This window comes from Pseudomonas sp. GW456-12-10-14-LB2, from assembly GCF_002884345.1.
GTDB lineage: Bacteria > Pseudomonadota > Gammaproteobacteria > Pseudomonadales > Pseudomonadaceae > Aquipseudomonas > Aquipseudomonas paraglycinae.
Genome location: NZ_POHV01000003.1, coordinates 1 through 115,343, shown reverse-complemented (window position 1 = coordinate 115,343; position 115,343 = coordinate 1). Strand labels below are relative to the sequence as shown.

98 protein-coding genes, 1 tRNA gene and 3 pseudogenes (1 of these 102 running past the window's edge) are annotated in these 115,343 nt (G+C 60.2%); 59 read left to right on the top strand and 43 right to left on the bottom strand.

All coding sequences use genetic code 11. From position 1 onward, the window contains the following. Both selB and C1X29_RS03025 read left to right on the top strand, forming a co-directional pair. On the top strand, positions 1-798 hold the end of the coding sequence (selB, locus tag C1X29_RS03030; RefSeq protein WP_102716831.1) for a selenocysteine-specific translation elongation factor. Its footprint begins 1,113 nt before the window's first position; the window shows 798 of its 1,911 coding nt (coding positions 1,114-1,911); the start codon falls outside the window, past its left edge; its stop codon occupies positions 796-798. Between the two features lie 6 nt (positions 799-804). Next, positions 805-900, top strand: a tRNA-Sec gene (locus C1X29_RS03025). Positions 901-907: 7 nt separating this feature from the next. Here the strand turns inward: C1X29_RS03025 and C1X29_RS03020 are convergent. Together C1X29_RS03020 and C1X29_RS03015 are read right to left on the bottom strand one after the other, a co-directional pair. Further along, positions 908-2,191, bottom strand: a complete 1,284-nt coding sequence (locus tag C1X29_RS03020; protein WP_256584314.1) for an OprD family porin — start codon at positions 2,189-2,191, stop codon at positions 908-910. Between the two features lie 99 nt (positions 2,192-2,290). Further along, on the bottom strand, positions 2,291-4,912 hold the full coding sequence (locus C1X29_RS03015) for an EAL domain-containing protein (protein ID WP_102716829.1): 2,622 nt from the start codon (positions 4,910-4,912) through the stop codon (positions 2,291-2,293). A 177-nt stretch (positions 4,913-5,089) separates the two neighbouring features. On the opposite strand from C1X29_RS03015, the gene C1X29_RS03010 reads away from it, so the two are divergent. Continuing rightward, positions 5,090-7,285: an OsmC domain/YcaO domain-containing protein gene (locus C1X29_RS03010; protein ID WP_102716828.1), complete on the top strand. Its 2,196-nt coding sequence runs from the start codon at positions 5,090-5,092 to the stop codon at positions 7,283-7,285. A 67-nt stretch (positions 7,286-7,352) separates the two neighbouring features. On the opposite strand, the gene C1X29_RS03005 is transcribed toward C1X29_RS03010, so the two are convergent. The 3 genes from C1X29_RS03005 to C1X29_RS02995 form a co-directional block, all read right to left on the bottom strand. Next, a complete protein-coding gene (locus C1X29_RS03005; protein ID WP_102686164.1) occupies positions 7,353-8,651 on the bottom strand; it encodes a carbohydrate porin in 1,299 nt (432 codons plus the stop codon). A gap of 84 nt (positions 8,652-8,735) precedes the next feature. After that, the gene (locus tag C1X29_RS03000; protein WP_102716827.1) at positions 8,736-11,141 is read right to left on the bottom strand and encodes a glucose/quinate/shikimate family membrane-bound PQQ-dependent dehydrogenase; all 2,406 of its coding nucleotides are present in this window, start codon (positions 11,139-11,141) and stop codon (positions 8,736-8,738) included. A 271-nt stretch (positions 11,142-11,412) separates the two neighbouring features. Then, positions 11,413-12,546, bottom strand: coding sequence for an aminotransferase class V-fold PLP-dependent enzyme (locus tag C1X29_RS02995; RefSeq protein ID WP_085745690.1), 1,134 nt, complete (start codon positions 12,544-12,546; stop codon positions 11,413-11,415). Positions 12,547-12,694: 148 nt separating this feature from the next. On the opposite strand from C1X29_RS02995, the gene C1X29_RS02990 reads away from it, so the two are divergent. After that, a complete protein-coding gene (locus C1X29_RS02990) occupies positions 12,695-13,306 on the top strand; it encodes a dTMP kinase (RefSeq protein ID WP_102716826.1) in 612 nt (203 codons plus the stop codon). Positions 13,307-13,505: 199 nt separating this feature from the next. Here C1X29_RS02990 and C1X29_RS02985 read toward each other — a convergent pair whose 3' ends face one another. The 5 genes and pseudogenes from C1X29_RS02985 to C1X29_RS02965 all read right to left on the bottom strand — a co-directional run bounded on the left by C1X29_RS02985 (position 13,506) and on the right by C1X29_RS02965 (position 18,420). Next, on the bottom strand, positions 13,506-14,021 hold the full coding sequence (locus tag C1X29_RS02985; protein ID WP_102716825.1) for a cupin domain-containing protein: 516 nt from the start codon (positions 14,019-14,021) through the stop codon (positions 13,506-13,508). A gap of 214 nt (positions 14,022-14,235) precedes the next feature. Beyond that, a pseudogene (locus tag C1X29_RS02980) lies at positions 14,236-14,385 on the bottom strand (peptide-methionine (S)-S-oxide reductase); the annotation flags it as partial. Next, positions 14,378-15,304 (bottom strand): homocysteine S-methyltransferase family protein, encoded by a 927-nt coding sequence (locus C1X29_RS02975; RefSeq protein WP_102716824.1) that lies wholly within the window; start codon positions 15,302-15,304, stop codon positions 14,378-14,380. The pseudogene C1X29_RS02980 and the gene C1X29_RS02975, both read right to left, overlap by 8 nt. Further along, positions 15,301-16,278 (bottom strand): glycine betaine ABC transporter substrate-binding protein, encoded by a 978-nt coding sequence (locus C1X29_RS02970; protein ID WP_237233858.1) that lies wholly within the window; start codon positions 16,276-16,278, stop codon positions 15,301-15,303. The genes C1X29_RS02975 and C1X29_RS02970 overlap by 4 nt, the downstream gene beginning before the upstream one ends. Positions 16,279-16,365: 87 nt before the next feature. Further along, positions 16,366-18,420, bottom strand: coding sequence for an ATP-binding cassette domain-containing protein (locus tag C1X29_RS02965; protein WP_102716876.1), 2,055 nt, complete (start codon positions 18,418-18,420; stop codon positions 16,366-16,368). A gap of 524 nt (positions 18,421-18,944) precedes the next feature. Here C1X29_RS02965 and C1X29_RS02960 point away from each other — a divergent pair. Further along, positions 18,945-19,847: a bestrophin family protein gene (locus C1X29_RS02960; RefSeq protein ID WP_039768508.1), complete on the top strand. Its 903-nt coding sequence runs from the start codon at positions 18,945-18,947 to the stop codon at positions 19,845-19,847. 121 nt (positions 19,848-19,968) lie between these two features. On the opposite strand, the gene C1X29_RS02955 is transcribed toward C1X29_RS02960, so the two are convergent. The 3 genes from C1X29_RS02955 to C1X29_RS02945 form a co-directional block, all read right to left on the bottom strand. Then, positions 19,969-20,283 carry an alpha/beta fold hydrolase gene (locus C1X29_RS02955; protein ID WP_236188531.1) on the bottom strand — a complete coding sequence of 105 codons (315 nt, stop codon included), beginning with the start codon at positions 20,281-20,283 and terminating at the stop codon, positions 19,969-19,971. Positions 20,284-20,356: 73 nt separating this feature from the next. Next, positions 20,357-21,286, bottom strand: coding sequence for a ZIP family metal transporter (locus C1X29_RS02950; protein WP_102716822.1), 930 nt, complete (start codon positions 21,284-21,286; stop codon positions 20,357-20,359). Positions 21,287-21,462: 176 nt separating this feature from the next. Beyond that, a complete protein-coding gene (locus tag C1X29_RS02945) occupies positions 21,463-21,711 on the bottom strand; it encodes a hypothetical protein (protein ID WP_173940174.1) in 249 nt (82 codons plus the stop codon). 150 nt (positions 21,712-21,861) lie between these two features. Here C1X29_RS02945 and C1X29_RS29615 point away from each other — a divergent pair. Together C1X29_RS29615 and C1X29_RS29610 are read left to right on the top strand one after the other, a co-directional pair. Further along, positions 21,862-22,137, top strand: a pseudogene (locus tag C1X29_RS29615) (short chain dehydrogenase); the annotation flags it as partial. Between the two features lie 274 nt (positions 22,138-22,411). Beyond that, complete coding sequence (locus tag C1X29_RS29610) at positions 22,412-22,732, top strand: hypothetical protein (protein ID WP_085745658.1); 321 nt, start codon at positions 22,412-22,414, stop codon at positions 22,730-22,732. A 215-nt stretch (positions 22,733-22,947) separates the two neighbouring features. Here the strand turns inward: C1X29_RS29610 and C1X29_RS02930 are convergent, their stop codons facing one another. The 3 genes from C1X29_RS02930 to C1X29_RS02920 all read right to left on the bottom strand — a co-directional run bounded on the left by C1X29_RS02930 (position 22,948) and on the right by C1X29_RS02920 (position 25,621). Then, the gene (locus C1X29_RS02930) at positions 22,948-23,607 is read right to left on the bottom strand and encodes a carbonic anhydrase (RefSeq protein WP_085745657.1); all 660 of its coding nucleotides are present in this window, start codon (positions 23,605-23,607) and stop codon (positions 22,948-22,950) included. A gap of 133 nt (positions 23,608-23,740) precedes the next feature. Continuing rightward, positions 23,741-24,250, bottom strand: coding sequence for a nucleoside deaminase (locus tag C1X29_RS02925; protein ID WP_102716819.1), 510 nt, complete (start codon positions 24,248-24,250; stop codon positions 23,741-23,743). A gap of 30 nt (positions 24,251-24,280) precedes the next feature. Then, a complete protein-coding gene (locus tag C1X29_RS02920) occupies positions 24,281-25,621 on the bottom strand; it encodes a nucleobase:cation symporter-2 family protein (protein WP_085745655.1) in 1,341 nt (446 codons plus the stop codon). Positions 25,622-25,835: 214 nt separating this feature from the next. On the opposite strand from C1X29_RS02920, the gene C1X29_RS02915 reads away from it, so the two are divergent. Then, positions 25,836-26,750, top strand: a complete 915-nt coding sequence (locus C1X29_RS02915) for a LysR family transcriptional regulator (RefSeq protein ID WP_102716818.1) — start codon at positions 25,836-25,838, stop codon at positions 26,748-26,750. A 42-nt stretch (positions 26,751-26,792) separates the two neighbouring features. On the opposite strand, the gene C1X29_RS02910 is transcribed toward C1X29_RS02915, so the two are convergent. Further along, positions 26,793-27,707: a LysR substrate-binding domain-containing protein gene (locus C1X29_RS02910; RefSeq protein WP_102716817.1), complete on the bottom strand. Its 915-nt coding sequence runs from the start codon at positions 27,705-27,707 to the stop codon at positions 26,793-26,795. Positions 27,708-27,905: 198 nt separating this feature from the next. Here C1X29_RS02910 and C1X29_RS02905 point away from each other — a divergent pair, with 198 nt between their 5' ends. From C1X29_RS02905 to C1X29_RS02890, 4 genes are all read left to right on the top strand, one after another. Continuing rightward, positions 27,906-28,655 (top strand): SDR family NAD(P)-dependent oxidoreductase, encoded by a 750-nt coding sequence (locus C1X29_RS02905; RefSeq protein ID WP_085745652.1) that lies wholly within the window; start codon positions 27,906-27,908, stop codon positions 28,653-28,655. Between the two features lie 97 nt (positions 28,656-28,752). Then, positions 28,753-30,051, top strand: coding sequence for an MFS transporter (locus C1X29_RS02900; RefSeq protein WP_064596576.1), 1,299 nt, complete (start codon positions 28,753-28,755; stop codon positions 30,049-30,051). A gap of 18 nt (positions 30,052-30,069) precedes the next feature. Beyond that, positions 30,070-30,918: a transketolase gene (locus C1X29_RS02895; RefSeq protein ID WP_085646564.1), complete on the top strand. Its 849-nt coding sequence runs from the start codon at positions 30,070-30,072 to the stop codon at positions 30,916-30,918. Then, on the top strand, positions 30,915-31,937 hold the full coding sequence (locus C1X29_RS02890) for a transketolase family protein (protein ID WP_102716816.1): 1,023 nt from the start codon (positions 30,915-30,917) through the stop codon (positions 31,935-31,937). The genes C1X29_RS02895 and C1X29_RS02890 overlap by 4 nt, the downstream gene beginning before the upstream one ends. Positions 31,938-31,957: 20 nt before the next feature. Here the strand turns inward: C1X29_RS02890 and C1X29_RS02885 are convergent. From C1X29_RS02885 to C1X29_RS02875, 3 genes and pseudogenes are all read right to left on the bottom strand, one after another. Then, positions 31,958-32,563 (bottom strand): annotated as a pseudogene (locus tag C1X29_RS02885) (GlxA family transcriptional regulator); the annotation flags it as partial. Between the two features lie 78 nt (positions 32,564-32,641). Then, a complete protein-coding gene (locus C1X29_RS02880; RefSeq protein ID WP_085745650.1) occupies positions 32,642-32,842 on the bottom strand; it encodes a YbdD/YjiX family protein in 201 nt (66 codons plus the stop codon). 97 nt (positions 32,843-32,939) lie between these two features. Further along, positions 32,940-34,055 carry an aromatic ring-hydroxylating dioxygenase subunit alpha gene (locus C1X29_RS02875; RefSeq protein ID WP_102716815.1) on the bottom strand — a complete coding sequence of 372 codons (1,116 nt, stop codon included), beginning with the start codon at positions 34,053-34,055 and terminating at the stop codon, positions 32,940-32,942. A 228-nt stretch (positions 34,056-34,283) separates the two neighbouring features. On the opposite strand from C1X29_RS02875, the gene C1X29_RS02870 reads away from it, so the two are divergent. Then, the gene (locus tag C1X29_RS02870; protein WP_102716814.1) at positions 34,284-35,747 is read left to right on the top strand and encodes an aldehyde dehydrogenase family protein; all 1,464 of its coding nucleotides are present in this window, start codon (positions 34,284-34,286) and stop codon (positions 35,745-35,747) included. 61 nt (positions 35,748-35,808) lie between these two features. On the opposite strand, the gene C1X29_RS02865 is transcribed toward C1X29_RS02870, so the two are convergent. From C1X29_RS02865 to gabT, 3 genes are all read right to left on the bottom strand, one after another. Continuing rightward, positions 35,809-36,297 (bottom strand): Lrp/AsnC family transcriptional regulator, encoded by a 489-nt coding sequence (locus tag C1X29_RS02865; protein ID WP_039768527.1) that lies wholly within the window; start codon positions 36,295-36,297, stop codon positions 35,809-35,811. A 45-nt stretch (positions 36,298-36,342) separates the two neighbouring features. Next, complete coding sequence (locus C1X29_RS02860) at positions 36,343-36,999, bottom strand: 2-haloalkanoic acid dehalogenase (RefSeq protein WP_102716813.1); 657 nt, start codon at positions 36,997-36,999, stop codon at positions 36,343-36,345. A gap of 96 nt (positions 37,000-37,095) precedes the next feature. Further along, positions 37,096-38,388 carry a 4-aminobutyrate--2-oxoglutarate transaminase gene (gene gabT / locus C1X29_RS02855; RefSeq protein WP_102716812.1) on the bottom strand — a complete coding sequence of 431 codons (1,293 nt, stop codon included), beginning with the start codon at positions 38,386-38,388 and terminating at the stop codon, positions 37,096-37,098. A gap of 286 nt (positions 38,389-38,674) precedes the next feature. Between gabT and C1X29_RS02850 the strand changes: the two genes are divergently transcribed. Further along, the gene (locus C1X29_RS02850; protein WP_102716811.1) at positions 38,675-39,601 is read left to right on the top strand and encodes a glyoxylate/hydroxypyruvate reductase A; all 927 of its coding nucleotides are present in this window, start codon (positions 38,675-38,677) and stop codon (positions 39,599-39,601) included. Positions 39,602-39,655: 54 nt separating this feature from the next. On the opposite strand, the gene C1X29_RS02845 is transcribed toward C1X29_RS02850, so the two are convergent. The 12 genes from C1X29_RS02845 to C1X29_RS02790 all read right to left on the bottom strand — a co-directional run bounded on the left by C1X29_RS02845 (position 39,656) and on the right by C1X29_RS02790 (position 53,738). Next, the gene (locus C1X29_RS02845; RefSeq protein ID WP_085745644.1) at positions 39,656-40,735 is read right to left on the bottom strand and encodes a tartrate dehydrogenase; all 1,080 of its coding nucleotides are present in this window, start codon (positions 40,733-40,735) and stop codon (positions 39,656-39,658) included. A 27-nt stretch (positions 40,736-40,762) separates the two neighbouring features. After that, positions 40,763-42,220: an NAD-dependent succinate-semialdehyde dehydrogenase gene (locus tag C1X29_RS02840; RefSeq protein ID WP_102716810.1), complete on the bottom strand. Its 1,458-nt coding sequence runs from the start codon at positions 42,218-42,220 to the stop codon at positions 40,763-40,765. 123 nt (positions 42,221-42,343) lie between these two features. Beyond that, entirely contained in the window at positions 42,344-43,501 is a 1,158-nt protein-coding gene (gene argE / locus C1X29_RS02835) for an acetylornithine deacetylase (protein ID WP_102716809.1), read from the bottom strand. Then, positions 43,498-44,652: an FAD-binding oxidoreductase gene (locus C1X29_RS02830; RefSeq protein WP_102686143.1), complete on the bottom strand. Its 1,155-nt coding sequence runs from the start codon at positions 44,650-44,652 to the stop codon at positions 43,498-43,500. Before C1X29_RS02830 ends, argE begins: the two co-directional genes overlap by 4 nt. Then, complete coding sequence (locus C1X29_RS02825) at positions 44,649-46,025, bottom strand: NAD(P)/FAD-dependent oxidoreductase (protein ID WP_102716808.1); 1,377 nt, start codon at positions 46,023-46,025, stop codon at positions 44,649-44,651. The genes C1X29_RS02830 and C1X29_RS02825 overlap by 4 nt, the downstream gene beginning before the upstream one ends. Next, the gene (locus C1X29_RS02820) at positions 46,007-46,315 is read right to left on the bottom strand and encodes a (2Fe-2S)-binding protein (RefSeq protein WP_085745639.1); all 309 of its coding nucleotides are present in this window, start codon (positions 46,313-46,315) and stop codon (positions 46,007-46,009) included. Before C1X29_RS02820 ends, C1X29_RS02825 begins: the two co-directional genes overlap by 19 nt. Beyond that, positions 46,312-48,153 carry an ABC transporter ATP-binding protein gene (locus C1X29_RS02815; protein ID WP_102716807.1) on the bottom strand — a complete coding sequence of 614 codons (1,842 nt, stop codon included), beginning with the start codon at positions 48,151-48,153 and terminating at the stop codon, positions 46,312-46,314. Before C1X29_RS02815 ends, C1X29_RS02820 begins: the two co-directional genes overlap by 4 nt. A gap of 1 nt (position 48,154) precedes the next feature. After that, the gene (locus C1X29_RS02810) at positions 48,155-49,030 is read right to left on the bottom strand and encodes an ABC transporter permease (protein WP_085603597.1); all 876 of its coding nucleotides are present in this window, start codon (positions 49,028-49,030) and stop codon (positions 48,155-48,157) included. Then, positions 49,027-49,983 (bottom strand): ABC transporter permease, encoded by a 957-nt coding sequence (locus tag C1X29_RS02805; RefSeq protein ID WP_102716806.1) that lies wholly within the window; start codon positions 49,981-49,983, stop codon positions 49,027-49,029. Before C1X29_RS02805 ends, C1X29_RS02810 begins: the two co-directional genes overlap by 4 nt. A 47-nt stretch (positions 49,984-50,030) precedes the next feature. Next, positions 50,031-51,668, bottom strand: a complete 1,638-nt coding sequence (locus tag C1X29_RS02800) for an ABC transporter substrate-binding protein (RefSeq protein ID WP_102716805.1) — start codon at positions 51,666-51,668, stop codon at positions 50,031-50,033. 94 nt (positions 51,669-51,762) lie between these two features. Next, on the bottom strand, positions 51,763-53,037 hold the full coding sequence (locus C1X29_RS02795; protein ID WP_102716804.1) for an FAD-binding oxidoreductase: 1,275 nt from the start codon (positions 53,035-53,037) through the stop codon (positions 51,763-51,765). Positions 53,038-53,069: 32 nt separating this feature from the next. Continuing rightward, positions 53,070-53,738: a haloacid dehalogenase type II gene (locus C1X29_RS02790; protein ID WP_039768553.1), complete on the bottom strand. Its 669-nt coding sequence runs from the start codon at positions 53,736-53,738 to the stop codon at positions 53,070-53,072. Positions 53,739-54,330: 592 nt separating this feature from the next. On the opposite strand from C1X29_RS02790, the gene C1X29_RS02785 reads away from it, so the two are divergent. After that, positions 54,331-55,185: a GNAT family N-acetyltransferase gene (locus C1X29_RS02785; protein ID WP_102716803.1), complete on the top strand. Its 855-nt coding sequence runs from the start codon at positions 54,331-54,333 to the stop codon at positions 55,183-55,185. 61 nt (positions 55,186-55,246) lie between these two features. After that, the gene (locus C1X29_RS02780; RefSeq protein ID WP_102716802.1) at positions 55,247-55,954 is read left to right on the top strand and encodes a cupin domain-containing protein; all 708 of its coding nucleotides are present in this window, start codon (positions 55,247-55,249) and stop codon (positions 55,952-55,954) included. Here C1X29_RS02780 and C1X29_RS02775 read toward each other — a convergent pair. The 3 genes from C1X29_RS02775 to C1X29_RS02765 are packed head-to-tail and all read right to left on the bottom strand — an operon-like array spanning position 55,924 to position 59,044. After that, a complete protein-coding gene (locus tag C1X29_RS02775) occupies positions 55,924-57,345 on the bottom strand; it encodes an LLM class flavin-dependent oxidoreductase (RefSeq protein WP_102716801.1) in 1,422 nt (473 codons plus the stop codon). The genes C1X29_RS02780 and C1X29_RS02775 overlap by 31 nt on opposite strands. A 35-nt stretch (positions 57,346-57,380) precedes the next feature. Further along, positions 57,381-58,226, bottom strand: a complete 846-nt coding sequence (locus tag C1X29_RS02770) for an amino acid ABC transporter permease (protein WP_011334213.1) — start codon at positions 58,224-58,226, stop codon at positions 57,381-57,383. After that, positions 58,223-59,044, bottom strand: coding sequence for an ABC transporter substrate-binding protein (locus C1X29_RS02765; protein ID WP_102716800.1), 822 nt, complete (start codon positions 59,042-59,044; stop codon positions 58,223-58,225). The genes C1X29_RS02770 and C1X29_RS02765 overlap by 4 nt, the downstream gene beginning before the upstream one ends. Positions 59,045-59,284: 240 nt before the next feature. On the opposite strand from C1X29_RS02765, the gene C1X29_RS02760 reads away from it, so the two are divergent. Beyond that, a complete protein-coding gene (locus C1X29_RS02760) occupies positions 59,285-60,403 on the top strand; it encodes an SMP-30/gluconolactonase/LRE family protein (protein WP_102716799.1) in 1,119 nt (372 codons plus the stop codon). Positions 60,404-60,525: 122 nt separating this feature from the next. On the opposite strand, the gene C1X29_RS02755 is transcribed toward C1X29_RS02760, so the two are convergent. After that, positions 60,526-61,452 (bottom strand): LysR family transcriptional regulator, encoded by a 927-nt coding sequence (locus C1X29_RS02755; RefSeq protein WP_102716798.1) that lies wholly within the window; start codon positions 61,450-61,452, stop codon positions 60,526-60,528. A gap of 192 nt (positions 61,453-61,644) precedes the next feature. On the opposite strand from C1X29_RS02755, the gene C1X29_RS02750 reads away from it, so the two are divergent. From C1X29_RS02750 to C1X29_RS02720, 8 genes are all read left to right on the top strand, one after another. Beyond that, positions 61,645-63,081, top strand: a complete 1,437-nt coding sequence (locus tag C1X29_RS02750) for an NAD-dependent succinate-semialdehyde dehydrogenase (protein WP_102716797.1) — start codon at positions 61,645-61,647, stop codon at positions 63,079-63,081. 10 nt (positions 63,082-63,091) lie between these two features. Continuing rightward, entirely contained in the window at positions 63,092-63,430 is a 339-nt protein-coding gene (locus C1X29_RS02745; RefSeq protein WP_102716796.1) for a carboxymuconolactone decarboxylase family protein, read from the top strand. Further along, positions 63,427-64,428: an NAD(P)H-quinone oxidoreductase gene (locus tag C1X29_RS02740; RefSeq protein ID WP_102686129.1), complete on the top strand. Its 1,002-nt coding sequence runs from the start codon at positions 63,427-63,429 to the stop codon at positions 64,426-64,428. Before C1X29_RS02745 ends, C1X29_RS02740 begins: the two co-directional genes overlap by 4 nt. A 101-nt stretch (positions 64,429-64,529) precedes the next feature. Then, positions 64,530-64,691 (top strand): hypothetical protein, encoded by a 162-nt coding sequence (locus C1X29_RS29385; protein WP_165369533.1) that lies wholly within the window; start codon positions 64,530-64,532, stop codon positions 64,689-64,691. Positions 64,692-65,067: 376 nt separating this feature from the next. After that, the gene (locus C1X29_RS02735; protein WP_102716795.1) at positions 65,068-65,610 is read left to right on the top strand and encodes a DUF3833 domain-containing protein; all 543 of its coding nucleotides are present in this window, start codon (positions 65,068-65,070) and stop codon (positions 65,608-65,610) included. An 8-nt stretch (positions 65,611-65,618) separates the two neighbouring features. After that, a complete protein-coding gene (locus C1X29_RS02730) occupies positions 65,619-67,157 on the top strand; it encodes a cryptochrome/photolyase family protein (protein ID WP_102716794.1) in 1,539 nt (512 codons plus the stop codon). Between the two features lie 163 nt (positions 67,158-67,320). Continuing rightward, positions 67,321-70,266, top strand: coding sequence for a hybrid sensor histidine kinase/response regulator (locus C1X29_RS02725; protein WP_102716793.1), 2,946 nt, complete (start codon positions 67,321-67,323; stop codon positions 70,264-70,266). A gap of 58 nt (positions 70,267-70,324) precedes the next feature. Beyond that, a complete protein-coding gene (locus C1X29_RS02720) occupies positions 70,325-70,780 on the top strand; it encodes a TspO/MBR family protein (protein WP_085745856.1) in 456 nt (151 codons plus the stop codon). Between the two features lie 27 nt (positions 70,781-70,807). Here C1X29_RS02720 and C1X29_RS02715 read toward each other — a convergent pair whose 3' ends face one another. After that, positions 70,808-71,785: an NAD-dependent epimerase gene (locus C1X29_RS02715; RefSeq protein ID WP_102686125.1), complete on the bottom strand. Its 978-nt coding sequence runs from the start codon at positions 71,783-71,785 to the stop codon at positions 70,808-70,810. Between the two features lie 604 nt (positions 71,786-72,389). Here C1X29_RS02715 and rfaH point away from each other — a divergent pair. From rfaH to C1X29_RS02640, 15 genes are all read left to right on the top strand, one after another. Next, complete coding sequence (gene rfaH / locus C1X29_RS02710; RefSeq protein ID WP_085745622.1) at positions 72,390-72,926, top strand: transcription/translation regulatory transformer protein RfaH; 537 nt, start codon at positions 72,390-72,392, stop codon at positions 72,924-72,926. Between the two features lie 37 nt (positions 72,927-72,963). Beyond that, on the top strand, positions 72,964-74,124 hold the full coding sequence (locus C1X29_RS02705) for an outer membrane beta-barrel protein (RefSeq protein WP_039768571.1): 1,161 nt from the start codon (positions 72,964-72,966) through the stop codon (positions 74,122-74,124). A 12-nt stretch (positions 74,125-74,136) separates the two neighbouring features. Further along, entirely contained in the window at positions 74,137-74,670 is a 534-nt protein-coding gene (locus tag C1X29_RS02700; protein ID WP_085745621.1) for a polysaccharide biosynthesis/export family protein, read from the top strand. Positions 74,671-74,672: 2 nt separating this feature from the next. Next, the gene (locus C1X29_RS02695) at positions 74,673-76,985 is read left to right on the top strand and encodes a GNVR domain-containing protein (RefSeq protein WP_102686124.1); all 2,313 of its coding nucleotides are present in this window, start codon (positions 74,673-74,675) and stop codon (positions 76,983-76,985) included. Between the two features lie 148 nt (positions 76,986-77,133). Then, positions 77,134-78,525, top strand: coding sequence for an undecaprenyl-phosphate glucose phosphotransferase (locus tag C1X29_RS02690; RefSeq protein WP_102716792.1), 1,392 nt, complete (start codon positions 77,134-77,136; stop codon positions 78,523-78,525). A 67-nt stretch (positions 78,526-78,592) separates the two neighbouring features. Then, on the top strand, positions 78,593-79,933 hold the full coding sequence (locus C1X29_RS02685) for a UDP-glucose/GDP-mannose dehydrogenase family protein (protein WP_102716791.1): 1,341 nt from the start codon (positions 78,593-78,595) through the stop codon (positions 79,931-79,933). Positions 79,934-79,946: 13 nt separating this feature from the next. Next, positions 79,947-80,651 carry a WecB/TagA/CpsF family glycosyltransferase gene (locus C1X29_RS02680; protein ID WP_102716790.1) on the top strand — a complete coding sequence of 235 codons (705 nt, stop codon included), beginning with the start codon at positions 79,947-79,949 and terminating at the stop codon, positions 80,649-80,651. 2 nt (positions 80,652-80,653) lie between these two features. Then, complete coding sequence (locus tag C1X29_RS02675; RefSeq protein WP_102716875.1) at positions 80,654-81,730, top strand: glycosyltransferase; 1,077 nt, start codon at positions 80,654-80,656, stop codon at positions 81,728-81,730. Next, positions 81,727-82,839 carry a glycosyltransferase gene (locus C1X29_RS02670; RefSeq protein ID WP_102716789.1) on the top strand — a complete coding sequence of 371 codons (1,113 nt, stop codon included), beginning with the start codon at positions 81,727-81,729 and terminating at the stop codon, positions 82,837-82,839. The genes C1X29_RS02675 and C1X29_RS02670 overlap by 4 nt, the downstream gene beginning before the upstream one ends. Next, entirely contained in the window at positions 82,836-84,149 is a 1,314-nt protein-coding gene (locus C1X29_RS02665; RefSeq protein ID WP_102716788.1) for an O-antigen ligase, read from the top strand. The genes C1X29_RS02670 and C1X29_RS02665 overlap by 4 nt, the downstream gene beginning before the upstream one ends. 49 nt (positions 84,150-84,198) lie before the next feature. Then, positions 84,199-85,119, top strand: a complete 921-nt coding sequence (locus tag C1X29_RS02660; protein WP_256584312.1) for a glycosyltransferase family A protein — start codon at positions 84,199-84,201, stop codon at positions 85,117-85,119. A gap of 13 nt (positions 85,120-85,132) precedes the next feature. Continuing rightward, positions 85,133-86,551, top strand: a complete 1,419-nt coding sequence (locus C1X29_RS02655; protein WP_102716786.1) for an oligosaccharide flippase family protein — start codon at positions 85,133-85,135, stop codon at positions 86,549-86,551. A 29-nt stretch (positions 86,552-86,580) separates the two neighbouring features. Then, a complete protein-coding gene (gene galE, locus C1X29_RS02650) occupies positions 86,581-87,636 on the top strand; it encodes a UDP-glucose 4-epimerase GalE (RefSeq protein WP_102716785.1) in 1,056 nt (351 codons plus the stop codon). Beyond that, positions 87,636-89,114 (top strand): family 16 glycosylhydrolase, encoded by a 1,479-nt coding sequence (locus C1X29_RS02645; protein ID WP_102716784.1) that lies wholly within the window; start codon positions 87,636-87,638, stop codon positions 89,112-89,114. Before galE ends, C1X29_RS02645 begins: the two co-directional genes overlap by 1 nt. 90 nt (positions 89,115-89,204) lie before the next feature. Next, positions 89,205-90,254, top strand: a complete 1,050-nt coding sequence (locus C1X29_RS02640; RefSeq protein ID WP_102716783.1) for an acyltransferase — start codon at positions 89,205-89,207, stop codon at positions 90,252-90,254. A gap of 113 nt (positions 90,255-90,367) precedes the next feature. On the opposite strand, the gene C1X29_RS02635 is transcribed toward C1X29_RS02640, so the two are convergent. Then, the gene (locus C1X29_RS02635; RefSeq protein ID WP_102716782.1) at positions 90,368-91,276 is read right to left on the bottom strand and encodes a helix-turn-helix domain-containing protein; all 909 of its coding nucleotides are present in this window, start codon (positions 91,274-91,276) and stop codon (positions 90,368-90,370) included. A gap of 162 nt (positions 91,277-91,438) precedes the next feature. Between C1X29_RS02635 and C1X29_RS02630 the strand changes: the two genes are divergently transcribed. From C1X29_RS02630 to C1X29_RS02610, 5 genes are all read left to right on the top strand, one after another. After that, the gene (locus tag C1X29_RS02630; protein WP_064384094.1) at positions 91,439-92,797 is read left to right on the top strand and encodes a glutamine synthetase family protein; all 1,359 of its coding nucleotides are present in this window, start codon (positions 91,439-91,441) and stop codon (positions 92,795-92,797) included. Positions 92,798-92,897: 100 nt separating this feature from the next. Next, on the top strand, positions 92,898-93,986 hold the full coding sequence (locus tag C1X29_RS02625; RefSeq protein WP_102686114.1) for a polyamine ABC transporter substrate-binding protein: 1,089 nt from the start codon (positions 92,898-92,900) through the stop codon (positions 93,984-93,986). Continuing rightward, positions 93,983-95,284 (top strand): FAD-binding oxidoreductase, encoded by a 1,302-nt coding sequence (locus tag C1X29_RS02620; protein ID WP_102716781.1) that lies wholly within the window; start codon positions 93,983-93,985, stop codon positions 95,282-95,284. Before C1X29_RS02625 ends, C1X29_RS02620 begins: the two co-directional genes overlap by 4 nt. A gap of 113 nt (positions 95,285-95,397) precedes the next feature. Beyond that, positions 95,398-97,053 (top strand): intermembrane transport protein PqiB, encoded by a 1,656-nt coding sequence (locus C1X29_RS02615; protein WP_102716780.1) that lies wholly within the window; start codon positions 95,398-95,400, stop codon positions 97,051-97,053. 16 nt (positions 97,054-97,069) lie between these two features. Continuing rightward, positions 97,070-97,621 (top strand): membrane integrity-associated transporter subunit PqiC, encoded by a 552-nt coding sequence (locus C1X29_RS02610; protein ID WP_102716779.1) that lies wholly within the window; start codon positions 97,070-97,072, stop codon positions 97,619-97,621. A 14-nt stretch (positions 97,622-97,635) separates the two neighbouring features. On the opposite strand, the gene xerC is transcribed toward C1X29_RS02610, so the two are convergent. Beyond that, a complete protein-coding gene (gene xerC / locus C1X29_RS02605) occupies positions 97,636-98,526 on the bottom strand; it encodes a tyrosine recombinase XerC (RefSeq protein ID WP_102686110.1) in 891 nt (296 codons plus the stop codon). A 431-nt stretch (positions 98,527-98,957) separates the two neighbouring features. On the opposite strand from xerC, the gene arnB reads away from it, so the two are divergent. Genes arnB through C1X29_RS02555 form a run of 10 tightly spaced genes read left to right on the top strand, consistent with a single transcriptional unit; the run spans position 98,958 to position 109,917 of the window. Beyond that, on the top strand, positions 98,958-100,106 hold the full coding sequence (gene arnB, locus C1X29_RS02600; protein ID WP_102716778.1) for a UDP-4-amino-4-deoxy-L-arabinose aminotransferase: 1,149 nt from the start codon (positions 98,958-98,960) through the stop codon (positions 100,104-100,106). Then, positions 100,103-101,125 (top strand): undecaprenyl-phosphate 4-deoxy-4-formamido-L-arabinose transferase, encoded by a 1,023-nt coding sequence (gene arnC / locus C1X29_RS02595; protein WP_085745601.1) that lies wholly within the window; start codon positions 100,103-100,105, stop codon positions 101,123-101,125. Before arnB ends, arnC begins: the two co-directional genes overlap by 4 nt. Beyond that, the gene (gene arnA / locus C1X29_RS02590; protein WP_102716777.1) at positions 101,122-103,113 is read left to right on the top strand and encodes a bifunctional UDP-4-amino-4-deoxy-L-arabinose formyltransferase/UDP-glucuronic acid oxidase ArnA; all 1,992 of its coding nucleotides are present in this window, start codon (positions 101,122-101,124) and stop codon (positions 103,111-103,113) included. Before arnC ends, arnA begins: the two co-directional genes overlap by 4 nt. Next, the gene (gene arnD / locus C1X29_RS02585) at positions 103,113-103,997 is read left to right on the top strand and encodes a 4-deoxy-4-formamido-L-arabinose-phosphoundecaprenol deformylase (protein ID WP_085745599.1); all 885 of its coding nucleotides are present in this window, start codon (positions 103,113-103,115) and stop codon (positions 103,995-103,997) included. The genes arnA and arnD overlap by 1 nt, the downstream gene beginning before the upstream one ends. Then, positions 103,994-105,643, top strand: coding sequence for a lipid IV(A) 4-amino-4-deoxy-L-arabinosyltransferase (arnT, locus tag C1X29_RS02580; protein WP_102716776.1), 1,650 nt, complete (start codon positions 103,994-103,996; stop codon positions 105,641-105,643). Before arnD ends, arnT begins: the two co-directional genes overlap by 4 nt. After that, positions 105,640-105,984 (top strand): 4-amino-4-deoxy-L-arabinose-phosphoundecaprenol flippase subunit ArnE, encoded by a 345-nt coding sequence (gene arnE / locus C1X29_RS02575; protein ID WP_085745597.1) that lies wholly within the window; start codon positions 105,640-105,642, stop codon positions 105,982-105,984. The genes arnT and arnE overlap by 4 nt, the downstream gene beginning before the upstream one ends. Beyond that, positions 105,981-106,385, top strand: coding sequence for a 4-amino-4-deoxy-L-arabinose-phosphoundecaprenol flippase subunit ArnF (arnF, locus tag C1X29_RS02570; protein ID WP_085745596.1), 405 nt, complete (start codon positions 105,981-105,983; stop codon positions 106,383-106,385). Before arnE ends, arnF begins: the two co-directional genes overlap by 4 nt. Further along, positions 106,382-107,761 (top strand): UDP-glucose/GDP-mannose dehydrogenase family protein, encoded by a 1,380-nt coding sequence (locus C1X29_RS02565; protein ID WP_085745595.1) that lies wholly within the window; start codon positions 106,382-106,384, stop codon positions 107,759-107,761. The genes arnF and C1X29_RS02565 overlap by 4 nt, the downstream gene beginning before the upstream one ends. Continuing rightward, entirely contained in the window at positions 107,734-109,353 is a 1,620-nt protein-coding gene (locus tag C1X29_RS02560; protein WP_173940173.1) for a glycosyltransferase family 39 protein, read from the top strand. Before C1X29_RS02565 ends, C1X29_RS02560 begins: the two co-directional genes overlap by 28 nt. A gap of 36 nt (positions 109,354-109,389) precedes the next feature. Next, positions 109,390-109,917: a GNAT family N-acetyltransferase gene (locus C1X29_RS02555; protein ID WP_102686103.1), complete on the top strand. Its 528-nt coding sequence runs from the start codon at positions 109,390-109,392 to the stop codon at positions 109,915-109,917. On the opposite strand, the gene C1X29_RS02550 is transcribed toward C1X29_RS02555, so the two are convergent. Then, complete coding sequence (locus C1X29_RS02550) at positions 109,901-110,866, bottom strand: LysR family transcriptional regulator (protein ID WP_085603460.1); 966 nt, start codon at positions 110,864-110,866, stop codon at positions 109,901-109,903. The two genes, C1X29_RS02555 and C1X29_RS02550, sit on opposite strands and share 17 nt — an antisense overlap. 299 nt (positions 110,867-111,165) lie before the next feature. On the opposite strand from C1X29_RS02550, the gene argH reads away from it, so the two are divergent. The 4 genes from argH (at position 111,166) to C1X29_RS02530 (ending at position 115,172) form a co-directional block, all read left to right on the top strand. Further along, positions 111,166-112,593: an argininosuccinate lyase gene (argH, locus tag C1X29_RS02545; protein WP_102716775.1), complete on the top strand. Its 1,428-nt coding sequence runs from the start codon at positions 111,166-111,168 to the stop codon at positions 112,591-112,593. Between the two features lie 61 nt (positions 112,594-112,654). Then, complete coding sequence (locus C1X29_RS02540) at positions 112,655-113,533, top strand: amino acid ABC transporter permease (RefSeq protein WP_085610364.1); 879 nt, start codon at positions 112,655-112,657, stop codon at positions 113,531-113,533. 10 nt (positions 113,534-113,543) lie between these two features. Further along, positions 113,544-114,308, top strand: a complete 765-nt coding sequence (locus C1X29_RS02535; protein ID WP_039768627.1) for an amino acid ABC transporter ATP-binding protein — start codon at positions 113,544-113,546, stop codon at positions 114,306-114,308. A gap of 39 nt (positions 114,309-114,347) precedes the next feature. Further along, positions 114,348-115,172 (top strand): ABC transporter substrate-binding protein, encoded by an 825-nt coding sequence (locus C1X29_RS02530; protein WP_085603455.1) that lies wholly within the window; start codon positions 114,348-114,350, stop codon positions 115,170-115,172. The last annotated feature ends 171 nt before the right edge of the window (positions 115,173-115,343 follow it).

The window sequence follows — 115,343 nt, the reverse complement described above, 5'->3', positions numbered from 1 at the left end:
CTGGCGATCAGCTCCGAGCTGGAACAGGCGTTGCCGACGCTACTGGAATACAGCGCAAGCGGCCTCGATCCGCAGCGTCTGGAACGTCAGTTCAATCGTCCGCGTGACGGCTGGACGCTGCCGGACAACGTCCGCCTGATCGAAACCCGACAAGGCCCGGTGCTGTTCAATGCGCAGCGCTGGGGCATGCTCAAGTTCAACTTGCTGGAACAACTGGCGCGCTTTCATGAGCTGGAGCCCGATCAGATGGGCCCGGATCGTGACCGTCTGCGGCGTTTCAGCGGTTTGAGCCTCGAACGCGCGACCTTTATCAGCCTGCTGGAAGAACTGCTCGGCGCCGGCTCCCTGGTCGCCAGCGGCCCGTGGCTGCATTTGCCCGACCATCAGGTGCGCCTGAGCGCCGACGACGAAACCCTGTGGCAGGCGCTGCAGCCATTGTTCGAGCAGGCTGGTTTCGATCCGCCGTGGGTACGCGACGTGGCGAAATTCGTCGACAAGGAAGACGCGATCGTGCGTTTGCTGCTGCGCAAACTGGCGCGCCTTGGCGTGATGCATCAAGTGGTGCGCGACCTGTTTGTCACCGACATCACGCTGCGGCAAATGGCGGCGGTGCTGCTGCGCCTGGCCGAAGAAAATCCGCAGATCGAAGTCACGGCCTTCCGCGATGCGCTAGGCTTGGGACGCAAGCGCAGTATTCAGATCCTCGAATACTTCGATCGGCTGGGCCTGACCCGGCGCGTCGGCGAAGGCCGGCAAATCCGCTCCGACAGTGCGCTGGCCAACCCCGGCGCGGACTGAGTTCAAGGAAGGCAATCGCGCCCGGTGGCGCGGCCGGGCTTCAAACCCGGTTGGGGACGGCATCCGTTCCCGGGCAGGTTCGACTCCGGCTGCCTTCCGCCAATTTCCCTCAAAAGCCCAGCGGGTACTGGATCACCACGTAGATCCGGTCAATGTCATCACCCGCCTGAGCGCTGTTGGCCCGGTGCGAAACATGGGACAGCTGCACCGACAGATCCTTGGCCGCGCCGGACTGGACCATGTAGCGCAGATCGATGTCGCGTTCCCAGTGTTTGCCGCCGTCCCCTTGCTGCGGCTGATATTGCCCGCTGTCCGCGTCGAACGGGTTGTAGGCGCCGCCCTTGGGTGCGTGGGTGCCGTCGATGTGGCTGCCGGCGACGTAGCGGGTCATGAAATTCAGCCCGGGAATGCCGAAGGCGCCGAGATCCAGGTCGTAGCGCGCTTGCCAGGAGCGCTCGTGGGCGCCGTTGAAGTCGGCGTATTTGATCGAGTTGGCCAAGTAGATGGAATCGCCACCGACAAAATCGAACGGCGTGTCGCCATTGATGCGCTGCCAGCCAAGCATCACCGCGTGGGCACCGAAGGTGTATTTGCCCGAGAGGCTGAACGCGGTGTTGTCGATTTCTCCCGCCAGTGCCTGTCCGGTGTCGCGGGTGTGGTAGACGTTGGCGTCGAGCAGCACACCGGACCGTTTGAAATGCAGGTTGGCGTAGTACTGGCGCCAGGTGTCGCTCAGGTCGGACGCATACAGCGCGCCGCCCACCGGGCTGTCGCTGAACAGGTCGGTTCCGACAAAACTGATGCTTTCGCCCCGGGTGCTGGCGCCATAGCCCTGAAAATCGCCTCTGCCGGAAGAGCTGTCCTGATTCTTGAACGCCGTGAAACGCCCGGCGACAAGACGCGCGTTATCGATCTCGCGGCTGTCGAGCAGAAACCCCGTGGCGTATTCCGGTTGCAGGCGTTTGTCCGAAGTGTCGAATACCGGCGTTTCCACGGTCATTTCACCGAAGGCGAGGGTGGTTTTCGAGGCCTTGAGCTTCAGCGCACCACCCGCGCTGGAGTATTCGCTTTCGCTACGGCCATCACTGTCCACCGGCAACAGTCCCGTGCCGGAATGCCCTTTGCCGCCATCGAGTTTCAAACCATAAAAGGCATGAGCATAGAGGCCAAAGCCGATGGTTCCATCCGTGAAACCGGATGCGAAAGTGCCGATAAATCCTTGAGCCCATTCCTGTTTGTAGTTTTTTCCGGCGGGCGAGGGCGAGCGGTAGTCGTTGCTCAGGTAAAAGTTGCGGCTGAGCACTTCGGCCTTGGCGTCGTCGAGAAATCCGCTGGCAAATGCCGAGTCGGCCATTGCGCAATACAACAGTGCCAGGGCGAAACGCGGTTGCATGAAACCTTTCATGTGTCAGTGACCGGCCGTGATGGAAGTTGCCGGATACTGAAGCAAACCGTCGTGCTGCGATTGAGCGGATGTGCTGAGTCAGCGTCCTCAGGTCACCCGGCCTTTTCGTTGCCTGGAAGGATCGACAGCGGCGGCTCTTGATGCCTGCAAAAGACTGGCGAAGGCCGCCTTTTCGATCGGGCGACTCATGTAATAACCCTGAACTTCGTTGCATTGATCCTTGCCCAGGATGTCCAGTTGTTCCTCGGTTTCGACGCCTTCGGCGGTTACGGTCAGCCCCATCGCTTTACCGAGTCCGATGATGGCTTGCACCACCGCCCGATCATTGGCGCCGGTGCTGATTGAAGCAATGAAACGTTTGTCGATCTTGATGCCATCGAACGGGTAAGCCCGCAGATAGCCAAGGGAGGAATAACCGGTGCCGAAGTCATCCATGTTCAGGCGCACGCCCAGTTCCTTGAGCGCGGTCATGGTGGTCAGCGCGCCGTCCGTGTCGTTGAGCATTACGTTCTCGGTGATTTCCAGCTCCAGCCGGCTGGCCGGGAAGCGAGTGCCGACCAGCACTTCGCGTACATCTTCGACCACATCGCTGATCGCAAACTGCGCAGGTGACAGGTTGACCGACAGGAGAATGTCCGCCGGCCAGGTCAGTGCCGTTTCACAAGCCTCACGCAGGACCCACCGGCCTAAGGGAACAATCAGGTCTGTCTGTTCGGCCAGCGGAATGAATAAATCCGGCCCGAGCAACCCTTTGGCAGGATGCTGCCAGCGCACCAGTGCCTCGACCGAGACGATTTCCTTGCCATCGACCTTGTATCGGGGTTGATAGTGCAGCACGAACTCATTGTTCGTCAGGGCCCTTCGAAGGTCGTCCTCCATCTGCCGACGGGTCTGGATCTGATCGCTCATGTGCGCTTCGAAATAGCACCAGGTGTTCTTGCCTTCGGATTTGGCCTGGTACAGCGCAATGTCCGCGCAACGGATCAGCTCGCTGGCGATGTACCCGTGACGCCGGCTCAGGGCGATTCCGATGCTGGCGCCGATGTGCAACGGTTGCTGTTCGAAGAGGATGGGCTGATGCAGGCTGCCGATCAGGCGTGTGCAGAACCTGTCGATCTCCTGATGCGTGTCCATGCCGCAGAGCACAACGACGAACTCGTCACCGCCCAGACGGGCGACGATATCGTGGTCACGCGTGCATTCGCGCAGTCGGCCGGCAACCTCCTGCAAAACAGCATCGCCGGCGGGGTGGCCGAGCGAATCGTTGATCGGCTTGAAATTGTCTAGGTCAATCATCAACAGCGACACAGGCGGAGCGTGTTCCTTGAGCAGCAGAGCGTCGTCCAGATAGCGCGACAGTTTGTTGCGGTTGGGCAGTCCCGTCAGCGCGTCATGCAAGGACAGGTGCTGGATCTGCGCATGGGCGGCGACTTCATCGGTGATGTCGCTGGCCGTGCCGCGATAGCCGACGACTGCCGCTCTTTCCACGATGGGCCGGGCCGAGAGGCGGCAGTGGCGCTGTTGTTCCTTGCGGTCACGGTAGGTGCAGCGCAGGTCGCTGGCGTTGTTCTCCTCATCGAGTTTTTTCAGCCACAGATCCAGCGGCGTGGTGTCGCAGACCAGCAAGTGCCCGATGTGTTTCCCGATCCACTGGGCCTGCGGATAGCCGGTGACTGCACTGAACCGGGTCGACAGATAGGTAATGGACAACGCTTCATCCACTTCCCAGATCCAGTCGGACGCGGCTTCGGCCACCGCCCGGAAGCGCTCTTCGCTGGCTTCCAGTGCGCGGTTGGACGCCAGCAGTGCCTGATTCGAGGCCTGCATCGCTTCAAAACTGTTGTCGACATAGCGCGAGGAACGCAATGCATGGCGAAAGAACCAGGCCGTCAGCGCCATCAACACAATCAAGGCGGAGCCGAGGGTGGGCAACAATGACCACAGCAGATGCAGGCCCGGTCGCTCCAGATCCGCAACGAGGCTGTATCCGGTGCTGTCCAGCGGGACGCGGGGCTGGCCCTGGTCGATGCTGTCGTCCGGTGCCAGCGACAGATTGTTCAGCCCGTACCCGCTGCCGATCTTGCGCAACTTGGTGGGTGTCAGTTTGTCGACGAATACCAGTACCGAAGTCTTTTGGGGATCGCCCACTGGGCGCTCATCGTTGGGAAGGATCGCCGCCGCGGTGACCAGCGCCGGCCAGCCTTCGAACAATGAATAACTACTGACGGGCTTGGTCAGGTCGGGCTGACTTTGCACTTGCTCCACCAGACTGTTCGCCGAAAGCTGCAGGAACTGGGGCAGTTGCGCATCGAGCAATTGCCCGCGAACCACGGCGTATTTGGTGCGTTCCCGATCAAGCACGAACAGACCGTCATAGCCGTCGCTGGTAAACAGGGTCTTGCCCATGTTCTGCTCGGTATACGCCCAGTTCGTGTCGACCGTGCCGCTCAAACGTTCATACGCTGTCGTCCAGTAGGCGTAACTGGTGATGTAGTTCTTCGATGCCGTGATGCGGTTTTCCAGCGCTCGGCCGGAATAGAACCGCACGTCATTGACGTCATCCTCATCCAGTTGAGTGGCAATGCCGAGCAACGCAGTGGTCGCCGCCATCACGCCGGCAATAAACAGCGCGCCCACCGCAATGGCCAGGCGCCGGGTGACAGAGCCCTGCAGGGTGGGTAACGACGTCGCACGGCTGGAAATGTCCATTTGCTCGTCCTTGATCCGGTACTTCTTCAATCTAGAACATCTTCAGCTTCGAGATGTTCGGAAGTTCGTCAAAGGTGTCTGACCGCTCAGGCCCCGCTAAGCAAAAGCACAAGACTTCACGCTCAAAAGCCGGATAATGGCGGCCAATTTGTTTAGCCCGCTATTCTGGTAACCCGCATGGAAATCAAGGTCAATTTTCTCGACAACCTCCGACTCGAAGCCAAGTTCGATGACTTCACGGTGGTGGCCGACCAACCGATCCGTTACAAGGGCGATGGCTCTGCACCGGGTCCGTTCGACTATTTCCTGGCGTCGTCGGCCTTGTGCGCGGCTTACTTCGTAAAGTTGTACTGCAGCACCCGCAATATCCCGACCGAAAACATTCGTCTGTCGCAGAACAACATTGTCGATCCGGAAAACCGCTACAACCAGATCTTCAAGATCCAGGTCGAGCTGCCGGCGGACATTTCCGAGAAGGATCGCCAGGGCATCCTGCGCTCGATCGACCGTTGCACGGTGAAGAAGGTGGTGCAGGCCGGGCCGGAGTTCGTGATCGAGGAAGTCGAGAACCTCGACGCCGATGCCCAGGCCCTGCTGATGCCAGCTTCCACGTCCGGCGCGGGCACCTGCATTACCGGCAAGGACCTGCCGCTGGAACAGACCATCGCCAATATGTCGGGGATTCTGGCCGACCTGGGCATGAAGATCGAAATCGCTTCGTGGCGCAACATCGTGCCCAACGTCTGGTCGCTGCACATCCGCGATGCGCAGTCGCCGATGTGCTTCACCAACGGCAAGGGCGCGACCAAAGAGGGCGCGCTGGCCTCGGCGCTGGGCGAGTTCATCGAGCGGCTGAACTGCAACTTCTTCTACAACGATCAGTTCTGGGGCGAAGAGATCGCCAATGCCGAGTTCGTGCATTACCCGGACGAGCGCTGGTTCAAGCCTGGCGCCAAAGATGAGTTGCCTGCAGAAATCCTCGACGAATACTGCCTGGGCATCTACAACCGTGACGGCGAACTGCGCGGCTCGCACCTGTACGACACCAATTCCGGCAACACCCAGCGCGGCATCTGCTCGCTGCCGTTCGTACGCCAGTCGGACAACGAGGTGGTGTACTTCCCGTCCAACCTGATCGAAAACCTGTTTCTCAGCAACGGCATGAGCGCCGGCAACACCCTGGCTGAAGCCCAGGTGCAGTGCCTGTCGGAAATCTTCGAGCGGGCGGTCAAACGCGAAATCCTCGAAGGCGAAATGGCCCTGCCGGATGTGCCGCAAGAGGTGCTGGCGAAGTACCCGGGCATTCTCGCCGGAATCAAGGCGCTGGAAGAGCAGGGCTTCCCGGTGCTGGTCAAGGACGCGTCGCTGGGCGGTGAATTTCCGGTGATGTGCGTGACGCTGATGAACCCGCGCACCGGCGGCGTGTTCGCCTCGTTCGGCGCGCACCCGAGCTTCGAAGTGGCGCTGGAACGCAGCCTCACCGAGTTGCTGCAGGGCCGCAGCTTTGAAGGCCTCAACGATCTGCCGCAGCCGACCTTCTCGGGCCAGGCCGTGACCGAACCGAACAACTTCGTCGAGCACTTCATCGACTCCAGCGGTGTGGTGTCGTGGCGTTTCTTCAGCGCCAAGGCCGACTTCGAATTCGTCGAGTGGGATTTCTCCGGCAACGGCGAAAACTCCAACGCCGAAGAGGCCGCGACGCTGTTCGGCATCCTCGAAGACATGGGCAAGGAAGTCTACATGGCGGTCTACGAGCACATCGGCGCCAAGGCTTGCCGCATTCTGGTACCGGACTATTCGGAGATCTATCCGGTAGAAGACCTGATCTGGGACAACACCAACAAAGCGCTGCAATTCCGTGCCGACATCCTCAACCTGCACAACCTCAGCAAAGTCGGTCTGCGCAACCTCGCCAAAGGCCTGGAACACAGCGAGCTGGACGATTACACCGACATCACCACGCTGATCGGCATCGAGTTCGACGACAACACGCCATGGGGCAAGTTGACCATTCTCGAACTGCGCCTGCTGATCTATCTCGCCTTGCAGAAGTACGAGCAGGCCAAGGATCTGGTCGAAGCGTTCCTGCAATACAACGACAACACCGTCGAGCGTGGCTTGTTCTATCAAGCGGTCAACGTGGTGCTGGAGATGGAGCTGGACGAAGATCTGGAGCTGGAAGACTACGAAGCCAACTTCCGCCGCATGTTCGGCGACGAGCGCATGGATGCGGCGATCGGCTCGGTCAACGGCAGCGTGCGCTTCTACGGCCTGACGCCGACCAGCATGAAGCTGGAAGGGCTGGATCGCCATCTGCGCCTGATCGAGAGCTACAAGAAACTGCACGCAGCGCGGGCCAGCTTCACGGGTTGATTCGGTTGGCGGCACGCACAAAAAAAGCACCTTCGGGTGCTTTTTTTGTGGTCGACAAACTTTGGCGTCAGAGCGCAGCTTTCACCTGCAATCCAAACACCAATGCATTGTCGATGTCCTTCCCGGAAAACGCGCCCGGCTCGATGATGTACTGCATATTCGGGCGCAGCGTCAGCCATGGAGTGGCTTGGTAGCCGTAGCCGAGTTCGATCAATTGCTCGGCGCTGTCCAGGTTTGGAAACGCTGCGCCATTGTCCAGCGCCGCGTCTTGCTGCACATCACGGCTGCGCGGGTTCGGCACTGCGCGGCCGTAGCCCAGCGCCACGGTGTCGCGCGGACGGCCCTCAAAAGGCTTGTACAGAACGAGGCCGGTGCCGTACCACTTGCTGAACGGCGAAGCTGCTTCGCTGGCCGCCGAATATTGGCCGAAGGCGTGCAGGCTGCGACCTTCAGAGACGTCCGAAGCCCAGACGGCCTGGTCGATCAGAACGTAATGACCGCCGCGACCGGACACTTCCTTGTCACTGCCGATGCGTTTGACGTCGGAGCTGTCGTAGTAATACCCGACCTTGTACTCGCCGGGCAGTTTGCCGGCCTGCTTGTAGACCAGTTCGATCGGCACCACGGTGCCGGTGGTGTGTTTCGGGCCCAGGTGCCAGGCGCGGCTGGAATTGCCGTTGCTTTCCGGGTCGACGTTGAACGCGGCCACACGCAGTTGCCAGGCAGGGGAGAGGTCGTATTTCACCCGCACACCGAGGTGGGCGTTGGGGTAGTTGGTCCAGCCACTGCCACCGGACATGTTCAGCGGATGGCCGCAGAAGCCGGCGTTCATGAAGTTGCAGAGAATCCCGCTGTCGAGGCCGCCGAGGTCATTGCCCATGGCCATGTAGCCAAGTTTGACGTTCAGCGCCGGGGTAAACAGGCTGCGCTCGTAGCTCAGCTCGGTCAGGCGCGTGTAGAGGCCGCCGTAGTTTTCCTGGATGGGCAGACGGTTGCCGACCAGATCTTCGGAGGCGCTGTTGCCGCGACGGTCGTTGATGCTCAGCTGGATCTTGCCGGCGTTGTCGACGCCGTACAGTTTGCTCAGGTCGAACTGCGCACCGAGCTTGATGTTCTGCGAATAACGCGCCGAGCGATGCAGGCCGCCGTCGGCGTTGTAGGCGGTTTCGCCGGTGTAATCGCCGGTGAACTTGATGCCGTCTTTATCGAGCTGGTGGCGCAGGCCGCCCCAGTCGCCGGTCAGGGTGCTGCGGGTGAACACGTTCGAATCGGTATCGGCGAGGGCGGGCAGGGCAGCGCCGCAGGTGAGACCGAACAGCATGCCGGTGAATACGCCGGCGTGAGAAAAGCGAACAGCCAATGACATTGCTGAAATCCAGAGCGAAGGACATGAAACGACGCGGCACCCGAAGGTGCCGCGCACAAGTGAAGTGAAGGAGGGCGCTGCGGTTTACGGCAGGGCGTACGCCATCACGTAGTCGCCACGGTCGGTCGACTGGCGAGCGCCACCGGCGGTGATAACCACATATTGCTTGCCGGTTTTCGGCGACACATAGGTCATCGGGCCACCTTGGCTGCCGACCGGCAGACGCGCTTTCCAGATTTCTTCACCGTTGGCGCTGTTGAAGGCGCGCAGATAGAAGTCCTGGGTGCCGGCGATGAAGATCAGGCCGCCCTGGGTCGACAGGGTGCCGCCGAGGGTTGGCAGACCGATCTTGATCGGCAGGTGCATGCGGATGCCCAGCGGGCCGGTGTCTTCAACAGTGCCGACCGGAACTTGCCAGGCGACTTTCTGGGTTTTCATGTCGATGGCGGTCAGCGTACCGAACGGTGGGGCCTGGCACGGAATGCCGGCAACCGACAGGAAGCGGTTCTTGTTCACTGCGTAAGGCGTGCCTTTCAGCGGAACGGCGCCCATACCGGTGTTCAACGCTTCACCACCGGAGGTTGCCTGGCCTTTATTCTGCGACGGGATCATCTGAATCCACAGGCCCAGACGCATGTCGTTGACGAAGATGAAACCGTGCACCGGGTCAGTGGAAATGCTGCCCCAGTTCATGCCGCCCAGCGAACCCGGGAAACTCAGGGATTTGTCAGTGCCCGGCGCGGTGTACAAGCCGTCGTAACGCATCGACTTGAAATCGATCCGGCACAGCAACTGGTCGTACGGCGTGGCGCCCCACATGTCCGATTCGGTCAGGTGTTGAGCACCGATCTGCGGCATGCCGACCGATTTCGGCTGGGTTGGCGAGTAGGGTTCGTTCGGAATGTTGGCCGCCTTGACCGGTACTTCTTTAACGTCGGTCAGTGGTTTGCCGGTGGCGCGGTCGAGCACGTAAATCTGCCCGGCCTTGGTGCCGATCACCACCGCCGGCACGGTTTTACCGTCCTTGGTGAAGTCGATCAGGCTTGGCTGCATCGGCAGGTCGAAGTCCCAGAGGTCGTTGTGTACGGTCTGGTAGACCCACTTTTCTTCGCCGCTGTTGGCGTCCAGCGCCAGGATCGAGGCGCCGTAGGTGTGATCCAGTTTGCTGCGCTCGACACCATAGATATCGGTGGACGAACTGCCCATCGGCAGGAAGATCGTGTTGGTCGCCGGGTCATAGGACATCGGCGCCCAGCTGTTTGGCGTGCTGCGCACGTAGGTGCTGCCGTCTGCCGGTGCGTTTTTATCCTGCGGGTTGCCCGGGTCGAATGCCCAGCGCATGGCGCCGGTCATCACGTCGAAACCACGGATCACGCCGCCCGGCATGTCGGTCTGCACGTTGTCGGCAACGCGACCGCCAACCACCACGGTGGTGCCGGCCATCAGCGGAGCGGAGGACAGTTGATAATAGCTGTCCGGAACATCACCCAGACCGGCCTTCAGATCGACCTGGCCGTTGTTGCCGAAACCCTGGCAGAACTCGCCGGTGTCGGCATCGACAGCAATCAGGCGGGCGTCGATGGTGTTGGTCAGCAGACGGCGCGTGCAGTTGGCGGCGGGTGCGACCGGGGTTTCGCTCACTGGCGAGCTGGCCGGTTTGGCGACGGCGGCGCTGGCGTCGAAATACGCCATGCCACGGCAACGCTGCCAGACTTTGGATTGAGCGTTGATCGCGTTTTTCCAGATTTCTTTACCGGTGTCGGCATCGAGTGCGATCAGGTTGTTGTGCGGGGTGCAGATGAAGACTTTGTTGCCGATCTGCAGCGGAGTCAGCTGGTCTTCGGCGCCGTTGCCGTCGCTCTCGGCGATGTCGCCGGTGTGGTAGGTCCACGCGACTTTCAACTTGTCGACGTTGCTGCGGTTGATCTGGTCCAGCGCGGCGAAGCGGCTGCCACCTTCAGTATTACCGTAGTGTGCCCAGTCTTTCTGCGCTTTTTCCGGCTCGACCGGCGTCAGGCCCGGACCGGTGCCGGTAGGGGCGACGGTCGGGTGCGCGACGAACATGTTGCCGGCAGCCACGGCCAGTCCAACCGCCAGAACAGCGGCAACACCGTAGGCACCACGACCCGCAACGCCGCCGTTGGCGCGCTTGAGCAGCGGATAGACCAGCGCAACTACCAGACCCACGGCGCTGAACATGAACAGACGCGAGAACACCGGCCAGAACACCAACCCTGCGTCGATGACTGCCCAGATCGCCGTCCCCAGCAGGAACGCTGCGAACAGCCAGGCGCCGGAAGGCTTGCGGCGTGCGATCAGCAGACCGGAAATGGCCATCGCCAGACCACCCACCAGGAAGTACCAGGAGCCTCCCAGGCTGACCAATTTCACACCGCCAGCGGCCAGTGCCAGGCCGAGCAGGGCGATGATCACGCCCAGCCCGACCAGAATGAATGTTGATATGCCCGAGAGGCGTTGACTCTGCTTCACGTTGAATGTCCCGTTGAAATGAGGAGGGCATTATATAGTTAGGTAACTACCTAGTTAAATCACTAATTCAGAATGAAAGGGGTTTTGGCGCTCAATGGTGCGACGGATCGACGCTGGCCTTGTCTTCGCGGCACCTCAGGTGCTATTGAAACGGTAGAAAAGTCCTCTATTTGCCAGCAGATATGGAATTTATGACAGGTTGATCACGGCCTGGTGGTTCCCGCCAGACAGGATCTGCGGGAACAGTATTGGCGGCGGCCGAGATGAAAGCTTAGCTAACCATCAGCTCATCCAGTGCCCGCTCGAGGGTGCTGACCGTCCGCTCGATGTTGTGCAGCTTTTCGAGTCCGAACAGACCGATACGAAAGGTCTGGAAGTCGGCCGGTTCATCGCATTGCAGCGGCACCCCAGCGGCGATCTGCAGGCCGTGGCTGGCAAATTTCTTACCGTTTTTGATATCGGCATCATCGGTGTAGCTCACCACGACGCCTGGCGCCTGAAAGCCGGCTGCGGCCACGCTTTTAAAGCCTTTGCCGGCCAACATGGCGCGCACCCGGTCACCCAGAACCTGCTGGTCGTCGCGGACCTTGTCGAAACCGTAGACCTGCGTCTCTTTCATTACGTCGTTGAACCGCGCGAGGGAATCGCTGGGCATGGTCGCGTGGTAGGCATGTCCGCCCTGTTCGTAGGCCTGCATGATCTGCAGCCACTTTTTCAGGTCGCAGGCGAAGCTGCTGCTTTGCGTTTGCTCGATGCGTTCGAGGGCCAGAGCACTGAACATCACCAGAGCGCAGCAAGGGGAGGCGCTCCAGCCTTTTTGCGGTGCGCTGATCAGCAGGTCGACGGCGCATTTGTGCATATCAACCCAAAGCGTGCCGGAAGCGATGCAGTCCAGCACGAACAGCCCACCCACCGCATGCACGGCGTCGCCGACGGCCCGCAGGTACTCGTCGGGCAGGATAATCCCTGATGAGGTTTCAACGTGGGGGGCGAAGACAATCTGCGGCCTCGAAGCCGCAATGGCTGCCAGCACTTCGTCCAGAGGTGGCGGGGCGTAGGCAGCCTGGCGACCCGTTTCGACCGGTCGGGCTTTCAGCACCGTCGTGGCTGCCGGGATGTTGCCGGTGTCAAGGATCTGGCTCCAGCGATAACTGAACCAGCCGTTGCGTATCACCAGACATTGCTGGCCGGTGGCAAACTGTCGCGCCACCGCTTCCATGCCGAATGTGCCGCTGCCCGGAACCACCGCAACGGCCTCGGCGTTGTAGACCTGTTTCAGGGTCTGGGAAATGTTCTTCATCACGGCCTGAAAGGACTGCGACATGTGGTTCAGCGAGCGGTCGGTGTAGACCACGGAGTACTCGATAAGCCCTTCGGGATCGATTCCGGGGTATAGCTTTGACATGGGGTGGCTCCTTATGTGATTCCCTGGCAGTCAAAAGGTCTGGCGAACATCATTGGGAAGCAAGTCTAGGCAAAGGGCAGGGATGAGCTGATCGAATTGCAGAAATGAGGATAGAGTGGTCATCAATGCCTCAATCGTTGTGTGAAAAATGAATCGTCCGCTGTTTATTTCTCTGGATGGGCCAAAAGGAACCGGCAAGACCACATTATTGGAAGCGGTTACGGCAGTACTGAGGGCCGACAACAAGAAAGTCATCCGGCTTTGCGAGAGAAAAAGCGATCCGTACCGGGGTGCCACGATGGCCCTCGTTAACGAAATTGCCAGAAATCCCTCCCGGGATCTGGAGTGGACTGTGTGTCAGCGCTTTGCTGATAGCCGCAGCTGGATCTCCCGGCACGTGCTGACGAAGCAGCCGCTGGGCAGCATTGTCCTGATCGATCGCTGGTATCCGTCTGACGCCGCGTTTCGCCATACCGTCCCGTTTGCAGAGATTCTCCAGTTGAATATCGAGCAAAACGTGCAGGTGCCAGACCTGCATGTCGGCGTCGTCACCACGCCGGATATTTCATGGGCCAGGGCAACGGCACGATCCAGAGGACTGGGCGGTACTGTGATTCAAAAGCACGCAGAGCATGTCGCGTGTACGGAGATGTTCGAGCAAGCAGCTGCCGATCATGGTTGGGTTTTGTGCCGTAATGAAGGAGCGGTCGAGGATGCGACGATGCAGGTGGTTTCTGAGATCTATGAATTGTTCAATTGATTGCCGAGGTGGATCAGCTGGGTTTAGGCGGGAGTTCGTAAAGTTCCGCCCAGACATATCATTTAACATAATATACATTACACGTAACAAAGTATTACGAAGTCAGCCCGGTTGCGCACACCATTTCAATCTCCAGCATCGCTCTCAAAGGACCTGATCCTTGGTGCCTGCAAATCTCTCCATTTGAAATGTGCTGCGCTCAATCCTCGTCACGCGTCAGCTTTTCAATCAGCGCTCGATGCTGCGGATACCGCGCTGTGAGTTTCTGCCGGTTCCCCATTTCCATATCGGCAAAATCAAAGCCTGGTGAAACCGCTTCGCTGATCAAACCAAATCCGTTCGAACCATTCAGCAATCTGGAGGCTTTCCAGATTCCGCCCGGTACGTGCAATTGCAAATGTTGTCCGGCTAGAACATCGTTGCCCATCACCAACGTCTGCAGTGAACCGTCCTCAAGGATCAAGCTGTACTCAATGGTATCGCCCAGATGGAAATAATGCAGGATGTCTGACTGGTTGAAATGAAACTGGCCAACCGGTGATTCTTCGGTCAACAGGTAGTAAATCGACGTCATCCGATAACGCGGCCCACCGGCGGTTTCGAGCATGTCCCGATGATCGGCCTGGTAGGTTCTGCGAAAGAAACCACCTTCGACGTGAGGCTCAAGGTCCAGTGACGCAATCAGGTTCGATGCAGTAATCGGGCGTGGATTCATGACCTGCTCCATCGTTTCAATACGATCTGTAATAACTCGACTAAACATCTATTTAGCGTAGTTAACTATATTTCGACGATTTTAATCACTTTTATACACCCTTTCCTGCCCGTATTCCTGTGGATTCACTCTTGCGCCAATTTCGGCTTGCCCCACTCGCCGACCCGAGCAATTGCAACGCCCCGGCCGTGACGGCAAAAGCGGCGCATTCGATCAGGGTGGCGTCACCCAAGTCTGACCGCGCGAACCCGACACGGGTGTCGAGCACACCCGGCAATGCCCGGAATGAAGCTTCCGCTCCCCAGAAACAGCCGGCACCGAATGTCGCCTGCTCTGACAGAACGTCGCCTGAAAAATCACTCATGCGCGGCCTCCTCACCATTTTGATAGTGCAGGTGCAAATGCAACTGGGCGATATGCTCCGGGCCGATTCCACAGCATCCGCCGACAATGCTGGCCCCTGCGGCAACCCATGACTTCGACCAGTCCAGGTAGGACTCGGGGCCCAGATCACGCCGAATTTCCAACAAATCGCTATTGGCCTCGGCTTTGGCACTGACAGGGGGGAAAGCATTGGCATAAACCCCCAGTTCGACAGGATGATCCAGGTTTTCAATCACAGCGCGTGCCTCAATCAAAGCCGCGGCCATCACTTCCGGCTGGCTGCAATTGAAGAGCACCGCCTTGGCCCCCAGCCCAGCCGCCACGCGAACTGCATCGGCAACGGCCTCGTTTGAGCGTAATCGCGGCTCCCGCCCCTCTTCGTCCAACAGCGTGAATGATACCCAAAGTGGCGCGGGATCCGTTCCGAGGGCTTCGGCCACCGCCCGCACTTCAGCAATGGAGCTTTGCGTTTCGGCCAGCCAAACATCGACGTGCGTTCGCAATCCGGCAATCAGTTCGCGGTGGATCGCTACTGAACGCTGATGATCGAACAGATCCGGCCGGTAGGACCCCAACGCCGGCGGCAACGAACCGGCCACGGTGACCGCATCGGTACTTTCGCCGGCGGCCTGCCGCGCCAGCCGTCCGGCGCGCTCAGCCAGCGCTCTTCCCTGCTCGGCAAATCGCTCGTCGCCAATATGAAAAGGCACCACCGCATAGCTGTTGGTGGTGATGATCCGCGCGCCCGCTTTCACGAACGCCTGATGCGCCTGCAGCACATACTCGGGCGCTTCGATCAGCGCGAGGGCCGACCATTCCGGTTGACGGAACGGCGCGCCGATTCGCTTCAACTCCCGCCCCATGCCGCCATCGAGCACACGTACGTTCGCTCTGGTCATTGGGCTGAACTCACTTGCTGCGCCTGCCCTGCAAACCACTGGTCAACAGTAGAAGGGTTGGCTTGAACCCAGGCCTTGGCGGCGACGTCTGCTGGCTGTTTCTCCTTTTCGATCTTCTGGATCAGTCCGTTCAACTGTGCCGGGTCGATGGAGAAGTTGTGCAGAAACTCGGCAATTTTCGGCGCGCGCTTTTGCAATGCTGTGGAAGCCAGGACGTACACCTTGGCATCCGGGAAGGCGCAGGTGATGTGGCTCTTGTTCAGCCAGTCAGGATCGACGGTCGGGCTGACGAATTTCCAGCAGCCATCCGCCTTGTAGAGAGGATCTTCTTTTTTGTTGTCCTGGGCGTAGCCATCGAACGCGGGTTCTTCCAGGCGACGCAGATCATAGGCCGAGAAAATCCAGTCAGGGGTGTAGGCGTAGAACACCACGCCGCGTTGCGCCTTGTAAGCCGAGGCCAGTTTGGCGTAGGTCACCGAGGCTTCCGTCGAGACGGATTCGAATTTATCGGCGAAGCCGTAATCCTTGGCCTTGATCTGGCCGATATACGTCGACTCCCAGCCCGCCGGCCCCACCAGCAGTTCGGCCTTGCCGCCGCCCACTGGCTCGAAGAGTTTGGCCACTTCCGGTTTTTTCAGGTCGTAGATCGATTTGACGCCGTACTTGTCTTGCAGATAACCGGGAATGTAGAAGCCTTGTTCGCCGGCATAAGGGTGAGCATTGGGCACCAGTGAGCGGGTGCCGCCGGTGACGTACTTGGCCCACGCCGCCGACTGATTGGGCAGCCAGATGTCCGTCAGCACATCCACAGACCCGTCGCCCTTGGCCGCCGCACTGAACAGCACCGGCACGTCCCCGGCGAGATACGACACATCACCGTCCAGACGACTTTTGATCACCTCACCCAGAATGTGTTGAATGGCGATGGCCCCCGTCCAGTTCTGCTCGCCAATGACAATTTTGTCCTTGGCCATCACGCTGGCCGGCACGATCAGGGAAGCCAGCACTGCAACCGCACTCAGGTTACGCAATAGATGTTTTGTCACGATAAGTCTCACAGTTCAGTTATGCAGATGGTCTTGCTTGCGCAAGCTCGATTGAATGATTCGATCGGGGATCAATGCACACAGCACGATCGCCACGCCGGCCAGCACGCCCTCGCCGCCCTTGATATTGCGCAACGCCGTCATGACGTCGTAACCCAACCCTCCAGCGCCGATCAGGGCAGCAACCACCACCATCGACAAGCTCATGACAATGGTCTGATTGATCCCCAGCAACAGTGATCTTCGCGCCAGCGGCAGTTGCACCTTCACCAGGGTTTGCCAAGGGTTCGCTCCATGGGCGATTGCCGCTTCCACGGCATCCTTCGGGACTTCCTGAATGCCCAAGGACGTCAGACGAATCATCGGTGCCAGGGCAAAAATCACCGTCGCAATGACTGCCGGAGTCTTGCCCACCGAGAAGAACGCCACAGCGGGAATCAGGTAGACAAAGGTCGGCAGGGTCTGCATGACATCCAGCAAAGGCGTGAGCAGCCTGCGGGCAAACGGCCGCTTCGCCAGCAAAATGCCGGTGGGTACGCCGATCACCAGTGCGATCAGCACCGACGAACCAACCAGCGCCAGCGTGGCAATTGTCCGCTCCCAAAACCCGAACAGGCCGATATACAACAACGCTGCGCTGCTGGTGAGCGCCAGGGCCAGGCCCGCCGAGCGCCAGGCCAGCAATACCAGCGCCAGCGCGCAAACCGGCCAGGGCAGCCAACCAAGCAGGGATTCGATGCCTTCAATGACCGTGCGAACCGCAACGATCACGCCGACAAAAGCGCTCTCGAACGTCACCTGTGACCAACCGATAAAGTCATCCACGCTCTGGGCGGTCAGTAACAGCGCCTGGCGGCTGGCCGGGAACTGCAAAAGCGCCTGGGTGGTATCGGGCGTCAACACGCGCCAGATCACCAATGCCTGACTGACCAGCAGCACCGCCAGCGGCAACGCCCAACTCGAAACGGCGCGCCGCACCGGTTGACGGCTCAGCGAATACGCGGTGAAACGACTGGCCGCCAGCACGGCCAATCCCACCACGACCGATATCCAGGACGCGCTCGCAATGCCTTGCACCGCAGTGGCCAGGGCCGCGAGTTCTGCGGCGAACCCAAGCCAGAACAACCCGCCTCGGCCCCGCGCCGCCAGCGCTGCCGGTCCGAGCAACAGGGCTTGCCAGCCGCGCAAGCCCGGCTGAACCGGTTGCTCCTTCGGTGCCGTTTCGGGAACCTGACGTACCGCGCCACCGGCATCGTGCAATACCGGTGCGGCTGGAAGGCAATCGCGGAAAAAATCCGCGACCTCAGCATCGGCCGGCGTCTCGAGCAGCTGTTTCGGGGTGCCCGACTGCACCAGACGTCCCTGGCGCAATACCGCTATCCGATCAGCGAGACGGACCGCTTCGGCAGGATCGTGGGTGACCAGCAACGTGGTGATCCCGCGCTCGCGTACCAAGGCCAGAAAGTGCCTTTGCAGGTCTCGCCGGATGGTCGGATCCAGTGCGCTGAAAGGCTCGTCCATCAGGAGAATATCCGGATCAGTCACCAATGCCCGCGCAAGACCGACCCTTTGCTGCATACCGCCGGACAACTCGTGGGGATAATGCTCGCCCCATCCCTCAAGGCCCATCGCCTGTAACTGTCGGGTGGCCGCTGCGTGCCGGACGGCCTCGGATTCGCCGCGCAACTCCAGAGGCAGCGCAACGTTGTCCAGCACCGTGCGATGGGGCAAAAGACCAAAATGCTGGAACACCATGCCGATTCGCCGCGAGCGCAAATCCCGCAACGCTTTGTGGCTCAGGCCGCTGATAGCCTGACCTTCAATCAAGACCTCACCGCTGGTGGGTTCGATCAAACGATTGATATGGCGAAGCAAGGTCGATTTGCCGCTGCCGGAGGTGCCCATCAGGCACAGCACTTCGCCGCGCCGGACCTTCAAGCTGACGTGGTTGACAGCCGGCAACGGCGATCCGCCCTTGCGCAGATAAGCTTTAGTGACGCCTCGCAGTTCCAGGACAACATCGCCCTCCTCGGCGCTATCGTCGATGGGTGGGGCCAATCGTTCAGGCAAGTCGACCTGTACCGTTGCCAAAGAGGTTTTGATAAGTGTCACGAGGGCTCCCGGCAACGAACCGCTGACGGCCAGATATATGGCCGTTCAGGGTAGAAAAAATGGACAGGAGCCTCAGGCAATAACCGCGGACAGGGTTGGCCTGAGGCAAAAAACGCCGCAAGCGAGGCGCTGCACGTTTTCTTTGCTAAAAGCTAAACGATCTTAAAAAGATTAAATAAATATCTTTTTGGAATGAGCTTAGGCTTTCCCGCCCGGTTTCCGGAGGTGCTTTTCAAAGCGATGTGGTTTGTTGCGTGCCGACCGCCGGACGTGCTGCACAGCGACAACGATCCTGTATCGCAGGTCCCGCGTGGTTCATCTGCGGTTCAATCGGGATACGAGGATTTTTCTCGCAAGCATTGGCCATTCGGATGGCCGGGCTTCGCAGATTGACTGACGGTTGGCTGCTTCAGGGAACTGCCGGTGCCAGGCATCGTCCGAGCTTAAGCGTTTAAGCAAACTGCTCGCCACGAGGTTTCCGTTTGAAAGCTGCCATCGTCAAAAAATACCGCCTGATCATCAAGACCCTGGGCTACGTGGGCTGGTCTCTGTTCTGGTTGCTGCTGTGGGACATCGCCGTCACCGTCGACTTCATGCTGTTCCTCAACGCCAAGCTGAACCTGCCGCTGATGCCGCTGACCTTGCTGGGTTCGGCGTTGATCGTATTGATCAGTTTTCGCAACAGCAGCGCCTACAACCGCTGGTGGGAAGCGCGGACGTTGTGGGGGGCGATGATCAACAACTCCCGCAGCTTCGCCCGGCAGGTGCTGACGCTGCTGGACGACGCCGGCGGCGAGGTGAATCCGGTCAAATCCACTCTGCTGCGCCGCCACGTCGCGTATGTGAACTGCCTCGCCGCGCATCTGCAAGGCCAGCCTTGTCCTGACGAGGTGCGGGCGTTTATTCCCGCCGAAGAGTTCGCCCGCAGTGGCACGACCAATAACTTTGCCAACGATATTCTCACCGGCTCCGCGACTTTGCTCGCCAAGGAATACAAGGCCGGGCATCTGGACAGTATTCGCCTGGCGCGGCTTGAGTCGACGCTGGTCGACCTGTCCAACAGTCAGGGCGGCATGGAGCGGATCGCCAATACCCCGCTGCCCTACCCTTACGTCTATTTTCCGCGGCTGTTTATTTCGCTGTTCTGCCTGATCGTGCCGGTGGGACTGGTCGAATCCCTGGGCTGGTTTACGCCGCTGGCGTCGACCGTGGTGGGATTCATGCTGCTGGCCATCGAACGCATCGGCACCGATCTGCAAAGCCCGTTTCGCCACAGCGAACACCAGATTCAAATGGAAGCACTGTGCGAAACCATTGAAAAGAACTTGCAGTCGATGCAACGTGATTCGTTGGGTGATGTGCGCAGGCTTGAAGAGCACGCGTGAGGCGCTGCTTTAGCAGCAGCACGATAGCGGGACTACCCTTTTCTTTATCAGGTGCAGAGCGACTATTGATGAGACGAGCGGATTAACTGACCTGTGTGCGCTCCAGGCCAGCCTTGGTGTTTCAGTTCGCGATCCTCGGCGCCTTCTCTTCATCGTCATAGTGGCGGCGAAGAAATTCGCGGACCAGGACGGCAGTTCGTCCAGCGCTGGTCACCACAAAGAAATGTCCCTCGCCCTCCAGAAGGCGAAGTTCTGAATGTCGGATTGTGCGGCGCAGGATATGGCCGTTGTACGCCTGTATTAACGGATCGCGGTCGCCGGCAAGAATCAGCGTGCGTTGAAGCATCCGGGACAAGCGAAGCAGGCTTGTCCATCCGATCAAGGCTGCGAGCTGGAAATAGTAGGTTTGCGGATTAACAGAGAGCATGCCTTTCATCACACCGAACCGCAGCAGCGTCTGAACTGAATGGCCGGATCTTTCTTGCTTGTGCGGGATGGGAGGTAAGGGGTCAACCCAAAGCCGTGTCGAGAAACATCATGACCCCGAATCCGAGCATCAACCCCAAGGTTGCAGGTGTCTCATGACCGTTGCGATGGGTCTCGGGAATGACCTCATGGGACACCACAAAAATCATCGCGCCCGCCGCCAGACCGAGCGCTATGGGATATCCCAATGCGAAGCTGCTCGAAATCCCCAAGCCGACGATCGCGCCTATGGGCTCCATCAACCCTGAGCCCACCGCAATAAGCGCAGCGCGAAGCGCTGAAATCCCGGTCACGCGTAACGCAAGGGCCACAGCCAGGCCTTCGGGAATGTCTTGAATGGCGATGGCAGTGGTTAGCGGCAATCCCACCTTCATGTCGCCATTGGCAAAGCTCACTCCAATGGCCATCCCCTCCGGCAGGTTATGCAGCGTGATTGCCAGAACAAACAGCCATACGCGATTGATGCGCTGCACCTCGGGCCCACGGCGACCGCTTTTCTCATGTTCGTGAGGCACGAAGCGATCCAGACCGATCATCAGCGCTACCCCCAATCCCAATCCTGCAACGACGACACAGGCTGCGAGCAGCTGGTTACCGCAGAGCTCCTGGGCGGCTTCGATACCCGGAAGAATGAGCGAAAACGAACTGGCGGCCAGCATCATTCCGGCAGCGAAGCCCAGCATGATGTCCTGCGTTCTGGCGGCGATATCACGTAACGCGATCGCTGCCACCGCACCTATGGCCGTCGCAGCGAAGCCTGACATGCCGCCGAGAAATGCAAAGTGCAGATTTTGTTTGTTGGCGCCGACGAAGGCGCCGTACCCGCTGATCAGCAAGCAAAGCGTCACGCCAATCAGAATTGACCAGAAGGCTAGCCCGCCCCATCCGGATTTTGAGAACCGAACAAACCGTGAGCGAAGTGTTGCGCCAGATGAGGTCAACGGCTCGGACATCGCACCCTCCTGTTGTCTTGAGATGAAAAAACCGCACGCCCTTTGGCGTGCGGTCACGTCGTTAAGGTTGTGGTTCGCCTTTCACACCCGCCCCCAGGTCCGCACCCGTGATCGGATTGCTGTCTGGGTCGGACATCGCCCTGGCTTCGTCGGCAATAGACATGAGCTGAATGACCTCAGTGATAATCCTCACCGGCGACCGCACGCAGATAGGCCGCATCTGCCTCCCTTCTCAGGTCACGCCATTCGGAATCGGTCAACCTACCCAACCGATGCATCTCATCAGACTGGCGCAATAGTTCCTCGTGATAGGCATCGGGACACTCCATGCGTAACGCTCGGTGCTCCAACGCACGATGCCAGGCATCCAGGGCTTTCAATCTGGATTCCTGCTCAAGCGTCAGTTGATTCTTGAAAGCATTCATTTCACCCACCCCGTACATTTCCCGGTTGAGCAACAGTTTTCGAATTAGGTTCAAAAGGTCTGACGAAGCACAGCCTTTCGGTAATCTCGATGGAACGTTGCGCCAGGCCCCGTCCTCTATCGCAACACCAGCGAATCTGAGGATTTCATCATGATCGACCCAGCAACCGGTATGAAGGCAGGCGAGCGCTACACCATAGACAGTCTCGAACGCACGCGACATTTCCCGGGTTTCTTCCTCGACGGAAAATATTATCTTGGCCCGGAATTGATGACGGCCATAGGTTGGCTGGAAGGAAAGCAGTTTTATTACGATGAACTTGATCCCACGGGTGAGCCGGTGTTTCCCGATCGACTCGCCGGGACTGTCGAGGACCTCACCCTGACTCTCGCGGACGGTGCGCGTTTGCCCTTGAACGAAATGCCGTACAGGGCAGATGTCGACTCCCCTGCCAGTCCAAGCAGTCTTAATCCATCGCCATCACGGAATCGACCTGCTCCGGCAAGCGATCAACTCGGAGTCGAGGGCGTCCGGATGTCAGGTAAACATCCGTATCCAATCCTCCTGGCGGCAGGCGCTGCGTTAATGCTGGGAATACTGCTTGGAGTCAAACAAGCCAATCGCCTTCCTGCCCGAAAACCTAGATAGCCGTCCTTGCTGAATTTTTGGAGAAGTGCTCTTTGAACGGTCGGAGACAGGAATGCATCCAGTGACACCAGACGGTCGCTACTTTGTTGTCAAAGGCCGGCTATGGCGATGTTCCAACCCGTCTTTGGATGAAGATGTGCGCCAGCGTCTTGTCGATGCGCTTATGGCCGCTCGACGAGAGGTCAAGAACGCTAAGAGTGCGCAGGACGGGTCGCAACTGAAGCGCGCTCGGGAAAAGGTACAAATGGCCAAAGTGGCCCTCGGGGAACGGGGGCCTGTCTGGTGGGCTGATGGAAGCGCTGACTTCAACCGGCGGCTGGTCGTCAACTCCCCTTATGCCGAATGGTTCAGCTCGCTCCAAGAGCCTGATTAACTCTCGGCGTAAGGTGCGATTCGGATGACGTTCCAGTGTTGCTCATAATCGACGAACCGAGGCATTGGATGCACCCAATACAACCGCTGGCCCTCTGGCATTTGTACGACGTAGCCAAGTTAACGCTGCGGTGGCTTGGCATAAGGTGCCCAGCCCTTGACTCAACGCATGCTTAGAGAATTCTCGTTATCAGCGACGTGCAGTCCTTCCGCGAGTTACAACTGACCAGCATCGCGCGCAGCAACGGCAACGGTGGTCGGTGAATCGGAAAGCTTGACGAAGCGCCGAGTTGCACCATCCAGCGCATCGATGCAGCCCGCCTCGATGTCATAGACCCAGCCATGCAAATTCAAGCGTCCTTGCTCAAGCGCAAGCGCCACCGATGGATGGGTGCGCAGGTTCGCCAGTTGTGCGATCACGTTTTCACGAACGAGGCCATCGAGCTTGTCGCGTGGCGTATCGAACTCATGCGCCGCGTTGATCGCTTTCGCGGCGTCCGAGTGCCGAAGCCAGTTGGCAACTGCCGGAAGATGATCCAGACACGTGCAGCGTGAAATCGCGCCCATCGCTCCGCAATCCGAGTGGCCGCAGATCACAATGTCCCGTACCCCGAGCACTGCAACCGCATATTCGACGGTAGCCGAAACACCACCCGGTTCAGGACCATATGACGGCACAATGTTGCCGGCGTTGCGGATCACGAACAGCTCACCCGGCTCACGCTGTGTGAGCAGTTCTGGCACTACACGACTGTCCGAGCATGTGACAAACAACGCCTTTGGGTTTTGCTCTGTCGCGAGCTGCCTGAAAAGCTCGACGCGTTGTGGATACACCTCGCGCTGAAACCGCAGAAAGCCATCAATAATGTCACGCATAAAGTCCTCCAAAGCCTGATTCCGGATGCCGAGACGAGCACTCGATGCCTTCGCGCCTCAGTGGGGCGTCATTATCGCAGACGTTGCAGGCGAGTGCGCGACCTCACACCGCTCAAGCTTCGTTTCAAACCTGTCAGGACCAAAACCCTCTGTGCGGTTCAGCGGCCTCCCCCTCCAACATCGGCCCCAGCACGCTGACCTTGCGTTGCCCCTTGGCGAACACTTCGCGGCACGGCAGCGAGAACGTCGGGTTCTCAGGGTGGTCCCCCGTCAAACCCAGCAAGGCATGCTCCGACAAGGCATAGACCACCCGCCCGATCCCCGTCCAATACACGGCGCCGGCGCACATGCAGCAAGGTTCGGCGCTGGTGTAGAGCGTGCACAGTTCCAACTCCTGCGGCGACAGCAGTTTTGCCGCTGCCGCCGCTGCCACCAACTCAGCGTGCTGCGTCGGATCACCTTCCGGGGGCATCGAGTTGTTCCCCGCTTCGACAATCACCTTGCCGTTGCGGTCGGCCACCAATGCCGCGAACGGATGGCGACCGCGTTGCTTCGATGCCTCGGACAAGGCGATGGTCTGGCGCAGTAGTTTCAGATCAAGCGCGCTGATGCCAGCCGGGATGAGTTCAGTCAATTGATTCATGGGTAACTCCAGGGCAGTGGAAAACAAAAGTCAGTCGGCCAGTTCAGCCGATGTAGCGCCGATGGTTTCGGTCGATTTTTTTTCATCGTTGAGCAGAACGTTGAGGACGATGGCGGTGATCGCTCCGAGGAAAATTCCACTGTCGAGCACCAGTTTCAGGGTCGGGCCGACGTGTTCGAACAGCGCCGGAAAGGACATCGGCAGCACCCCGACACTCACTGACACGGCGACGATAATGCCGTTGCGCGTACCCTCGAATTGCACCCGTGACAGTTCCTGAATCCCCGCCACCGTGGTCATGCCGAACATCACAATCGCGCAGCCACCGAGCACCGGCGTCGGCACCGCGGCGATCAACGCGCCGAGTTTCGGGAACAGGCCCATCAGCACCATGATTGCCCCGGCAGCGGCCACGACGAAGCGGCTTTTCACGTTGGAAAGCGCAATCAAACCGGTGTTCTGGGTGAAGGCGTTGTAAGGAAAGCTGTTGAACAAACCGCCGAGCATGGTCGACAAGCCGTCGGCGCGAAATGCGTTGCCGAGGGTGTGTTGCGTGGTCGGTTTTCCGGTCAATTTGCCGATCGCCAGGCAGTTGCCGGTGGTCTCGGCCATGATGACCAGCATCGCCAGGGTCATGATCAGAATCGGCACCGGCGCGAACTCCGGCGCGCCGAACGCCATCGGCGCACTCAGCTCAAGCCACGCCGCTTCGCTGACCCGATTGAAGTGAGTCATGCCGCAAGCCGCTGCGATCAGGCTGCCGACAAACAGGCCAATCAGCACGCTGAGGTTGCCGATGAAGCCCTTGAATTTGGCGTAGATCACCAGCGTCACACTGACCGTGGCCAAACCGAGCAACAGGTTTGCGGGATTGCCAAAATCGGCCGCATCGGGATTGCCACCGCCCAGCCAGATCGCCGCGGCCGGCATCAGCGAGATGCCGATAATGGTGATCAGGCTGCCAATCACCACCGGCGGAAAAAACCGCAGCAAGCGGCTGAACACCGGTGCCAGCGCAATGGTGAGAAAACCCGCCGCGATCACCGCGCCGAAAATCTGACTGAGGCCAAACTCCTTGCCGATCATGATCATCGGCGCCAGGGCAATGAACGAACAGCCCTGAATCAGCGGCAGGCGGGCGCCGAACTTCCAGAAACCGAGGGTTTGAATCAGCGTCGCCACACCAGAGGTCAACAGGTTCGCGTTGATCAGCAACACCACCTGTGCCGAGGTCAGCCCCATCGCACTGCCAAGAATCAGCGGCACCGCCACCGCTCCCGCGTACATCACCAGAACATGCTGCAAGCCAAACGTGAACAACTGGCGCAGTGGCAAAACCTCGTCCACCGGATGAATGCGTTGTGTGGTCATTTCACACGCTCCTGAAAGTGCGGCATCTGTTGAGATAGCGGGCATGCTCGGGGCGTTTGAAAGGAGGATCCGCCCCGGAGATCGTTTTGACGCGGGGCCATATTTGAACGTTTATTGCGATGAAACAAATTAGCAACCATCGCTTTTTCCGATGGCATGAATCTGGCATCTGCTAGCCACTCCAAATCTTCATTTCGAACCGGGAGTTCAACGCTTGCGCTTCTCACTCGATCAACTGCAGATGTTCGTCCAAGTGGTCAAAAGCGGATCGTTTTCCGCCGCCGGGCGCAAACTGGGCAAGACCCAATCGACCATCAGCGCAGCGATTGCCAACCTGGAAACCGACCTTGGCGTCGACCTGTTCGATCGCAGCAACCGCAGCCCTGCCCTCACCGCCAGCGGTCACAAATTACTGGTGCAGGCCGAAGCCGTGCTCGAACGCTGCATGACCTTCGAAGCCCACGCCGACTGCCTCTCGGACAACGTAGAACCCAGCCTGACATTGGCCATTGAAACGCCGTACGGCCCGATCATGCCGGTGCTCAAAGCTTTCGAAGCAGCGTTCCCCTTTGTCGACCTGATCATTCGTCATCCGGTCCATGGCGACGTCAGTGAACTGGTCAGCAGCGGCGAAGCGGTGCTCGGTGTGGCGTTCTCACAGCCCGGCTACCCCAAGGAGCTGGCGTTCCAGCAACTGGGCAAACTGATCATGCTGCACGTCTGCCATCCTCGGCACCCATTGGCGCAACTTGAAAACGTCACGTTCGAGGACCTGCACGTCCATCGCCGCCTGGCCTTCAGCGCCCACGCGAGCAAACTGCCGAGCAGCGAATACCTGCGTTCGACCCAGTTGTGGCAGGCGGAAAGCTATCTGGCGTTATTGGAAATGGTCCGCGCCGGACTCGGCTGGGCCACCCTGCCCCGCCAGCTCATTCAGCGTGAACTGGCCAAGGGTGAGCTGGTGGAACTGCAGCTCTCGGCGTATCCGCACACGGACTGGCAGATTGGTGTGGATTTGCTCTGGGCGCGGCAGCGGCCGCTGGGTAAGGCGGAGCGGTGGCTGAAGGAGAAGTTGCGGGGCAACAAGGTGTATGAACTGGATCGCAACGGGCAGACCACCACGCTTTGAGGTTTGCACATGACGCCCAATACCTCGCCGATCGCGCCAGCATCAGTAACTGAAGTCATGCCCCAACTCACGCTGCATCCATTCCAGAAAACGCCTCACCCGGGGAAACCCCACATGCGCCCTCGGGAAAACCAGGTGATGCGCGGTAATCGGGGCACTCAGCCCGGGAATGACTTCAACCAACTCGCCGCGCGCCAGGTAGTCCTGCGCCAGCAGCGTGCTTTCCAGTGCAAAACCAAGACCGTGGCTGGCGGCCTCGAGGGTCATGTAGGAGCGGTCAAAGCTCAAGGTATAGGGGCTTTCAGGGCGCGACAGCCCGTGTTGAGCAAACAGTTGCGGCCACTTGATCAGCGTCGCCTCCGACAGGATCAGGTTGCAGTCCAGCAAGTCGGCGACGGCGCGGATGGGGCGTTTTTCCAGAAGCTTGGGTGATGCGAGGACTGCGATTTTTTCGTTGCGCAACGTGCGCACTTCGAAACTTGGCCAGTTCGGCATGCCGTGGCGGATGTCCACGTCGATCTTGTCCCGACTGAAGTGCAGCGATTCATAGGAGCATGAGAGATTGAGCTGAATGTCGGGATGGCTCTCGCGAAACTGTTCCAGGCGCGGCATCAGCCACAACAGGCCGAAGCTGGGTGACGAATGCAATCGCAGGCAGTCGAGGCTGACATCACTGGTCGCACGCTCTGTTGCCACCGCCAGGCTGTGCAGGATGCCGGATATCTCGGACAGGTATTGCTCGCCCACGGGCGTCAACGTCACTCCCCTCGCCGTTCTGAGGAACAGTTGGCGCCCGATCATCGCCTCGAGTTTGGCCAGTTGGTGACTGACTGCCGAGGGCGTCAGGTCCAGCACTTCGGCCGCACGCGCGACGTTGCCAAAGCGCGCAGTTTGCTCAAAGGCCTGAATGGCTTTCAGCGGTGGCAGGATCGGCGGTGCTTCGCCAGATGAACTCATGATGATGGTTATTCCGCTGCAAGTGGCTGAGGCCGGGCGTTCGGCTATTCAAACACCGCAATCGCATGTTGGCGAGTGCTGAATTTTTTTCAGCATCCAGTGAAGTTTGCGTTATTGCTCAGGGTCGTTACGGGAGACAAGCTGAGTCATCGGTTCTGCACGGACCGACTCAATAACAACAATCAGAGGTTTTCTCCCATGCTTCTTCAAGGCAAAGTCGCGATCATCACAGGTGCTGCCTCCGCACGTGGTATCGGCCGCGCGACAGCTACGACCTTCGCTCAACATGGCGCCCGGGTGGTGATTCTGGATCTGGACGCATCCGCTGCCCGCGATGCCGCTGCCTCTTTGGGCGAGGGTCATCTCGGCCTGGCTGCCAACGTCGCCGACGAGTCTCAGGTACAGCAGGCTGTCGCCACCATCATCGAACACTTCGGCCGGATCGACATACTGGTCAACAATGCCGGCATCACCCAACCCCTCAAGACCCTCGATATCCGCCCCGGTGATTACGACAAGGTGCTGGACGTCAGCCTGCGCGGTACGTTGCTGATGTCCCAGGCGGTGATTCCGCTCATGCGCCAGCAAGCCAGCGGCAGCATCGTGTGCATGTCTTCGGTTTCCGCGCAGCGCGGCGGCGGCATTTTTGGCGGGCCTCATTACAGCGCCGCCAAGGCCGGTGTGCTGGGTCTGGCCAAGGCCATGGCGCGTGAACTGGGGCCGGACAACGTACGCGTCAACTCCATTGCTCCCGGCCTGATTCACACCGACATTACGGGAGGCCTGATGCAGGACGAGCGCCGCCACGCGATCATCGACGGCATTCCGTTGGGTCGCCTGGGCGAGGCCCAGGATGTGGCCAATGCGGCGCTGTTCCTGGCCAGCGACTTGTCCTCCTATCTGACCGGCATCACCCTGGATGTGAACGGCGGCATGCTGATTCACTGACACACGTGGCGGGCCTCGCGGCCCGTGCGGTTCTGGATCGATGATACGGCCGGGCATTCTTGCCCGGCGGTCAATAAAAACAAGAGATCAGACCATCATGACTACCCTGTCGCTCGAAGCCGTTTCGGCGGTGCGTTCCAACGCCTACCGTAAAACCGCATGGCGCCTGATGCCGTTCCTGATGCTGTGCTACCTGTGCGCCTACCTCGATCGCGTCAACGTCGGCTTTGCCAAACTGCAAATGATGAACGATCTGGCGCTCAGCGAAACAGTCTACGGACTGGGCGCCGGCATGTTCTTCATCGGCTACTTTCTCTGCGAAGTGCCCAGCAACATCATCCTGCACAAGGTCGGCGCGCGAGTGTGGATCGCGCGCATCATGATCACCTGGGGCATCGTCTCCGCCCTCTTCGCCTTCGTCGAAACCGCCTGGCAGTTCTACGCCCTGCGCTTTCTGCTGGGCATTGCCGAAGCCGGCCTGGCGCCGGGTCTGCTGCTGTACCTCACCTACTGGTTTCCGTCCTACCGGCGTGCGCGCATGACGGTGTTGTGGTTCATCGCCATCCCGTTGTCGGGCATGGTCGGCGGTCCGCTCTCCGGGTGGATCATGAACCACTTCGCCGGCATGCACGGCTGGGCCGGCTGGCAATGGATGTTTGTGCTGGAGGCTGTGCCTACGGTGGTTGTCGGCCTGCTGGTGCTCAGCTACCTCAAGGATGGCGTGCATCAGGCCAGTTGGCTCAACGACGATGAAAAAGCCTTGATCGCTCGTGAGCTGGCGGAGGACGACCAGCAGAAAGTGACGCATGCGTCCGTGGGCGAATTCATTCGTGACCGTCGCCTCTGGCTGCTCGCGGGGATCTATTTCTGTGTGGTGATGGGGCAGTACGCAATCACCTTCTGGCTGCCGACCCTTGTGCGTAATGCCGGGGTCTCCGATCCGATGAAGATCGGCTTGCTGACCAGCCTGCCCTACCTCTGTGCCATCGCCGCCATGTTGCTGGTCGGACGCAGTGGCGACAAACATCGCGAACGCCGCTGGCACCTGATCGTGCCGATGATCGCCGGGGCCATCGGCCTGACCCTCGCGGCGCTGATGGGAGGCAATGTGATGCTGTCCATTCTCAGTCTGTGCCTGGCGGCTTCCGGCATCCTGTCAGCGACCTCGCTGTTCTGGATGCTCCCGACCACGCTGCTCGGCGGTGTCTCCGCTGCGGCAGGCATCGCCGCCGTCAACAGTTTCGCCAACCTTGCCGGCTTCTGCTCGCCCTACCTGATTGGCTGGATAACCACACTCACCGGCTCCAGCGCTATCGGCATGTATCTGATCACCGGCGTATTGCTGATCGGCGCCTCGCTGGTCCTGCGCATTCCCGCCGCTCTGGTCAATCGTTGATTTACAGGAGAATTCACCATGACTGCCAACCTTTCATTCACAACACCCCAGACGCTGGCCGAGCGCGCCCACAACATTCGCCGCCATGCCTTGCGCATGGGCCAGGTGCAAGGCCAGGGCTACGTCGGTCAGGCCCTCGGTGCCGCCGACCTGCTCGCGGTCGCCTACTTCCATGCGCTGAGCTATCGCCCCGAAGACCCGGCGTGGGAGCCGCGTGATCGTTTCTATCTGTCGATCGGTCACTACGCGATTGCGCTGTACGCGGCGCTGATCGAAGCCGAGATCATTCCGCTCGATGAGCTTGAAACCTACGGCTCGGATGACAGCCGATTGCCGATGTCGGGCATGGCCGCCTACACGCCAGGCATGGAAATCACCGGTGGTTCGCTGGGTCAGGGGCTGGGCATCGCCGTCGGGGCTTGCCTGGGTCTCAAACGCAAGGGCTCGACCTCGTTCGTCTACAACCTGCTGTCGGACGGCGAGCTGAACGAAGGCTCGACCTGGGAAGCCGTAATGTCGGCCTCGCACTGGAAGCTCGACAACCTGATCGCCATCGTAGACGTCAACAATCAGCAAGCAGACGGCCACTCCAGCGAGATCCTGTCGTTCGAACCCATCGTGGATCGCTGGAAAGCGTTCGGATGGTTCACCCAGCGCGTCGACGGCAACGATCTGGACGCACTGGTCGAAGCCTTCGATGCCGCCCGCCACCACCCCGGCGCTCAGCCACGGGTGATCATCTGCGACACCACCATGGGCAAAGGTGTGCCCTTCCTCGAAAACCGCGAAAAGACCCATTTCATCCGTGTGGACGAACACGAATGGGATCTGGCACTGACCACGCTTGAAGAAGGAAAAAACCAATGAGCAACGCCGCCAACACACCGACCTCGACTGGCGAACCGATCAAGAAGCGTCTGACCACCTCGGCGATGATTGCCTCGATTGCCTCTGAAGGCCAAGCCACCCGCTCAGCACCTTTTGGCCATGCATTGGCTGCACTGGCGGATCAGCGTCCGGACATCGTCGGCCTTTCCGCTGACCTGTCCAAGTACACCGACCTGCACATTTTCGCCAAGGCCCATCCCGAGCGCTTCTATCAGATGGGCATGGCCGAACAGTTGCTCATGAGTGCGGCCGCAGGCATGGCCCGCGAAGGCTTCGTACCGTTCGCCACCACGTATGCGGTGTTCGCCTCGCGCCGCGCCTATGACTTCATCTGCATGGCGATTGCCGAGGAAAACCTCAACGTCAAAATCGTTTGCGGATTGCCCGGCCTCACTACCGGTTACGGCCCCAGCCACCAGGCCACCGATGACCTGGCGATCTTCCGGGCGATGCCCAACCTGATGATCGTCGACCCTTGTGACGCATTGGAAATCGAACAGGCCGTGCCCGCCATCGCCGCGCATCAGGGGCCGGTCTACATGCGGCTGCTGCGCGGCAACGTGCCGCTGGTGCTGGATGAATACGGGTATCAATTCGAGATCGGCAAGGCCAAGACCCTGCGCACCGGCAACGATGTCCTGATCATCTCGACCGGTTTGATGACCATGCGCGCATTGGAGGCCGCCAAGGCGCTGCAGACTGATGGCGTCGATGTCGCCGTGCTACATGTGCCGACGATCAAACCGCTGGATGAACAGACCATTCTCGCCGAGGCCCGCAAGTCTGGCCGGCTGGTGGTTACCGCAGAAAACAGCTCGATTATTGGCGGGCTGGGTGAAGCGGTTGCCGGGGTACTGCTGCGCAACGGAGTGACGCCGACGTTCAGGCAGATCGCGTTGCCCGACGCCTTCCTCGACGCCGGCGCACTGCCGACACTGCATGATCGCTACGGCATTTCCACCGAGGCCGTCTGCGCGCAAATCAAGTCCTGGCTTTGACCGCTGGCTGATAGGGGTGCTTACGGATTAGCGCCCCGATCAGATGGATTCTCCTGGCCGATCCGCCTGGCATCCCGTCGAACTGCCTGCGGCGGAACGCCAAACCCTCGCATGAATACTTCGCGCATGTGGCGACGGTCTCGAAACCCCGTTTCCTTCGCCACGCGATCCAGGCTGTGACGACTTTGCTCGATCATCACGCGAGCGGCCTCCAGACGCAGGCTTTCAACAGCCTTGGCCGGTGACTGGCCTGTCTCGGCAGTAAATACCCGGGTGAATTGTCTGGGACTCAAGTGCACGACGTCGGCAAGTTCCTCCACGCTGAGCGGGCGGTCCAGGTGCGTGCGCGCATACTCCAGCGCGCTTTGAATACGGTCCGACTTTGGAGCAAGCGCAAGCAGTTCCGAATGCTGGGACTGCCCACCCGAACGCCGTTGATGCATGACCAGTTTGTGCGCCACCGACCGGGCCATGTCCGTGCCCAGATCCTTTTCCACCATGCCCAACGCCATGTCCAGCGCGGCAATCAGGTCATCATCGCGGGCCGTCGCCAAGCCCTGCTGGATGAGATTGCTCGGGCCAATCCGGGAATCGACACCGTCCAGCTGGACATCAATGACCCGCAGCAAATCAAGGCCGTCGCCCAGAAAGTCATAGAGGAGGAGATCTGAAGGCGATGGACGACGAGCGCGCTGAGGACCAAATCAGCAGCAACGCGTCGTGCATTGCCGTCCGCCGTAACGGGCTTTTTGCCGCTCCTCGAAAAATTCTTTGTAGGTCATTACCGGCTCGCCTGGATGACTGGCGGTTCGGAGTGCCACATAGTTATCGTAATCAGGCATGCCCACCATCAAGCGTGCCATCTGGCGTACCCAATTGTTGAAGAGATTCAGCTTGAACTTCATTTGCGCGTTTCCTTCTGGACTGGCGTTGCAGATGTGCCGTCCCATTCTGCAAGGCATTTGTATCTGGCATGTGTCTGAGTGCCAGATCGACACCCCTCTATTCTCGTTCGTGGGTAACGTCCACCAAGGGAATGGGCTCAATCGCCCAAGCGCGAACATGACGACGTTCAGGGCTGGGAACCGCGCACGCCATACGCCCCGTAAACGTGCGCGCAAGACGTTCTTCATCGATACGCCAGCCGCGCTGCTCCAGTGCCAGCACGCCTCTGCGAAAGGCAATTTGCAGCGCATCGGATTTCAATGAAACCTCCTGCTGAAACGAGTCCGGCACGCGCTCGGGCCGAACGTTTTTCAGCACCGCGTGATCTTGCTCGAAAATACGGATATTGCTGGCAATGAACCTGCGATCAAGCAGTCGGGAACGCAGGAATGTTCTGCCCATCATCCACCAGGTTCGCGTGCGATTGGCGTCAATCGGGACATGCGCCGAGACGATGTAGATCCGCCATCCATTGGGTAATTCAAGCTCTAGCGTCGTGCACGGACCAGACAAACGAAACCCCGGCACAGCGACCACACTGACAAACTCGGTGGATGATTTTCGCCGTAACATCCCTTTGCGCGCAGGCCTGCGCATGAGCATCTGTGCGCTGCCGCTCCACGCATCGCTTTCGACTTCAAACGATTCAATCTCGGGATGATCCGGATCGCCAAAAGTTGAGCCATGAACAAACGGTGCATGCGCAAAATCGAGGCCGTTTTCAATAATCCGGTCCCAACTGGCCTCCCAGTCAAAATGGCCTGATACCACCCGCACGGCAGGATCGTCGATCCAGTCGAGTGTGGGTAGCGGCGGACGCTCAGGCTCAGGCAGGTCTCCTAGAAATGCCCAGATCCAGCCGTAACGCTCCAGCGTCGGATAGGCGTCGACGCGGGCCTTCGCGGGAATTCGCAGGTCCGGCTGCGCAGGTATATGCGTGCAAACCCCATCCGCCCCAAATCGCCAGCCGTGATAGGGGCATTGCACACTGTTGCCCACCCTTCTGCCGCCCGACAACGATCCGCCGCGATGCACGCAAACATCCGAAAGCACGTGAGCGACGCCAGCGTCATCACGGAACGCAACAAAAGGCTGTCCGAGCAAACGAACCGGCATAAGTCCGTCAGTCAACTGCGACGATGGAAGAACGACGTACCAGAGATTGGTGAGCATGAATGCGTGCGACCTGTCAGGTTGGAAAGATAAAACAGAGACAACGTCCGCCCCTGAGATACAGCAGATTATCCCTTGCCGACTTCAAGAACGGCATATTTCGACTGAGCCCTTTTGTTAGCTTATTCAAACCACAGGACACCGCATGTACCGGTGCCCTGGCGCTGCTCTTCCCTCCCTCCCCCCTGCTGTTAACAGCCCCCATCAGTCCTTTAAGGAGCTAGTTGGATGACAACACAATCTTCGAATACCTACGCCGTGGATTCGCATACGTCTCGACAGTTTTATATCAATGGTGGCTGGTGTTCGCCGGCAACGCCTGGCAGTTTGCCCGTGGTCAATCCGGCGACTGAAAGCGTAGTTGCAGAGGTCGCCAGCGGGTCGGCTGCAGACGTTGATCGGGCCGTCGCTGCGGCGCGTGTGGCGTTTCCTCACTGGTCTGCGACCTCCGCCGAAGCGCGCGCGGGTTTTCTTGGGAAGATTTACGACCTGATCCTTGAGCGAAAAGAGTCGCTTGCGCAGGCACTTTCTCTGGAAATGGGTGCTGCCATCGGTTTTGCCCGAGCGATGCAAGTGCCTTTGGCGGCCGAACACGTTCGGATTGCCCGTGATCTGCTGTCCACCTATCGCTTCCAGACGGTTGAAGGCGGCACCGCGATTGAACGCGAACCCATCGGTGTCTGCGGTCTCATCACCCCCTGGAACTGGCCGCTTTATCAAATCACCGCCAAGGTGGCTCCAGCGATTGCGGCCGGATGCACGGTGGTGCTGAAGCCCAGCGAACTGTCACCGTTGAGCGCCCTTCTTTTCGCCCAACTGGTGCATGACGCCGGCCTGCCACCGGGTGTCTTCAACCTGGTCAATGGCACGGGCCCCGAGGTCGGCGGCGCCATGGCTGCGCACCCGGATATCGATATGATTTCGATCACCGGATCAAACCGCGCAGGTGCGCTGGTCGCACAGGCGGCCGCTCCTACAGTGAAACGCGTCACCCAGGAACTGGGCGGCAAGTCACCCAACGTGCTGCTGCCCGATGCCGACTTCGCCAACGTCGTGCCACTGGGCGTGATGACGGCGTTTCGCAACGTCGGGCAATCCTGCAGCGCCCCGACCAGAATGATCGTACCCAGGGACCGGCTCGCGGAAGTCGAGGCGCTGGCCGCTGCAACCGCCAACGCGATCATTGTGGGGGATCCGCAATCGGAAGAGACGGTACTCGGTCCGATAGCCAATGAGGCCCAGTTCAAGCGTGTGCAAGCCATGATCGAATCGGGCCTGAGTGAAGGGGCCAAACTCGTCTGCGGCGGACCAGGCCGCGCGCCTGGTCATGAAACGGGCTTCTATGCCCGACCGACTGTATTTTCCGAGGTTGATTCGAGCATGCGCATTGCCCAAGAGGAAATCTTCGGGCCAGTGCTGTGCATCATTGCCTATGAAACGCTCGATGAGGCTGTCGCGATCGCCAACGACACGGTGTATGGACTGAGCGCTCACGTTCAATCCCGCGACCTTGATCATGCACGCGCCGTTGCCTCACGCATCCGCGCAGGACAAGTACTGCTGAACCACCCGGCCTGGAATCCCATGGCCCCGTTCGGTGGCTACAAACGGTCCGGCAATGGTCGTGAATTTGGTGTCTACGGCTTTGAGGAATATCTGGAAACCAAAGCCATTGTCGGCTTTGGTGGCTAGCACACAGTGGGGGACATTCAGCTGTCCCCTATTGGTTCGCACCTGATGGATGTAGGGAGCTTCAGTGCCGCAACAACTTGCGCAACGGCACGCCGTCCTTGAGCACCGGGGATTTGATGACGATGTAGCTGAAGTACTTGGAAATGCCGATGTTTTTATCCAGCAGGCTTTCAATCACTTCCTGATAGTGCTGAATACTGCGCGTCATGAAGCGCACCAGATAATCGTAGCCACCACTGATCAAATGGCACTCGAGCACTTCATCCACCAACCGAATGTTCGACTCGAACTTGGCGAAGTCTTCGCGCTTGTGGTCACTCAGGGTGATTTCGGTGAAGACCGTTACCGATTCGGTGATCTTCGCCAGGTTCAGGTGTGCCTTGTAGCTGGAAATGTACCCGGCCGATTCCAGCCGTTTGACCCTTTGCAGACAGGGGCTGGCCGACAATCCCACGGCATCGGCCAGGCTGACATTGGTCATGCGCCCGTCCCTCTGCAACTCAACCAGGATACTGATGTCGATGCGGTCCAGTTTGACTAAACCTTCCATTGCGAACCTCTTGACTGCCATTTGTAGGACAATCTACTAGCAAAATCAGCGCCGTAAACACTGCTGATGCTGTGCGACCAGATCAGCCATGCTGTTGATGCAATAATCCGCAGCGCAGGGGGTCGGTTGTTTGCCCCGCTCGCGCCCGATCAGACATACATCGGTCAGCGCCGGGCCACGGGCGGCGGGTCGGGTCACCCGCAGAATGTGTACCGGCTTCAGCTCGTTGGCATTCAACCATTCCTCGTCCCGCAGCGGATCGCTGGCCAGCGAAATAAAGTCATCGGCGACAATCCCCAAATGCTCGCACAACACGGCGCGATCCTCGGCATCCCGGTCGCCCACCACCAACAGGCGATAAAACTTGCGCAAGTACAGCATCGCTCCCGGCGCGTCTTCGAACAATGACCAGTTGGCAGCAGAGCGCGCGAAACTCATGCCCTCCTCCCAACTGGCTTTCAAGCTCCAGCGCTCGGCCAATTGGCGATGGGCAAAACACAGCAATCCACTGAAGCCCAGTTCGGCAAAGCGCGGATAGAGCGCCTGCACCACCTCGCGAAACTCGCCCAGCACCTGTTCCTTGTCCGGGCGCCCGCCCCGGCTGTCGAGCAACGGCTGCAGCGCTGTCCAGACACCCGAATCACGGTCAACCAGGACTTCGTCGCAATCGATGAGCAGTGCTCGATAATCAGTCAGCCCCATGGTGTACACAGCCTCCGATGATGCGTTTCATCAATCCGTGCGCCAAAAAGGTTCAGCGACGCTGGCCAGCGACCGCGCCGCTGAACCCGGCGGACATCAGTTCAATACCCGTGCCAATGCTGCCTGCAGAATCTGCAACGCTTCATCGATCTGCGCTTCGGTCGTCACCAGTGGCGCGAGGAAGCGCAAGACGTTGCGATAGACGCCGCACTTGATCACCAGCAAGCCACCTTTGCGCGCTTCATCGATCACACGCTGGTTCAGATCAGCGTCCGGGGAGCGCGCTTCATCGTTCTTGACCAGCTCGATGGCTAGCATGAAACCGGTGCCGCGTACGTCACCGATCTGCGGATGACGGCGCTGCAACTGCAGCAAACCTTCACGCAGGCGCTTGCCCAATACATCGCCACGTTCGAGCAGTTTCTCTTCTTCATAAGCGTCGATCACTGCCAGGGCCGCTGCGCAGGACAGTGCATTGCCGCCGTAGGTGCCGCCGAGGCCTCCGGGCAGCGGCGAATCCATGATTTCAGCTTTGCCGACCACGCCCGACAACGGCAGCCCGCCGGCCAGACTCTTGGCGACGGTGACCAGGTCAGGCTGGATGCCGGCGTGCTGGAAACCGAACCACTTGCCGGTGCGGCCGAATCCGGTCTGGATTTCATCGAGGATCAGCACGATGCCGTGCTTGTGGGTCAACTCGCGCAATGCCTGGAGGAATGGTGCCGGCGCCGCAAGGAAACCACCGTCGCCCTGCACGGGTTCAATGATGATCGCCGCAACCCGCTCCGGCGCAACCTGGGTGGCGAGCAACTCGTCCAGCGCCTTGAGCGCCATCTCACTGGTGACGCCGCGATAGGCATCGGGATATGGGGTGTGAAACACCTCCGGCGCGAATGGCCCGAAGTTCTGTTTGTAGGGCTGGCTCATGCCGGTCAGCGTGGTGCCGAGCAAGGTGCGTCCATGGAAACCGCCGCGGAAGGAGATCACCGCAGAGCGGTTGGTGTGAGCGCGGGCGATTTTCACCGCGTTCTCCACGGCTTCGGCGCCAGAGGTGAAGAACGCCGCTTTGTAATGTTCCTCGCCACCTATCATTTCGCACAAACGCTGGGCCAGATCCAGATACGGCTTGTAGGCCACCACCTGAAAGCAGGCGTGCGAGACTTTTTGCAATTGGGCCTGCACCGCTGCAACCACTTTGGGATGGTTATGGCCGATGTTCAGCACGCCGATGCCGCCGACGAAGTCCAGATAACGCTGGCCGTCCACGTCCCACAATTCAGCCCCTTGGGCGCGATCAATCACCAGTGGGTGAGCGGTGACCAGTCCGCGTGGCACGAACTGATCACGCTGACGGAGTAAATGAGGCGTTTGGTCGAATTGGCTGTTCATGGCATTTCCCTTCGTGAGTCCGGCAGCCCGGAGTGAATGCAGGAGGTGGTTACACAGGGTCTTAAGATTAAGACTTGTGCGTAACGAACTACGCCGAACTTGGCCCCTGAGAAATCCGGATCGACTGTTTTCACCCTGCCAAACGGCAGATTCCTTCAGGCCGCCGAATCTGCCGGGCGCGTGCGTATATGAGGTGACGCGCAGTGTTCGCAGCGCTGCTTTCGACAGATCCTGCTCTGGGGTTGGGCGATGATGGGAGCACCTTCAACCTCCTCAGGAATTGACCATGGCCCTGCTCTACAAAGCTGACCCCGTGCGCGGCGAACGGTGGAAAGCACTGTTCGCCGAACATGCCCCGGACATCGAATGGCGCGCCTGGCCGGACATCGGCGATCCCGCAGACATCAAATACCTGGCGGCGTGGCAGGCGCCAGAAGATCTGCAGACGGTGCTGCCGAATCTGCAGGTGTTATTCGCGTTGTCGGCCGGCGTCGATCAACTGGACCTGAGCCGTGTCCCGCCAAGTCTTCCGGTGGTGCGCCTGCTCGATCCCGGGATCACCCAAGGCATGTGCGAGTACGCCAGTTTTGCCGTGCTCGCTTTGCACCGGGACATGTTGCGCTATCGCCAGCAGCAGATCGCGCGGTGTTGGCAGGCGCACCTGCTGCAGCCGGCGCATCAGCGTCGGGTGGGGGTGATGGGCCTCGGTACTCAGGCGCAGCAGATTCTCGCCACCTTGCAGCCCCTGGGCTTTGCCCTCAAGGGCTGGGCGCGCAGTGCGCATCGGATTGCCGGCGTCGAGTGCTTTGCCGGTCGCGAGCAACTGCCGGCGTTTCTGAGCCAGTGCGACATTTTGATTTGCGTATTGCCGCTGACCGAGCAGACCCGTGGCATTCTCAATCGTGAGTTGTTTCGGCAATTACCGCGTGGCGCGGCCCTGATCAACATGGGGCGCGGTGGGCATCTGGTGGAAGAAGACTTGCTCCAGGCGCTGGACAGCGGGCAACTGAGCGGCGCGGTGCTGGATGTGGTGCAGAACGAACCGGCGCCGGCGGATCATCCCTTCTGGGGCCATCCGCAGATTCTGCTGACGCCGCATATCGCGGCGATGACCCAGCCGGAAAGCGCATTTGCTGTCCTGCTGGAAAACATCCGCCGCTTCGAGCGCGGCGAGTCCATGAGCGGTCAGATCGACCGCAGCAAAGGTTACTGATTCAGACCCTCTGCACGAGCGAGCAGGCTCACTCGTGCAGAGGATGACGATGCTTCAGAGGAACTCGGCGATGGCCCTGCCGACATCCTGGGTCGAGCCCTTCCCGCCCAGGTCCGGGGTGATCGGGCCCTCGGCGATCACCCGCTCGATCGCCTGCAGGATCCCGTCGTGTGCTGCGCGATAACGCTCGTCACCGTTGCCCAGGAAATCGAGCATCAGCGCCCCGGACCAAATCATCGCAATCGGGTTGGCGATGTTCTGCCCATAGATGTCCGGCGCCGAACCATGCACCGGCTCGAACAGCGACGGAAAACGTCGCTGCGGATCAAGGTTGGCCGACGGCGCAATGCCGATGGTTCCGGCACACGCCGGCCCGAGGTCGGAGAGGATGTCGCCGAACAGGTTCGACGCCACCACCACATCGAACCGATCCGGTTGCAGAACGAAGCGCGCGCACAAGATATCGATGTGCTGCTTGTCCCACGTCACCTGCGGGTACTGCGCAGCCATCAGCGCGGTGCGCTCGTCCCAATAAGGCATGCTGATCGAAATGCCGTTGGACTTGGTCGCTGCGGTCAGGCGCTTGCGTGGCCGGGTCTGGGCCAGGTCGAAGGCGAACTTGAGAATCCGGTCGACACCCCGGCGGGTGAACACCGATTCCTGCAGCACGAACTCATGCTCGGTGCCTTCGAACATCTTGCCGCCGACCGATGAATATTCACCTTCGGTGTTCTCGCGAATCACCACGAAATCGATGTCCCCCGGTTCGCGCCCGGCCAACGGGCATGGCACCCCGGGGAACAAGCGCACCGGGCGGATATTCACGTACTGGTCGAAGTCGCGACGGAATTTCAGCAGCGACCCCCACAGGGAAATATGGTCCGGCACTTTCTCCGGCCAGCCCACGGCGCCGAAGTAAATCGCGTCGAAGCCCTTGAGCTGTTCGAACCAGTCCTCGGGCATCATCTGCCCGTGTTCCAGGTAGTAATCGCAATGCGCCCAGTCGAGCACTTCAATGCTCAAGTCCAGCTGCCATTTTTTCGCGGCCTGCTCCAGCACCCGCAGCCCCTCGGGCAGCACTTCCTTGCCAATCCCGTCGCCGGCAATCGCGGCGATCTTGAAGACCTTGCTCATCAGTTGTGGCTCCCCGTTGTTGTGAAGTTACAAGCCGCCGATGTGGAAGGCTTTGACTTCAAGGTATTCATCAAGACCGTATTTGCTGCCTTCACGGCCCAGCCCCGATTGCTTGATGCCGCCGAACGGCGCGACTTCCATGGAGATGATTCCGGTGTTGAGGCCAACCATGCCGAATTCCAGCGCTTCGCCGAAACGCCATGAGCGACGCAAATCTTGAGTGAAGTAATACGCGCCGAGGCCAAACGGCGTGGCGTTGGCCAGCGCCAAGGCTTCGGCTTCGTCGGTGAACCGCATCAGCGGCGCGACCGGGCCGAAGGTTTCTTCGTTGGCCAGGAGCATGCCGGCGTGGGCATCGCCAAGCACCGTCGGTTGCACAAATTGACAGTCGCCCTGCGGAACGCCGCCGCAAAGCAGCTGCGCGCCCTGGCTCAAGGCATCATCGATGTGGCGGGCCACCTTGCTCACGGCCGCCTTGTTGATCAGCGGGCCGATGGTCACGTTGTCCTGCAGGCCATTGCCGACCTTGAGCTTGCCGACTTCCTCGACCAGACGCTGGGCAAAACGCGGGTAAATGCCGTTCTGTACCAGAATCCGGTTGGCGCAGACGCAGGTCTGCCCGGCGTTGCGAAACTTGCTCAGCATGATCCCGGTAATCGCCTGCTCAAGATCAGCGTCGTCAAACACAATGAACGGTGCGTTGCCGCCGAGCTCCAGGCTCAATCGCTTGATGTGCTCGGCACTCTGGCGCATCAGCAAACGGCCCACCGCCGTGGAACCGGTGAAGGAAATCTTGCGCACCGTCGGGTTGCCGGTCAGCTCTTCGCCAATCCCGGCGGGCATGCCGGTCAGCACATTGAACACCCCGGCCGGAATGCCGACGCGCTCAGCCAACACGGCCAATGCGAGCGCCGACAGCGGCGTCAGATCCGACGGTTTGACGATGATCGGGCACCCTGCCGCCAGGGCCGGTGCACACTTGCGGGTAATCATTGCGTTGGGGAAATTCCACGGTGTGATCGCCGCGCAGACACCCACCGGTTGCTTGAGGGTCAACAGTCGGCGGTCGCCGCTGGGGGCCGGCATGGTTTCGCCGTAAATCCGCCGCGCCTCTTCGGCAAACCATTTGACGAAACCCGCGCCGTAGCGGATTTCACCTTTGGCTTCGTTCAGCGGCTTGCCTTGTTCGCAGGTCATGATCAGCGCCAGATCGTCGAGGTTGTCGATCATCGCCTGATACCAGCGCTCCAGCAGCGCCGCACGTTCGGCGGCCGGTCGTGCCCGCCAGGCGGGCCAGGCCCGCTCGGCGGCATCGATGGCGCGTCGGGTTTCCACGCCTTGCATGGCGGGCACGCGGCCGATCAATTCGCCGCTGGCCGGGTCGACGACATCCAGGGTCGCGCGGTCATCGGCGCCGATCCACTGGCCGTTCACATAAGCGAGTTCTGCGAGAAGACCGGGGTCTTTCAAACGATTCTTGAGCATGGTCGAGTCCTGATCCGAGACAGATTTCAGTCTAGGGAGACTCGACGGATAAGGATGCTGAAAGCGCGTAGCGGACAGTGTCGGCTGCTGAAATTGGCGGTGTAACAGCAGAACTGCTGTTTTCTATCGCTTCAGCGAACCGAGCAAACCCTCCAGAAAGCGCTCCCCCGCTTCCATCTGGCTGATCTCGATAAACTCGTCGGGCTTGTGCGCCTGCTCGATCGAACCTGGCCCGCAGACAACTACTGGCACATCCAGACGCTGCTTGAACAACCCGCCTTCCGTACCGAACGAAACCTTGGACGTCGCGGTATCCGGCGCCGCGAAATTTTTCAGGAACCGTACCGCTTCGACGCTCGGATGGGTGTCCAGTCCGGGATAGACGTTGACCGTTACAATCTCGATGGCTGCCACACTCGAGAGCTTCTGCGCCTCGCGCACGATCACCTCGGCACGCTCCTGCATCTGCGCGAGAATCTGTTCCAGATCATCGGCCGGCAAATTGCGCACTTCAAAATCCACCGTGCACAGATTCGGCACGATATTCAGCGCCCGGCCACCGCCGATCTGGCCGACGTGCACGGTGGTGTAAGGCACGTCGTAATCGGCATCCCGGGCGCCCTGCTCCTGCAGTTGACGCTGGGATTCACGCAACGCTGCAATGAAATCGCAGGCCACGTGGATTGCGTTGACCGAGCGCGGCGCCAGCGAAGAATGCGCCTCCAGCCCTCGACAATAGGTGCGATACGAGCCCTTGCCCTTGTGCCCCAGCACAAACTGCATGTTGGTCGGTTCGCCGATCAGGCACAGGAACGGCCGCACCGGCGCCAGATGCAGCACATCGAGCAAACGCCGCACGCCAACGCAGCCGATTTCCTCGTCGTGTGACAGCGCCAGTTGCAGCGGACGGCTGAGGGAATGTTCGGCAGCCTCAAGCATCGCGTCGATGGCCAGCGCGATAAAGCCTTTCATGTCGCAACTGCCGCGCCCGTAAATCCGCCCGTTCTGCTCCGTCACATGGAACGGTGGAACCGTCCACGCCTGCCCCGCTGCTGGCACCACGTCGGTGTGTCCGGACAGCAGAATGCCCGGTTGGCTTTTCGGACCGGTACTGGCAAACAGATTGGCCTTCTTGCCGCTTTCGTCCTTGACGATGAGCGACTCGATGCCCTTGCTCAGCAGCAACTCGCGAACGTACTCGATCAACGCCATGTTCGACTCCGACGACACGGTATCGAACGCAATCAATCGTTTGAGAATCTCCAGTACACGGGGTTTCATGAGGCTTTGCTCCGTTGTTCGGCCAAGGGGGCGAACCGGCGTATGGAAAAGGGTTCGATCAACGTGGAAGTGCTGCCGGTGCTGATCAGCTCAGCCATGACGTCACCGACGCCCGGCCCCAACTGGAAGCCATGGCCACAGAAGCCGAACGCGTAATACAGGCCATCGACCGTACCGCTTGGCCCCATGATCGGCAGCGAGTCCGGCAGATAGCTTTCGATGCCGCTCCAGACCCGGATGATGTTCAGATTGCCGACACCCGGCAGCAGTCGGCGCATTTGCCGGATCTGGTTGAGGATGCTGCGTGGCTCGACATAGGCGCGGCGATTGACCATGTCCGGTTTGCTGCGATAGCCGCCGCCAATGATGATGTTGCCGCGCGGAATCTGCCGGAAATAAATGACTTCCTCAGGTATTTTGGTGAACACCCCAATCACCGTCGGCAAGGCGTATGGCACCGGTTCCGTCACCGCCATCTGCGGGCCATGGGTGTCCAGCGGAACCGGTTCGCCGAACTGCGCGGACAGTTTCTCGCCCCAGGCGCCGGCAGTGATCAGCAGTTGTGCGGCGCGATATTGCCGGCCATCGGTGGTGGTGACGCTGAACTCGCTTCCGATTTTCTGCACTTCGGCCACTTCGGTCTGTTCTTCGATACGCGCACCGATCCGCCGCGCCGCCCGGGCAAATGCCGGCGCCGCCAGACGCGGGTTGGCGTGACCGTCGTGCGGCGCGTAGGAGCCCCCCTTCACGTCCGGCCCAAGAAACGGAAAGCGCCGATGCAGTTCAGCGCCGCGATAGACCTGCAGATCCAGTTGGGCCGCCTCCGGTGCAGCGGCATACGCCTCGAGCTCGGCAATTTCGTCTTCGCGGTAACACACACGCATGTGGCCGCTGGCGATGAATTCCAGATCGTCGTCAATCAGCTCCGGCAAGCGCTTCCACAGCGCAAAGGAACGGTTGGCCAACTCCAGTTGCCCCAGATAACGACCCTGACGCCGCACGTTGCCGAAGTTGACGCCGCTGGCGTATTGGCCAATCAGGTCGCGCTCGAGCAGGGTCACGGAGTGCCCGCGCTGACGCAGGAAAAACGCTGACGCCGCACCCATGATGCCGCCGCCGATAATCAATACATCACTTTTCTGCGAGTTCATGACGGCTCCTCGATGATGACCATCGGCAACGGTTTGACGGGGGCCTGACCGCGTTGGCGACCGACTTGCTGAACACTGACGCCGGCCGCGGCGGCAATCACTTCGGCGCCGGCCTGCGAGCAGTAGCGGCCCTGGCAACGGCCCATGCCGACCCGACTGAAGGCCTTGGCCCGATTGACTTCACACGCGCCTTTTTCACTGACCGTACGGCGCAGTTCGCCGGCGCTGATCATCTCGCAGCGACAGACGATCGCCGAATCCGGCAAGGCCCCGGCCTGTTCGGCGGGCCAGGGAAATGCCTGCGCCAGACCGAGGCGGAACTGATCCATCACCGCCAGTGCACGCCGTTGCTCTGCGCGAAAACCGGCATCCACCGGTTGTTGCTGATCCTCCAGCAGCGCCATCGCCACCAGACGTCCGGCATGTTCAGCCGCATCGGCACCGCGAATCTTTGCGCCGTCGCCGGCGGCATACACACCGCTGACCGACGTGCGGCCCTCTTCATCAAGCGCCAGCCACCATTGGCCGGACGCTTCATCAAAACGCATGCGGCACCCGGCCAGATCGGCCAGCTGGGTTTCCGGACGCAAGTGATACCCCAGGGCCACGGCATCGCAATCGATGTCCAGGGTTTCGCCTTTGGCTGAGCGCACGCGCACGCCACTGACGCCGCTAGTGGCATCTCCCGATATGAGCTCCGGCTTGATCCCCAGATGCACCGGTATTTTCGCCTGATACAACTGCGCCAACAGTTTCATCCCGGTAAACAACACCCCGGGCCGCGCGAGCATCTTCGGCAGCGCGACAATGCGTTTGCTCATCGGCGATGTATCAAGCACCGCAGCGACGTTGGCGCCGGCCTTCACGTACTGGCTGGCCACCAGATACAGCAGCGGACCACTGCCCATGAACACCACGCGATGGCCGATGGAAACCGCCTGCGACTTGAGCGCGATCTGCGCCCCGCCGAGGCTGTAGGTGCCCGCCAGCTGCCAGCCTTCAATGGGCATCAAACGGTCCGTGGCGCCGGTACACAGGATCAACGCGTCGAAGTCCACCGTCGTATGGTGACCCTGACTGACGCAGCTCAACTGCCTGGGCACCAGATTCCACACCAGCGTGTCGGGCCGGTAATCGATGTGTGGGCGCAAGCGCTCGAAACTCTCGTGCAGGTCGCGCGCCTTGGCCGCTTCAGTGCCGTACAGCGCGCGGTAGTCGCGGGTGAAACCTTCGGGTTGGCGACGATAGATCTGGCCGCCGTCGCGGCGATTTTCATCGATCAGGACCGGTTTGATGCCGGCCTTCACCAACGTCTCGGCGCAGCGAATCCCCGCAGGGCCGGCGCCGACGATAACTACCCGTGCAGTGGCCATGTCGCCTCCGGTTGTGTGGTGACGAGATCCAGCCCTTCACGGACTTCATTGGAGCACGCACGCAGACGTTCGCCGCTGCGCGTCCACACCCAGCAATCCTGGCAGGCGCCCATCAGGCAGAACCCGGCACGTCGACCGGCATCGAATTCCGACTGGCGTAGCGCATCGCCCTGAGTGAGCAATGCGACCATCAGTGTGTCGCCCTGCAACGCCTTGATGGGCACGCCATCCACGGTCAACCCGACGGTCACCCGGCCCTGCTCGGCCAGTCTCACAAAACGAGCGCTCATGCATAGGCTCCCTGATTGAAGGTGGTCACGTCCCGCTGGGTTTTCAGCAGTTCGACGCTGTCGTGGTGGCAAAGAATTTCACTGCCACCGTCGATGATTCGGCGGTTGGGTGCCGTACGGTTGCACAGGCCATCGACGCGCACCGGGCAGCGATTGAGGAAGGTGCACAGCTCGGCGACATTGGCTTTGGGCCCGATGGGCGGCAGTTCGCCGCAAGTCGTCCCGCAGGTTTCCAGCCAGCCCTGGCGCAGCTCCGGCACCGAGTGAATCAACAGATCGGTGTAGGGATGGAACGGTGCCTGCGCAAACGACTGGCGGCTGCCGGCCTGAACCTTGTGGCCGCTGTACATCACCACCACGTCATCGCACAGCGCGCGCACGGTAGAGATGTCATGACTGATGAACAGGTAGGACACACCGAGCTGCTCACGCAAATCGCGGAGCAATTCAAGAATCGCGGCACCGACCACGGTGTCCAGCGCCGAGGTCACTTCATCGCAGAGGATCAGATCGGGTTTGGCCGCCAGTGCCCGCGCCAGGTTCACCCGCTGTTTCTGCCCGCCGGACAATTCACTCGGACGACGCTCGGCCAGGGCTCGCGGCAGGCGCACCAGATCCAGCAATTCGCCGATGCGCTCGCGCAACGCCGCGCCTTTGAGGTTGAAATACATTTTCAGCGGCCGACTCAGAATCGTGCTGATGCTGTGCATCGGATTGAGCGCCGTGTCGGCGTTCTGGAACACCATCTGGATTCGCCGGAATTGCTCGTCGCTGCGTTCGGCCAGACAACCGCCCAGCGGTTGCCCGTCAAAGGTCAGCCCGCCCAATGCCGGCGTGAGCAGGCCGGCCACCACGCGGGCCAGCGTTGACTTGCCCGAACCCGACTCGCCGATCACGCCAATCGCCTGGCCCCGGCGCACGGTCAGATCAATGTCTTCCAGTACACGAATGGCCGGCATGCCCTGGGTGTTCTTGTTGCCGTAACCAGCGGTCAGGCCGCGAATGGTCAGCAGCGGAGTTTCTTCGGCAATTCCGCAAGGTGGGCGGATCGTCGTGTCCGGCCGCGCGGCCGCCAGCAGACTGCGGGTGTATTCATGACTCGGGCCTTTGAGCAGCGCCGCCGTAGCGCTTTGTTCGTATATCTGACCGCCATTGAGCACGACGATCTGATCGGCCATTTGCGCCACCACGGCCAGGTCATGGGACACATACACCGCTGTCGCACCACGGTCACGCACCACGCGCTTGAACGCACGCAACACGTCGATCTGGGTCGTCACATCGAGCGCCGTGGTCGGCTCGTCGAGGATGACCAGCAACGGATCACTGATCAGCGCCATTGCCGCCATCACCCGCTGCAGTTGCCCGCCGGACACCTGGTGCGGGTAACGCTGGCCGATGTGATCCGGATCCGGCAGGGCCAGATCGCGGAACAGCTCAATGGCCTTGGCCTCAAGGGTGGCGCGGGTGCCGAGGCCGTGAATCAAGGCGCCCTCCACCACTTGGTCGATCAGCTTCTTCGCCGGGTTGAATGCCGCCGCAGCGCTCTGCGCGATATACGACACCCGATTACCGCGCAGCCCCTGCAATTGCTGCTCGCTGAGCGCAAGCATGTCGTGCTCGCCGACCTGTACCACGCCGCCGGACAACCGACAGCCCCGTCGGGCATACCCCAACAGAGCGAGGGCAATGGTGGTCTTGCCCGAGCCCGATTCGCCGATCAACGCCAGCACTTCACCTTGTTCCAGGGCAAAGCTCACGCCTTTGACAATTTCGGTTTCCCCGTGCTCGCCGCAAGCGACCACGCGCAGGTCTTCAACTCGAATCAATTGGGTCATTTCAATGGCCTCCCGTGCGGCGACTACGTCGCGACGACAATCTGTCGATAAACAGATTCACGCCGATGGTCAGGGTGCCGATGGCCAGCGCCGGGATGACGATGGCCGGGGCGCCCTGATTGAGGCCGCCGATGTTTTCCCGCACCAGCGAGCCGAGGTCGGCATCCGGCGGTTGCACGCCCAGCCCGAGAAAACTCATGCCGCTGAGCAGCAGCACGATGAAACCGAACCGCAAGCCCAGGTCAGTCAGCACCGGGTTGAGCATGTTCGGCAGGATCTCCACGCAAGCAATGTACAAACGCCGCTCGCCACGGGTTCGGGCGACCTGCACGTACTCCAGCGCTTCGATGTTCACCGCCATGCTGCGCGCGATACGGAACGCGCCCGGGGCGAAGCTCAACACTGCCGTGCTGATCAGCAGGGTCACTGAAGAGCCGAACGCCGAAACCATGATCAACGCGAGCATCTTGCTCGGGATCGAGATAAAGGCGTCCATCAAGCGGCTGATCACTTCGTCCAGCCATTTCGGCGACACCACCGACAGCAGCGCGCAACCGGTGCCCAGAGCACTGGCCAGCACCGCCGCAATCAACGCCAGGCCCACGGTGAAGCGTGCGCCGACGAGCACCCGGCTGAGCATGTCGCGGCCCAGATAATCAGTGCCGAACGGGTACACCGCGCTGATGTTGTCGAACACGTTGCCCGAGACCACCTCGCCGACCGGATGCGGCGCCAGCCACGGGCCGAATAATGCAACCAGCAACCAGATAACGCAGATGGCCGCACCGATGAGTCCCAGCCATACGGGCCCGTGAGACACCTTGCCGGCTGACAGATCGGGGGCTGCGGGCGTCGATTTCACAATGAGATTGTTCATTGGTTTCTCAGCCTCGGATTGGACAGAATCGCGCACAGGTCGGCAATCAGCACCAGACCCAGATAAGCCGTACAGAACAACATGGTGCAGGCCTGCACCAGTGCCATGTCACGGTTGGTCACGGCATCGACCATCAGGCTGGCGATGCCGGGATAGTTGAAGATGGTTTCGACAATCACCACCCCGCCGAGCAGATACGACAGGCTCAGCGCAATCGCATTGGCGATCGGCCCGATGGCATTGGGCAAAGCGTGGCGCAGTACGATGCGCATCGGACTGACGCCTTTGAGCCGGGCCATTTCCACGTAGGGGCTGTCGAGCTGGTCGATCACTGCCGCGCGGGTCATCCGCGCCATTTGCGCAACGATCACGCAGCACAGCGTCATCACCGGCAAGGCGTAGGTGCGCATGAATTGCCACGGTGAAGTGATGTCGCTGGCATAGGACAGCGCCGACAACCAGCCCAGGTTTACCGCAAAGATCAGCACCGCGAGGGTCGCCACCAGAAACTCCGGCACCGCGACCATGGCCAGGGTGGTGAAACTCAGGACACTGTCGATCCGCCCGCCACGACCCATCGCCGAGCCGATGCCGAGAACCAGCGCCACCGGCACCGACACCAGCGCCGTGGCGGCCGCCAGCATCAGGGTGTTGGGCACACGCCCGGCCATCAGCTCGACAACCGGCATCGCGTTCGATACCGACACGCCCATATCGCCACTGAGCAGGCTCATCAACCAGTGCAGGTAACGCACCACACCGGGTTGATCGAGTCCCAGTTTCAGGCGCAGCGCCGCCACCTGTTCCGAGGTGGCAAACTGGCCAAGGGATTGTTGTGCCGCGTCTCCAGGCAGTACCGCCGTGATCGCGAACACGACCATCGATACGATCAACAAAGTCACGATCGCGGCGCCCAGCCGTCGACCGATCAACCACAGTGTGTTGCTATTCATCGCCTACCCTCCTGCACCTGGCTTGCCGTTCATTTCGACGGCTCTGTTCAAGCGTCCAGCCAGACCTGCTCGGCGAACATGTAACCCATGAAGCCGCCGAGCGGGTTGCTGCCGTAGCCCTTGATCCGTTGATCGACGCCGTCGATGTTGCTGATGAACACCGGTATGCCGATGCCACAGTGGTCGTGCACCAGAGTCTGCATGTCCGCGTACATCTTGCCGCGCTTGGCATCGTCGGTTTCGCCGCGGGCGAGCATCAGCAACTGGTCGAACTGCTCGTTCTTCCAGCCGGACTCGTTCCACGGCGCCTTCGACTGGAAGAACTGCGAGAACATCACGTCGGCGTTCGGACGTGGGTTGATGTTGCCGAAGCTGATCGGGTGCTTCATCCAGTGGTTGGACCAGTAGCCGTCGCTCGGCAGGCGCTTGACGTCGAGTTTGAGCCCGGCCTGTTTGGCCGACTGCTGCAACAACACTGCGATATCGACGGAACCCGTTGCGGCAGGCGACGCAAACAGCTCCATGCTGATGTTTTCCATGCCCGCTTTTTTCAGCAGGAATTTGGCTTTTTCCGGGTCGTAGACCGTTTGCGGCAGGTCGCTGTTGTAGTAGCGCGAGCCGGGCGCGATCGGATGATCGTTGCCGACCACGGCAAAGCCGCGAAACACCGCCGACTTGATCTGTTCGCGATCGAGCAGGTACTTCATCGCCTGGGTGAAATCGGCGTTCTGACCCGGCAGTTGATCCTGACGGATGATCAAATCAGTGTAGTTGCCCGACGGCGCATCAACGACCCGGTGTCTGGCGCTGGCCTTGATCCGGTCGGTGGAGCGCGGGTTGACCTCATTGATCATGTGCACGTCGCCGGACAGCAGCGCGTTGACCCGCGACGGCTCGTCGCCGATGGCGATGAATTCGATTTCGTCGAGGTACGGCAGGCCAGGCTTCCAGTAGCCGGTGTTGCGTGCTGCCACCGAACGTACGCCCGGTTTGAACTCCTTGACCTTGAACGGTCCGGTGCCAATGCCCTGGTTGAAGTCGGTGGTGCCTTCGGGAACGATCAGCAGATGCGAGACGGCCAGAATCGACGGCAATTCGGCGTTCGGTGCAGTCAGGCGAATCTGTACTTCGTTGGCCCCCGTGGCCTTGATTTCGGCGAACTGCTCCATCAGCGGCATGACTTTGGAGCCGGTCAGCGGATCCTTGTGTCGTGACAGCGAGAACACCACGTCGGCCGCGCTGAGGGTTTTGCCATTGTGGAACGTCACGTCCTTGCGCAGCGTGATCGTCCACAGGGTCGCGTCGGTGTTGTCGATGCGCTCAGCCAGTTCCAGTTGCGGCACCAGGTGCGCGTCGAAACGGGTCAGGCCGTTGTAGAACATGTAGTGCCGCACATAATCGGTGGACAGCGCGCCTTTGGCCGGGTCGAGGGTGTCGGCGGTCGAGCTGGACATGCCGGCGACACGTATCCGCCCACCCGGCTTGCCTTTGCCCGGCGTCGCCGTATCGTCGGCCAACAGTTTGCCGGCAGCACCAAACAGGCTGCCGGCGCCGGCAGCCGCTACGCCGGCCACACCGAGCATTTGCAACGCGTGACGGCGTGACATGCCGCGATTGAGGCCTTCGAACACTCGCAGGCTTTCTTCGCCCGAGATCAGAGGTGAGTCGTTCTTGTGATCAGTCATTTCAGTGCTACCTGTCGAAATTAAGAAGGCTCAAGTGTTCCGGTTGGCCGGAACGTCCTGGAAACGCAAACGACGGTAAAGCCACAGCATCAGCTCAATGCAAATAGTCCTGAAAGCGGTAATAGGCGCCCACGAAAGGCAGGAACCACGGCTTGCCGAAATGCCCGGGGATCGCCGGCCAGTCGAGTTCACGCCAGGGGTTGGCCTCGGCATTGCCGGCCATCACATCGGCCATCACCTGCCCCATGTGCACCGACATCTGCACGCCGTGGCCGCTGTAGCCCATCGAATGGAACACGCCGCCGTGCTGGCCGGCTCGCGGCAAACGGTCGGAGGTCATGTCTACCAGGCCGCCCCAGCAGTAATCGATCCTGACGCCGGCCAGTTGCGGGAACATCTGGACCATCGCCGCCTGCAGCACCTTGCCGCTCTTGGCATCGTTGACACTGTCGGACATGGCAAACCGCGCGCGCCCGCCAAACAGCAAACGGTTATCCGGGGTCAGGCGGAAGTAGTTACCGATCATTCGACTGGTGACATAAGCGCGGCGCCCCGGCAGCAACTGATCGATCAACGCCCGCGGCAGGACCTCGGTGGCAATCACGAAACTGCCCACCGGTACGATTCGCCGCCGATACCAGCCCAGACCACCGTGCTGACAGGCACCGGTCGCCAGCAGAACCTGCCCGGCGTGCAGCGAACCCTTGCTGGTGTTGACCTGATAACCGCCGGCCCGGGCTTTCCAGTCGAGCACCGAGGTGCCCTCATGGATCAGTGCACCGTGACGCACCGCCGCTTCTGCCAGACCGATGCCGAAACGCCCGACGTGCATCTGCACGCCATTGCGCTGAAACAGGCCGCCATGGAACTGCGCAGAGTTGACTTCGGTGCGGGTCTGTTCGGCAGACAGCAATTCAACATCGGCATCGACTTCGTTGCGGATCAGCTCGCAGGTGCGGGCCAGGCCTTCGTAGTGCAACGGTTTTGCCGCCAGTTTCAGCTTGCCGTTGCGCAGCAGGTCACAGGCGATCTGCTCCTGCTCGACCAGCGACACAACGCTTTGCACGGCACTTTCGTAAGCCTGGTAATAGGCTTTCGCCCGGTCGGCACCGAGGCTGGCGCTGAGGCTGGCGTAATCCTGCGCCACCCCCGTGTTGCACTGCCCGCCATTGCGTCCCGAAGCCTCGCCGATCACCCGTCCGGCTTCCAGCACCACCACACTGGCACCCTTGAGCGCCAGGGCCCGGGCTGCCGCCAGCCCGGTGAAACCGCCACCGACGATGGCCACATCGACTTGCCCGGGCAAACCGCCGAGCTGTGCGCCGGTGAAGGCCGGTGCGCTGTCGAGCCAGTAGGATTCACTGCCCATGTTCAATCCCGCCTTTGCCAATGAGGATGTCGTTACAGGCCGACCAGTGCGGCCAGACCGCCGATGTCCGGGATCTGGTGGTAGCTGTAGAAGGCGTTGCCCGGTACTTCGTGACCACGGGCGACGAAGGCCTTGTTCTTGATCTTCATGTCGTGGGCCGGCATCAGGTCGTAACGGAAGCTGGAGGACACATGCAAGATGTCTTCCGGGCCGCAGTTGAGGTTGTCGAGCATGTACTCGAACGCCGCCAGACGAGGTTTGTAGGCTTGTGCCTGTTCGGCCGTGAAGACTTTGTGAAAAGGTGCGCCGAGTTTTTCGACGTTGGACATGATCTGGCTGTTGCTGGCGTTGGAGAAAATCACCAAGGGAATCTTGTCGGCGATTTTCGACAGGCCGGCCGGTACGTCCGGGTGCGGGCCCCAGGTCGGAACAGCGTCGTAATACAGCTGGCCTTCTTCGCGGTATTCGATTCCCCAACGCTTGCAGGTACGCGCCAGAGCGGTCTTGAGAATCTCGTCATACGGCATCCAGTCGCCCATGACCTGGTCCAGGCGATAGGCCGAGAAATCCTTGACGAACTGATCCATCTGCTCAGCGGGAACGCGATCGGCGAAGAGTTCGCGGGTCATTGTGCCCATGTGGAAATTGGTCAGCGTTCCGTAGCAGTCGAAGGTAATGAATTTGGGGCGAAGAAAGCTCATTGAGTGCGTTCCTGAAGTTCGTTGAGGTCAATGGCGCTACAAGCATTTGCCTGGTTTGCGCAGTAGCGATGCAACGCTGCAGCACACCGTCATTACAACACCGTGAAATCAGCAGATGGCGTTAAAAGCGACCTCCGTTCGATACAAATCACCGTTTTGGTCATTCCACTCAGCAGACTTTGCGGTGCGCTCCAGCCTTGGGCAAAGCCCCTGTTTATGCGCACTTATGGGCCTTTATCTGGCGCTTTTGATTTCCGACAGCGACTTTGCCCGCAGAAACTGCGCCCCATCGCAGCTTTGGCATCAGTTGCTGCGGCGTCTGTCAGCCCGGATCTGAATCGAGGCGATTGAACCTACATCCTGCGCCTGAGCGACGAGACTGGGTACAAGCCTTTTATAGGGTAAAAAGGCCCAAGCATTTGCTGCCGACACAAGGCCCGGATTAAGTAGTAAGTGTGGTGCTCGGGGCTGTGCTTCGCGGAATCTGCCGAATATTCCCTGCCCCCTTGTCAGGCTTTCATCCAGATGGGATACAGGCTTCACCTCGCCGCAAAACCCGGCGCCAGCGCACACTCTTGATCGGAGAATCGCCATGTCCACCCCGCTCCCTTCCTACGTCTATCGGCCGATGACTGCCGACGACCTGCCCAAGGCTCATGCACTGTCCGTGCAATTGAAGTGGCCTCATCGACTTGACGACTGGGCCATGCTGCAACGGGTCAGCAAGGGTTTTGTCGTACTTGATGGCGAGCGTTTGATCGGCACCGCGTTTGCCTGCCCGCAAGGTGATTTCACGACCATTGGCCTGGTCATTGTCAGTGACGATTACCAGGGCCAGGGCATCGGGCGAAAGCTCATGGAACACGCGCTGCAGGCTTGCCAGTCAAGCACGGCGATATTGAATGCAACCGTGGCCGGCGCACCGCTGTACGCCAGTCAGGGTTTTGTCGAGTTTGGCCGGATTCAGCAGCACCAGGGCCAGGCGCAAGCCCCCGTGCCCGGGCCATTGGCAGACGGTGAAGAATGCCGCCCATTGCGCGAGTCGGATCATGCGCGGGTGCTGGAACTGGCCAATGCCGGGAGCGGACTGGATCGGCGAGCGGTGCTTACCGATCTGTTCGCCGTCGTCGAGCATTCGGTGGGCATTGTGCGTGACGGTCAGTTGCAGGCCTTCGCCCTGCTGCGCCCATTCGGTCGCGGTCGTTGCATCGGCCCGCTGATCGCCGAAAACCTTGAGCAAGCCCAACACCTGATCGCCACATTGCTGGCCGGGATACCGGATGCCTTTGTGCGCATTGATATTCCAGCGGATTGTGGCCTTTCCGACTGGCTGGAAGCAGCCGGCCTGAAGAAAGTAGACACCGTGGCACAAATGTCCCGCGGTGCAGCACCGCAAGCAAACAATGGCGTTCGGCAGTTTGCCCTGGTCACTCAAGCCATCGGCTGACTATCGCGCTGGCGCTAGTCGCCCCCCAAGAAATCCCCTCAAGACCTGGAGCTTCACCCGTATGTCCGAACCTTGCATCATGCTGTTGGCTCGTGCCGATGGCAGTCGCGTCGACACCGCTTTCAAACAGCAACCCTTGAACGCCGCAGACCCTTTCCCGACCGGACGTCAGGTTGCCTGGTCAGGGAGCGACGGCATATCTGCAGGCATCGTCGAAGCAGGCGCAAGCCTTGTTATCGAGGACTTCCCGCACACCGAGGTGATCGTAGTCCATGCGGGGCATGTGACGTTGAAAACCCGGGAGCGGACGCTGGAACTGGCCGTCGGCGCCAGCGCGGTCATCGGCCGCGGCACGGACGTGCGGATCGAAGCACAGACCGGCACCCGGTGGGCGTTTTGCGCCATGGCCACCGCAGCCGCGACACCCGGCCTGACCTTGCTCGACCCGCAGGCGCATCTGTCTCCCTCCGCCGCGCCGGAGCAACAGATCCTGATCGGTCCGACACCGCAATGCCGGTCACGTAATGCCTTCGAAGACGCCACAACCGATCTGCGTGTCGGCGTGTGGGACTCGACGCCCTACGAACGTCACGGTCGCCCGCACAAGCTCAATGAGTTGATGTACCTGATCGAAGGCAGCGTAACGTTGCAGACGCCTGAGGGCTCGAGCGTGACCGTCAATACCGGCGACAGCGTATTTGTTGCGCGCGGGGCACCGTGCGCCTGGAAAAGCACGCGCTATGTACGCAAGGTGTATGCGGTTAAATAGCGTCGGCCATGAAGCGCCTTGTCGAAGCGGAACGAAGCCCCATAGGCCGAGGCTGGCAGGTGGCTGGAGTGATCTGCCCGCAACCGCGAGCGGAAAGTGCCGCATTGCGGTTGAGTCCGGTACAGCCCACGCTTTTGCAATTCGGGAATAACCAGTTCGACAAAGTCCTCAAGGCTGCCTGGGCTGATCAACGGGTTGAGCATGTAGCCGCTGGTGCCGGAAATTCGCGCGTGCTCTTCGATGCGCTCGGCGACTTGCTGCGGTGTACCGACGAGAATCAGGTCGCTGCCACGGGTAACGCTGGCGAAGCGCTTTTTCACATCACCCGCCGTCAGCGGCTTGCCACTGCCATCGGGGCGCATCACATAAGAGGTCAGGCCTTCGGTGTGCGTCGAGAGTGCATCGCTGTCGGCGTAGCGGCTGATGTCGATGCCGGTGTCGCCGGCGTAACTGACCAGTTGTGCCTGCAAGTGATAGTTGCTTTGCAACTCGTCGTATTTGCGCTGGGCTTCGATTTCGGTTTTGGCCGTGACGATGCGCAGTACCGTCAACGATTTCACGTCTTCACGTTGACGCCCAAGCGCCTGCGCCTGGGCCCAGATGTCTTCCAGGCCCTGCCGGATTTCCTGCGGGTTGGATTTGGCGATGAAGATCAGTTCCGCGTGCTTGGCGGCGAACTCTCGACCGCGTCCCGACCAGCCCGCCTGAATCAGCAATGGTGTGCGCTGCGGCGACGGAGCGGTCAGGTGCGGCCCGGCGACACGATAGTGCGCACCCTCGTGATTGATCGGTCGCACCCGCTCGCCTCTGGCATACAGCTGGCGGGACTTGTCGGCAACCACGGCGTCGTCGGCCCAACTGCCTTCCCAGAGTTTGTACACCACATCGAGAAACTCTTCGGCGCGCTCATAGCGATCGTCATGCTTGATCATTTGCTCCAGCCCGAAATTGCGGGCGGCGCTGGACAGGTAAGAGGTGACGATGTTCCAGCCCACTCGCCCATTGGTGAGGTGATCAAGCGTGCTGAAGCGCCGGGCGTGGGTAAACGGGTGCTCATAACTGGTGGTCACCGTGACACCAAATGCCAGGTTTTCCGTCACGGCCGCCAACGCCGGAATGATCATCAACGGATCGTTGGCCGGCGCTTCCACCGCCCATTTCACCGCCGCATCGGCGTTGCCACCCAGCACATCGTAAAAGCCCAGCACATCACCAAAGAACAGCATATCGAGGTGCGCCTGATCGGCAATCCGCGCCAGGTTTGACCAGTAGCCCAGCGAGTTGATCGCCAGGCGTTCGTCAGCCGGGTGAGTCCACAGACTCGGCGCACCGCCGCAGCCGACGCTGGCTTGTTCATAAAGTGCAAACAGCAGAGGTTTAGGATCGGACATCGTGGTTCCTGCTAGAAATCATTCAACGGAATGGCTCAGCGCTGATGCTTGAAGCCTCTGCCGTAATGGCGTTCGAGGCGATGCTGGATCAGTTCGAGACCGATGGATAACAGCCAATAGATGGCGGCTGCGGTGGTCAGCATTTCGATGTAACGGTAGGACGAACGCCCGTACGACTGCGCCAGAAACATCACTTCCCAGACACCCATGACCGAAATCAGGGACGAGTCCTTGAGCATCGAAATGAACTGGCTGGTGGTCGGCGGAATGATCGTGCGCATGGCTTGCGGCAGGATGATATGGATGAATGTTGCGGCGGGTCTCAGGCCCAGTGCGGCGGCTGCTTCGCGCTGACCCGGGGCAACCGCGAGGATGCCGGCACGAAAAATCTCACTGAGATAAGCCCCGTAGTTGAGCGACAGCGCGATGATCCCGGCGCTGATTGCGCCTGGCACCACACCCAGCTGCGGCAGCCCCAGATAGATCAACAGGATCTGGATCAACAGCGGCGTGCCGCGAAAGAACGAGGCGTAGAAGCTGGCGATACCAAACGCCACGGCGCTGCTCGACAGCCTGGCCAACGCGGTGACAAAGCCCAGCAATAACGAAAACCAGATCGAGCAGAAACACAGGAATATCGTCAGCGCGGCGCCCTGCAAGAACCCGTTCGGCCCCAGATGCAGGCCGACCAGGTTCGGCCACTTTTCCAGAATGATCGAAAACTTCAGATCGAAGCGCATGAAAAACCACACGCCCAGACCCGACAGCGCCGCCCACGTCAGATACAGACGCGTGCGAAAACCGAACAGCTGACGTGTCAGTGGCGGCTGCTTTTGCGGGGTAACAGCCGCTTTGGCCGGATGCGGATTGATTGCTGTCATTGGCTGATATCAGAACCGATCCACTTGCGGGATATTTTGCTTAGCGTGCCGTCAGTCTTGAGTTGTGCGATGACTTCGGTGACTTTCGCATTCCATTGCGCATCGCCTTTTTCGACCGCCACGACGTTCGGTTCGGCATACAGTGGATCTCCGGCAATCTTGAAGCGCGGATCCTGAGCGATGCGTTCACGCGCGGTGATCAGGTTGGTGACCATAGCGTCCAGGCGCACGCCGGTACCGAGTGCGAGATCCTGGAAGGCAACGGTTTCATTGTCGTAAGGCGCGATCTGGACATTGTCGAACGGATAGCTCAACGGTTTGTCCTCGGCGCCTTCAATGACCAGATCCTTGTTCAGATAGGCCTCATAAGTCGACGCACTGATCACACCGACTTTTTTGCCGGACAAGTCCTTGCCAGTGGCAATGTCCTTGTCCTTTGCATTGACCACGATCACCGCCGGCGACTGGTAATACTCCACGGGGAAGTCGAACACTTCGGCCCGCGCCTTGCTCGGTGTCATCGAGCACACGCAGATGTCGTATCGACCGTTCCAGTGCCCGGCGGCAATCACGTCCCAGGAAGGCGTTTCAAGTTTCAGCTTGACCCCAAGGCGCTCGGCCACAGCTTTAGCGACATCCACATCAAAGCCGTCGAGCTGGTTCTGGTCATTGAGAAAAGAGAACGGCGGGTAACTCTCCATCAGGACACCGGTGAGTTCACCTTTTTGCGTCACGCGATCAAGGGTTGGCCCCGCAAATGCTGCAGCGCAACTGACGGCGAGCGCCAGGCCAAGTGTCAAATGTGTCGGGATCTTCAAGTGCGAATGCTCCAATCTGGGAAAGCCTGATTAGATTAAAACGCACTATAAAATTAATATGAACTTCATTTTAGGAATAAAAAGCTGCGCTTGGGCTATATGGATTCCAGACCTCACCCTTAAGCAAAGCGCGCTCCACTCTAAGCTCTGTAGGGGCAAGCAAACGATTGACTTGTACGATGTCCTATCACAGATTATTAGTACGCCTCCCTACAAAAATAAAACCACGGAGATTGCTACATGGACTCATCCCTGTCCGCCAAGCCTGAAAGCCTCGAACAGGTAAAGGGCAATACCCGCCGCAGCTTCCTGAAAAAATCCCTCGCTGTTTCCGCCACGCTCGCCACCGGCTCTGCCTTGCTGCCCAGTCTCGCTGAAGCCACCGAACCGTTGAGTCAACGCTACCCGGATCCACTGATTCACATCCTCGACGACAGCTTCCTCGACTTGCGTATTTTCAACGCCAGTGTGGAAAAACTCGCCACCGGCATGCGCTGGGCCGAAGGACCGGTCTGGGTCGGTGATGGCCGCTATTTGCTGGTCAGCGACATCCCTAATAATCGCATCATGCGTTGGGACGAAATCACCGAGACCTTCACCGTGTACCGTGAACACTCGAACTTTTCCAACGGGATGTGCCGGGATCGCCAAGGGCGGCTTATCGTCTGCGAAGGCTCTACCACCACCAGCGAAGGCCGCCGCATCACGCGCACCGAATACAACGGCACGACCACCGTGCTCGCCGACAGCTTTGAGGGCAAGCCCTTCAACTCGCCTAACGACATCGTCTGCAAAAGTGACGGATCGATCTGGTTCACCGACCCGCCATTCCAGACCGGCAACAATTACGAAGGCCACAAAATCACCCCGAGCCAACCGCACGCCGTTTACCGCATCGACGGTGAGAGCAGAAAGGTCACTCGGGTGATCGACGACCTGAACGGCCCCAACGGTCTGTGCTTTTCTCCCGACGAGAAAACCCTGTATGTCGTCGAAGGTCGCGCCAAACCCAATCGTTTGATCTGGGCCATTGCCGTGAAGGAAGACGGCACACTGGGCGAGCGTCGCAAGCACATTGAGGGGCTGGACTATGCGGCAATCGACGGTATCAAGTGCGACGAAGCGGGCAACCTCTGGTGCGGCTGGGGCGGCAATGGAGATCCCAGGGCCGACCTGGAAAAACTCGACGGCGTGCGGGTTTTCAACCCACAGGGCAAGGCCATCGGGCATATTTCGCTGCCAGAGCGCTGCCCGAACCTGTGCTTCGGGGGGCGCGAAGGGAACAGGCTGTTCATGGCAAGCAGTCACTCGATCTACTCGCTTTTTGTGAATACTCGCGGGACTGCGTTCGCTGTGTAAAAACGCCGTTCATCTCGCGGTCGCTTCGTGAGTATCGAAACAATATCTCGCCGCGCAGCCAGGGATGCGCGGCATTCAATCCCGCTCGCCATCCCTGAATCAAAGAGGCTGCCTGCGGTCTTTCAACCGATAAGTTCCTGAGCCGTTGCTGCCAGCTGACTACCGACGCGGTCTTTCAGGCTATCGATAAAGCGAGTGATTTTTGCATCGACGAACTGTCGTGACGTGTAGACGGCATAAACGTTGCGCTCGTACGTATGGTAGTCAGGCAGAACCCGCACCAGTTTTCCGCAGCGCAAATCATCGATGGCAGTAAATCCGGCCAACAAGCCGATTCCGGCCCCTTCCCGAATGGCAATAGCCATCGCGTCCATGTCATTCACGCTGAAGCTCGGTCCGCTGGGAACGAAGGTCGCGTCACCTGCTTTGCTCTTGAGCTGCCACTCATCCCGCACATAGTCCACCGTTCCCAGCAGCAAGCATTGATGAGCGCTGAGTTCGTCAGGCGTGGTCGGGGTTCCGTGTCGATCCAGATATTCGGGCGACGCTGCCAGTACGCAATGACTGACGCCGATCTTCTGACTGACATACGCTGAATCCGGCAGCGTACGAGCAATCAGGATCGAGACATCCAACTGGTCCTCGAGCAGGTTGGGCATGCGTTGCGAGAGCATCAAATCCACGGTGACGTCCGGAAATTCATCGCGGTACGCCAGCACTGCGCCGGTCACCAGGTGCCGAGCGAGTCCAGGTACGCAGTGCACGCGCAAGGTTCCTCTGGGCTTCAAGGCTGCATTGCTCGCTTCGGCTTCTGCACTTTCCAGGTCAGCCAGGATTTTGATGCATCGCTCGTAGAACCGACGACCCGCGTCGGTCACCGAAAGACGTCGGGTAGATCGTTGCAACAGACGCGCATCGAGCACATTTTCAAGTGCCGAGACGGCGCGCGAGACATTGCCGACAGTGGAGTCCAGATGGTTCGCAACGGCCGTGAAACTGCCCATCTCGACCACTTTTATGTACACCGACATATTTGAAAGTTTATCCATCCTGATCGTCCTTCAGACCTGCAATCCGCTCGAGACAAGTGCGGATGCTACACCCTCCCCCCTGGCCCCCGATATTACCTCTGGGGAAAACAATGATTCCCTCGTGGCCGGCTAAATCAAGCGACTCACCTTCCATAGACTTGGTTTCACGGAGCGCTTGCCCGTCCCTGACAACCAACCAAAGGCCACACCATGAACAACTCCTACGATCAGCTTTATCTTTTCATCGGTGGTGAATGGATCGATGCGCAAGGTCGCTCTACGGCAGCCGTCGTCAACCCTGCGACCGGGCGTGAAATCGGACGTGTTCCCCTCGCCACTGCCGGCGACCTTGACCGCGCCCTGGAAGTGTCCCGAGTGGGCTTCGAACAATGGCGGCAGACGGTGCCGGACCAGCGCGCGAAAATCCTCAAGCGCGCCGCCGATCTGATCCTGGAACGAGCCCCGCACATTGCAGCGCAGATGACCCTGGAAGAAGGCAAGCCACTGAGCGAAAGCATGGATGAAGTGGTGCGAGCCGCAGAGTATTTCGAATGGTTCGCCGAAAGCGCTCGGCGCATCGACGGCCGTGTTGTACCTGCCAACCGCCCCGGTGTACTGCAACTGGTCAAACGCCAGGCCATTGGCCCGGTCGCAGCTTTCACGCCGTGGAATTTTCCGGCCATCACGCCTGCCCGCAAACTGTCGGCGGCCCTGGCGGCGGGTTGCAGCGTGATTCTCAAACCCGGAGAAGAAAGTCCCTCCACCGCGCTGGCCCTGGCACGGGCGCTGGACGACGCAGGCCTGCCCAAAGGCGTGCTGCAAGTGGCCTTCGGCGTACCGGATCAGGTGTCCAGCCAGCTCATTGCTTCTCCGATCATTCGAAAAGTGACATTCACAGGCTCCGTGCCCATTGGAAGGTTGCTCTCGGCCCGCGCCGCCGAGGGCGTGAAGCCCATTACCCTTGAGCTGGGAGGTCATGGCCCGGTGTTGGTATTTGCAGATGCGGACATCGAAAAAGCCGCGGTAGAGGGTGTCGCGAACCGCTTTCGCGGTACCGGCCAGGTGTGCATCTCGTCGACCCGGTTCATCGTTCAGCGTGGCGCTTATCAAGCGTTTGTCGATCACTTTGTCGCGGCCACCAAAGCCCTGAAAATCGGCGACGGCTTCGATCCACAGACTCAGGTCGGACCGCTCGCCAACCCAAGGCAGTTGGTCAAGATGGAGCAATTGATAGCCGATGCCGTCGAGAAAGGCGCACGGGTATTGGTCGGTGGCGAGGCGCTTCCCGGAGACGGCTTTTTCTTCCAGCCCACCGTTTTGGCAGACGTGCCCATGAACGCCCGCATCATGCACGAAGAACCTTTCGGTCCCATCGCCGTGTTGATGCCTTTCGATGAACTGGCCGACGGCCTGCAAGAAGCGAATCGATTGCCGTATGGCCTTTCGGCCTATGCGTTCACCTCCAATGCACGAACAGCCATCGACGTGGCCGACGGACTGGAAGCCGGAATGATCGGGATAAACCAGTACCGCATCGTCGCCACCGAGCTCCCGTTCGGCGGCATGAAAGAAAGTGGTCACGGCTCCGAAGGCGGCGTTGAAGGCATCGAGCACTACCTCACCCACAAATTCATCAGCCAGGTTTAACGGAGCTCCCATGTCCACGATCAATTTCAGCAGTCCTCGCGACGCGGCCCGGGCCTTCACGCCCAAGCTGTCGGATTTCGTCGACGCAACGCTTTATCCGCAGATCTGGGCCGATCCTGGATTGTCACTCCGCGACCGCAGCCTGATTACCGTCGCTGCATTGATTGCCGGTGGTCATTCAGAAGAACTGCCCGCTCACTTGCGCCGGGCAATCACCAACGGCGTCAGCCTGGACGAAATTGCCGCAGCGATTACCCACCTGGCTTTTTATGTGGGCTTTCCCGGCGCCATCACTGCATCGGTCATCGCCAATGCCACGTTTTCCGACTCGGAGAAGAACCCGCTATGAAAGCGATCAACATCAGAGAATTCGGCGCCGCAGATGTCCTGGAGCTCGTCGATGCGCCCGACCCCGAAGTCCGCCCCACCGACCTTCTGGTGCGGGTTTACGCCGCTGGCGTGAACCGTGCCGACCTGACCCATCGCACCGGTGGTTATGGGCATCCGAATTTCGGTGACTCGCTGATCATCGGATTGGAGATCGCTGGCGAGGTGATCCAGACAGGCAGCGAAGTGACCGGCTACGCCGCAGGAGACCGAGTGATGGGCGTCGTTGGCGGTGGCGCCTATGCCGAACTGGCGCGCATCGACTACCGCATGGCCATGCCGATCCCCGCGCAACTGGATTATGTACACGCAGCGGCTATCCCGGAGGTGTTCGTCACCGCCCATGAAGCGATGATGCACCTGGCTCGCCTCAAGTCCGGCGACTCGGTGTTGATTCATGCGGCGGCCGGCGGTGTCGGCTCCGCAGCCGTGCAACTGGCCTACGCCACCGGCGCCACGGTGTATGCCACCACAGAGGGCAGCAAGTTATCGCGTGTCGAACATCTGGGGGCTGACGTCGCGATTGACTACAAGACCCAGGACTTCGCCCAAGTCATTGCCGACAAGACCGATGGTCGAGGGGTCGATGTTGTCATCGACTTCATCGGCGAACCCTACTTCGCACGCAACATTGCCTCGCTTGCTCACGGTGGCCGACTGGTGCAAGTCGGGATTCTCGGCGGTGGCGGCCAGGTAAGCGTGGAGCTCGAACACATCCTCTATCGGCATCTGCAAATCATCGGCACGGTGATGAAATCCCGCACACAACCGGAAAAGCACGCCATGATCCAGCGCTTCCGTGAGCATTGGCTCGATCGCTTCGACGGCGCAGGGAGCCTGGAACCGGTGGTGGACAGCACATTTGCGCTGGCGCGGGCTGCCGATGCTCACCGGCGAATGGAGTCTTCAGAGAATGTCGGAAAAATTATCCTGACCATGCGTCCGGAGGATTCGCCGTAACACACCCGAAGCGTTCAAGGATGAACATTCATTCATCGAAAACAGGATTCGATGCGTCTAGTCTGCGGGTTACGACATAGTGACTACAGGAGTAACCCACCATGTTCTCGCACGAAAGCATCCCACTGATCATCCTTTTCACCATCCTGCTGCTCGGCGTACTCACCGCCGTCCTTCATCCCGTGCATGCGTTCTACAGTTGGCTCCAGAGGCGCAGGGAAAGATCCGCTGCCGAGGCTGCGAGCGAGGCGGATTCGCACTGATGCGCATGACTGGCCCGGAGGAATCCGGGCCTTTTTCCGCCTGCTGGCGACAGCACCGCAAACCACAGTGAACACTATTCGCGCCCTCTCCCCGCTACCCAGGCAAGCCTTCAGCTTGTGATGTCGGTTCTGCGCATTTGCGCGAAAAAATTGCCGCTTGATTGTCAGGTGGCTTTTTTCCGCCTATCGTGAACAAAACCTATACAGAAATACCGTACTCGTACAATTATTTGGGGTGCTGATCCGCCATGTCGCGCAACACTGCAGCGGGAAAGCGAAATTAGACGGCCGCAACCCTGTACGCGCGCTTCATGGCGTACAAGAAACCCTCTCCAGCGCGGTCCCTCGACCCCCTCTGCCATCAGGGAGTAAAGCAATGACTCGATTAGTGCTGTTACTGACACTGCTACTCAGCATCGCAAGCTGCACCAGCGTGGATGTCACCCACTATGCCGATCAACAACCGGCACTCGATCTGCAGCGTTTTTTCAGCCAGCCCGTCAAGGCCTGGGGAATGTTTCAGAAGCGCGGCGGCGAAGTGACCAAGCGCTTCGAAGTCAACATCGTCAGCCGTCGCGAAGGCAACAACCTGATTCTCGACGAGCGTTTTCTGTACAGCGATGGCACCCGCCAGCACCGCGTATGGACATTGACGCCCGAGGGCCAGGGACGGTGGAGTGGTCGCGCCGGTGATGTCGCAGGGGTTGCCCAAGGCCAAGTGGCTGGCAACACATTTCACTGGCGTTATCGTCTCAATGTACCGGTCGACGATTCGACCTATGAAATGAGCATGGACGACTGGATGTACCTGATGGACGAGGACACGTTGATCAACCGCACCAGCATGTCCAAGTTCGGTGTGGAAGTCGGCCAGGTGACCTTGTTCTTCCGCCGCCAGGGCGCCGAAGCAAGCCAATGAACCGTAAAATGAACACTACCCGCCGCTTGTGCCTGGTTCTGGGCGACCAGTTGTCCTTCGACCTGGCTTCCTTACAGGCACTCGATGCCGAGCGCGACACGGTGTTGCTGGTCGAGGTCATGGAAGAAGCCAGCCACGTGTCCCACCACCCACAGAAGATTGCCCTGATCTTCAGCGCCATGCGCCATTTCGCCCAGGCGTTGCAAGATCAGGGTGTGCGTGTTGAATACGTCAGGCTGGATGATTCGGATAACAGCGGATCGGTGCCGGGTGAATTACATCGATGGCAAACGCTGTTGCAGGCCGAAGAAGTGCACGTCACCGAGTGTGGCGACTGGCGGCTGGAGCAATCGATGAAGGAATGCGGTTTGCCAATTCACTGGCACGCCGATACGCGTTTTCTGTGCGGTCGCGAAGAGTTCGCCGCCTGGGCCAAGGGCAAGAAACAACTGCGAATGGAGTTTTTCTACCGGGAGATGCGTCGCAAGAGCCGGTTGTTGCTCAATGGCGACGGCTCGCCGGTGGGGGGCGCATGGAACTTCGATGCCGAGAATCGCAAGGCCCTGCCCAAAGGCGTGAAGGCACCCTACCCGGCGCGCTTCAGCAACGACGCAATCACCAGCGAAGTACTGGCACTGGTCAAGGCGCGTTTCAGCCAGCACTACGGTGCGCTCGATGACTTCAACTACCCCGTCACCCATGCCGATGCGCAGGCTCTTTGGGCGTACTTTCTCGATTACGGTCTGGCCGCGTTTGGCGATTACCAGGACGCCATGGCCAGTGATGAGCCGTTCCTGTTCCACGCACGCGTCAGCGCAGCACTCAACATCGGCCTGCTGGATCTGCGCCAATTGTGCAGCGACGTGGAGTCGGCGTACTGGTCCGGCAGCATTGCGCTCAATGCTGCCGAAGGCTTCATCCGGCAATTGATCGGCTGGCGTGAATACGTGCGGGGCGTGTACTGGCTGAAGATGCCTGATTACGCACTGGGCAACTCGTTTGGCAACACCCGGCCGCTGCCCGAGTTCTACTGGACCGGCGACACGCAAATGAACTGCATGCGCCACGCCATCGGGCAAAGTTTGCAACACGCCTACGCGCATCACATTCAGCGGCTGATGGTCACCGGCAACTTCGCCCTGCTCGCCGGCATCGCGCCGAGCCAGATCTGCGAGTGGTATCTGGCGATCTACATGGACGCCTTTGATTGGGTCGAGCTGCCCAACACGCTGGGCATGGTCATGCATGCCGATGGCGGTTATCTCGGTTCCAAACCCTATTGCGCCAGCGGCCAGTACATCAATCGCATGTCGGATTACTGCCGCGGTTGCGCGTACAAGGTCAGCGAAAGCACGGCGGACAATGCCTGCCCGTTCAACTCGCTGTATTGGCATTTCCTGATGCGCCACGGCGAACTGCTGCGCGGCAATCAGCGCATGGCCATGATGTACAGGAACCTCGACCGCATGCCGCAGGCCAAGCAAGAGGCACTGTGGCAACGCGGCCAGTCGTTGCTGGCCCGCCTGGATGACAGCGAATCGATTTGAAATCAGCGTTCACCCAAAACGACCTTGCTCCATCAGTGAAACTTAACGACGAAGCTACCTGTCAACGGATCAGCAGCCACAACGCTTCCCGATATTGACGGCACCTGTCGGGCATGCCCGACACTCTGAATCGGCCCCTGAAAAATTCAACCAAGAAGGCGAGATGGACACCCTCAAACACCTTAGTCGCGAAGCGCTCGAGTCCGAGGTCAAGCGATTACGCGCCGCCTTGCAGAGCACTGAAGCCGACGATGAGCGCGACATCACGGCGCGACTGCAAGCCAGTCAGGCCGCGCTCGCTCGTAGTGAGGCGCGGCAGCGGGCGGTTTTCGAGAGTGCAGTGGATTTCGCGATGGTCGTCACTGACCTTGGCGGATACATCACGGAATGGAACTGCGGCGCGACCAACGTGCTGGGCTGGTCCGCCGAAGAGGTTCGCGGCCAGAGCGCGGCCTGCTTTTTCACACCTGAGGACCGCGCCGCCGGCCGGGTCGAACAGGAAATGCAGCGCGCCCTTGTCGAAGGCCGTGCCTACGATGAGCGATGGCATTTGCGCAAGGACGGCGAGCGATTCTGGGCCTCTGGCGAGCTGATGCCGCTCTACGATGAAGACCAGACTCATTTGGGCTTCGTGAAAATTCTCCGCGACCGTACTCAGGAGCATCTGTACGGGCGCGCCATAATCGAAACCAAGGAACGCTATCGACTGGCCGTCATGGCCACCAGTGATGCGGTGTGGGACTGGGACCTGCAAACCAACCAGATCATCTGGAACCAGGCGTTGCAACAGGCTTACGGTTTCGCGCTGGAGAACGTTGATCCCAGTGGCGACTGGCGATTCGCCCGGATCCATCCTCAGGATCAGGCGCGGGTGCTGACATCGATCCGCGCCGCCATCGATGGCGACGGCACGACATGGAGCGCCGAGTATCGATTCTGCTGTCAGGATGGCTCCTATGCCGAGGTGCTCGATCGAGGTCACTTGATCCGCAATCAATCCGGCAAGGCCGAACGCATGATCGGCGCGATGCTTGACCTCACGCGCTCGCGCAGTGCCGAAACGGCGTTGCGCGAGAGTGAAGAGCGTTTCAGCACCATTCTGGAAACCATCGAATCGGCGTTTGCCATCGTCAAAGTCAAATTCGACGCCAACGACGAGCCTGTCGACTACTACTTCGTTGAAGCCAACCCGGCGTTCGAGCGCCAGTGCGGGGTCAACCTGCGCGGTAAATGGGTGACCGAATTCGCGCCCAATCTGGAGCGCTTCTGGTTCGAAACCTACGGCCATGTGGCCAAGACCGGGGAGCCGGCGAACTTCGAGAATTACGCCAATACCTTCGAGCGCTGGTTCGATGTGCGTGCCGTGCGTGTCGGCGATCCGGCCGACCGGCAGATCGCGATCCTGTTCAACGACGTCACCGAACGGCGCGACGCCGAGGAGCGCTTGCGCGCCAGTGAGGCGATCGCCCGGGAGAACGTCGAGCGCGTGCAACTGGCGCTCGCGGCCGGCGCCATTATCGGCACCTGGCACTGGGATCTGCTGACCGACCGTTTTGCCATCGACGAAGGCTTTGCCCAGGTGTTCAACCTCGACCCGAGTCTGGGGCGCGAAGGCCTCAGCCTCGAACAGGTGATCACCAGCGTGCACCCCGACGATCGGGATGGACTGACCACGGCGATCGACGAAGCCATTGGCCGCGGTGGCGCCTATTCCCATCAGTACCGTGTGCGCCGCGCGGACGGCAGATACCAGTGGATCGAAGCCAACGGTCGCGTTGAGTGTGCCGATGACAACAAACCACTGCGCTTCCCCGGCGTACTGATCGACGTCGAGGAACGCCGCACCGTCGAGGCAGAGCGCGACGGGGCTATCGCCGCCTTGCGTGCGCTCAACGACACACTCGAACAACGGGTGTCAGCGCGCACCGCCGAGTTGATGCAAGCGGAGGAAAAACTGCGTCAGTCGCAAAAGATGGAAGCGGTCGGCCAACTGACCGGAGGCCTGGCTCATGACTTCAACAATTTGCTGGCCGGCGTTTCCGGTGCACTGGAATTGATGAGTACGCGGATCAGTCAGGGCCGGTTGAGCGAAGTCGACAAATACATGGTCACCGCACAGGGCGCGGTCAAGCGTGCCGCCGCCCTCACCCACCGCCTGCTGGCGTTCTCCAGACGCCAGACCCTCGATCCGCGACCCACCGACGTCAACATGCTGATGACCGGCATGACCGAACTGATCCAGCGCACCGTGGGCCCGAGCATTCTTCTGGAAACCATTGGCTCGCCGGTGCTCTGGCCGACACTGGTGGATGCCAGTCAGCTGGAAAACGCATTGCTCAACCTGTGCATCAATGCCCGCGATGCGATGCCCGACGGCGGACGCATTACCATCGAAACGGCCAATCGCATCATGGACGCCGAGACCGCCGGCGCGCTGGATATGCCCGAGGGTGAATATGTGTGCCTGTGCGTCAGCGATACCGGCACCGGCATGTCGGCGGATGTGATCGCCAAGGCCTTTGACCCGTTCTTTACCACCAAGCCGCTGGGCCAGGGCACGGGGCTGGGCTTGTCGATGATCTACGGGTTTGCCAAACAGTCCGGCGGTCAGGTGCGCGTGCACTCGCAGGTCGATCGGGGCACCACGATGTGCATCTACCTGCCTCGTCACCGTGGCGATCCCGTGCAGAATCACGATGACAAGCATAACGCGCCGGCGGTAGTACCCAAGGCCAGCGAGACCATTCTGGTGGTGGACGATGAACCGACCGTGCGAGCCTTGTTGACCGAAGTGCTTGGCGATCTCGGCTACAACTTGCTCGAAGCAGGCGACAGCGTCGCCGGGCTGAAGGTGCTGCAATCGAATGTGCATATCGACTTGCTGATCACCGACGTCGGCCTGCCGGGTGGCATGAACGGCCGACAACTGGCAGACGCCGGGAGAGAGATCCGGCCGAATCTGACGACACTTTTCATTACCGGATACGCAGAAAACGCAGTGATCGGCGCCGGCCAGTTGGGGCCCGGCATGCAGGTGCTGACCAAGCCTTTCGCGGTCGACACGCTGGTGGCGCGGGTCAGTGAACTGATGTGCTCAAGATCCGAATGAACGACCGCTGCGGCGGAATAAACCAGGCAGACTGGCTGCGGCCAAGGAGTGATAAATGGTGAATTTCCTGATTTTTCTGATCGCCTGCGGTGCAGCGGCCACCACCGGCATGGTTTTCAAGCCCGGCCAATGGTACGCGCAGCTCAACAAACCGAAGTTCACCCCACCCAACTGGGTGTTTCCGGTGGCGTGGACGACGATCTATCTACTGCTGGCGTGGGTCGGTTACCGTTTGACGATGATTCCCGGCAGCGAAATGGTCCTGGCGTTGTGGGCGGCGCAGATTGCCCTGAACACGCTGTGGACGCCGGTGTTTTTCGGTGCGCAGCGGATCGTTGCCGCGATGATCATTCTCGTGCTGTTGTGGTTGGTCGTCGCCGTGATGGTGGTCCTGGCCCTGCGCCTGGATGTGATCACCGGGTTGATCCTGTTTCCTTATCTGGCCTGGCTGTGTGTCGCTGCGGCGCTTAATTTTTCGATCATGCGCAACAACCGGGTGGGTCTCGGCTCATGACCGTAGTCCAGGAGCATAAAGCGCCGCTCAAATCCGATAGTACTGGCGATACCAACTCACAAACTGCGCCACACCCTCTGCAACTTCCATTCGTGGAGAAAACCCGATCCATTGTTCCAATGCCGAAACATCAGCCCAGGTCTTGATGACATCGCCAGCCTGCATCGGCAACAGATTGCGCTGGGCTTTTATGCCCAGTGCCTGCTCGAGGCAGTCGACGAAATCCAGTAACGCGACCGGTTTGCCGCGCCCCAGGTTGAAAATCCGGTTCACGCCACTCGCCTCCTTCTCCGGCGTTGGCGGTTTCGGACACAGGCGGACGATGCTTTCGACAACGTCATCGACGTAAGTAAAGTCCCGCGCCATCTGACCCTGGTTGTAGATGTCGATCGGTCGTCCCTGAAGAATGGCTTCGGTAAATTTGAACAGCGCCATATCCGGCCTGCCCCAGGGCCCGTAAACCGTGAAAAAGCGCAGGCCGCTGGCCTTCAAGCCGTAAAGATGGCAGTAGCTGTCGGCGAGAAGCTCATTGGCTCGCTTGGTGGCGGCATAAAGCGATACAGGGTGCTCGACCGCATCATCGACGCTGTATGGCAACTTGCTGTTGGCCCCATATACCGAGCTGCTCGACGCGTAGACCAGATGCGCGGGCGGATAATGTCGGCAGGCTTCCAGCACATTCAGAAACCCCACCAGGTTCGATTGCGCATAGGCATCCGGGTTGTCGAGCGAATAGCGCACACCCGCCTGAGCGGCCAAATGCACCACCTCGGTGAAATCGTGCGCTTTGAATAACGCCATCAAGGCAGGCTTGTCGACAATATCCAGTGTTTCAAAACTGAAACTCTGCAGACCGCTCAACTGTTCAAGCCGCGCCTGTTTGAGATCCACACTGTAGTAATCGTTAAGGTTGTCGATACCGACAACTTCCTGGCCTTGCTGCACCAATCGTTTGACCGCGTGATACCCGATAAAGCCCGCAGCGCCTGTAACAAGAACGGTCATAATCCCTGCTCCACACAAGCCGACAGGCGATAAGTTATAGCGCTGGATGACTTATTCAGTCCAGGTTTTATAACAGCACCCAATAGTGGGGAAAGCTTTCGATCTAAATAACAGTCGCGACCATAACAGGCAGAAAAAGTTTCTACCGTTCAGCCAAAAGAATAAGTCATTAAAAAACAGTTGGTTATCCATCGGTAGAACCATTACTGGATGGATGGCGTGTTTTTTGACTGCTAACGTTTGACAGACCGTAAAGTCTGGCCGATAACTACCAAGGTTGATTTTTTACAGGGCGCGGGCAATCACTTACTCGCGCCCTGTCGCTTCAGGGACAACTACTTAGTTACCTAACCTTAAGCCTGCATGAACAGACCGTGCGGTAGCTTTGCCTTCTAAAAAGTTGAACCGATGATTCCTCCAGAGGTGCCGCATAACAGAGCGAAACTTCACTGCTCGATGCACACCAATGAAACACTTTGTGATTCAACATTGAAACACTCCACAAACCCATAATAAAAAAAATACTTTCGCTGACTGCCCTTACTTAGCCATCAATAGAGCTTCTGCCTGCCATAAACTTTCGATCATCAAAGAGTTTACAAGCATGCCAGTCATCAGCTCGGACCAACCTAATTGGTACCTTTTACAATGCAAGCCACGTCAGGATGAGCGTGCCCACCTCAACCTGCTGCAACAGAATTACGTGGTCTTTCACCCCCAACTCGTCAGTGAACGCGTCATTCGCGGGAAACGACAGCGAGTCCAGGAATCCCTCTTTCCCGGGTATCTGTTCATCCAACTCAGTCGTGACGACAACTGGGCACCCTTGCGCTCTACTCGGGGAGTCAGTCGTTTCGTCGAATTCAACCATGGTCCCGCAACAGTGGCCGAGCACGTCATCGAACACCTGCGTGCACGTTGCCTCGAATCAACGTTGTCGGAGCCGGATGAAGCGCTGAAACCCGGAGAGAACCTGCAGATCGTCAGCGGCCCGCTCGCGCCACTGGAGGGCGTGTTCCTCGGATTGCACGGAACCGACCGCGTGATGATCCTCCTGCAGTTTCTCAACCGTGAGCAGCCTGTCTGTCTGCCACTCAGCGTGATTGAACGACAACAAGCCGGTTTTCACCCCTACAACTAACGACTTGCCTTATATGCCCTTGCTCAGGAGCTATAACATGGCTTTGAAGTCACGATGCCCCGTCGCACTGATGATGGCCTGTCTCTATCCCGAAATGGCCTGGAGCATCAATCCGCAAGCCATTGATGTGTATGGATTCGACTTCACGCCATCGTTCCTGTTTTCGGAAAGTTATGACGACAACTTTCGCGAACTGGAAAACAGTAAACAGTCCTCCATGGTCACCAAGCTGGCGCCTTCTTTCGAGCTCAAGGCCGAGGATCGCAACAGCGCCACCCGGCTCATCTGGCAACCTACTCGCTACATTTATCACGACGAGTCGGATGCCTCGAACACGGCACAACGCGTGCGTGCGGACAGCATCATGGAGTTCACTGACCGGCATCGTCTGAAGCTCGACGCTGAATACCGCAAATGGGAGCGCACGGAATCGACGGCAGTCGAAGGCATCAACGACAAACTCAACAACAAACGGGTGGGCGGTCTCTACACCTTCGGGGCGAAAAGCGCTGACAACCAAATCGATCTCGGGGCCAGTTACGCACAACTGCGCTACGACAACGCCGATGGCATCAACGACGACAAGGAACGCAATACCACTGCTCTCACCAGCACCTGGTATCACCGCATCGGCAGCAACACCCGCGGTCTGGTGGAATATAACCACACCGACTTTGATTACCAGCAGGCCAACAGCCCACGCAGCAGTAAATCCGACGCCGTCATGGCCGGTGCCGTATGGGATTTCACGGCACGCACGACGGGTAAAGTCCGCGTCGGTTACGAGAAAAAGAACTTCGACAACAGTGAATCCAAAGACCTCGACAACCCGACATGGCAAGTCGATCTGCAATGGAAACCGCGGACCTATTCGACATTCACCTTCGTCGCTCGCCAGGCCCTCGCCGAGGGTGACGACGGCGCGGATGCCGTGAAGTCGACGTTTACCCAGGTCGGCTGGCGTCACGGCTGGACTGAACGGATTACTACCGTGGCCCAGGCCGGTTACGGGCGTTATGTCTACGAAGGCCAAAGCCGTACCGACAATCTTCAGGACTACAACCTGGCCGTGGTGTACGCCATGCGCCGTTGGCTGGATATCGAACTGGGCTATCGGTACCGCGACAACGATTCCGATGCCGACAATGAAAGCTTCACCCGCAACGTGTTCCAGATCAGCTTCAACGTCAGCCTTTAAGAGGGTCTCGACATGAACACTCGCACACTTGTCCTTTTGTTCGCGTTGTTTCTCTTGCCCCACACCTATGCGGCAGATCCCGATACGCAATACAAACTCGCTGCCGGCGACGTGTTGCGAATCATCGTTTTCGGTGAGCCGGAATTGAGCATGAAAAAGATCCGGCTCAGTGATGCCGGCACCTTTTCCTACCCGTTCCTCGGCGAAATATCCGCCAAGGGACTGACCCCCGGTCAGGTCGAGAAAATCATCGTCGACGGGCTCAAGCAGGGTTATCTGATAGACCCGAAAGTCAGTCTCAGCCAGATCGAATACCGCTCGTTCTACATCAATGGCGAAGTGAAAAAGCCCGGCAGCTATCCGTTCGTGCCCGGACTGACACTGGAAAAGGCCATCGCGCTGGGCGGTGGCCTGACCGAACGGGCCTCGATGAAGCGAGTGACCATCTTGCGCGGCGATGGTGGCGCCACCGTGACCGACAACATCACGCGAAGCACCACGATCGCCCCCGGCGATACCATTTCCATTGCACAAGGCTTTTTCTGATCATGGACAACAGCCCAAGCAACTACGTCGAACGTCCTCTTCAAGCGCATCTGCATCCTCAGCACGGCGAAGACAAGGACACCCTGGATCTGCTCAATCTGTGGAGGGTCATCTGGCGCGCCAAATGGAGCATCGGCTGGCTGGTTCTGCTGAGCTGCGCACTGGCGGCCGCCGTAGTTTCCAGCATCACGCCGCAATACATCGGCAGCACCACCCTGCTGTTCAACGACAAAACGCCTCCGCTGATGTCCTTCCAGCAAGTCAAGGAATCAGGTAGCAGCGGCACTGATTACCTGCAGACCCAGCAGGCGCTCCTGCAATCGCGGGACCTTGCCGAACGCGCGGTGAAAAAACTCGGGCTGACGACTCACCCGGTCACCGATCCGCGCCAGCAGCCAAAGCCCTGGTTTGCTCCGCGCCAATGGCTGGCCGATCTGGACCTTGATCAATGGATCCCGGGGCTAGGTCGATATCTACCGCAAAAGAAAGAGCCACTCACTGAAGCAGACGTTTTCAACCAGGTCACGCAGAACCTCATGCTGCACACCAGCGTCAAGTTCGTTGGCAAAAGCCAGTTGCTCGAAATCGAAGTCGAGTTGCCAGACCCTGTTCTCGCAGCGGCGGCGGCCAACGCGCTGGCTCAGGGCTTTACCGACAGCCAGCTCGATACCAGCGAGAAATCGTCGCAAACCACCACGGCCTGGATGAACACGCGTCTGATCAAGCTGCGCGACAACCTGCGGGCGGCCGAGAAAAAACTCCAGGGTTACCGCGAAGAACAAGGTCTGGTGGATGTTGGCGGCGTTGCCACCATCAGCGCCAACGAACTGGAAATGACCGGCAATCGCATGGTCGATGCCCGTCGCAACCGCGCTGAAGCCGAGAGCGAGTACCGGCAGGCGAAGGCGCTGGGCAACGGCGATCTGAGCCGACTCTCCAGCGTACCGGCGGTCTTGAGCAACCCTCTGGTGCAGAAATTCCAGGCCGATCGCGCGGTGGCCCAAGCCAAGGTTGATGAACTGGCCGGGCGCTATGGTCCGAAGCACCCGAGCCTGATTTCCGCACAAACCGAGCTGCGTACCGCCACCACCAGTCTGCAATTGCAGGTGCAGCAAGTGGTGGCCGGTATCGAGCGGCAATACCAGCTCGCCACCGCGAGTGAAGCGTCGCTGCGTCAATCCTTCAATAGCAACAAGGCGCAGATCCAGGATATCGCGCGCAAAGAGTTTCAGTTGCGCGAATTCCAGCGTGAAGTCGACAGCACGCGCGCGCTGTATGAAACCTTCGTCACCCGCCTGAAAGAAACCACGGCCACCGCCGACATGGATTCGACGAAAGTACGCATCGTCGACCCGGCCATCGTTCCTGTCGACGCGAGCAAACCGCGCAAGACTTTGATTGTCGCGATCGTCGGGCTGATCGCTGCGGTCATCGGCGTCGGGCTGGCACTGCTTTTCGACAGCCTGAGCAATACCTTCAAAACCGACGAATCGATCGAGAGCGTGTTGAATGTTCCACTGCTCAGCGTCGTGCCGCTGGTGATAAAGAAAAGTCGCCGGCAACTGGCGCGCCTGTTCGAGGACAACGACAACCCGCGCTTTTCCGAGACCATTCGCAACCTGCGTACCTGGCTGATGCTGCAAAGCAGCGAAAAGCCCTCGCAGGTGGTGCTCGTGACCTCCACGGTTGCCGGCGAGGGCAAAAGCACCATCGCCACCAACCTCGCAAGTTCGCTGACACCGCTGGAACGCGTGTTGCTGATCGATGCCGACATGCGTCAGCCAACCCTGTCGCTGAACTTCGATTTCCCACCGGACAGCCCCGGACTGGCGAATGTCATTGCCGGCACGGCCAGGCTTGAAGACTGCATTGTTTCAGTGGGCAATCTGGACATGCTGCCGGCCGGGAAGGTCTTGCCACCGTCGCTGGATATGTTCGTTGCGCCACGCTTGCCGTCCCCTGGCGATCCGCTCAACCCGGTTCAGCCGCCGCCACAGGATTTGCTCAGCTCGCCGCGCATGGCGCGTATGCTCGAGGCGCTCAGATCAAGGTATCGCCACATCATTATCGACTCCCCCCCTGCGGAGATGATCAGTGACGCGCTGTTGCTGGCCAGACATTCCGATGCGGTGATCTATGTCGTCAAGGCTGACAGCACCTCGATCAGCCAGGTTCAGCGAGGGATTGCCATGTTGCAACAAAGCCATGTGCCGGTCTTTGGCACGGTGCTCAACCAGGTTGACCTGCGCAAGGCGCGCAAGTACGGCTACCACCATTCCCGGGCGTTCTATAACTACGATTTCGCGCCCAGGTAACCATCGGGCGCATACGCCCGCCGCTACGCCCTCTTCTGCCAACGCACTACTCGCTTCACCTCCGCCGAGCTACGGAAAAGCCATCGGGAGGCACGCCGCGCCTGCTCGATTCGCGCTGATGCATGAATGCTGCCTTGAGGTTAAGCCCATGACTTCGCTCTATACCGCTCACATGACACACCGCCGAGGCCTGACGTTCTGGGGCCAGTGGCTGTGCGCGCTGTCGCTGGTGACGGCGCTGTTGATGTTGCTCGTGCAGTGGCGCGTCGGCAGTCTGACCAGTGAATACCGCATCCTGATCATTCTGGCGGTGCTCGGCTCGGTGCCGATATACAGCGTGATGCAGGTCTACCACAAACGCCATGGTTTGCTGGTCGGGCTTGGCAGGTTGCTGGCCGGGTGGTTGACCCTGCTGGCCGTACTGGCGGCGATTGCGTTCTTCACCCAGACCAGCGCCATTTATTCACGCCAGGTGATCATGGTCTGGGCGGTGCTGGGTTTCATGGTTCAGGCCTTGAGCTTTCTGCCCCTGCATTACCTGGCCCGCCTGTACTCGCGCAAGGTCTGCAACGGGCGCCGTTCGGTGATCATCGGTACCTGCCCGACGGCCCATGAACTGGCGAAAAAACTGTCCCGACCGAACCGCGCGCTGGTGCTGGGCTTCATTACCGCCGAGGACAGCTGCGGCCCTGCCCCCAGCATTCTGCCGTTGCTCGGCCACGTTTCCGCCATCCGCGAGATCATCACGGGCCAGGAAGTGCGCCGCGTCTATATCGTGCTGCCGATGGCCCATGCCGCCACCATCGAAGCCCTCTACATCGACCTGCTGGACATGAATGTCGACGTGGTGTGGATCCCGGATTTCGGCAGCATGGTGTTGCTCAACCATTCGATCTCGGAAATCGAGCGAATGCCGGCCATCTACCTTAACGAGAGCCTGATCAGCTCGCACCCTGCCAGCCTGTTTTGCAAGGATCTGTTTGAGCGAAGCCTCGCCGCCCTGGCGATTATTCTGCTCAGCCCGGTGCTGTTGGTGGTGGCCTTAGCCGTCAAGCTGACCTCCGCCGGCCCGGTGCTGTTCAAGCAGAACCGTCACGGCTGCAACGGCGAAGTGATCAAGGTCTGGAAGTTTCGCTCGATGCACGTCCACGACGACCAGCAGGTACGACAGGCCACCCGCAACGATGACCGCCTGACGCCGATCGGTGGTTTCCTGCGCCGCAGTTCCATCGACGAATTGCCACAGCTGTTCAATGTGCTGTCCGGCCGCATGGCCCTGGTCGGCCCGCGTCCGCACGCCGTCACCCACAACCTTTATTACACCGGCAAGGTGCGCGCCTACATGGCCCGGCATCGCCTCAAGCCGGGCATCACCGGGCTGGCCCAGATCACCGGCCATCGTGGCGAAACCGAGACCGTGGAAAAGATGCAGCTGCGCGTCGCCCAGGACCTCAACTACATCAACCAGTGGTCGCTGTGGCTCGACATCAAAATCCTTATCAAGACCCCCTTCACGCTGTTCTCGAAAAACATCTACTAAGCCCGCCCCAACTCTGCCGTCCCCTGCCCGACCGTTGATAACCGTCACGACGACCTGAGGTTCGACCATGAATGTGAGCGTATTCGGTATTGGTTACGTAGGCCTTGTCCAGGGTGCTGCATTGGCCGAGGTCGGGCACAACGTGCTCTGCGTCGACGTCGATGCCGGCAGGGTCGAGGCATTGAAAGAGGGCACGCTGCCGCTCTACGAACCCGGCCTGAAAAGCCTGGTGCGCGACAACTACCAAAACGGCCGGCTGCGGTTCGGCACAGACCTGGTGGACGCCGTTCACCATGGCGATGTGCTGTTGATCGCCGTCGGCACACCGCCCGACGAAGACGGTTCAGCGGATCTCCAATACGTGCTGAGCGTGGCGCAGACCATCGCGCTGAACATGGATCGGCACCAGATCATCGTCGACAAATCCACCGTGCCCGTCGGTACGGGGGACCGAGTTCGAGCGTGTATCGAGCAGGTGCTGGCCGACAACGGTCGCGGCGATCTGACGTTCGACGTGGTTTCAAACCCGGAATTTCTCAAGGAAGGCTGTGCGGTCGAAGACTGCATGCGCCCGGACCGGATCATCATCGGCACCGACAGCCCGCGTGCCGAAGAAGTCATGCGCGAACTGTATGAGCCGTTCAATCGCAGCCGCGAAAAAATCATCGTCATGGATGTTCGCAGCGCCGAGCTGACCAAATACGCCGCCAACTGCATGCTGGCGACCAAGATCAGCTTCATGAACGAAATGGCCTGCCTCGCCGAAAAGCTCGGCGCCGACATCGAAAAGGTGCGCCACGGCATCGGCGCCGACCCGCGCATCGGTTACCAGTTTATCTACCCAGGTCTGGGCTACGGCGGCTCGTGTTTTCCCAAGGACGTGAAGGCGCTGATACAGGCGGCCGACGGTGTCGACATCGACGCCCGGGTGCTCAAGGCCGTGGAAGCGCGCAATCAGGAGCAGAAAGCCAGCCTCTATCGCAAAGTATTCGATCACTTCGACGGTCACCTTCGCGGCAAGACGTTTGCCCTGTGGGGGCTGAGTTTCAAACCCAATACCGACGACATGCGCGAGGCCCCCAGCCGGGTACTGATGGAGGCCTTGTGGCAAGCGGGCGCCAGCGTGCAGGCGTTTGATCCCAAAGCGATGGAAGAAGCCCAGCGCCTTTACGGCTCGCGCGATGACCTGACCCTGACAGGCACCAAAGAGGCGGCGCTGAAAAATGCCGACGCCCTGATCATCGTCACCGAGTGGCAATCGTTCCGGGCGCCGGATTTCGACCGGCTCAGCCAGTTGCTCAAACAGCCGTTGATCTTCGACGGACGCAATCTGTTCGATCCGCAGCGTTTGAGCAAACGTGGTTTCACCTACGTCTCCGTGGGTCGGCAGACCCCTTCAGTCCTCTGAAAGGAGCTGCGCCATGTTCAAACTGGAGATAGTCGGCCACTACTCGGCGAAATTGCTGGAGGCCAACCAGGCCTATTCCTTCATCAACTTTGCCTCGATCGGCAGTTTTTTCGAGCAGAACCCGAGCAGCGTTGCCTATTTTTGCGACGGCATGCTGATGTCAACCTTCATGTCTCGCGTCACCGGCAGACCGATTGGCCGGGTCAGCTTCGACTTCACCTCGATAGCCGACGTTGTGCTGCGCAGCGCCGAGCAACAGGGCAAACGGGTTTATTTCGTCGGCGCCCGACAAGCCGAACTCGACCTGTTCATCAGCAAGATCAAAAGCCTTTATCCGCAACTGAGCATCGCCGGCTGCCACGACGGCTATTTCGACGCTGCCCAGGCCGAAGGCATTCGGAACGACATCTGTCGCAGTGCAGCGGACATTCTGATCGTCGGCCTGGGCGCCGGACGGCAAGAGCAGTTCGAGCAGGATGCCCTGCGCGCCGGCTTTCGCGGGGTCGCCTTCAGCTGTGGCGGGTTCATCCGCCAGGAAGCTTTGGCCACGCGGCAGTACTACCCGGCGCTGATCAATCGCCTGCACTTGCGCGCGTTCTATCGCATGTACCGCGAGCCCCACACGATCAAACGCTACCTCATCGATTACCCGAGCAACTTCTTGCACCTGCTGAACATGATCGTTCGACACAAAGTCGCCATCAGCGTTGGGGAATGACCATGCACATCCTGTTTACCCTCAAGGATTTCAAGCCCGGCGGTGGCGTCGAGCGCGTTCAGCAACGGTTGTCCGAGCAGTTTCTCAAGGACGGCCGGCGCGTGAGCTTTTTCGTCATGAACGCGGACATGCCCGACACCCGGGACATTCAATGCTTCAGCGGTGGCGGCAGCGGCCTCGTCGGCCTGTTCAAGTCCATCGTTTTGCTGCGCCGGCTCATACGGCGTGAAGGTGTCACCCACCTCATTTCCGCCAAGGAGCAGGCCAACCTCTGCACGTGGTTCGCCACCCTGGGCAGTTCCTGCAAGGTCATCTACAGCCGCCATGCGACCCTCGACTGCAGCGAACAGAAAACCGGCCCCTCAAGCCTGCGTCTGCTCTACGCCTTGTACCTGTGTGGCAGTGGCAAGGTGGTGACGGTGTCCTCGGCGTTGCGCCAGACCCTTGCCGATGCCGTGCCTTGGGGGCGGCAGCGAATCCGTTATTGCCCCAACGCGGTCGTCACCGATCAACTGTTTCAAGCCGCCCGGGCGCCCCGGCCCGCCGACTTGCCCCGCAACTACTGGCTGAGTCTGGGGCGTCTGGTCGAACCCAAAGGGTTTCATCTGCTGCTCGATGCCTACGCGTTGGCGCTGCGCAGCGCGGCGCTGCCGGATCTGGTGATCGTCGGCGATGGCCCATTGCGCGAAGCCTTGGTCACCCAGGCCAGGCAATTGGGTATCGCACAACGGGTGCACTTCAGTGGTTTTCTGAGCAATCCCTATCCCGTGCTCAGGCAGGCCCGACTGTTCATTCTGAGCTCCCTGCAAGAAGGCATGCCGACCGTGCTGATCGAGGCTTTGGCGCTGGGCACGCCGGTGCTGGCCTGCGATTGCGAGACCGGGCCCAGAGAACTGCTGGACCATGGCCGACTCGGTCAACTGGTGATCGTCAACGACGTACAGGCACTGGCCGACGGCATGCTGCGCAACCTGACCTCAGGTCACATCGCTCCCGGCGAAAAGACGCTCACTGCCACCCTGCGCCCGTACACCAGTCAGTACGCGGCGCAGGCGTATTACCAGGTCTGGAATCAATGAAAAAGTTACTGATCATCCTCCATGACCTCAGCGCCGGCGGTGCTGAAAAAATGATGGCGCGGCTCGCCAAGGCACTGGTGGATGCGGGCAATGACGTGACATTGCTGATGCTCACCGGCGGCGGCCTTCACGCAGCGCATCTCGACCCGCGCGTGAAAAAGATTGAATTGCACAGTCCGCGCAGCGTCCGTGCGGTGCCGGCACTCACGCGATTCCTGCGTGCCAATCGCTTTGATGCCCAACTGGCAGCCCTCACCCACGTCAACGTGGTGGCGATCATCGCGGCGGCACTGTCCGGCACGCTGGCCCGGCTGCACGTCAGCGAGCGCAATGCCTTTTCCCATGACCGGCACGTGAACCCCGATTTCATGGTGCGCATGGCATATCGGGTGGCACCGCTGCTGTATCGGCTGATTCCCAATCCGGTGATCTGCGTTTCGCGCGGCGTCGCTCAGGATCTGGTCGATACCACCCTCGCCCGACGCCAGGACGTGACCATTGCTGACAACCCGGTGCTCGACAACGACTTTCGCGAGAGGCCACCGGGACTGCCCCGCCACCGCTGGCTGCTGGAAAAGTCCGGCACGGTGATTGTCGCCGTGGGGCGCCTGGCACCGCAAAAAGGTTTCGACACGCTGATCACAGCATTCGCCGCACTGCCGGATCGCGATGCCCGTCTGATCATTTTTGGCGAAGGCGCCCTCCGGGCCGAACTGCTTGAACAGGCGAAACAGCTGGGGGTGGCGGAGCGCTTCGATCTGCCGGGCTATGCCGATGATCCCCTGACAGAAGTGGCAGCAGCCGACTGCTTCGTACTCTCGTCGCGTTTCGAGGGCAGCCCCAACGCGCTGGTCGAGGCGTTATCCACGGGTACGCCGGTGGTGGCGACCCGCTGCCCCCATGGCCCTCAGGAGATTCTCGGCGGCGGCGTGGTGGCGCCGCTTGTCGCTGTCGATGATCCGATCGCCCTGGCCCAGGCCATCGCCGAGCAACTGTCCATACCGCGCGATCTGCAGCGTCAGTCACGCCTTGATGCGGCCGCACGATTCATGAGTGCCAGTGCGGTGCAGACCTACCTCAAAGCGTTGATCGGGAGCCCGTCATCATGAGCACATTGACGATCAGGTATTCGACGTTACGCGACGCCTTCACCGTGTTCGGGATCCTGTTTTACATTCAGGTGATCACTTTTGTCCTCGGTCTGGGCAGTGCCGCGAGCTTTGGCGACATCAATAAAGACCTCGAAGGCAACGTCGCCAATCAGGTCTGCGGCCTTATCACGCTGCTGGTGCCGCTGTTCTTTTTCATCCGCAACAAGGTATTCCTCAGCAAAACCTTTTATCGCAGCAACTTCTTCCTGCTGGTTTTTCTGCTCTGCGTCATCGCGTCGATCGGCTGGTCCCACGACCCGATGCTCAGCCTCAAGCGGTTCATCGCCCTGCTCGGCGTGGTGTTTTTCGCCGGTTTTCTTGCCTATAACTACTCCCTTGAAAAAATCACCTTCATGCTCGGTTGCGCCATCGGCATAGCGGCGCTGATCGGGTTGTTGCTCGCTGTGGTCATGCCTGAAGTGGCGTTTCTCTCCGGGGGCATTCGCGACGGCGCATTCAAAGGCGTTTTCGCCGAAAAGAATGCCGGCGCCCGGCTCAACGCGATCGCCATCGTGCTGTTGCTGCCGATGATCCGGCAGCGCAATCGCTGGGCGCTCTTCTGTTCGTTCTTTTCGCTGGTCGCGATCCTGCTTGCCCAGTCAGCCACCGGCGTGGCGCTGATCATTTCCGGCACGATCAGCTACTGGTACTTCCTCACAATGATCCGCCTGGGCATCAATCGCTCACAGCTGCTGTTCCTCGGATGCACCCTGCTCTACCTGCTGGTCTGTCTGTTTCTGTACAGCAACTTTGCGGTGCTGCTGGAAATGGCCGGTCGCGACCCGTCACTGACCGATCGGACGTTGATCTGGGAACTGCTCGCGCCCTTCATCGACAGCCAGTTTCTCAGGGGTTACGGCTTCGGCGCCTTCTGGGCAAGTCCCGATGCCGATGCGTTCATCACCCGCTGGGGTTACATCGGCAACGCCCACAGCGGCTACATGGAGACCCTGCTCAACGGTGGCCTCATCCAGCTGACGGCGCTGGCGCTGATGTTGGGTGAAGCACTGTTCAAGCAATACCGCGCCGTGACGGCGAATCAGGCAGCCCGGTTTCGTGCCAGTGCGCTGGTCATCATCGGCCTGTTCGTCGTCACCAATTATGTGGCGTACGTGATTCCCAACTACCGCTCCGCCGAGTTTCTGGTGTTCTGCACGCTGGCCCTGACCTTCCGGCACCACCACGCGACCTACCCCGAATCCTCACCGGCAGCGCTGCGTCAGCGTTCGTCGGGCAGCGCACTGCCGCGCGATTCCGCCCGCGCGTAACCCAAGGAGAATCACCGTGCCAAACCAAGCTCCCCGTTCAGCAGATTCAGTGTGCGTCATCATTCCGATGTACAACGGCGCCGACAGCATCGAGCAGACACTGACCTCCCTGGCCCGGCAAACCCGACTGCCCGATCACGTCATCGTCATCGACGACGGGTCCACCGATGACGGACCACAGCGGGTCAGGGACTTTGTCGCGCCGTTTCGCTTGACGCTGTTACAGCAACCCAACGAAGGCCAGGCCAGCGCCCGCAATCATGGGATGCGCCACTCTGAAGAGACGTTTGTGGCGATGCTCGATGCCGATGACCAATGGCATCCGCGAAAGCTGGAGTTACAGCTGGCACTGTATGACGAACTCACCCGCCAGGGCCGGCCGGTGGGGCTGATCGACTGCTATGCACAAGTCAATTACAGCGATGGCAGGCGCCAGCTGGACGACCGGTTGAAGAACGGCAGGCACTTCTACGATTTCATCCATGCCAACGTCGTCAATGGCGTCTCTACCGCGCTGGTCAAACGTGACGTGATCATGCAACTGGGCGGCTTCGATGCCAGCCTGCGTTATTCCGAAGACCGTTTCATGTGGACCCGGATCGCCGAGCATTGGGAGATCCACACGGTGCCGGAGGTGTTGCTGGAGCGCACGGTCAATGGCGGCAACATGACCGCGAATCCGAAAAAGTACTACCAGAACAAAATCCGCTTCATCGAGGTGTACCTCGCCCGCTACGGCGCGCAGTTGACCCGGCAGCAGCGGATCGATTTCGTGCTGGGCAACCACACCGATTTTCTCGAGGCGTTTTCCCGACGCGGCGAGCATGACCAGGTCCTCGGCGTGTACCGGCGAATGCTGGATTGCTCCTGGCAGGCCCTGTTCTTCGCCAGCGGCAAACCGACCTTGCGCTACCTCTATGCCCGCGCCAGAACCTTGCGCAAGGCAACGGCGTCAACCACGGCTCATTGATACGGTATCCGCCATGGCCAACCACCGTCTGACGACATTGACCTGGATCTTCACCGAGAAATTCGGCCTGATCCTGCTGTCGATGATTACCTTTGTCGCCTACGCCAGGCTGCTGTCGCCTGCCGAGCTGGGTGTGGGCACGGTCATCATTGCCATCGTCGAACTGATCGGTCTGGTGTACTCGTCGGTGCTGGAAGACCCGCTGGTCCGGCTTGAGCGGCTGGAAGACAAGCACATCTGCACCGCCTACTGGGCGGCGGTGCTGGTCAGCCTGGCGAGCATTGGCGTCATTTCGGGCGCGGTCATGCTGTACACCCCCGACCCGGTGCTGCAATGGATGACGGCGATAGCCTCGATAAAGATCCTGTTCACCATGATGGCGCGGGTCTATGTGGCGCAGATGCGCCGCAGCAGCAACTTCAGGATGCTGGCTTCGCGCACATTGCTGGGCAAAGTGGCGGGGGGAGTCGGTGGCATTGCCGTTGCGCTTTGGGGACTGGGTGCGTGGGCGGTCATTGCCCAGGCGCTGATCATGGAATTGATGTCGATCATTGTGTTGATGCGCGCCGACCCGCGACGTATCCCTTTTTACATCGATGGTCCGATCCTGCGTGAATTGTTGAGGTCAGGCGCACCGGTGGCCATCAACGCACTGAGCTCGCAAACCCTGCAGCGCGGGGTCAACGTGGTGCTGGGCATCACCGCCGGGGCGAACGCTGTCGGCATGTTCAACATGGCGATGCGCATCATCGAACTGCCACGCACCGCAATCTACAACGGCTTGCTGAGCTACGCGCTGCCGGCGTTCTCCCGGCGCAGCGCAGAGCCCAGACGATTGATCGGGATCGTTGGCGATTCTACCGCCGTCAGCGGGTTTGTGTTGACGCCCCTGTTCATCGGACTCGCACTCACGGCAAACGACCTGATCCTGTTGATCTTCGGCGCCAAATGGGCAGAGGCCATCCCGCTGCTGCAAGTACTGGCTTGCACGGCCGCCATCGGCAACAGCGCCATGTACGCCACCACCGCACTGGTGGCGGTCAACCGCAGCCACCTCACGATCAAGGCCGAAGTGCTGACCACCGCGCTGGCCCTGGCGCTGGTCTACACCCTCGGCAACCTGTACGGCGGCATGGCCGCAGCCGTCGCTCTGCTGGCGCGCATGCTGGTCATCACGCCGTTGCAAATCCGCGGCCTGAACACGGCGATCGGCTACAGCTGGCGCGGCTTTTTCGAAGCCAGTTACCGCAGCGTGATCGCTTCCCTGGTCATGGCTGCAACCGTGCTGCTGGTGCTACCGCAGCTGGGTCTCCAGGGCTACGTGCATTTGATCGGCAGCGTCGTGCTCGGCGCACTGAGTTATGCCGTGGGTTACAGCGCCCTGCACCCGCACTGGCCGCAGGAATTCAAATCGGTTTTCACCTCCCGCTGAGTTCAGCCCTGAGACAGGAAGGCCTCACCATGCGCAAAACCACGTTGATTACTGGCGGTGCCGGCTACATCGGCTCGCATACTGTGCTAGCCCTGATTAACGCCGGCCACAAAGTGCTGGTGCTCGACAACCTGTGCAACAGCTGTCGAGAGTGCATCCGGCGCCTTGAGCAACTGACCCTGACCCGCGTCGACTTCATCAAGGGCGATATTCGCGACTCGGTCCTGCTCGACGATATCTTCAGCCGGCACGACATCGAGGCCGTGGTGCACTTTGCCAGTCTCAAATCCGTCGAAGAAAGCGTGCGCAAGCCGCTGGATTACTACGTCAACAACGTTGCCGGCACGCTTGGCCTGTGTCAGGCGATGGCCCGCAATAACGTATTCCGGCTGGTGTTCAGCTCGTCAGCCACGGTGTACGGGGAGCCGACGCGCACGCCGATTGCCGAAGACTTTGGCACCGGCAAACCGGTCAATCCCTATGGCCGCACCAAGCTGATGATCGAAGAGTTGCTGACGGATCTGTGCAACTCCGATCCGCGCTGGAGCATTGGATTGTTGCGTTACTTCAACCCGATCGGCGCCCACGAAAGCGGAATGATCGGCGAAGACCCGCGGGGCCGCCCCAACAACCTGTTGCCGTGCCTGACCCAGGTTGCCATAGGCCGGATACCCGAACTCACGGTGTACGGCAGCGACTATCCCACGGTGGACGGGACCTGCGTGCGCGACTACATCCACGTGGTCGACCTGGCCATCGGTCACCTCAAGGCCCTGCAGGTGCTGCAGCACGCCAACGGCATTCACTACTGGAACCTCGGAACGGGCGTTGGCTACAGCGTGTTGCAAATCATCCACAGCTTCGAAGACATCACCGGCATCAGCATTCCCTACCGTTTCGTCCCTCGACGCGCGGGTGACATCGCCAAGTGCTGGGCCGATCCCGCCAAGGCAGGACGCGAACTGGGCTGGAGCGCGCTGCGTGGCCTGGAACAAATGATCACCGATACCTGGCGCTGGCAGTCGTGCAATCCGCAGGGGTATCAATCTTCATTCAAGATTCCGGCACCCGTTGCGGTGAAGTGATGCCGATGTTCAAAGAATGTCTGTTGGCCGTGCTGTTTTCAGTTTCGCTGATCAGCAACGCCGCGCAGGCACCTCCTGCGGTGCCGACCACCGGGCTCATGTTGTGGCTGGACGCGGCGGATGCGTCAACAGTGACTCTGGATGCGCAGAACCGTCTCCAGCGCTGGAGCGACAAGTCAGGCAAGGCCAATGACGCGACCGTCGATGGCGCTTCTTCGCCGCCACAACGGATGGAGAACAGCCTCAATGGCCATTCGGTGGTGCGCTTGAGCGGCAACTCTGGATTGCTCGGCCGGACCCTGCGCACGGCGAAAGGGCCTGCGACTGTACTGATCGTGTCCCGGCGGTTGCCGGAACAGGCCGGGGTCGATCCCTGGCAACGTTTGTTCAGTTCACGACCGCAGGCCGCCAGCAACGATAACGTGCTGCCGAATTTCGCCGTGAGCCTTCCGCAAACCGGTGCTTATGAGCCGACGGTTTCTGTCCTTGAGCTGCAGGACGTCCCGCTGGGACCGTATGGCGTGGGGCGCAATGCCGTCGGAAATGCCGAAAACTTTCGCGGCGACATCGCCGAAGTCCTGGTGTATGACCGGCCGTTTGCCTCGCTCGCGGAGCGCCAGCGCGTATTTCGGTACCTGGCGGACAAGTGGTCCGTGGCCATACCGGTTCAGGCCGATACCTGGACACGTGTCGGCCCGCTGGACGCTCTGCCGTCCCACATCCATCCGGATCTGCCGTTGTCCGACCAGGCCAATGCCGGCCGGTGGCTGCTCAACACCACGCTGTCCGACGAGTTCGATGGCACCACCCTCGACCGCACGCGCTGGCACGTCAACAATGCTATCGGGAACGAATCGCTGGGACGCAAGCCGGCGTTGTTCACCGAGCGCAATGCCAGCGTCGGCAACGGCTATCTGAAGATTGTCTTTCGCAAGGAAACCCTGCCGCCGAAATACGTGCAGCTAGGTTTCAAGGATTACACCTCGGGGATGGTTCGTACCCTCGAACGTGGCTTCTACGGCTATTACGAAACACGAGCCAAACCCATGAACTCTGCGGCTTCCAGCGCGTTCTGGCTGGCGTGGACAGGCATGGCCGACAACGCCACCGAAATCGATATCTTTGAAATCGGCGGCAAGACCAAAGAGGCGGCCTCGGACCGCGCCTACAACATGAACGCCCACCTCTGGGCCACGCCACAGAGCACCGAACATATCGCCGACGGCAGCACCTGGACCAGCCCCTGGCGGCTGGCCGGCGACTTTCATGTCTACGGCTTCGACTGGCAGCCCGACACCCTGCGCTGGTACGTCGATGGCGTACTGGTCAGGGAGTCGAAGAACAAACACTTTTTCTACCCCATGCAGATCGTCTTTGACAGTGAGGCCATGTGGAAATGGTTCGGCGTGGTCGACGATGCTGACCTGCCCTCCACGTTCGAAGTCGATTACATCCGCATGTGGCTACGCAGTCCTTGAGCACCCTACGCCGCTTTGGCCTTGAGTCGGATGTCACACGACACAGTCCTCAGTGATCGATCCGCGCTGACGAGTCTGGAGCGCCTGTACATGAACAAGCGACGACTGAACGAACTGGACTTGCTGCGCTTCCTCGCCGCGATCGCCGTGGTGTTTTTTCACTATGCGTTTCGCGGCTATGCGAGGGGCGATATGTCGGTAATGCCCTATCCGCTATTGGCTGACGTTGCCAAATACGGTTACCTGGGCGTCGAACTGTTTTTCATGATCAGCGGATTCGTGATCCTGATGACGGCTTCGAACAACGATCTCAAAGCGTTTTTCATTTCCCGCGTCATCCGCCTCTGCCCGGCTTTCTGGGTTTGCTGCACGATCACTTTTCTCGTCACGCTGGCCATTGGTCAGCCAAGATTTTCGGCTGATTTTTATCAATACATGATCAACATGACATTCCTCGGCGACCTGATCGGTGTCCCACCCATCGACGGGGTCTACTGGTCACTGTTCGTCGAAATAAAGTTCTACCTGATGATCGCCGTCCTGTTGGCCTTCAAGAAGATAGAGAAAATAGAAAACTTCCTTGTGCTCTGGCTGCTGATCTCGGCCGCAGCGGAAGTCTTTGCTTTCGAAAAACTGCGCTCGGTCCTGATCACCGACTACGCGGCCTATTTCATCGCTGGCGCGACGTTCTACATCATCTGGGACAAGGGTTTTACCAAATCCCGTATTTCCCTGCTGGCAGCCGCGCAGGCATTGGCCAGCTTCAACGCGATCAAGTGGGCCGAGTCGATTGAACTGAAATATTCGACCGAATACGATTCCTTGATTATCTGCGGTGTCATTGCCCTGTTTTTCATGACGTTTCTTTTTATCTCGACGCATAAAACGTCAGCCATCGGGAGGTTCGACTGGACAGCGTTGGGCGCCCTGACTTACCCGCTTTACCTGCTGCATCAAATGATCGGCTTCATGATCTTCAATATGGCTTATCCGGCTGTGAATCCTCACGTGCTGCTGTGGGGCACCCTCGCTTTGATGATAGGTGCCTCCCATGTCATCCATAAAGAAATAGAACCCCCGATGGCCAGACTGATGAAAAGATCCCTTTCATCCTCCTTCAAGCGTCTCAGAGTTGGTTAGTCGGTAGCGCAACAAGCTTGGCAACATCGGCCTATCGATAAATGAAAAAGACGGGAGAGATTTCGGCGAATACCGAAACCTCTCCCGTCTTTTTTTGTGGTGCAGAGTGCCCGTCACATCGACGATGAGCGCTTCAACGTCTCGCTCGGCAACTCCTTGAACAACGCTCGGTAACTGCTTGAAAAACGCCCCAAATGCCAGAACGACCAGTTCATCGCGACCTCCGCCACCGTCGTGTCTGCCGGGGAGCGTTTGAGCAATTCCCGCCGCGCACTGTTGAGCCGGCGCAAACGCAGCCAATGGCTCGGCGACATCCCGGTGTACGCCTTGAACGTCTGCTGCAACTGGCGAAGAGAAACCCCGGCCACCCGCGACAGCTCCAGCAGATTGAGGGTTTGTTCCGGTGAATCCGCCGCCCACTCTCCTACGCGTTTGAGGGTGATTCGCTCTTCGGCGCGGCGCTGCAAACCACCGCCGTCCAGGCACACGCTCGCGTTGTCGAGTATGAACAGGCAGTCCTCGAGCAATTGCTGGGTCAGCGCTTCTTTGCTTGGCTGATCAAGGGTTTGCGACAACTTCGTGAGAGTCGAGCTTAGCCAGCGACTGAACAATCCATTCTGCGCGCCATTGAGCGGAGCCATGAACAGACCTTCCAGCCTGGCCACGTCCAGGCCGTTGCGCTGGACGAACTCCGGGCCGAACACCACGGCGATTTCCTGATAGTTCTCCGGGGTAATCCAGATGTTGCGGCTCTCTTCATTGAGCAGATAGAGCGCGTTGTCGCTGCGATCGAAACAGAACGCCAGCGAGCCTTCCGGCGCGCTGAAATTCTGCTCGACCCGGGTGTTCATCTGTTCTTCGTAAACCTCCACACCCTGCAAATCCAGATAACGGATCTGCCCGGCGAAATGCCCCGGCGACATCTGCTGGTAATGCTGAACCCAACCCGGCGTGGCGCGGATTTGCTCGGTGACATCGGCGGTGTTGAACGCTTGAACCTGAAGCGGATTGCACGTCGTCATGGGGAACCTTGCGCACTCTTTTGGTGCGCTTTGGTGCTGCTGAAAGTGGATAGATGGAACGGCAAGGCCCGCCCAAGATAGTCGTCAACGCGCCACAGGGGAAGCCTGCGAAAGATGAAATCGCTTTTCCCCCGCGTCAACAAAACCAACGACGAGGTCTTTATGAATGCCCCTTTCGATCAGCTGTTCACGTGGCTGAAAGATCACAAGATTACCGAAGTGGAATGCGTGGTCAGCGACCTGACCGGCATCGCCCGCGGCAAGATCGCACCGACCAACAAGTTCCTGCATGAGCGAGGCATGCGCCTGCCGGAAAGTGTGCTGCTGCAAACGGTAACCGGGGATTTTGTCGACGACGACATCTACTATGACCTGCTCGACCCGGCCGACATCGACATGGTCTGCAAGCCGGTGAGCGACGCGGTGTACGTGATTCCATGGGCCATCGAGCCGACTGCCATCGTCATCCACGACACCTTTGACAAGTTCGGTAACCCGATCGAACTGTCACCGCGCAACGTACTGAAGAAAGTCCTGCAGCTGTACACCGACAAAGGCTGGAAGCCGATCGTGGCGCCGGAAATGGAGTTTTACCTGACCCAGCGCTGCGAAGACCCGGACTTGCCATTGAAGGCCCCGCTGGGCCGTTCCGGTCGCGCCGAAAGCGGTCGTCAGTCGTTCTCCATCGACGCCGCCAACGAATTCGATCCGCTGTTCGAAGACGTCTACGACTGGTGCGAACTGCAAGGCCTGGACCTGGACACGCTGATCCACGAAGACGGCCCGGCGCAGATGGAAATCAACTTCCGCCACGGCGATGCACTGGATCTGGCCGACCAGATCACCGTGTTCAAACGCACCCTGCGTGAAGCTGCGCTCAAGCACAACGTGACCGCGACCTTCATGGCCAAGCCGATCGGCGATGAGCCCGGCAGCGCCATGCACCTGCACCAGAGCGTGGTCGAGATTGCCAGTGGCCAACCGATTTTCGCCAATGCCGACGGCAGCATGAGCGATCTGTTCCGCCATCACATCGGCGGCCTGCAGAAATACATCCCGAAAGTGCTGCCGATGTTCGCGCCGAACGTGAACTCGTTCCGCCGCTTCCTGCCGGACACCTCGGCACCGGTCAACGTCGAATGGGGCGAAGAAAACCGCACCGTCGGCCTGCGGGTGCCGACCTCCGGGCCTGAGGCGATGCGGGTTGAAAACCGTCTGCCGGGCGCCGACGCCAACCCGTACCTGGCCATCGCCGCGAGCCTGCTGTGCGGTTACATCGGCATGGTCGAAGGCATCGAACCGAGCGCTGCCGTCGAAGGCCGGGCCTACGAGCGCCGCAACCTGCGCCTGCCGATCACCATCGAAGAAGCCCTGACCCAGATGGAAGAGTGCGACACCGTCGCGCGCTACCTGGGCAGCAAGTTCGTGCGCGGCTACGTCGCGGTGAAACGCGCCGAGCATGAAAACTTCAAGCGCGTGATCAGTTCCTGGGAGCGGGAGTTCCTGTTGCTGAGCGTCTGATTAAAACAACAAAAACCAACCCACGATCGTTCCCACGCGGAGCGTGGGAACGATCAGCAAGAGTCGCCTGAAAAATCCAATAATTCGAAGAGGTGTCGATATGCGTCTGTTGAAATCCATGATCCCCGCCGCGCTGGCCCTGGCGTGCAGTGCCGGTGCCCTCGCCCAACCCCAGGTCAGCGTCTACAACTGGACCGATTACATTGGCGAAACCACCCTCGGCGACTTCCAGTCCTCCAGCGGGATCAAGGTGATCTACGACGTCTTCGACTCCAACGAAACCCTAGAAGGCAAACTGCTCGCCGGTCGCACCGGTTACGACGTGGTGGTGCCGTCCAACCACTTCCTCGCCCGTCAGGTAAAGGCCGGTGCGTTCCTCAAACTGGACCGCTCGCAACTGCCGAACTGGAAAAACCTCGACCCGAAACTGCTGGCCCTGCTTGAGAAAAACGATCCGGGCAACGAGCACTCGGTGCCGTACCTGTGGGGCACCAACGGCATCGGCTACAACGTCGAAAAGGTCAAGCAAGTGCTGGGCATCGATCACATCGACTCCTGGGCCGTGCTGTTCGAACCGGAGAACCTGAAGAAACTCACCCAGTGCGGTGTGTCGATGATGGACTCCGCCGATGAAGTGTTCCCGGCGATCCTCAACTACATGGGCATGGACCCGCGCAGCGAGAAACCCGAAGACTACAAGAAGGCCGAAGAGAAACTGCTGAGCATCCGGCCATACATCACCTATTTCCATTCTTCGAAATACGTGTCCGACCTGGCCAACGGGGACATCTGCGTGGCCTTCGGTTACTCCGGCGACGTGTTCCAGGCCGCCAATCGCGCCAAGGAAGCCAAGAACGGCGTGAACATCGCCTATTCGATTCCCAAGGAAGGCGCGAACCTCTGGTTCGACCTGCTGGCGATTCCCGCCGATGCCGGCAACACCAAGGAAGCCCACGCCTTCATCAATTACCTGCTCGATCCGCAAGTGATCGCCAAGGTCAGCGCCTCGGTGGGTTACGCCAACCCGAACCCGGCGGCCAAGCAATACATGGATCCGGAGCTGGTCAACAATCCCGAGGTCTATCCGTCCCAGGAAGTCCTCGACAAGCTCTACATCTCCTCTACCCCGCCCCAGTCGATCATGCGTCTGATGACCCGGTCCTGGAGCAAAGTGAAGTCGAACAAATGAATCAGTACACCCAGGAACACGCCCACTCCTATTACGCCGCGTCGGCCCGGGCCAGCACACCTTATCCGGAACTGGCGGGTGACCTGATCGCCGATGTCTGCGTAATCGGCGGTGGTTTCACCGGCGTCAACACGGCCATTGAACTGGCGCAGCGCGGGCTTTCGGTAATTCTGCTCGAAGCCCGGCGCATCGGCTGGGGCGCCAGCGGGCGCAATGGCGGACAACTGATTCGCGGGATCGGTCATGACGTCGAAGGTTTCTCGCGGCATGTTGGCGCCGAAGGCGTGCGCTACCTGCACCGGGCCGGGATCGACTCGGTGGAGCTGGTGCGCCAGCGCATCAGCGACAACGCCATCGAGTGCGACCTGCGCTGGGGTTTCTGCGAGCTGGCCAACACGCCGGCGCAGTTCGACGCCTTCAAGGCCGAGCAAGACAGCCTGGCGCAGCTGGGTTACCGCCATGAAACGCGGCTGGTTGCCCCTGAGCTGATTCGTCAGCAAGTGGTGAACGCGGGTGTCTACAAGGGCGGCCTGATCGACATGGGTTCGGGCCACTTGCACCCGCTCGACCTGGTGCAGGGTGAAGCGCGGCTGGCGGCGTCCCTCGGGGTGCGGATTTTCGAACAGAGCCCGGTGCTGGAAATTCTCCACGGTTCGACCGTTCAAGTCCGCACCCAGAGCGGCACGGTGCGCGCCGGCAGTCTTGTGCTCGGCTGCAACGCGCATCTGGATGAACTTGAACAGCAACTCAGCGGCAAAGTGCTGCCCGCTGGCAGTTACATCATCGCCACTGAACCGCTGTCGGCGGAACGCGCCGCCGAGCTGATTCCGCAGAACCTGGCGCTGTGCGATCAGAAAGTCGGCCTCGACTACTACCGGCTCTCGGCGGACCGGCGCTTGCTGTTCGGCGGCGCCTGCCATTATTCGGGACGGGATCCGGCGGACATCGCCGCGTACATGCGACCAAAGATGCTCAAGGTGTTCCCGCAACTGGCGGATGTGCGCATCGACTATCAGTGGGGCGGCAAAATCGGCATCACCGCCAACCGCTTCCCGCAGGTCGGCCGTTTGAAGCAGCACCCGAACGTGTTCTACGCCCAGGGCTATTCCGGCCACGGCCTGAACGTCACTCACTGGTGCGCCAAGCTGCTGGGCGAGGCGATTCATGCCGGCCACAGTCAGGGCATGGATGTGTTCAGCGGCGTGCCGCACATGACCTTCCCCGGCGGCCCGGCGCTGCGCTCGCCGCTGCTGGCACTGGGGATGTTCTGGTATCGCCTGCGGGAACTGCTGGGATGAGGCCTGCCGGTTAAAGCGCCCTGCACATTTGCTCTATCGCGAAGCACTTCTATATTGATGAAGTGCTTTTGCGTTCCTGACGCTCAGTGCCCAACACACCCTGGAGGTCATGGATGGAGTCGTCAGCCGCCGATCAACCGCGAGCGCCCGGCCAGGCGCCGGTCAAGACCCGGCGTTTCAGCATCTCGCTGGTGTGGATCGTGCCGATCATCGCGGTGCTGGTGGGCATCTCGCTGGTGGTGCACAACCTGATGCAGGAAGGCCCCAGCATCATTGTCACCTTCAAGACCGGCAGCGGCCTGACCGCCAACAAGACCGAAGTCAAATACCGCAACGTGGTCATCGGCCAGGTCACGGACGTCGAGCTGAGCGACGATCAGAAAAGCGTCAACGCCACGATCAAACTGGCCAAGCAGGCCGAAACCTTTACCCGCGAAGACTCGCAGTTCTGGGTCGTGCGCCCGCGCATCGGTGCGGGCGGTGTTTCGGGCATCGACACGTTGCTGTCCGGCGACTACATCGGCGCCGATATCGGTCAATCGAACTCGCGCGCAAAACACTTCAAAGGCCTGGAAAACCCGCCGCCGATCACCTACGGCGAACCGGGCAAACGCTTCAACCTGCACGCCTCGGACCTCGGCTCGCTGGATATCGGCTCGCCGGTCTATTACCGCAAGATCCCGGTGGGCCAGGTGGTGGCCTACGCGCTGGACGCTGATGGCAAAGGGGTGAACATCGAGGTGTTCATCCACGCACCGAACGACGCCTACGTCACGGAAAACACCCGGTTCTGGAACGCCAGCGGGATTGACGTCAACGTCGGCGCCAACGGCTTTGCGGTGAAAACCGAATCGTTGTCGACCTTGCTGGTGGGCGGCATCGCCTTCCGCGCGCCGGAGTACAGCCCCAACGACGTTGCCGCCGCCGAAGAAAGAACCTACGACCTGTTTGAAGACCAGCAAACCGCCCTCGCCCCGCCCAACGGCAAGGCGCAATACCTGACCCTGCGTTTCGATCAGGCCCTGCGCGGGTTGAAAGTCGGCGCACCGGTGGAGTTTCTCGGCATCGAAATCGGCCGGGTAGTGAGCGTCAACCTGGACTTCGATCCGAAAAAACGCAGCTTCCCGCTCAACGTCGGCATCGTGATCTACCCGCAACGCCTCGGTCAGGCTCACGTCAAGATGCTTAAGGTACTCGAGCACAATCCGGACGACGAAGCCGCCGCCGTGCGCCTGATCGGCACCTTTATCGACAACGGCCTGCGCGCCCAGGCCCGCAGCGGCAACCTGCTGACCGGGCAGCTGTATATCGCGCTGGATTTCTTCCCCAAAGCCGAAAAAGTCGCGTTTGACCCCACCGCTCGCCCGATCAGCGTTCCGACCGTCCCCGGCAGCCTCGAACAGTTGCAGGAAAAACTCGAAGCGATGATCGACAAGCTCAACAAACTGCCGGTGGAACGGATTGCCGGCAACCTCGACAGCAACCTCGTGGAATTGCGCAAAGGCCTGACCCAGTTCAATGCCAGGACCCTGCCCGGCGTGCAGAACACCCTCGCCGACCTGAGCAAGACCCTGCAGTCGGCCAGCTCGACCCTGGCCGAAGATTCGCCGCAACGCGAACAACTGACCGAGACTCTCGACGAGCTTGGGCGCATGTCGCGTTCGTTGCGTGAACTGTCCGATTATCTGGGCCGTCATCCGGAATCGTTGATTCGCGGCCGCCCCGACAACGCCGCGCCACTGGACCTAAAAGGGCCGCCGCGCAATTGAGCACAGGAGCTGTCCCATGGCTTTACCGCTGAAGTTCACCGTGCTCGCGATCGGCCTGCTGCTGGGCGCCTGTAAAAGCGCCCCGATCAGCTTTCACACCCTGACACCGACGCAACCGATGACCGGCCGCGCCGGTTCGGAAATCGCCATCGAAGGCATCAGCGTGCCGCCGCAGGTCGACCGGCCGCAAATCGTGATCCGCCAGGGCAACAGCGGCCTGGCGATCCTTGAGACCGAATGGTGGGGCGCCAGCCTCAGCGATGAGTTACGCAGCGCGCTGGTGGATCAGCTCAGTAATGCCGGCGGCCCGCGCAAGACCTCGGTGCGCATTGATGTGCAACGCTTCGATTCGATACCCGGCCAATACGGGCTGATCGACGTCAAATGGCGCCTGCGCCAGGCCAACGCCGGGGACGACGCCCTGCTCGCCTGCCGCTCGCTGCTGCGAACCCCGTCCGGGCCGACCATCGATGATCTGGTGGTGGCCCAGCAGACCAACGTCAAGCGCCTGGCTGCGTTGATCAGTCAGGCTTCCACCGGCTCACGCGGCTGCCCGCCCGCCTCCTGATCGAAACGCAATGCCTACAAGTCGAAGCGATCCACCGCGCGGCGTCGCTCGTTGTCGTCGCGCACGTCGTAGTTGGCAGTCGTCTGGATATTGCTGTGATGGGCCAGTTTCTGGGCAATCGACAGGTCGTGCTCCTCAATCACCCGAGTGATGAACGAACGCCGGAAATCATGGGGCATGATCTTCACCCCGACCTGGGTCCCGCGCTGGCGGGCGATGTAATAGATCGCGTGCTTGGTGATGCGCTCGCGGGTGATGTGGCTGCCACGGCGAATACGGTTGAACAGAAACGCGTCGTCGCTCTCGCCTTCCTTGAGTTCCGAACGACGGAACTCCAGCCAGGCATTGAGTTTGGCAAACGCCCAGGCCGGTGCGTACTTGATCAGTTGTTTATTGCCCTTGGCGGTGACACACAAACTGCGCTCGTTGAAATCGACCTGATTGAGGTCCAGATCCACCGACTCCGACTTGCGCATGCCAGTGCCGTACAACAACGCAATCACCGCTGCATCGCGCAAACCCTGTGGCCGTGGATCAGCGGCGCAGACTTCCATCAATTCATGAATCAGCGTGCGCTTCAGATTGCGCCCCTGAGACAGTCGCGTGCCGGCAATGCCTTTGACCGAGCGCATCTTCAATAGATGTTCCTGGCTGATAAGACTCATGCGCCAGGCTTCATTCATTACACCGCGAATGGCGTTTACATACAGCGAAGAAGTATTCGGTGCGTAATTGTCGGCGCGCAATGCAGCGACTAACGCAACGACATCTTCCGGTTGCAGCGCGTGCCACGGAATGTCTTCGACGTTCATGTCTTCGAAACCGAGTCGGTCGGCGGCATCTTGCAAAACGTAACGCATGGTGAGTTGGCTGGAGGGAGCCAGACGCGCCAGATACACGGTCATCGGGTTGGTTTTCAGGGTGTCGGGGGATGCAACGGGTAAGTCAATCAAACGTCGGGCCTTGAGTAAAAGCAGTTCAACACAGCAACTAACAACTGCAACATTCTTAATATAAGGGGAACACTTCCGTAGGACTTTTCTACTAAAAACCGCGATAAACGGTAGAAGTCTGAACAGTGGCTGTATGGGTTTCAGATAAACGATTCGCCGACCGGTTTTTCATGTTCCTTTCACAAAAACGGGCATAACCTTAATTCCACTGAGTCCTGTGCCGGCGCTGCCCAAGCTGCCGGGCAATGCCTGAAAAGTCAACCGAACCCGACGTTATGTCGTCTTGGCAACTTATTGATGCAAAGGATTTTTTCGCGTCTACGCTTTGATTGGATCCAATTATTCAATGGATCTATTTCTTTTTTCTTTGCAATGAGGTGTGCATGAGTCAGGCGTTTCTCCCCTTCTCCCGCCCCAGTATCGGTGATGAAGAAATTGCCGCCGTGGAGCAAGTCCTGCGCTCCGGCTGGATCACCACCGGGCCGAAAAACCAGGCCCTCGAAGAACAGTTTGCCCAGTACATCGGATGCCGGCACGCCGTGGCCTTGTCCTCGGCCACCGGTGGCATGCACATCACCCTGCTGGCGCTGGGCATCGGCCCCGGCGATGAAGTCATCACCCCATCGCAGACCTGGGTCTCGACCGCCAACATGATTTCCCTGCTCGGCGCCACGCCGGTGTTCGTCGATGTCGACCGCGACACCCTGATGACCGACGCCGCGCGCATCGAAGCCGCCATCACCCCGCGCACCAAAGCGATCATTCCCGTGCATTACGCCGGCGCTGCTTTCGATCTCGATCCGCTTTACGCCCTGGCCGACAAGCACGGCATCACCGTGATCGAAGACGCCGCCCACGCCGCTGGCACCCGCTACAAGGGCCGTCACGTGGGTTCGCAAGGCACCGCGGTCTTCTCGTTCCACGCGATCAAGAATATGACCTGCGCCGAAGGCGCGATGTTCGTCACCGATGATGAAGCTTTGGCCAACCGCGTGCGCATGCTCAAGTTTCATGGTCTGGGCGTCGATGCGTACGACCGCCTGACCCACGGCCGCAAACCCCAGGCCCAGGTGATCGAGCCCGGTTTCAAATACAACCTGGCCGATATCAACGCCGCGATTGCCCTGGTGCAGCTGGAGCGTCTGGACGCGATCAACGCCCGTCGCACCGAACTGGCCACGCAATACCTGCAAAAACTCGAAGGCCTGCCGGTGCAACCGCTGGCGGTGCCTGCCTACGCGCAAACCCACGCCTGGCACCTGTTCATCCTGCGCATCGACAGCGAGCGCTGCGGGATCGATCGCGAAGCCTTCATGAAGGGTTTGCAGGAGCAAGGCATCGGCACCGGCATCCACTTCATCGCCACCCACCTGCACACCTGGTATCGCCAGCGTGATCCGCACCTGTCCCTGCCCGACACCGAGTGGAACTCGGCGCGGCTGTGCTCGATTCCGTTGTTTCCCGACATGACCGATCAGGATCTGGACCGGGTCGTCGGGGCCATTGAACACCTGATGGGGAAACGCCCGTGAGACCTTATCCGATTCATTGCGTGTCGATCGTCATCCCGGTCTACAACGAAGAAGACAGCCTGCCGGAGCTGCTGCGCCGCACCCAAGCCGCCTGCCAGCAATTGCGGCATGACTACGAAATCGTGCTGGTCGACGACGGCAGCCGCGACGCCTCCGCGCAACTGCTCGAGGACGCTGCCTCGGTCGATGACAGCCCGTTTGTGGCCGTCATCCTCAACCGCAACTACGGTCAGCACGCGGCGATCATGGCCGGTTTCGAACAGTGCAAGGGCGACGTGGTGATCACTCTCGACGCCGACCTGCAAAATCCGCCGGAAGAAATCCCGCGACTGGTGGCCGAGGCCGAAAAAGGTTTTGACGTGGTCGGCACCGTGCGCGGCAATCGCCAGGATTCGGCGCTGCGTCGCTACCCCTCGAAACTGATCAACCTCGCCGTGCAGCGCTCCACCGGCGTTGCCATGAGCGATTACGGCTGCATGCTGCGCGCTTACCGCCGCACGATCATCGACGCGATGCTCGCCTGCCGCGAACGCAGCACGTTCATTCCGATCCTCGCCAACAGCTTCGCCCGCCACACCACGGAAATCACCGTGGCCCACGCCGAGCGCGAACACGGCGATTCGAAATACAGCCCGATGCGCCTGATCAACCTGATGTTCGACTTGATCACCTGCATGACCACCACGCCCCTGCGCCTGCTGAGCATCGTCGGCTTCGCCATGGCCGGCCTGGGCGTGCTGTTCGCGGCGGCGTTGATCGTCATGCGCCTGGCCTTTGGCGCCGGATGGGCCGGCGATGGCCTGTTCGTGCTGTTCGCCGTGCTGTTCGTGTTCACCGGCGGCCAGTTCATCGGCATGGGCCTGCTGGGCGAATACCTGGGGCGCATGTACAGCGATGTGCGCGCCCGCCCGCGATTCTTCATCGAAAAGGTCCTGCGCGGGCACCCCGCCACGCCGGCCCCCGCCATCACCGTTGACGGCCTTACTTCCAACTCCTCGTCTGATCAGGTTCTCTCATGAGCGCAAAAACCGTTGTCTTCGCCTACCACGATATTGGCTGCGCCGGCATTCAAGCCCTGCTCGACAGCGGCTACGACATTGCGGCGGTGTTCACCCATGCCGATGACCCGCAGGAAAACGCGTTCTACGCCTCGGTGGCGCAACTGTGCGCCAACAAAGGCATCGCGGTTCATGCACCGGAAGACGCCAACCACCCGTTGTGGATCGAGCGGATTGCCAAGCTCGATCCGGATTACATCTTCTCGTTTTACTATCGCAACCTGCTGAGCGAGCCCTTGCTGGCCACCGCAAAAAAAGGCGCGTTCAACCTGCACGGTTCCCTGCTGCCGCGCTACCGTGGCCGCGCTCCGGCCAACTGGGTGCTGGTCAACGGCGAAACCGAAACCGGCGTCACCCTGCACCGCATGGTCAAACGTGCCGACGCCGGTGCCATCCTCGCCCAGCAACGCGTGGCCATCGAACGCAGCGACACCGCGCTGAGCCTGCACGGCAAACTGCGCACGGCCGCCAGCGACCTGCTGCGCGACGCGCTGCCAGCGATGCTTCAGGGCAAAATCACCGAAACCCCGCAAGACGAATCCAAAGCCACCGTGTTCGGTCGCCGTACCCCGGCGGACGGCAAACTGGTCTGGGCGCAACCGGCCGAGCAACTGTTCAACCTGGTGCGGGCCGTGACTCAGCCCTACCCCGGCGCCTTCTGCGCCGTGGGTGAGCACAAGCTGATCGTCTGGAGTGCCGAAGTCGTCAAGGGCAACGAAGGTCAGGCGCCGGGCCGCGTCATCAGTGTCGATCCGCTGCGCATCGCCTGCGGTGAAGACTCGCTGGTGATCAACGCCGGCCAGCGCAACGACAACGGCCTGTACCTGAGCGGCCCGCAACTGGCCAATGAACTCGGTCTGGTGGACGGCTCGCTGCTGCGCGGCGCCGAATCCGGTCGTGGCCCGCGCCGTACACGGGTGCTGATCCTCGGCGTCAACGGTTTCATCGGCAACCACTTGTCCGAGCGCCTGCTGCGTGATGAGCGCTACGAAGTTTATGGCCTGGACATCGGCTCCGACGCCATCGACCGCCTGCGCAGCCACCCGCGTTTTCACTTCGTCGAAGGCGACATCAGCATTCACTCGGAGTGGATCGAGTACCACATCAAGAAATGCGACGTGGTGCTGCCGCTGGTGGCCATCGCCACGCCGATCGAATACACGCGCAACCCGCTGCGGGTGTTCGAGCTCGACTTCGAAGAAAACCTGAAACTGGTGCGCTACTGCGTCAAATACAACAAGCGCGTGATCTTCCCGTCGACCTCGGAAGTCTATGGCATGTGCCAGGACAAGCACTTCGACGAAGACCGCTCGAACCTGATCGTCGGCCCGATCAACAAGCAGCGCTGGATCTACTCGGTGTCCAAGCAACTGCTGGACCGGGTGATCTGGGCCTACGGCGCCAAGGGCCTGAACTTCACCCTGTTCCGCCCCTTCAACTGGATGGGCCCACGGCTTGATCGCCTCGACTCGGCGCGCATCGGCAGCTCCCGGGCCATCACCCAATTGATCCTCAACCTGGTGGAAGGCACGCCGATCCGCCTGTTCGACGGCGGCGAACAGAAACGCTGCTTCACCGACATCGCCGACGGCGTCGAGGCGCTGGCGCGGATCATCGATAACGACAACGACGTCTGCAACGGCCAGATCATCAACATCGGCAACCCGGACAACGAAGCGAGCATTCGTCAGTTGGGCGAAGAATTGCTGCGCCAGTTCGAGGCTCACCCATTGCGCAGCAACTTCCCGCCGTTCGCCGGTTTCCGCGACGTGGAAAGCAAGGCGTTCTACGGCGCCGGTTACCAGGACGTCGAGCACCGCAAACCGAGCATCGCCAACGCCAAGCGCCTGCTCGACTGGACGCCGACCGTGGAAATGCGCGAGACCATCGGCAACACGCTGGATTTCTTCCTGCGTGAGGCCATGGCCGAAATCGAGAGCAAGCGCTGATGCAGGCCGGTTTGCGCATCGACGTCGACACCTTTCGCGGCACCCGCGAAGGCGTGCCGCGCTTGCTGGAAATTCTCGATGAAGCGCAGATCAAGGCGACGTTTTTCTTCAGTGTCGGCCCGGACAACATGGGCCGGCACCTGTGGCGCCTGATCCGCCCGCAGTTCCTGTGGAAGATGCTGCGCTCCAACGCCGCTGGCCTGTACGGCTGGGACATCCTGCTGGCCGGCACGGCCTGGCCGGGCAAACCGATCGGCCGCGACCTCGGGCACCTGATGCGTCAGGCCCGGGCCGCCGGCCACGAAGTCGGCCTGCACGCCTGGGATCACCACGGCTGGCAGGCCAATGCCGGGCGCTGGAGCGATGCGCAACTGGTCGAGCAGATCCGTCAGGGCGTCGACACCTTGAGCGACATCCTCGGCGAAAAAGTCATGTGTTCGGCCGCCGCCGGTTGGCGTGCGGACGAGCGTGTGATCGAAGCCAAACAGGCCTTCGGCTTTCGCTACAACAGCGATTGCCGTGGGCAGCGGCTGTTCCGACCGTTGCTGTCTGACGGTTCGGTCGGTGCGCCGCAGATTCCGGTGGACTTGCCGACCTTCGATGAAGTGGTCGGGCCGAGTGTGGCGGCGAAGGATTTCAACGCCTTCATCCTCGACCGGTTCCGCCCGGACAACCTCAACGTCTACACCATTCACGCCGAAGTAGAAGGGATTCTGATGGCCGAAGATTTTCGTCGACTGCTGGCCGACGCACGCCAGCGAAACATCAACTTTCAACCGCTGGGCGACTTGCTGCCCGAGTTTCTCAACACCCTGCCCGTCGGCCGTGTGCAACGCGGTGCCCTCGAAGGCCGCGAAGGCTGGCTGGGAGTGCAAGGCGCATGAGCAAACGCTGGGCATTGCCGCTGTTGCTGGGGATTTTCCTGCTGGCCTATCTGCTGCCGCTGGGCAGTCATGGTTTGTGGATTCCCGATGAAACCCGTTATGCGCAGATCAGCCAGGAAATGCTGCTGAGCGGCAACTGGGTGTCGCCGCATTTCATGAACCTGCGTTACTTCGAAAAACCGGCGGCCGGTTATTGGATGATTGCCCTCGGGCAGGCCGTGTTCGGCCAGAACCTGTTCGGCGTGCGGTTTGCCTCGGCCCTGAGCACCGGGCTGAGCGTGCTGCTGTGCTTCCTCATCGCCCGCCGTTTGTGGAATGACCCGCGCAAAAGCTTCGTCTGCGCCCTGCTCTACATGAGTTTCGTCATCGTCGCCGGCCAGGCTGGTTACGCCAACCTCGATCCGCAATTCACCTTCTGGGTCAACCTGAGTCTGGTGGCGCTGTGGTTCGCCCTCGACAGCCGTTCCAATGGTCAGCGCATCGCCGGTTGGGCGGTGCTGGGACTGGCGTGCGGCATGGGCTTCATGACCAAGGGTTTTCTCGCCTGGCTGCTGCCGGTGCTGATCGCCTTGCCGTGGATGCTCTGGCAAAAGCGCTGGAAAGAATTGCTGCTGTACGGCCCGGTGGCCATCGCGGTGGCGATCATCGTCAGCCTGCCGTGGGCGCTGGCGGTGCACGAGCAGGAACCGGATTACTGGCGGTTCTTCTTCTGGCACGAACACATCCGCCGGTTTGCCGGGGACGATGCCCAGCATGACGCGCCGTGGTGGTTCTATCTGCCGCTGCTGGTGGCGTTCAGTCTGCCGTGGGTCGGGATGCTACCGGTGGCGTTGAAGCAGGCCTGGCAGACCCGCCGCGAAACCGGCATCGCGTTTCTCGGCCTGTGGCTGTTGATGCCGCTGCTGTTCTTCAGCCTGAGCAACGGCAAGTTGCCGACCTACATCCTGCCGTGCCTGCTGCCGCTGGCGTTGCTGCTGGGCCACGCGCTGGCCGATCGCTTGCGTCTGGAGCAAGGCCGGGCGCTGGGCCTCAATGGCCTGCTGAACCTGTTGCTGGGCATCGTCACGCTGATCGGGCTGGTTTACGTGCAGCTCAAGCGTCCGCTGTACGACCACGAACTGCACAGTCTGGTGCTGGTGTTCATCGCCCTGACCGGCTGGATCATCAGCAACCTGCTGCAAGCCTTCCGCCCGTTGCAATGCTGGGCGGCACCGGCGGTGGGCAGCCTGCTGCTGATCGCGCTGCTGCCGGCGGCACTGCCCAAATCGGTGGTGGCGAACAAGATGCCTGACCAGTTCGTGCTCGCCCACCAAACAGAACTGGCGGCCACCACGCACCTGTTGAGCAACGACCTGGGCGCCGCGTCGGCCCTGTCCTGGCGAGTCAAACGCCCGCAGGTGGCGATGTACAACACGATAGGCGAATTGAAATATGGCCTTGCCTATCCTGATGGCATTCAACAGCGGGTTGATACCGATCAGGTGCAACAGTGGATGCGCGAAGCCCGCAAGACCGGTTCGGTCGGCGTGGTGATGCGGGTCAAGGGGCAAGACGAACTGGACGAACTCGACAGACTGCCCAAGGACGGCGTTCGTTATGAGCAAGGCAATCTGGTGATCGTGATTCTTCCGCAGGAGGCGTCATGAGCCTGTGGCTGCTGTTGCTCGCCTGCCTGCTGACCTGCCTGGGCCAGGTCGCGCAGAAATTCGCCGTCGAGAGCTGGCGCGGCGCGAGCTTGCCGTGGTCGCGCAAACTGCGCTCGCCGTGGTTGTGGCTGGCCCTGTTTGCCCTTGGCACCGGTCTGCTGGTGTGGCTGCTGGTGTTGCAGCGCCTGCCCGTCGGCATCGCCTACCCGATGCTCAGCCTCAATTTCGTGATCATCACCCTGATCGCCCGCTTCGTGTTCAAGGAGCCCGTCGACGTTCAACACTGGTTCGGCGTGTTTCTGGTAATCGGTGGCGTGGCGCTTTTGGGGCAACAGTCATGAACCAGGGTCGTGGAATCTTCTTCGCCCTGGCCAGCGTGCTGCTGGTCAGCGTGGCGCAACTGAGCATGCGCTGGAGCATGACGCGTCTGCCCCGGCCGGATCAGTGGCTGTCCGTACAAAGCGTCGATTCAGTTGCGCTGGCCGTGGTGCTCGCGGCGATCTTCGCCTATGCGCTGTCGATGCTCTGCTGGCTCGCCGCCCTGCGCGATCTGCCGCTGGGCCGGGCCTATTCGCTGCTGAGCATCAGCTACGCGCTGGTGTACCTGCTGGCGGCCAGCCTTCCGCTGTTCAACGAATCCTTCAGTTTCTCCAAATCACTGGGCGTGGCGCTGGTCATGCTCGGGGTCATCACCATCAACACTCGTCCGGCCCGTGCGCCCGAATTGAGGAGTTCGCCATGAAAATCACAGTGTTTGGTAGCGGTTATGTCGGCCTGGTGCAGGCCGCTGTGCTGGCCGAAGTCGGCCATGACGTGGTGTGCATGGACATCGACGAGAAGAAAGTCGAGCTGCTGCGCCAGGGCCACGTCAGCATCTTCGAGCCGGGGCTGGCCAGCCTGGTCCGCGAGGGCCTGGACGCCGGGCGGCTGCAATTCACCTGCGATGAAAAACTCGCTGTGCAGCACGGCAAGGTCGCGTTCATTGCAGTCGGCACCCCGTCGAAAGAAGACGGCTCGGCAGACCTGCGTTACGTGCTGTCGGTAGGCGACGCCGTGGCCCGGCATCGTGAACAACCGCTGATTCTGGTGGAGAAATCCACCGTACCCGTCGGCACCGGCGACACCTTGCGCACCCACCTGGACAAGGCGCTGATCAAGGCCGGGCGCCTGTTGCAGTTCGATATCGTGTCCAACCCGGAATTTCTCAAGGAAGGTTCGGCGGTCGCCGATTGCCGCCGGCCGGACCGGATCGTCATCGGCTGCGAGCGCGAAGAAGTGCGCGACGTGATGCGCGATCTGTATTCGCCGTTCAACCGCAACCACGACCGCATCATGTTCATGGACCTGCGCAGCGCCGAGCTGACCAAGTACGCCGCCAACTGCATGCTGGCGACCAAGATCAGCTTCATCAATCAGATCGCCGAGCTGGCCGAACACCTGGGCGCGGACATCGAATCGGTGCGCCAGGGCATCGGCGCCGACAGCCGCATCGGCTACCACTTCATCTACCCCGGTTGCGGTTACGGCGGTTCATGCTTCCCCAAAGACATGCGCGCGCTGATCCACAGTGCCGAAGAGGCGCACTGCTCCAGCGATTTGCTGCAAGCGGTGGAAGCGATCAACCAGCGGCAGAAGCACAAGCTGTTTGAACGCATCAACGCGTTCTACAAGGGCGAACTGCGCGGCAAGACTTTCGCCCTGTGGGGGCTGGCCTTCAAGCCGAACACCGACGACATGCGCGATGCGCCGAGCCGGGTTCTGCTGGAATCGCTGTGGGCCGCTGGCGCCAGTGTGCGGGCGTTCGACCCGGAAGCGATGCAGGAAACCCAGCATCTGTACCCGGACGAATCGAAACTGATGCTGATGGGCACCCCGGAATCGGTACTCGCCGGTTCCGACGCGCTGATCATCTGCACCGAATGGCAGCAGTTCAAGGCGCCGGATTTCGACCTGATCCAGCAACGCCTCAAGGCCCCGGTGATCTTCGACGGCCGCAACCTGTACGACGCCGAACGCCTGGCCCGCAACGGCTTCCATTACTTCCCGATGGGCCGTGGCGAATCGCGCTCCCTGCCGATTCCTTTGCAACAATGGCCACACGCCTCGGACGTGGCTTGATCGGTTTAACCCCTGCCCTGCGCCGGCAGTCCCTGATCGCAGGGCTGCTGGCGTTTTTGCTGTTCACCGCCGGCGTGTACGGGCAGGCGCCCATCGGTTTCGACTCGCGCTTCGTGTTGTTCGCCCAGGAAATGCTCCGGCACGGGCCCGGTGTATTTCCCACCACCTATGGTGAGCCGTACGCCGATTATTCGTCGCTCTCGACTTTGTTCATCTGGCTGTTGTCGTTGCCGTTCGGGACGGTCAACAGCCTGACGGCGTGGCTGCCGAGCGCTGTCGCCGGCGCGGTGATCGTCACGTTGATGTATCGCTTGCTCGCGCCCGCATCCGTGCGCTGGGCGGTGGTCAGCATCGCGCTGCTGATGCTCACCAGCACCTTCATCAGCGAAACCCGCGCGGTGTCGCAGGACCTGATGCTCGCCGCCGTGGCGTTTTCGGTGTTCTACCTCGGCTATGCCCACGACCATTTCGCTGCCGCTCGACGCTGGCCGCTAGTGTTCATTCTGTTGCTGCTGGGGTTCGGCATTCGCGGGCCGATCGGGCTGGTGGTGCCGACCGGCATGCTGTGCAGTTACTACCTGCTGGATCGCCAATGGTCGCGCCTGTTGACCTTCGGTGTGCTGGCTTCGCTGTTGCTGGCGGCCTGCGTCGGGCTGTTGTTGTGGCTGGCGGAAGTCAGCGGCGGGCCGGCGTTTCGTCAGGACGTGATCCGCATGCAGTTCATGGGGCGCATGGACGGCAGCGAAGGCGTCAGCGGTTCGCTGTATTACTTCACCAGCTCACTGGGCAACTACGCGCTGGCGTATCCGCTGGCGTTGCTGGCACTTGCGGCCGCTTGGCTGAGCAAGCCCCGGCAACGCGGCCCGGCCTTGCGCCTGGTGCAATATTGCGCCGCGGCGGGGTTGATCGTGATGCTCGGGCTGTCGATTCCACAGGCGAAAAAGGCCCGTTATCTGCTGCCGATGCTGCCCATGGCGGCGATTATTGCGGCGTATCCGTTTCAGGTGTTGCATGGTCGGGTGTTTGCCTGGCTGCGCGTCGGCATGCAGGGATTGTGGTTGTTGATTCCCGCATTGTTGATCGTCCTGTTATGGGTGGCGAAACGACGGTTTCCCGAGTCCTTGACCGACCTGACGCCAGTACTCAGCGTGCTGGGATTGCTGCAACTGGCCGCGTTGTCGCGGTTGTGGCTACCGCGCTGGCGAACCGAAGTCCTCGCGTTCAGCGCCGTGTTGGCGGTCTGGTCGGCGTACGCGCTGGTGTTCGAGCCGGTGGAGCGCCAGCTCTATGACACGCGGACCTTCAGCCAAGCGGCACTGGCGCGGATCCACGAGCAACCCGCGCCGCTGGTGCTGCACGGCATGGGCAAGGACGCCAAGGCGATCAAGTTCATGGTCAACGTCGAGCAGGATCTGCAACCGCTGTTCACTGAAACCACGCAAGCGCTCGAAGCGCTCAAGGGGCCGGCGTGGCTGATGATGGATCGCAGCGACTATCGAGCCCTGCAAGGCACGCCGCTCGGAACGCTGCAGCCGGTGCTGAGCGGGCGTTTCGACAAAAACGATTATGTGTTGCTGTGGCTGACGCCTTAACCTGCGCGACGTGATTTCGACAGGGACCGCAGACTGATGACCTTTACCGTGCGACAGGCCCATGCAGCCGACGCCATCGCCCTCCCCGCCATCGAGCGCTCGGCCGCCGCGCTGTTTCGCCTCGACCCTTCACTGGCCTGGCTGGCGGGTGCTGCCGTGCCGCAGGCGTCGGCGCATTTACCGGCCATTGAACGGGGCGAAATGTGGGTGGCGGAAAACAACGACGGGCAACTTGCAGGTTTTTTAAAGGCGGTGACTGTCGACCAACAGTTGCACATTGAGGAACTGTCCGTCAGCCAACACTTTCAGGGCCGGGGCGTCGGTCGCAAGTTGCTGTTGGCGGCGATTGAACAGGCGCGTCTGTGGCAACTTCGGACGGTGACGCTGACGACCTTTCGCGATTTGCCGTGGAATGCGCCGTTCTATCAACGCATGGGTTTTGCGCTATTGAACACCGAAGACACGGACGCACGTCTGCGCGATGTATTGCGCGATGAAATCACTCACGGATTGCCCGGTGAGCGACGTTGCGCCATGCGCCTGATACTCACGCCGTCGGCTTGAGATCAACCCCCAGTGCCTGGGCGAACGCCTTGACCAACGGACTGCGCACGGTGTTGTGCCGCAGGATCAGATTGAACGGCGTGTCGAAGTGGATCAGCTCCGGGCACACCGCGCGAAACTGCCCGGCGGCCACCAGCGTGGCGGCGTAATGTTGGGGCAGAAAGCCCACGAAACGCCCGGTCTTGATCAGCAACGCGACGGCTTCGACCTGGGTCGCCGACGCGGAAAAACTGTCGTAGCGGGCAAAGTTGAGCTTGTCGCGATGGATCGCGTAGCGGTGGTTGATGCACTCGTAATCCTGCAGCACGTTGCCACCCATCTGCTCCGCCGGCATCTCGAACAACGGATGGCCGACGGCGCAGTAAGCCTGCGAGCGTTCCTCATAGAGCGGGTAATAATCGAACTCTTCACGCTTTTGATAAACCGGGACTATTCCGGCAACTAAGCGCCCTTCAACTACGCCTCTTTCCACTTCATCCAGCTGGGTGGCTTGAAGTTGAAATCTTACTTTCGGCGAATGTTCATTTATCTTTCTGAGCGCAGCAACTAACGGCGAATTATCGTCACTGATCGTATTGTCGATCACCCCTACTCCGAGATCGCCGATAAGTTCGTTCTGCGCCGAACTAAGCCGGTCACGAAAGTTGTCGACCGAGGCAAACAGATCAATCGAAGCCTGATACACCAGACGCCCTTCTTCGGTCAGGTGAAACCCTTCGCGCCCCCGGGTACACAGGCGCATGCCGATGCGGATTTCCAGGTCGGAGATCTGCTTGCTGATCGCGGCCAGGCCCACGTTCAGCTCGTTTTGCGCCGCGCTGAAGCCGCCGGCCTCGACCACCGCCTTGAACACCTTGAGCAGTTTGAAATCCAGTCCGCTGAGGGCCAAAGGTGCCCGGTGAGCGGTTTTGACTGGTGGGTTTCCGGAATTGGAAAGTGGGGTTTCCATAATGCTGATTTACCTCTGGCGCAATGTTCAACAATCTGTGTCCAACAACAAAAACATCGCCGGCTAATAATAATGATCACAGAAAACCAGCCTTGGCAACCGCCAGAAAATCCCGAACATCAGTGCCAACTCACTGATCGCCAAATATTAAAAGCTGACACTTCGATCAGCTCTTGTCTCTTTGCAACTGCCCTCTTGAAAACTGCTTTGGCCTGATTCCGTCTGCTGATTGTTCGGCACGATTTTTCAGGGCCATGCACACCGATTTCAGTTCGCGTTACCGACGAGGAAAACAACAAATGTCTCAAACCACCGACCGTCTCTGGGGTGCCCGTTTCAAAAGCGGCCCGTCCGCAGCCCTGGCGGCCCTGTCCCGTTGCCCCGAGCGCTATTTCCGCCTGACGCCGTACGATCTGGCCGGCTCCAAGGCCCACGCCGGGGAACTGCAACGTGCCGGCCTGCTCGACGAGCAGGAAACCCGCACGATGATCGAAGCCCTGGACGGCATCGGTACCGATTTCGCTGCCGGGCGCATCGCCCCGACCCTGGACGACGAAGACGTTCACACCTTTATCGAGCGCTTGCTGACCGAGCGCCTCGGCGCACTGGGCGGCAAGCTCCGCGCCGGCCGTTCACGCAACGACCAGACCGCCAACGACCTGCGCCTGTTCCTGCGTGACCACGTGCGCACCCTGGCCGTGGAAGTGCTGGCCTTGCAAACGGCGCTGGTGGATCAGGCCGAGCAGCACGTCGAAAGCATCTGCCCGGGCTTCACCCACTTGCAGCAGGCGCAACCAATCGTGTTCGCCCACCACCTGTTGGCCCACGCGCAATCGATGCTGCGTGACGTGCAACGCCTGGTGGACTGGGACGCGCGCACTTCGCTGTCGCCCCTCGGTGCTGCGGCCATGGCCGGTTCCGCGATCGCTCGTCAGCCGCAGCAGTCAGCCAAGGAAATGGGTTACGCCGGGGTCTGCGAAAACTCCATCGACGCCGTGGCCAGCCGCGATCACGTCGCCGAATTCCTGTTCATCGCCAGCATGCTCGGGATCAACATCTCGCGTCTGGCCGAAGAGTTCTGCCTGTGGTCGTCGCGCCAGTTCCGCTGGGTCGATCTGGATGACGCCTACGCCACCGGCAGCTCGATCATGCCGCAGAAGAAAAACCCCGACATCGCCGAACTGGCACGGGGCAAGGCTGGCCGCCTGATCGGCAACCTGACCGGTCTGCTGTCGACGCTCAAATCCCTGCCGCTGTCGTACAACCGCGACCTGAGCGAAGACAAGAACGGCGTGCTCGACAGCGTCGACACCCTGCTGCTGGTGCTGCCGGCGATGGCCGGGATGGTCGCGACCATGACCGTCAACGTCGAGGAACTGCGCCGTCAGGCACCGCTGGGTTTCACCCTCGCCACCGAAGTTGCCGACTGGCTGGCGGTGCGCGGCGTGCCGTTCAAGGAGGCACACGAAATCACCGGCGCACTGGTGCAGGCCTGCGAAAAACACGACCTCGAATTGTGGGAAGCCTCGCCGGCGCTGCTGGCCGAGATCGACCCGCGCCTCACGGCAGACGTGCGTGACAGCCTGACCCTGGAAGCCGCCATCGCTGCCCGCAGCGGCTGGGGAGGCACCGCACCGCAACAGGTGCGCGAGCAGATCGGCCGCCTGAAAACCGCCCTCGCCGCGCAGCAACAGTGGACCGAAAACTACCAGGGCTTCCGCCTCTAAGCCGGGTCCCCCTCCCACCGGGAGGGGGTTGATCGAAAAGTACAGTGTACGGAGAAACACCATGAGCCAGACTCAGGCAGAACGACTCCAGGCGGAGCGCAAACTGGCGGAAAACCAGTTCGACATTACCCAGTACCAGCATGTGCCACGGCGTTATTACGGGCGGATCTTCTTCGCCACGTTGATTGTGATCGCCATCATCGGCCTGGTGCGCGCCTTCGCCGAAGGCAAGATCGAATGGTCGTACATCGGCCAGTTCCTCACCTCCGAAGCAATCATGTGGGGCCTGTTCAACACGATCATCATGGCCGTACTCGCCATGGCGCTGGGCATCGTGTTCGGGGTGATCACCGCGATCATGCGCATGTCGGCCAACCCGATCCTGCGTTACGTGGCCGTGACCTACACCTGGCTGTTTCGCGGTACGCCGCTGATTCTGCAACTGCTGTTGTGGTTCAACCTGGCGCTGATCTTCCCCACCATCGGCATTCCCGGCCTGTTCGAACTCGACACCGTGAGCCTGATGACCCCGTTCGTGGCCGCCCTGCTCGGCTTGAGCATCAATCAGGGCGCCTATACCGCTGAAGTGGTGCGCGCCGGCCTGCTCTCGGTGGACACCGGCCAGTACGAAGCCGCCAAGTCGATCGGCATGCCGCGCCTGCAGGCGCTGCGCCGGATCATCCTGCCCCAGGCCATGCGGATCATCATTCCGCCGGTCGGCAACGAATTCATCGGCATGGTGAAAATGACCTCGCTGGCGAGCGTCATCCAGTACTCGGAACTGCTCTACAACGCCCAGAACATTTACTACGCCAACGCCCGGGTCATGGAGCTGCTGATCGTCGCCGGTATCTGGTACCTGGCCACCGTCACCGTCCTGTCCTTCGGTCAAAGCCGTCTGGAGCGTCGTTTCGCTCGCGGCGCCGGCAAGCGTTCTTGAGGAGTCGAACATGAGAAACATCGTCAAGGCCGTGAGCCTGAACAAATATTACGACCAGTACCACGCGCTCAAGGACATCAACATCGAGGTAGAGCAAGGCGAAGTGCTGTGCATCATCGGCCCGTCCGGCTCGGGCAAGAGCACCTTGCTGCGCTGCGTCAATCAGCTGGAAAAGATCGACAAGGGCGGCCTCTGGGTCGACGGCGAGCTGGTCGGCTACCGCGTGGTCGGGCACAAGCTGCACGAACTCAACGAGTCGCAGATCGCCCGTCAGCGCCTGGCCACCGGCATGGTGTTCCAACGCTTCAACCTGTTCCCGCACATGACCGTGCTGCAAAACATCATCGAAGGCCCGTGCCAGGTGCTCAAGCGTTCGCCCAAGGAGGCGCACGAAGAAGCCCTGGAACTGCTGGCCCGGGTCGGCCTGGCCGACAAACGCAACAGCTACCCGATCGAGTTGTCGGGCGGTCAGCAGCAACGGGTGGCGATTGCCCGCGCACTGGCCATGCGACCCAAGCTGATGCTGTTCGATGAACCCACTTCGGCACTCGACCCGGAACTGGTCGGTGAGGTGCTGTCGGTGATGCGCGATCTGGCGCAGACCGGCATGACCATGATCGTCGTCACCCATGAACTGGGCTTCGCCCGGGAGGTTTCCAACCGCATGGTGTTCATGGACGGCGGGCAGATCGTGGAGGCTGGAAGCCCCGAAGAAATACTAATAAGTCCGCAAAACCCGCGCACCCAAAGCTTCATTTCTGCCGTTCGAACCTGAGGCCCCTTTGGCCTTCACAACACTCATAAGAGAACGTCCATGAAGAACTTCGTCATTCCAGCAGTACTCACCTCCCTCATGTCTTGCGGTTTCGCCGTGGCCGCCGAATTGCCGGCCAGCATCAAGGAGAAAGGCGAGATCGTCGTCGCGATCATGCCCAACTATCCGCCGATGGACTTCAAGGACCCGGCCACCAACAAGCTCACCGGCCTTGACTACGACCTGGGCAACGCCCTGGCCGAACGCCTCGGGGTGAAGATCAAGTGGCAGGAAACCGGCTTCGAGCAAATGATCAACGCCCTGACCACCGACCGCGTGGACATGGTCCTGTCAGGCATGACCGACACCGCCGAGCGTCAGGCCAGCGTGACCTTCGTCGACTACTTCACCAGCGGCCCGCAGTTCTACACCTTGCAGAAGAATGCGGCGACCAACGAGATCATCGACCTGTGCGGCAAGAAAGTCGGTACCAGCCGCCGCACCACCTTCCCGGCGGAAATCGCCGCGTGGAGCAAGGAAAACTGTGAAGCGGCCGGCAAACCTGCAATCAACGTGATCGGCACCGAAGGCTCGGCCGATGCCCGCGCGCAACTACGTCAGAGCCGCATTGATGCGGCGATGCAGGGCAGCGAAACCCTGTCGTACCTCAAGACCCAGGAAAAGGACATGTACAAGACGGTCGGCCAACCGATCTCCGTGCAGTTCACCGGCCTGGGTGTGAGCAAGAAGAAGCCTGAGCTGAGTGAAGCGGTGAAGGTGGCGTTGCAGAGCATGGTGGATGACGGCAGCTATAACGCGATTCTGAAGAAGTGGGATCTGGAGTTGGGTGCGATCAAGGATGTGACCATTAACGCGGGCAAGTAAGGCTCGAGATCGCTCCCCCTGACCCCAGCCCTCTCCCCCAAGGGGGGCGAGGGGGAAAGGGAGCCGATTTTCATGCTGTTCAAAGCCTGAGTTCGACTCGTTTTTTCAGGTCGATGTAACCCTGAAGAACACCCCGATCGGCTCCCTCTCCCTCCGGGCGGTCCGACGTTT

What these genes read in the sequence shown, in the direction of transcription:
- C1X29_RS03020 (WP_256584314.1), bottom strand. Translation starts at nt 2,191, where the DNA reads ATGCAACCGCGTTTCGCCCTGGCACTGTTGTATTGCGCAATGGCCGAC.
- C1X29_RS03015 (WP_102716829.1), bottom strand. Translation starts at nt 4,912, where the DNA reads ATGGACATTTCCAGCCGTGCGACGTCGTTACCCACCCTGCAGGGCTCT.
- C1X29_RS03010 (WP_102716828.1), top strand. Translation starts at nt 5,090, where the DNA reads ATGGAAATCAAGGTCAATTTTCTCGACAACCTCCGACTCGAAGCCAAG.
- C1X29_RS03005 (WP_102686164.1), bottom strand. Translation starts at nt 8,651, where the DNA reads ATGTCATTGGCTGTTCGCTTTTCTCACGCCGGCGTATTCACCGGCATG.
- C1X29_RS02995 (WP_085745690.1), bottom strand. Translation starts at nt 12,546, where the DNA reads ATGTCAAAGCTATACCCCGGAATCGATCCCGAAGGGCTTATCGAGTAC.
- C1X29_RS02990 (WP_102716826.1), top strand. Translation starts at nt 12,695, where the DNA reads ATGAATCGTCCGCTGTTTATTTCTCTGGATGGGCCAAAAGGAACCGGC.
- C1X29_RS02985 (WP_102716825.1), bottom strand. Translation starts at nt 14,021, where the DNA reads ATGAATCCACGCCCGATTACTGCATCGAACCTGATTGCGTCACTGGAC.
- C1X29_RS02975 (WP_102716824.1), bottom strand. Translation starts at nt 15,304, where the DNA reads ATGACCAGAGCGAACGTACGTGTGCTCGATGGCGGCATGGGGCGGGAG.
- C1X29_RS02970 (WP_237233858.1), bottom strand. Translation starts at nt 16,278, where the DNA reads ATGGCCAAGGACAAAATTGTCATTGGCGAGCAGAACTGGACGGGGGCC.
- C1X29_RS02955 (WP_236188531.1), bottom strand. Translation starts at nt 20,283, where the DNA reads ATGAAAGGCATGCTCTCTGTTAATCCGCAAACCTACTATTTCCAGCTC.
- C1X29_RS02950 (WP_102716822.1), bottom strand. Translation starts at nt 21,286, where the DNA reads ATGTCCGAGCCGTTGACCTCATCTGGCGCAACACTTCGCTCACGGTTT.
- C1X29_RS02945 (WP_173940174.1), bottom strand. Translation starts at nt 21,711, where the DNA reads ATGAATGCTTTCAAGAATCAACTGACGCTTGAGCAGGAATCCAGATTG.
- C1X29_RS29610 (WP_085745658.1), top strand. Translation starts at nt 22,412, where the DNA reads ATGCATCCAGTGACACCAGACGGTCGCTACTTTGTTGTCAAAGGCCGG.
- C1X29_RS02930 (WP_085745657.1), bottom strand. Translation starts at nt 23,607, where the DNA reads ATGCGTGACATTATTGATGGCTTTCTGCGGTTTCAGCGCGAGGTGTAT.
- C1X29_RS02925 (WP_102716819.1), bottom strand. Translation starts at nt 24,250, where the DNA reads ATGAATCAATTGACTGAACTCATCCCGGCTGGCATCAGCGCGCTTGAT.
- C1X29_RS02920 (WP_085745655.1), bottom strand. Translation starts at nt 25,621, where the DNA reads ATGACCACACAACGCATTCATCCGGTGGACGAGGTTTTGCCACTGCGC.
- C1X29_RS02910 (WP_102716817.1), bottom strand. Translation starts at nt 27,707, where the DNA reads ATGAGTTCATCTGGCGAAGCACCGCCGATCCTGCCACCGCTGAAAGCC.
- C1X29_RS02905 (WP_085745652.1), top strand. Translation starts at nt 27,906, where the DNA reads ATGCTTCTTCAAGGCAAAGTCGCGATCATCACAGGTGCTGCCTCCGCA.
- C1X29_RS02900 (WP_064596576.1), top strand. Translation starts at nt 28,753, where the DNA reads ATGACTACCCTGTCGCTCGAAGCCGTTTCGGCGGTGCGTTCCAACGCC.
- C1X29_RS02895 (WP_085646564.1), top strand. Translation starts at nt 30,070, where the DNA reads ATGACTGCCAACCTTTCATTCACAACACCCCAGACGCTGGCCGAGCGC.
- C1X29_RS02890 (WP_102716816.1), top strand. Translation starts at nt 30,915, where the DNA reads ATGAGCAACGCCGCCAACACACCGACCTCGACTGGCGAACCGATCAAG.
- C1X29_RS02880 (WP_085745650.1), bottom strand. Translation starts at nt 32,842, where the DNA reads ATGAAGTTCAAGCTGAATCTCTTCAACAATTGGGTACGCCAGATGGCA.
- C1X29_RS02875 (WP_102716815.1), bottom strand. Translation starts at nt 34,055, where the DNA reads ATGCTCACCAATCTCTGGTACGTCGTTCTTCCATCGTCGCAGTTGACT.
- C1X29_RS02870 (WP_102716814.1), top strand. Translation starts at nt 34,284, where the DNA reads ATGACAACACAATCTTCGAATACCTACGCCGTGGATTCGCATACGTCT.
- C1X29_RS02865 (WP_039768527.1), bottom strand. Translation starts at nt 36,297, where the DNA reads ATGGAAGGTTTAGTCAAACTGGACCGCATCGACATCAGTATCCTGGTT.
- C1X29_RS02860 (WP_102716813.1), bottom strand. Translation starts at nt 36,999, where the DNA reads ATGGGGCTGACTGATTATCGAGCACTGCTCATCGATTGCGACGAAGTC.
- gabT (WP_102716812.1), bottom strand. Translation starts at nt 38,388, where the DNA reads ATGAACAGCCAATTCGACCAAACGCCTCATTTACTCCGTCAGCGTGAT.
- C1X29_RS02850 (WP_102716811.1), top strand. Translation starts at nt 38,675, where the DNA reads ATGGCCCTGCTCTACAAAGCTGACCCCGTGCGCGGCGAACGGTGGAAA.
- C1X29_RS02845 (WP_085745644.1), bottom strand. Translation starts at nt 40,735, where the DNA reads ATGAGCAAGGTCTTCAAGATCGCCGCGATTGCCGGCGACGGGATTGGC.
- C1X29_RS02840 (WP_102716810.1), bottom strand. Translation starts at nt 42,220, where the DNA reads ATGCTCAAGAATCGTTTGAAAGACCCCGGTCTTCTCGCAGAACTCGCT.
- argE (WP_102716809.1), bottom strand. Translation starts at nt 43,501, where the DNA reads ATGAAACCCCGTGTACTGGAGATTCTCAAACGATTGATTGCGTTCGAT.
- C1X29_RS02830 (WP_102686143.1), bottom strand. Translation starts at nt 44,652, where the DNA reads ATGAACTCGCAGAAAAGTGATGTATTGATTATCGGCGGCGGCATCATG.
- C1X29_RS02825 (WP_102716808.1), bottom strand. Translation starts at nt 46,025, where the DNA reads ATGGCCACTGCACGGGTAGTTATCGTCGGCGCCGGCCCTGCGGGGATT.
- C1X29_RS02820 (WP_085745639.1), bottom strand. Translation starts at nt 46,315, where the DNA reads ATGAGCGCTCGTTTTGTGAGACTGGCCGAGCAGGGCCGGGTGACCGTC.
- C1X29_RS02815 (WP_102716807.1), bottom strand. Translation starts at nt 48,153, where the DNA reads ATGACCCAATTGATTCGAGTTGAAGACCTGCGCGTGGTCGCTTGCGGC.
- C1X29_RS02810 (WP_085603597.1), bottom strand. Translation starts at nt 49,030, where the DNA reads ATGAACAATCTCATTGTGAAATCGACGCCCGCAGCCCCCGATCTGTCA.
- C1X29_RS02805 (WP_102716806.1), bottom strand. Translation starts at nt 49,983, where the DNA reads ATGAATAGCAACACACTGTGGTTGATCGGTCGACGGCTGGGCGCCGCG.
- C1X29_RS02800 (WP_102716805.1), bottom strand. Translation starts at nt 51,668, where the DNA reads ATGACTGATCACAAGAACGACTCACCTCTGATCTCGGGCGAAGAAAGC.
- C1X29_RS02795 (WP_102716804.1), bottom strand. Translation starts at nt 53,037, where the DNA reads ATGGGCAGTGAATCCTACTGGCTCGACAGCGCACCGGCCTTCACCGGC.
- C1X29_RS02790 (WP_039768553.1), bottom strand. Translation starts at nt 53,738, where the DNA reads ATGAGCTTTCTTCGCCCCAAATTCATTACCTTCGACTGCTACGGAACG.
- C1X29_RS02785 (WP_102716803.1), top strand. Translation starts at nt 54,331, where the DNA reads ATGTCCACCCCGCTCCCTTCCTACGTCTATCGGCCGATGACTGCCGAC.
- C1X29_RS02780 (WP_102716802.1), top strand. Translation starts at nt 55,247, where the DNA reads ATGTCCGAACCTTGCATCATGCTGTTGGCTCGTGCCGATGGCAGTCGC.
- C1X29_RS02775 (WP_102716801.1), bottom strand. Translation starts at nt 57,345, where the DNA reads ATGTCCGATCCTAAACCTCTGCTGTTTGCACTTTATGAACAAGCCAGC.
- C1X29_RS02770 (WP_011334213.1), bottom strand. Translation starts at nt 58,226, where the DNA reads ATGACAGCAATCAATCCGCATCCGGCCAAAGCGGCTGTTACCCCGCAA.
- C1X29_RS02760 (WP_102716799.1), top strand. Translation starts at nt 59,285, where the DNA reads ATGGACTCATCCCTGTCCGCCAAGCCTGAAAGCCTCGAACAGGTAAAG.
- C1X29_RS02755 (WP_102716798.1), bottom strand. Translation starts at nt 61,452, where the DNA reads ATGGATAAACTTTCAAATATGTCGGTGTACATAAAAGTGGTCGAGATG.
- C1X29_RS02750 (WP_102716797.1), top strand. Translation starts at nt 61,645, where the DNA reads ATGAACAACTCCTACGATCAGCTTTATCTTTTCATCGGTGGTGAATGG.
- C1X29_RS02745 (WP_102716796.1), top strand. Translation starts at nt 63,092, where the DNA reads ATGTCCACGATCAATTTCAGCAGTCCTCGCGACGCGGCCCGGGCCTTC.
- C1X29_RS02740 (WP_102686129.1), top strand. Translation starts at nt 63,427, where the DNA reads ATGAAAGCGATCAACATCAGAGAATTCGGCGCCGCAGATGTCCTGGAG.
- C1X29_RS29385 (WP_165369533.1), top strand. Translation starts at nt 64,530, where the DNA reads ATGTTCTCGCACGAAAGCATCCCACTGATCATCCTTTTCACCATCCTG.
- C1X29_RS02735 (WP_102716795.1), top strand. Translation starts at nt 65,068, where the DNA reads ATGACTCGATTAGTGCTGTTACTGACACTGCTACTCAGCATCGCAAGC.
- C1X29_RS02730 (WP_102716794.1), top strand. Translation starts at nt 65,619, where the DNA reads ATGAACACTACCCGCCGCTTGTGCCTGGTTCTGGGCGACCAGTTGTCC.
- C1X29_RS02725 (WP_102716793.1), top strand. Translation starts at nt 67,321, where the DNA reads ATGGACACCCTCAAACACCTTAGTCGCGAAGCGCTCGAGTCCGAGGTC.
- C1X29_RS02715 (WP_102686125.1), bottom strand. Translation starts at nt 71,785, where the DNA reads ATGACCGTTCTTGTTACAGGCGCTGCGGGCTTTATCGGGTATCACGCG.
- rfaH (WP_085745622.1), top strand. Translation starts at nt 72,390, where the DNA reads ATGCCAGTCATCAGCTCGGACCAACCTAATTGGTACCTTTTACAATGC.
- C1X29_RS02705 (WP_039768571.1), top strand. Translation starts at nt 72,964, where the DNA reads ATGGCTTTGAAGTCACGATGCCCCGTCGCACTGATGATGGCCTGTCTC.
- C1X29_RS02700 (WP_085745621.1), top strand. Translation starts at nt 74,137, where the DNA reads ATGAACACTCGCACACTTGTCCTTTTGTTCGCGTTGTTTCTCTTGCCC.
- C1X29_RS02695 (WP_102686124.1), top strand. Translation starts at nt 74,673, where the DNA reads ATGGACAACAGCCCAAGCAACTACGTCGAACGTCCTCTTCAAGCGCAT.
- C1X29_RS02690 (WP_102716792.1), top strand. Translation starts at nt 77,134, where the DNA reads ATGACTTCGCTCTATACCGCTCACATGACACACCGCCGAGGCCTGACG.
- C1X29_RS02685 (WP_102716791.1), top strand. Translation starts at nt 78,593, where the DNA reads ATGAATGTGAGCGTATTCGGTATTGGTTACGTAGGCCTTGTCCAGGGT.
- C1X29_RS02680 (WP_102716790.1), top strand. Translation starts at nt 79,947, where the DNA reads ATGTTCAAACTGGAGATAGTCGGCCACTACTCGGCGAAATTGCTGGAG.
- C1X29_RS02675 (WP_102716875.1), top strand. Translation starts at nt 80,654, where the DNA reads ATGCACATCCTGTTTACCCTCAAGGATTTCAAGCCCGGCGGTGGCGTC.
- C1X29_RS02670 (WP_102716789.1), top strand. Translation starts at nt 81,727, where the DNA reads ATGAAAAAGTTACTGATCATCCTCCATGACCTCAGCGCCGGCGGTGCT.
- C1X29_RS02665 (WP_102716788.1), top strand. Translation starts at nt 82,836, where the DNA reads ATGAGCACATTGACGATCAGGTATTCGACGTTACGCGACGCCTTCACC.
- C1X29_RS02655 (WP_102716786.1), top strand. Translation starts at nt 85,133, where the DNA reads ATGGCCAACCACCGTCTGACGACATTGACCTGGATCTTCACCGAGAAA.
- galE (WP_102716785.1), top strand. Translation starts at nt 86,581, where the DNA reads ATGCGCAAAACCACGTTGATTACTGGCGGTGCCGGCTACATCGGCTCG.
- C1X29_RS02645 (WP_102716784.1), top strand. Translation starts at nt 87,636, where the DNA reads ATGCCGATGTTCAAAGAATGTCTGTTGGCCGTGCTGTTTTCAGTTTCG.
- C1X29_RS02640 (WP_102716783.1), top strand. Translation starts at nt 89,205, where the DNA reads ATGAACAAGCGACGACTGAACGAACTGGACTTGCTGCGCTTCCTCGCC.
- C1X29_RS02635 (WP_102716782.1), bottom strand. Translation starts at nt 91,276, where the DNA reads ATGACGACGTGCAATCCGCTTCAGGTTCAAGCGTTCAACACCGCCGAT.
- C1X29_RS02630 (WP_064384094.1), top strand. Translation starts at nt 91,439, where the DNA reads ATGAATGCCCCTTTCGATCAGCTGTTCACGTGGCTGAAAGATCACAAG.
- C1X29_RS02625 (WP_102686114.1), top strand. Translation starts at nt 92,898, where the DNA reads ATGCGTCTGTTGAAATCCATGATCCCCGCCGCGCTGGCCCTGGCGTGC.
- C1X29_RS02620 (WP_102716781.1), top strand. Translation starts at nt 93,983, where the DNA reads ATGAATCAGTACACCCAGGAACACGCCCACTCCTATTACGCCGCGTCG.
- C1X29_RS02615 (WP_102716780.1), top strand. Translation starts at nt 95,398, where the DNA reads ATGGAGTCGTCAGCCGCCGATCAACCGCGAGCGCCCGGCCAGGCGCCG.
- C1X29_RS02610 (WP_102716779.1), top strand. Translation starts at nt 97,070, where the DNA reads ATGGCTTTACCGCTGAAGTTCACCGTGCTCGCGATCGGCCTGCTGCTG.
- xerC (WP_102686110.1), bottom strand. Translation starts at nt 98,526, where the DNA reads ATGACCGTGTATCTGGCGCGTCTGGCTCCCTCCAGCCAACTCACCATG.
- arnB (WP_102716778.1), top strand. Translation starts at nt 98,958, where the DNA reads ATGAGTCAGGCGTTTCTCCCCTTCTCCCGCCCCAGTATCGGTGATGAA.
- arnA (WP_102716777.1), top strand. Translation starts at nt 101,122, where the DNA reads ATGAGCGCAAAAACCGTTGTCTTCGCCTACCACGATATTGGCTGCGCC.
- arnD (WP_085745599.1), top strand. Translation starts at nt 103,113, where the DNA reads ATGCAGGCCGGTTTGCGCATCGACGTCGACACCTTTCGCGGCACCCGC.
- arnT (WP_102716776.1), top strand. Translation starts at nt 103,994, where the DNA reads ATGAGCAAACGCTGGGCATTGCCGCTGTTGCTGGGGATTTTCCTGCTG.
- arnE (WP_085745597.1), top strand. Translation starts at nt 105,640, where the DNA reads ATGAGCCTGTGGCTGCTGTTGCTCGCCTGCCTGCTGACCTGCCTGGGC.
- arnF (WP_085745596.1), top strand. Translation starts at nt 105,981, where the DNA reads ATGAACCAGGGTCGTGGAATCTTCTTCGCCCTGGCCAGCGTGCTGCTG.
- C1X29_RS02565 (WP_085745595.1), top strand. Translation starts at nt 106,382, where the DNA reads ATGAAAATCACAGTGTTTGGTAGCGGTTATGTCGGCCTGGTGCAGGCC.
- C1X29_RS02560 (WP_173940173.1), top strand. Translation starts at nt 107,734, where the DNA reads ATGGCCACACGCCTCGGACGTGGCTTGATCGGTTTAACCCCTGCCCTG.
- C1X29_RS02555 (WP_102686103.1), top strand. Translation starts at nt 109,390, where the DNA reads ATGACCTTTACCGTGCGACAGGCCCATGCAGCCGACGCCATCGCCCTC.
- C1X29_RS02550 (WP_085603460.1), bottom strand. Translation starts at nt 110,866, where the DNA reads ATGGAAACCCCACTTTCCAATTCCGGAAACCCACCAGTCAAAACCGCT.
- argH (WP_102716775.1), top strand. Translation starts at nt 111,166, where the DNA reads ATGTCTCAAACCACCGACCGTCTCTGGGGTGCCCGTTTCAAAAGCGGC.
- C1X29_RS02540 (WP_085610364.1), top strand. Translation starts at nt 112,655, where the DNA reads ATGAGCCAGACTCAGGCAGAACGACTCCAGGCGGAGCGCAAACTGGCG.
- C1X29_RS02535 (WP_039768627.1), top strand. Translation starts at nt 113,544, where the DNA reads ATGAGAAACATCGTCAAGGCCGTGAGCCTGAACAAATATTACGACCAG.
- C1X29_RS02530 (WP_085603455.1), top strand. Translation starts at nt 114,348, where the DNA reads ATGAAGAACTTCGTCATTCCAGCAGTACTCACCTCCCTCATGTCTTGC.